Annotated in this window: 81 protein-coding genes; 35 read left to right on the top strand and 46 right to left on the bottom strand. The window is 44.0% G+C overall.

The features are described 5' to 3' along the window. Positions 1-81: 81 nt before the first annotated feature. Positions 82-1125, top strand: a complete 1044-nt coding sequence (locus AB4135_RS03185; RefSeq protein ID WP_371990250.1) for an IS110 family transposase — start codon at positions 82-84, stop codon at positions 1123-1125. 978 nt (positions 1126-2103) lie between these two features. On the opposite strand, the gene AB4135_RS03180 is transcribed toward AB4135_RS03185, so the two are convergent. Then, a complete protein-coding gene (locus AB4135_RS03180; RefSeq protein ID WP_371990248.1) occupies positions 2104-2508 on the bottom strand; it encodes a hypothetical protein in 405 nt (134 codons plus the stop codon). Between the two features lie 99 nt (positions 2509-2607). Then, positions 2608-3075, bottom strand: coding sequence for a hypothetical protein (locus AB4135_RS03175; protein WP_371990246.1), 468 nt, complete (start codon positions 3073-3075; stop codon positions 2608-2610). A gap of 329 nt (positions 3076-3404) precedes the next feature. On the opposite strand from AB4135_RS03175, the gene AB4135_RS03170 reads away from it, so the two are divergent. Beyond that, positions 3405-4376, top strand: coding sequence for an integron integrase (locus AB4135_RS03170; RefSeq protein WP_371990244.1), 972 nt, complete (start codon positions 3405-3407; stop codon positions 4374-4376). A gap of 169 nt (positions 4377-4545) precedes the next feature. Here AB4135_RS03170 and AB4135_RS03165 read toward each other — a convergent pair whose 3' ends face one another. Together AB4135_RS03165 and AB4135_RS03160 are read right to left on the bottom strand one after the other, a co-directional pair. Then, positions 4546-6141 carry an ABC-F family ATPase gene (locus AB4135_RS03165; RefSeq protein WP_371990242.1) on the bottom strand — a complete coding sequence of 532 codons (1596 nt, stop codon included), beginning with the start codon at positions 6139-6141 and terminating at the stop codon, positions 4546-4548. Positions 6142-6396: 255 nt separating this feature from the next. Continuing rightward, entirely contained in the window at positions 6397-8640 is a 2244-nt protein-coding gene (locus AB4135_RS03160; protein ID WP_371990240.1) for a heavy metal translocating P-type ATPase, read from the bottom strand. Positions 8641-8750: 110 nt separating this feature from the next. On the opposite strand from AB4135_RS03160, the gene AB4135_RS03155 reads away from it, so the two are divergent. After that, the gene (locus tag AB4135_RS03155; RefSeq protein ID WP_371990238.1) at positions 8751-9140 is read left to right on the top strand and encodes a MerR family DNA-binding protein; all 390 of its coding nucleotides are present in this window, start codon (positions 8751-8753) and stop codon (positions 9138-9140) included. A 17-nt stretch (positions 9141-9157) separates the two neighbouring features. Here AB4135_RS03155 and AB4135_RS03150 read toward each other — a convergent pair whose 3' ends face one another. The 11 genes from AB4135_RS03150 to AB4135_RS03100 form a co-directional block, all read right to left on the bottom strand. Beyond that, positions 9158-11194, bottom strand: a complete 2037-nt coding sequence (locus tag AB4135_RS03150) for a prolyl oligopeptidase family serine peptidase (RefSeq protein ID WP_371990236.1) — start codon at positions 11192-11194, stop codon at positions 9158-9160. A gap of 176 nt (positions 11195-11370) precedes the next feature. Then, positions 11371-11604, bottom strand: coding sequence for a hypothetical protein (locus tag AB4135_RS03145; protein WP_371990235.1), 234 nt, complete (start codon positions 11602-11604; stop codon positions 11371-11373). Positions 11605-11745: 141 nt separating this feature from the next. Then, positions 11746-12504, bottom strand: coding sequence for an SDR family oxidoreductase (locus AB4135_RS03140; protein WP_020913431.1), 759 nt, complete (start codon positions 12502-12504; stop codon positions 11746-11748). An 11-nt stretch (positions 12505-12515) separates the two neighbouring features. Further along, a complete protein-coding gene (gene mmsB / locus AB4135_RS03135; RefSeq protein ID WP_371990233.1) occupies positions 12516-13439 on the bottom strand; it encodes a 3-hydroxyisobutyrate dehydrogenase in 924 nt (307 codons plus the stop codon). A 56-nt stretch (positions 13440-13495) separates the two neighbouring features. Next, positions 13496-14647: an enoyl-CoA hydratase/isomerase family protein gene (locus AB4135_RS03130; protein WP_371990231.1), complete on the bottom strand. Its 1152-nt coding sequence runs from the start codon at positions 14645-14647 to the stop codon at positions 13496-13498. Further along, the gene (locus tag AB4135_RS03125; protein ID WP_371990229.1) at positions 14647-15420 is read right to left on the bottom strand and encodes an enoyl-CoA hydratase; all 774 of its coding nucleotides are present in this window, start codon (positions 15418-15420) and stop codon (positions 14647-14649) included. Before AB4135_RS03125 ends, AB4135_RS03130 begins: the two co-directional genes overlap by 1 nt. A 47-nt stretch (positions 15421-15467) precedes the next feature. Continuing rightward, positions 15468-16625: an acyl-CoA dehydrogenase family protein gene (locus AB4135_RS03120; RefSeq protein ID WP_371990227.1), complete on the bottom strand. Its 1158-nt coding sequence runs from the start codon at positions 16623-16625 to the stop codon at positions 15468-15470. A 209-nt stretch (positions 16626-16834) separates the two neighbouring features. Next, positions 16835-18334, bottom strand: a complete 1500-nt coding sequence (locus AB4135_RS03115; RefSeq protein ID WP_371990225.1) for a CoA-acylating methylmalonate-semialdehyde dehydrogenase — start codon at positions 18332-18334, stop codon at positions 16835-16837. Positions 18335-18510: 176 nt separating this feature from the next. Further along, entirely contained in the window at positions 18511-19701 is a 1191-nt protein-coding gene (locus AB4135_RS03110; protein WP_371990223.1) for an acetyl-CoA C-acyltransferase, read from the bottom strand. Between the two features lie 396 nt (positions 19702-20097). After that, positions 20098-21045: a homoserine O-succinyltransferase gene (gene metA, locus AB4135_RS03105; protein ID WP_371990221.1), complete on the bottom strand. Its 948-nt coding sequence runs from the start codon at positions 21043-21045 to the stop codon at positions 20098-20100. Between the two features lie 72 nt (positions 21046-21117). After that, the gene (locus AB4135_RS03100; RefSeq protein WP_371990219.1) at positions 21118-21519 is read right to left on the bottom strand and encodes a YbaY family lipoprotein; all 402 of its coding nucleotides are present in this window, start codon (positions 21517-21519) and stop codon (positions 21118-21120) included. A gap of 216 nt (positions 21520-21735) precedes the next feature. Here AB4135_RS03100 and AB4135_RS03095 point away from each other — a divergent pair, with 216 nt between their 5' ends. Continuing rightward, positions 21736-22503, top strand: coding sequence for an SDR family NAD(P)-dependent oxidoreductase (locus AB4135_RS03095; RefSeq protein ID WP_371990217.1), 768 nt, complete (start codon positions 21736-21738; stop codon positions 22501-22503). A 97-nt stretch (positions 22504-22600) separates the two neighbouring features. On the opposite strand, the gene ompW is transcribed toward AB4135_RS03095, so the two are convergent. The 5 genes from ompW to AB4135_RS03070 form a co-directional block, all read right to left on the bottom strand. After that, positions 22601-23281, bottom strand: coding sequence for an outer membrane protein OmpW (gene ompW / locus AB4135_RS03090; protein ID WP_371990215.1), 681 nt, complete (start codon positions 23279-23281; stop codon positions 22601-22603). Between the two features lie 299 nt (positions 23282-23580). Beyond that, positions 23581-24129 carry a nucleotidyltransferase family protein gene (locus AB4135_RS03085; protein WP_371990214.1) on the bottom strand — a complete coding sequence of 183 codons (549 nt, stop codon included), beginning with the start codon at positions 24127-24129 and terminating at the stop codon, positions 23581-23583. Positions 24130-24221: 92 nt separating this feature from the next. Beyond that, positions 24222-24623 (bottom strand): YbaY family lipoprotein, encoded by a 402-nt coding sequence (locus AB4135_RS03080; RefSeq protein ID WP_371990212.1) that lies wholly within the window; start codon positions 24621-24623, stop codon positions 24222-24224. A 37-nt stretch (positions 24624-24660) separates the two neighbouring features. Continuing rightward, positions 24661-25530, bottom strand: coding sequence for an acyl-CoA thioesterase II (gene tesB, locus AB4135_RS03075; protein ID WP_371990210.1), 870 nt, complete (start codon positions 25528-25530; stop codon positions 24661-24663). Positions 25531-25593: 63 nt separating this feature from the next. Next, positions 25594-26493, bottom strand: coding sequence for an SDR family NAD(P)-dependent oxidoreductase (locus AB4135_RS03070; RefSeq protein WP_371990208.1), 900 nt, complete (start codon positions 26491-26493; stop codon positions 25594-25596). A 451-nt stretch (positions 26494-26944) separates the two neighbouring features. Between AB4135_RS03070 and AB4135_RS03065 the strand changes: the two genes are divergently transcribed. Next, entirely contained in the window at positions 26945-27844 is a 900-nt protein-coding gene (locus tag AB4135_RS03065; protein ID WP_371990206.1) for a 1,4-dihydroxy-2-naphthoate polyprenyltransferase, read from the top strand. Between the two features lie 332 nt (positions 27845-28176). Here AB4135_RS03065 and AB4135_RS03060 read toward each other — a convergent pair whose 3' ends face one another. Together AB4135_RS03060 and AB4135_RS03055 are read right to left on the bottom strand one after the other, a co-directional pair. Next, positions 28177-29580 (bottom strand): ammonia-forming cytochrome c nitrite reductase subunit c552, encoded by a 1404-nt coding sequence (locus tag AB4135_RS03060; protein WP_371990205.1) that lies wholly within the window; start codon positions 29578-29580, stop codon positions 28177-28179. A gap of 65 nt (positions 29581-29645) precedes the next feature. Continuing rightward, positions 29646-30857, bottom strand: coding sequence for an NnrS family protein (locus tag AB4135_RS03055; RefSeq protein ID WP_371990203.1), 1212 nt, complete (start codon positions 30855-30857; stop codon positions 29646-29648). A gap of 379 nt (positions 30858-31236) precedes the next feature. Here AB4135_RS03055 and AB4135_RS03050 point away from each other — a divergent pair, with 379 nt between their 5' ends. The 3 genes from AB4135_RS03050 (at position 31237) to AB4135_RS03040 (ending at position 34327) form a co-directional block, all read left to right on the top strand. Next, a complete protein-coding gene (locus AB4135_RS03050) occupies positions 31237-31431 on the top strand; it encodes a carbon storage regulator (protein WP_371990202.1) in 195 nt (64 codons plus the stop codon). 335 nt (positions 31432-31766) lie between these two features. Next, positions 31767-32384: an NAD(P)H-dependent oxidoreductase gene (locus tag AB4135_RS03045; RefSeq protein WP_371990200.1), complete on the top strand. Its 618-nt coding sequence runs from the start codon at positions 31767-31769 to the stop codon at positions 32382-32384. A gap of 2 nt (positions 32385-32386) precedes the next feature. Beyond that, entirely contained in the window at positions 32387-34327 is a 1941-nt protein-coding gene (locus tag AB4135_RS03040; protein ID WP_371990198.1) for a monovalent cation:proton antiporter-2 (CPA2) family protein, read from the top strand. A 58-nt stretch (positions 34328-34385) separates the two neighbouring features. On the opposite strand, the gene hpf is transcribed toward AB4135_RS03040, so the two are convergent. The 3 genes from hpf to AB4135_RS03025 all read right to left on the bottom strand — a co-directional run bounded on the left by hpf (position 34386) and on the right by AB4135_RS03025 (position 42486). After that, positions 34386-34742 (bottom strand): ribosome hibernation-promoting factor, HPF/YfiA family, encoded by a 357-nt coding sequence (gene hpf, locus AB4135_RS03035; protein ID WP_371990196.1) that lies wholly within the window; start codon positions 34740-34742, stop codon positions 34386-34388. Between the two features lie 368 nt (positions 34743-35110). Continuing rightward, complete coding sequence (locus AB4135_RS03030; protein WP_371990194.1) at positions 35111-39445, bottom strand: alpha-1,6-glucosidase domain-containing protein; 4335 nt, start codon at positions 39443-39445, stop codon at positions 35111-35113. Between the two features lie 104 nt (positions 39446-39549). Continuing rightward, a complete protein-coding gene (locus tag AB4135_RS03025) occupies positions 39550-42486 on the bottom strand; it encodes a TonB-dependent receptor (RefSeq protein WP_371990192.1) in 2937 nt (978 codons plus the stop codon). A 408-nt stretch (positions 42487-42894) separates the two neighbouring features. Between AB4135_RS03025 and AB4135_RS03020 the strand changes: the two genes are divergently transcribed. The 4 genes from AB4135_RS03020 (at position 42895) to AB4135_RS03005 (ending at position 46235) form a co-directional block, all read left to right on the top strand. Continuing rightward, complete coding sequence (locus tag AB4135_RS03020; protein WP_371990190.1) at positions 42895-43194, top strand: hypothetical protein; 300 nt, start codon at positions 42895-42897, stop codon at positions 43192-43194. Positions 43195-43196: 2 nt separating this feature from the next. Further along, complete coding sequence (locus AB4135_RS03015; RefSeq protein ID WP_371990188.1) at positions 43197-44831, top strand: PepSY-associated TM helix domain-containing protein; 1635 nt, start codon at positions 43197-43199, stop codon at positions 44829-44831. After that, positions 44832-45170, top strand: coding sequence for a DUF3325 domain-containing protein (locus AB4135_RS03010; RefSeq protein ID WP_371990186.1), 339 nt, complete (start codon positions 44832-44834; stop codon positions 45168-45170). A gap of 570 nt (positions 45171-45740) precedes the next feature. Beyond that, entirely contained in the window at positions 45741-46235 is a 495-nt protein-coding gene (locus tag AB4135_RS03005) for a hypothetical protein (RefSeq protein WP_371990185.1), read from the top strand. A gap of 128 nt (positions 46236-46363) precedes the next feature. Here AB4135_RS03005 and AB4135_RS03000 read toward each other — a convergent pair whose 3' ends face one another. Then, a complete protein-coding gene (locus tag AB4135_RS03000) occupies positions 46364-46744 on the bottom strand; it encodes a hypothetical protein (protein WP_371990183.1) in 381 nt (126 codons plus the stop codon). Positions 46745-46914: 170 nt separating this feature from the next. Here AB4135_RS03000 and AB4135_RS02995 point away from each other — a divergent pair, with 170 nt between their 5' ends. The 3 genes from AB4135_RS02995 (at position 46915) to AB4135_RS02985 (ending at position 50967) form a co-directional block, all read left to right on the top strand. Beyond that, positions 46915-47802, top strand: coding sequence for a cupin domain-containing protein (locus AB4135_RS02995; protein WP_371990181.1), 888 nt, complete (start codon positions 46915-46917; stop codon positions 47800-47802). Between the two features lie 111 nt (positions 47803-47913). Next, on the top strand, positions 47914-48369 hold the full coding sequence (locus AB4135_RS02990) for an OsmC family protein (protein ID WP_371990179.1): 456 nt from the start codon (positions 47914-47916) through the stop codon (positions 48367-48369). Between the two features lie 360 nt (positions 48370-48729). Beyond that, the gene (locus tag AB4135_RS02985; RefSeq protein WP_371990177.1) at positions 48730-50967 is read left to right on the top strand and encodes an acyl-CoA dehydrogenase; all 2238 of its coding nucleotides are present in this window, start codon (positions 48730-48732) and stop codon (positions 50965-50967) included. A 318-nt stretch (positions 50968-51285) separates the two neighbouring features. Here the strand turns inward: AB4135_RS02985 and gndA are convergent, their stop codons facing one another. The 6 genes from gndA to AB4135_RS02955 form a co-directional block, all read right to left on the bottom strand. Continuing rightward, a complete protein-coding gene (gene gndA, locus AB4135_RS02980) occupies positions 51286-52836 on the bottom strand; it encodes an NADP-dependent phosphogluconate dehydrogenase (RefSeq protein ID WP_371990175.1) in 1551 nt (516 codons plus the stop codon). Positions 52837-53778: 942 nt separating this feature from the next. Continuing rightward, entirely contained in the window at positions 53779-53907 is a 129-nt protein-coding gene (locus tag AB4135_RS02975; protein WP_371990173.1) for a hypothetical protein, read from the bottom strand. A gap of 194 nt (positions 53908-54101) precedes the next feature. Next, positions 54102-54287 carry a hypothetical protein gene (locus tag AB4135_RS02970; RefSeq protein ID WP_102530869.1) on the bottom strand — a complete coding sequence of 62 codons (186 nt, stop codon included), beginning with the start codon at positions 54285-54287 and terminating at the stop codon, positions 54102-54104. 194 nt (positions 54288-54481) lie between these two features. Then, entirely contained in the window at positions 54482-55564 is a 1083-nt protein-coding gene (locus AB4135_RS02965) for an L-dopachrome tautomerase-related protein (protein WP_371990171.1), read from the bottom strand. Positions 55565-55646: 82 nt separating this feature from the next. Continuing rightward, positions 55647-55937, bottom strand: a complete 291-nt coding sequence (locus AB4135_RS02960) for a putative quinol monooxygenase (RefSeq protein WP_055026561.1) — start codon at positions 55935-55937, stop codon at positions 55647-55649. Between the two features lie 199 nt (positions 55938-56136). Continuing rightward, complete coding sequence (locus AB4135_RS02955) at positions 56137-56427, bottom strand: putative quinol monooxygenase (RefSeq protein ID WP_102322248.1); 291 nt, start codon at positions 56425-56427, stop codon at positions 56137-56139. Positions 56428-56643: 216 nt separating this feature from the next. On the opposite strand from AB4135_RS02955, the gene AB4135_RS02950 reads away from it, so the two are divergent. Continuing rightward, positions 56644-57567, top strand: a complete 924-nt coding sequence (locus tag AB4135_RS02950; protein ID WP_102526534.1) for a LysR family transcriptional regulator — start codon at positions 56644-56646, stop codon at positions 57565-57567. 60 nt (positions 57568-57627) lie between these two features. Here AB4135_RS02950 and AB4135_RS02945 read toward each other — a convergent pair whose 3' ends face one another. The 3 genes from AB4135_RS02945 to AB4135_RS02935 form a co-directional block, all read right to left on the bottom strand. Then, complete coding sequence (locus tag AB4135_RS02945) at positions 57628-58407, bottom strand: glycine betaine ABC transporter substrate-binding protein (RefSeq protein WP_102475383.1); 780 nt, start codon at positions 58405-58407, stop codon at positions 57628-57630. Positions 58408-58451: 44 nt separating this feature from the next. Then, complete coding sequence (locus AB4135_RS02940; RefSeq protein WP_371990168.1) at positions 58452-59192, bottom strand: sulfite exporter TauE/SafE family protein; 741 nt, start codon at positions 59190-59192, stop codon at positions 58452-58454. 98 nt (positions 59193-59290) lie between these two features. After that, a complete protein-coding gene (locus AB4135_RS02935) occupies positions 59291-59581 on the bottom strand; it encodes a putative quinol monooxygenase (protein WP_371990166.1) in 291 nt (96 codons plus the stop codon). Between the two features lie 299 nt (positions 59582-59880). Here AB4135_RS02935 and AB4135_RS02930 point away from each other — a divergent pair, with 299 nt between their 5' ends. The 3 genes from AB4135_RS02930 to AB4135_RS02920 all read left to right on the top strand — a co-directional run bounded on the left by AB4135_RS02930 (position 59881) and on the right by AB4135_RS02920 (position 63099). Continuing rightward, complete coding sequence (locus AB4135_RS02930; RefSeq protein WP_055023927.1) at positions 59881-60909, top strand: radical SAM protein; 1029 nt, start codon at positions 59881-59883, stop codon at positions 60907-60909. Between the two features lie 17 nt (positions 60910-60926). Next, positions 60927-61484 carry a DUF1349 domain-containing protein gene (locus AB4135_RS02925; RefSeq protein WP_371990164.1) on the top strand — a complete coding sequence of 186 codons (558 nt, stop codon included), beginning with the start codon at positions 60927-60929 and terminating at the stop codon, positions 61482-61484. Between the two features lie 598 nt (positions 61485-62082). Next, entirely contained in the window at positions 62083-63099 is a 1017-nt protein-coding gene (locus tag AB4135_RS02920; RefSeq protein ID WP_269967860.1) for an IS110 family transposase, read from the top strand. Positions 63100-63462: 363 nt separating this feature from the next. On the opposite strand, the gene AB4135_RS02915 is transcribed toward AB4135_RS02920, so the two are convergent. Both AB4135_RS02915 and AB4135_RS02910 read right to left on the bottom strand, forming a co-directional pair. Then, complete coding sequence (locus tag AB4135_RS02915) at positions 63463-64203, bottom strand: hypothetical protein (RefSeq protein ID WP_371990162.1); 741 nt, start codon at positions 64201-64203, stop codon at positions 63463-63465. Between the two features lie 258 nt (positions 64204-64461). Continuing rightward, positions 64462-66390 carry a propionyl-CoA synthetase gene (locus tag AB4135_RS02910; RefSeq protein WP_371990258.1) on the bottom strand — a complete coding sequence of 643 codons (1929 nt, stop codon included), beginning with the start codon at positions 66388-66390 and terminating at the stop codon, positions 64462-64464. A gap of 328 nt (positions 66391-66718) precedes the next feature. Here AB4135_RS02910 and AB4135_RS02905 point away from each other — a divergent pair, with 328 nt between their 5' ends. From AB4135_RS02905 to AB4135_RS02865, 9 genes are all read left to right on the top strand, one after another. Next, positions 66719-67114 (top strand): MerR family DNA-binding transcriptional regulator, encoded by a 396-nt coding sequence (locus AB4135_RS02905; RefSeq protein ID WP_044555982.1) that lies wholly within the window; start codon positions 66719-66721, stop codon positions 67112-67114. Positions 67115-67218: 104 nt separating this feature from the next. Then, entirely contained in the window at positions 67219-68388 is a 1170-nt protein-coding gene (locus tag AB4135_RS02900) for an isovaleryl-CoA dehydrogenase (RefSeq protein WP_371990160.1), read from the top strand. Positions 68389-68504: 116 nt separating this feature from the next. Further along, positions 68505-70112 (top strand): carboxyl transferase domain-containing protein, encoded by a 1608-nt coding sequence (locus AB4135_RS02895; protein ID WP_371990159.1) that lies wholly within the window; start codon positions 68505-68507, stop codon positions 70110-70112. A gap of 39 nt (positions 70113-70151) precedes the next feature. Next, complete coding sequence (locus AB4135_RS02890; protein ID WP_371990157.1) at positions 70152-71057, top strand: enoyl-CoA hydratase-related protein; 906 nt, start codon at positions 70152-70154, stop codon at positions 71055-71057. Position 71058: 1 nt separating this feature from the next. Beyond that, a complete protein-coding gene (locus AB4135_RS02885; protein WP_371990155.1) occupies positions 71059-73158 on the top strand; it encodes an acetyl-CoA carboxylase biotin carboxylase subunit in 2100 nt (699 codons plus the stop codon). Positions 73159-73161: 3 nt separating this feature from the next. Continuing rightward, a complete protein-coding gene (locus AB4135_RS02880; protein ID WP_371990153.1) occupies positions 73162-74061 on the top strand; it encodes a hydroxymethylglutaryl-CoA lyase in 900 nt (299 codons plus the stop codon). 85 nt (positions 74062-74146) lie between these two features. After that, a complete protein-coding gene (locus AB4135_RS02875) occupies positions 74147-74875 on the top strand; it encodes a CoA transferase subunit A (RefSeq protein WP_371990151.1) in 729 nt (242 codons plus the stop codon). A 12-nt stretch (positions 74876-74887) separates the two neighbouring features. Beyond that, complete coding sequence (locus tag AB4135_RS02870) at positions 74888-75544, top strand: 3-oxoacid CoA-transferase subunit B (RefSeq protein ID WP_220739692.1); 657 nt, start codon at positions 74888-74890, stop codon at positions 75542-75544. Positions 75545-75964: 420 nt separating this feature from the next. Beyond that, positions 75965-79024 carry an efflux RND transporter permease subunit gene (locus AB4135_RS02865; protein ID WP_371990149.1) on the top strand — a complete coding sequence of 1020 codons (3060 nt, stop codon included), beginning with the start codon at positions 75965-75967 and terminating at the stop codon, positions 79022-79024. A 369-nt stretch (positions 79025-79393) separates the two neighbouring features. Here the strand turns inward: AB4135_RS02865 and AB4135_RS02860 are convergent, their stop codons facing one another. Then, complete coding sequence (locus AB4135_RS02860) at positions 79394-79528, bottom strand: hypothetical protein (protein WP_371990147.1); 135 nt, start codon at positions 79526-79528, stop codon at positions 79394-79396. 268 nt (positions 79529-79796) lie between these two features. On the opposite strand from AB4135_RS02860, the gene AB4135_RS02855 reads away from it, so the two are divergent. The 3 genes from AB4135_RS02855 (at position 79797) to AB4135_RS02845 (ending at position 84658) form a co-directional block, all read left to right on the top strand. After that, positions 79797-82871, top strand: coding sequence for a TonB-dependent receptor domain-containing protein (locus AB4135_RS02855; protein WP_371990145.1), 3075 nt, complete (start codon positions 79797-79799; stop codon positions 82869-82871). A gap of 701 nt (positions 82872-83572) precedes the next feature. Next, on the top strand, positions 83573-84010 hold the full coding sequence (locus AB4135_RS02850; protein WP_371990143.1) for a hypothetical protein: 438 nt from the start codon (positions 83573-83575) through the stop codon (positions 84008-84010). Positions 84011-84181: 171 nt separating this feature from the next. After that, positions 84182-84658, top strand: coding sequence for a hypothetical protein (locus tag AB4135_RS02845; protein ID WP_371990141.1), 477 nt, complete (start codon positions 84182-84184; stop codon positions 84656-84658). A 108-nt stretch (positions 84659-84766) separates the two neighbouring features. Here AB4135_RS02845 and AB4135_RS02840 read toward each other — a convergent pair whose 3' ends face one another. From AB4135_RS02840 to AB4135_RS02820, 5 genes are all read right to left on the bottom strand, one after another. Next, complete coding sequence (locus AB4135_RS02840) at positions 84767-85441, bottom strand: molecular chaperone (protein ID WP_371990140.1); 675 nt, start codon at positions 85439-85441, stop codon at positions 84767-84769. Positions 85442-85542: 101 nt separating this feature from the next. Then, positions 85543-86220: a DMSO/selenate family reductase complex B subunit gene (locus AB4135_RS02835; protein WP_371990138.1), complete on the bottom strand. Its 678-nt coding sequence runs from the start codon at positions 86218-86220 to the stop codon at positions 85543-85545. A gap of 14 nt (positions 86221-86234) precedes the next feature. Next, the gene (locus tag AB4135_RS02830) at positions 86235-88763 is read right to left on the bottom strand and encodes a DMSO/selenate family reductase complex A subunit (protein WP_371990136.1); all 2529 of its coding nucleotides are present in this window, start codon (positions 88761-88763) and stop codon (positions 86235-86237) included. Positions 88764-88803: 40 nt separating this feature from the next. Beyond that, positions 88804-90813: an MtrB/PioB family decaheme-associated outer membrane protein gene (locus AB4135_RS02825; RefSeq protein ID WP_371990134.1), complete on the bottom strand. Its 2010-nt coding sequence runs from the start codon at positions 90811-90813 to the stop codon at positions 88804-88806. Between the two features lie 17 nt (positions 90814-90830). Then, complete coding sequence (locus AB4135_RS02820; protein WP_371990256.1) at positions 90831-91757, bottom strand: DmsE family decaheme c-type cytochrome; 927 nt, start codon at positions 91755-91757, stop codon at positions 90831-90833. A gap of 856 nt (positions 91758-92613) precedes the next feature. Here AB4135_RS02820 and AB4135_RS02815 point away from each other — a divergent pair. The 4 genes from AB4135_RS02815 (at position 92614) to rplY (ending at position 95831) form a co-directional block, all read left to right on the top strand. Continuing rightward, positions 92614-93201 carry a pilus assembly protein PilD gene (locus AB4135_RS02815; RefSeq protein WP_371990133.1) on the top strand — a complete coding sequence of 196 codons (588 nt, stop codon included), beginning with the start codon at positions 92614-92616 and terminating at the stop codon, positions 93199-93201. 167 nt (positions 93202-93368) lie between these two features. After that, the gene (locus tag AB4135_RS02810) at positions 93369-94763 is read left to right on the top strand and encodes a murein L,D-transpeptidase (RefSeq protein WP_371990131.1); all 1395 of its coding nucleotides are present in this window, start codon (positions 93369-93371) and stop codon (positions 94761-94763) included. A 96-nt stretch (positions 94764-94859) separates the two neighbouring features. Further along, a complete protein-coding gene (locus tag AB4135_RS02805; protein WP_371990130.1) occupies positions 94860-95408 on the top strand; it encodes a DUF882 domain-containing protein in 549 nt (182 codons plus the stop codon). A 135-nt stretch (positions 95409-95543) separates the two neighbouring features. Beyond that, on the top strand, positions 95544-95831 hold the full coding sequence (gene rplY, locus AB4135_RS02800; protein ID WP_371990128.1) for a 50S ribosomal protein L25: 288 nt from the start codon (positions 95544-95546) through the stop codon (positions 95829-95831). A 59-nt stretch (positions 95832-95890) separates the two neighbouring features. Here rplY and AB4135_RS02795 read toward each other — a convergent pair whose 3' ends face one another. Genes AB4135_RS02795 through AB4135_RS02785 form a run of 3 tightly spaced genes read right to left on the bottom strand, consistent with a single transcriptional unit; the run spans position 95891 to position 100682 of the window. Further along, a complete protein-coding gene (locus tag AB4135_RS02795; RefSeq protein ID WP_371990126.1) occupies positions 95891-97420 on the bottom strand; it encodes a SpoVR family protein in 1530 nt (509 codons plus the stop codon). 8 nt (positions 97421-97428) lie between these two features. Continuing rightward, positions 97429-98697 (bottom strand): YeaH/YhbH family protein, encoded by a 1269-nt coding sequence (locus AB4135_RS02790; protein ID WP_371990125.1) that lies wholly within the window; start codon positions 98695-98697, stop codon positions 97429-97431. A 50-nt stretch (positions 98698-98747) separates the two neighbouring features. Then, positions 98748-100682 (bottom strand): PrkA family serine protein kinase, encoded by a 1935-nt coding sequence (locus AB4135_RS02785; RefSeq protein ID WP_371990123.1) that lies wholly within the window; start codon positions 100680-100682, stop codon positions 98748-98750. Positions 100683-101130: the final 448 nt, after the last annotated feature.

Here is a 101130-nt window from a genome sequence, read left to right as displayed (position 1 = left end):
CTTGATAATCATTGAGCCTCCTCCCTAGCAAGCCGCATCAGCGGTATGCTTAAGGTGACGAAACCAACAGGAGAAAGCTCAATGAGATTCTATAATAACTCACATCCATACTACTGTGGTATTGATTTACATGCACGTTTACTTTACGTCTGCATCATTGATTCTAAAGGGGAAGTTGTCGTTCACAAAAAGATTGGCGCTGACAAAGATGACTTACTACTCATACTTGAACCCTACATCGGCAATGTCATTGTCGGAGTTGAGTGCATGCATTGTTGGTATTGGGTATCTGATTGGTGTGCTGAACTCGGCATCGACTTTATTCTAGGCCATGCCCTTTATATGAAGGCCATTCACGGTGGTAAAACCAAGAACGATAAAATCGATTCCTTTAAAATTGCCACACTACTACGTGGTGGTAACTTTCCAATTGCCTACGATTATCCAAGTGAAATGCGTGCAGCCCGAGATCTGTTACGTCGACGAATGAAGATTGTTCGTCACGGCGCTATGCTTAAAGGTCATGTGGTTAACACCAACAGCCAATACAACTTACCTGCCACTGACCTAAACCTTAAAAACATCTCAGCTAGACAAAAACTGCGGCAGCAATATCAAGATCCTATCGTGCAGCGTAATATCGATTTAGATATGGCACTTCTCGATTGCTATGCCAAGGAACTCGCTCAAGTTGAATGGTTCATTGAGAAGCAGGCCAAAAACCATAATCCCGTCTATCTAGAACTGCTTAAAACGGTACCTGGTATTGGCAAGATTTTATCGCTAACAATTCTTTATGAAATCGGTGATGTCGCCCGATTTGAGTCGGTACAAAAGTTCGCTTCTTACTCTCGTTTAGTGAAGTGCAAAGCTGAATCAGCCGGAAAAATCTATGGCACTAATGGCAATAAAATCGGCAATGCGCACTTGAAATGGGCATTCTCTGAAGCAGCAGTGCTTTACCTGCGTGGTAATGACAAAGCTCGTAACTATCTTAATCGATTACAAAAAAGAATGAGTAAGGCTAAAGCGTTATCTGCATTAGCACATAAGCTTGGCCGCTGTGTCTATTATATGTTGAAGAATAAAACGGTGTTTGATGAACAGCGATTTTTGAAAGGGTAAGTCGCGCAATAAGGTGAGCTGAACGTCTAACTAGATACTCTGAAAAGAGAAGCGAGCATGACCGTGAATGATGTGGCGAATGAAGCAATGACTTCTCACCATCATCACTATGCCAAATGCTATTTAAGCTACTTCGACTTGATTAGACACCTTATTGGCGCGCATTAATGAATACAATTAACAAAATCGTTTACACCTTAAATGAGCCTGAAACTAACTGTGCAAAAAGCACCTCAGACTTGAATAGTGCCATCTTAGGGTTAACCGATAAATGTCTAGTGCCCCTGATATTTCAAAGGATTGAAAAGCGTCAGGCAGCGATAAGATCGCACTAAGAGAGCCTCTATATGTGTTTGCTGTAAACGATGATTTGACAGCTAACTGACAGACGAAGTAGATGAATTTGTTGATTGGTTTTAATTTGACTGCAAAGCAGCCAAATAAGTTAGGCTCGCCTATTGACCGGCAGGTGGCTCATATGTGTTAGGCATATTATTGCATAGCCAAAAACATAAACACACTACCAAATAGTACCGACCATAATGCAAGTAACATATTAATAACACTTACCGTAATTATCCGTTTTTTAATTGGCTGATAGAATTTATTAAAAATAAGAAAAGCTAAAAAAATATATATACTGATAGATATTAACGACGCATATGACTCAGTAAGAATACCTTTTAGATTTTCTGATAGAAACCCGAGAGGAAACACTCCGATGACACCAGCTATATATAGTAAAAACTCAGTGAATGAATTAGTAATATAATTATTAATATTTAATGTAATAGTTGCCAATAATGCTGGTAACAATAAAAGTATCAGCTGAAGAGTTAGATAATGTACTCGGTGCTTCATATGATGCCTAACGCCTTACTAAGCGGCGAGAAATAGTTGGCTAAAATTGCGAGGAACGAAGCTAACCAACTGTTTAGCGTCCGTTTGAGTAACTTGTTATACGTACAGAACTCCGATCTAATTTTCTTTATATGGTAATAAATCAGCGAACTCGTAAATGTTTTTTATATATTCTTTACCATTCAAATCTCTAGCATATGAACGGACTTCTAATTGGTGATTAGCTGCAACATAAATATCCGTTCTTAACTCTGTAATTGAATCCAACTCGACTTTGTGTTGTTCCATTAATTTGGGGAGCCACTCTTTGTAATACTCAATGCTTTTAATAATACGCTGAGTGTATTTTGGTAATTCATTTTGACCTGATGAAATCCAATAAATAGATACTAACTTATCGCTTGCTTCATATGCTAAAGCCTTTAAATCTTTAAACACAAATTCGCCGTCTACGTAGTTTTCAAAACTAACGTATGAATGGGTAAAGTTGTGCGCAAATGCTGCGATGTTCTTCAGTTTCATAAGTACGTATAACGCCCCACTAAGAGGCAAAAAATAGTTGGTTAAAATTAGCGACGCAGGAGCAAAACCAACTGTTTTTTGTCCTGCTTGAGTGGCTTGTTATACGTAATTTCTACGCATAGCCTCAACAGCTTTATTATTTTTTTTATTTAGTTTCTCATAACTGTTATGTTTTGAAAACTTTGGCCCAATCCAGCCATCTTCATGGGTAAATGCCATAGACCATGCTAAATTTTTAGGAAAAATATGAAAGTCTTGTAAATGCTCATTGCTAGTAGGCTTTTGAGAGACGACATACACGATTTTTTCGTCTTGCCCAAAGCAATCTTCCATAATTATATATTTAGGTGCTTCATGTTTATTATACTCTTGAGTTGCTTCTTCGTTTTGAAGATCACAATCCATTATGTCCCACATATAGGTTTTGAAGCGAAATATCCCTTTGAACGAAGTTCTACTTGGGCAAAATGCAGCAAGCCAATTATGCGCAATTCGAATGGCATCTTCATCACGTACAATTTCAAATTTTTCGATGCCTAAAGATTCAGGCAGACTAGTTCGGTTCATATTTACGTATAACAGTATATTAGGCTGAATTCCGAATAAGAACAGACAGCCGAGTTACTTTAATGTTAACAAGCTAACCTGAAATGGACACAAATTCAATGCTTTATGCCGACATTACCAGTACTTTTGCTAACTATTCTAATGGTGAAAATCAGAATTTGAATATTTTTGATGCACTTAGAGTTAACTATTACGGATAGTTGCCTTAAAACAATCACTTAACAACACCCCTGTCCAAGTGCCTTTCCTTTTTAGTCCCAAATAATGGCAAAAATGTACAACACCCATTATAACTGTATATACATACAGCTATAATAGGTAAGAACGCTATGTCATCATCTTTTATTGAATCTATTCGGCAAGTGTTAAGAACTAAACATTACAGTTTGAGAACTGAGAAAAACTATCTGTATTGGGTACGTTATTTCATTAGGTTTCATCAATATATGCACCCAAAAGATATGCAAGGTTGCCATATTGAGCAATTTCTCACGTTTCTTGGCTGTAATCGTGGTGTCAGTTCGGCAACACAAAACCAAGCCTTATGTGCATTAATTTTTATGTTCAAACATGTGCTCAGTATTGAGTTTGAAGGTTTAAAATATGGCTATGCTAAAAAGCCAAAGAACTTACCAACAGTATTAACGCCTATCGAGGTCGCATCGATACTAACGAACCTTACTACTCCATATTGGTTACTAACCTCATTGTTATATGGTTGCGGGTTAAGGCTACGGGAAGCTTTATCATTAAGAATACAGAACGTGAATATTGAGGCTCAATCTTTGTTTGTTTTTAGAGGGAAAGGGGCAAAAGACCGATATACACTGTTACCTAAGCAATTAAATAAACCCTTGCAAAACCAAATACAGTTGGTCAATAAAATCCATGAAAATGACTTAAATAATGGAAATGGCCTCACTTCGGTTCCTTCTGCTTTACACCGGAAATACAAAACAGTATTAAAAGACTTGAGTTGGCAGTACCTATTTCCATCGACAACGACCTGTTGCCACCCCATTGACGGGTACCTTTGTCGTCATCATGTTCATGAGTCGAGTTTTTCTAAAAACCTGAGAAACGCAGTGATAAAAAGTAATGTTCAAAAAAGAGTGACGGCCCACACTTTTCGCCATTCATTTGCTACACAGCTATTGGCTCAAGGCTGTGATATACGAACAGTACAAGAGTTATTAGGGCATAAAGATCTGCGAACGACAGAAATTTACACACATGTTCTTGGGCAAAATAGAGCTGGAACAATCAGTCCTTTTGACCGCTTATCGGATATCGTAGGTTAATGCTGTATATCTATGCTAAAAAACTTGCCTGACTGTATAAATAAAAACAGTTGGAACATTTAACTGTAAATGTGTTCAGCCTTCATTTCTAGGTTATCAAATATAAATGTTTCAGGCACAAAAAAGCCCGATATCATCGGGCTTTTAGTCAAAAAGAATGTTTAAAGGATTAACCTTCAACAACCCCTTTGCTCACAAGGAACTCATCGTATGTGCCTTTGAAATCATTTACACCATTTGGTGTGATCTCAATAATGCGGTTTGCCAGTGATGATACAAATGCGCGGTCATGGCTGACAAACAGCAATGTACCTTCATACATCTCTAGCGCGTTGTTAAGCGACTCGATTGATTCCATATCCATGTGGTTGGTTGGCTCATCAAGTAGCAAGATGTTTGGCTTTTGCATAATCAACTTACCGAACAACATACGACCCTTTTCACCACCAGAAAGCACTTTGACTGACTTTTTAATATCGTCAGAGCCAAATAGCATACGGCCTAAGTAACCACGTACTGATTGGTCGTCGTCTTCTGGCTTGCGCCACTGGCTCATCCACTCAAACAAGGTCATGTCGTTTTCGAAATCTGACTCATGATCCTGGGCGTAGTAACCAATTGATGAGTTTTCAGACCATTGAATCGTTCCGCTGTCTTGTGGGATATCGTGTACTAAGGTACGTAACAAGGTGGTTTTACCGACACCGTTGTCACCCAAAATAGCGATGCGCTCACCCACTTCGGCAATAAGATTCAGATCTTTAAACAACTGCTCGTCAAAACCTTTGCTTAACTCTTCAACGATTAACGCGTTACGGAACAATTTCTTCTCTTGCTCGAAACGGATAAACGGGTTAACACGGCTAGAAGCTTTCACTTCATCAAGCTTAATCTTGTCGATAAGCTTTGCGCGTGATGTTGCTTGCTTTGCTTTAGATGCGTTAGCAGAGAAACGGGCAACGAAGCCTTGAAGTTCAGCAATTTGTGCTTTCTTCTTAGCATTATCAGACATTAAACGTTCACGCGACTGTTGTGCAGCCATCATGTACTCATCGTAGTTACCTGGGAATACGCGGATATCACCGTAATCCAAGTCAGCCATATGAGTACAAACAGAGTTCAAGAAATATCTATCGTGCGAGATGATAATCATGGTGCTGTTACGCTGGTTTAGCATCTCTTGCAACCAACGAATGGTGTCGATGTCCAAGTTGTTGGTGGGTTCGTCAAGTAGCAGTACATCAGGATCTGAGAATAGTGCCTGTGCTAAAAGTACACGTAGCTTAAAGCCCGGTGCAATTTCGCTCATTAGGCCAAAGTGTTGGTCAACACCAATACCAACGCCCATTAACAGTTCGCCAGCGCGAGATTCAGCGGTGTAACCGTCCATCTCAGCAAATTCCATCTCAAGATCAGCAACTTTAATGCCGTCTTCTTCAGTCATCTCAGGCAGAGAGTAGATACGATCTCGCTCTTTCTTCACTTCCCAAAGCTCAGCGTGCCCCATGATCACTGTATCAACCACGTTGAACTCTTCGTAACCAAACTGGTTCTGGCTCAACTTACCTAAACGCTCATTAACATCTAATGAAACGTTACCAGAAGTTGGCTCAAGATCACCGGCAAGGATCTTCATAAAGGTTGATTTACCACAACCGTTGGCGCCGATTAAACCGTAACGGTTGCCGCCGCCAAACTTAATTGAGATGTTTTCAAACAGTGGCTTAGAGCCAAACTGCATGGTGATGTTAGCTGTAGTAATCAAAGTGACATTCCGCTTTTGGTTATATGACTTAAAGAGATCATAGATAAAACAAAAACCAGTAAATCGAGTAGAGTGCTTTACTCCACCTCAACTTACTGGTCGAAGACTCACGCAAGTGGGCGTACAGCCTATAAAATTAAGCGCGATACTATAGCATTCTAGCCTAAATTATCAACTGCGATCGTCCCTGTCCGATGAGATCGCTATTAAAAAGTGCTACTTAGCGATTATCAGCTTTTATCTCTGCCTATAGCGTTAAACCAGCTTTACCTTACGCAATCTATTCGCATTAGTGACCACAGTGAGCGATGACAGCGCCATCGCGGCTCCGGCCACCACAGGGCTAAGCAATAAACCGGTAAATGGAAATAACACGCCAGCTGCAAGTGGGATCCCTAAGCTATTATAGATAAAGGCACCAAATAGGTTTTGCTTGATGTTTCTCATGCTGGCTTTTGCAAGCATTAGGGTCTCTGCAACCACCATCAATCTTGCTGACAATAGGGTAAAATCAGCGCTTTCGATGGCGATATCCGTACCACTGCCCATGGCAAGGCCAATATCCGCACTCATTAATGCAGGCGCATCATTGATGCCATCACCAACCATGGCGACCACCTCACCCTTTTGTTGCAGCTCTAGTACTTTTTGCTGCTTCTGCTCAGGTAACACATTGGCAAATACAGTGCTAATACCAACCTGTTTAGCTACCGCGTTAGCAGTTTGCTGATTATCACCGGTTAATAGCACCACCTTGAGGCCACTGTTTTTCATTGCGTTTATGGCTGCAACTGCATCCTCTTTGATTGGATCATTGATGGCTATGATGGCGACTAAAAGCTTATTTTTAGCGACAAATACCGGGGTTTTACCTAAGCGAGTTAACCGAGATATTTGCGCTTGATGGGTAGAGACATCATCTATACCGACAAGCTGCATTAAGCTCAAGTTGCCAATCGCGTATTGCGCACCATTAACCATACCTGTAATGCCTTGCCCTTGCAGGTTAGTAAATTGCTGCGGCTCCAACAGCGCCGAATGCGACTGCTTGGCTTTGGCTAAAATAGCACTCGCGAGCGGGTGCTCAGAATGCTGCTCTAAGGCGGCAACCTCACCGAGAAGGCTTTGTTCATCCATTTGAGGCTGTAGCATAATAAATTCGGTCACCTCCGGCGCCCCTTGAGTAACGGTGCCAGTTTTGTCTAACACCACAGTGGTCACTTTGCTGGCGGTTTGTAGCGCCTCGCCATTTCTAACCAGCACTCCCATCTTTGCAGCACGGCCCACTGACGCCATAATTGACATGGGTGTTGCCAGCCCTAGCGCACAGGGGCACGCAATAATCAGCACACTGGTGAGCACGACTAACGCATGTGACAACGCTGGTGCTGGGCCTGTTAAGTACCAAATCATGGCGCTAATCAGTGCGATAACGATAACAGCAGGTACAAAGTAGGCGGAAATTTTATCGGTTAGACGGCCTATCGGCATTTTCGACGTTTGCGCCTGCTGTACTAGCTCGATAATTTTGGCCAGTTTAGTGTCTTTCTCTCCAGCCATCACGCGGTAGATAAGACTGCCATTACCATTAACAGTACCGGCATTAACACTGTCACCCTCAGTTTTGTGCACTGGCACTGGCTCGCCGGTTAACATAGATTCATTAATCAATGTTTGCCCGCTAACAATTTCGCCATCGAGTGCCACTTTGGCGCCGGGTCTTAAGCGCAGTTTGTCGCCCAGCTTAATTTGGCTGACCTCAACCTCTTCATCGCCCGTGTCAGTTAGCCTAATTGCGGTGTTGGCTTGCATACCAAGTAAGCGCTGCACCGCTTCACTGGTTTTCCCCCGAGCTCTAAGCTCCAGAGCATGGCCAAGATTGATTAAGCCCAAGATCATCACGCTCGCTTCAAAATAAACATGACGCGTATCGGCAGGGAACCACTGCGGCGCAGTAACTACCAACATTGAATATACCCACGCCGAGCTGGTGCCTAGCGCAATTAAGGTGTCCATATTGGCGCTACGCGCTTTTACTGCGCGCCACATGCCTTGGTAAAAGTGTCGCCCCGTTGTGAGCATCACTAGCAAACTGACTAAGCCAACAATACCCCAACTCAGTTGCTGAGTCTGGCTATTGACCATCATCTCGCCGCCAAGTAAGCCCCACAACATTAACGGCACACCTAAACCAAGGCCGATGGCAGCTTGAATAATGCGAACTTTATACTCTTTTGCTTCATCGCGCTGTTTCTGCTGTGCGCCTTTGCGTGGATCTTGTAGCAGTTCAGCTTGATAGCCAACGGCTGCAACCAAAGCAATGGCTTTGTCTGCGGCTATCTCACCGAAGACCTGCACCTGTTTATCTGCAAGGTTTACTCTAGCGCTAATATCAGCATTTAGTTTTGTTTGGTTATTAGTCTGCGTAAACGCTGACTCGATTTTGGCGACACAGCTTGCACAGCTCATACTGGGCACATAGAGGGTGATTGATTGCATAGTTCTGCTCCAGATCTGATTAATATTTGTACCTTTGATGTATTAAGCGTAATGTCTCCCATAAGGGGAGAGTCAAACATCAATGCAATTTATTTTTGAGTGGGGCAATAATGAAGATAGGCGCCGTGGCAAAACTGACTAATTTGTCAGTAAAGAGCATTCGTTACTACCATGATATCGGTCTGGTGCAGGGGGTAAAAAACGACAACGGCTACCGAGAGTATGGCCAAGCACAGATTGATGCTTTGAGCTTTATACAGCACTGCCGCACACTCGGCTTTACCTTAGAAGATTGTAAAGCGCTGCTCGATTTGCAGCAAGATAGCCAGCGTAATGCCGCCGATGTAAAAGCGTTAGCGCAACATCACCTTGAGGATGTTGCACAAAGAATTGCGCACCTGACTAATTTGAAAAATCAGCTGCAGCATTTAATCCATGACTGTAAAGGTGGGCAACAACCCAACTGCGCTATTTTAAAGGGGCTTAGTCCAACCCCTTAATAATCTAGCCGGTATAGTTACCTGCGCTTTAAGTTAGTAATGTTCTCAATAATAAGCGTGGGGGATTCCCCTGCAGGCTTAAAGCCAAACACCTGACCATAGAAAGATAACTCAGATTCGAGTGCCCGCTTTTTACTTTCAGGCGAGACGCGATTAGCGGCATCGTCATTAAACTCTAGATAGGCGACCGGTGTACCTTTGCGTTTGACCGCATTATAAAGCTGCAATGTTTGTTCAGCGGGGATCAATGAATCATTCACCCCTTGGATGAGCAACAACGGCTCATTAATCCCTGATAAGTTATTCATTGCCGAACGCAATTTATAGTTGTCGACGGTTCCAATCAGTCTTTCTAAATAGTTACTTTCAAACTTATTAGAATGTCGTCTAAATGACTGGGCGTCACTAATGCCTGAATAACTCACCGCCGCCCCAAAAGTACTGTAATAAGCAACCGCTGACAGTGCAGTAAAGCCACCAGCTCGAGAACCTCGAATGGCCAGTTTACGACCGTCTACATCACCTCTATTAACTAAGAAGCCTGCGGCACGAACAGCATCTTCTACATCCGAACGACCCCATTTGCCATATAAACTATTGCGGTAATCTCTGCCAAAGCCTGTGCTGCCACGATAGTTAAGATCAAAAACGGCGAAGCCGCGGCTGGTCCAATATTGAATATCGCGCCTAAATACTCGACTTGCTTGTGCAGTCGGGCCACGGTGCAGAAACATCACTAGCGGCGGCTCTTGCCCTGCAGGCGCTTGAAAATTGGGGTTCTCGGGTTTGTAGAAATAGCCGTACGCGGTGTCGCGATCGCCCGTTTTAAAGCTAACGCTTTCAGCTCTTGATATAAAGTTGGGGTCCATAACGGCCAAGTTTGGCGCGTACATCAGCTGTGCTGCGCGACCTTGCACTTTATAAATGCCTTTTTCAGGTGTCTCTTTAGAGCCAACAAAAATCACTCCGTCGTCACTTTTAGTGACATAAGCGATATCAGCAAAATCAACCGCGATAGGCTCTGTTACGCCACTTTCAGTGTCGATTCGAACTAAGCCTGCTTGCCCCTCATGGTTGTAACTTGCAACTATCGTCTGCTCACTTTCGAATGCATAGTTGTGATTACCTAGATGCCAATTAGCAACAGCAAACTCCCCTTCCTGTGCCAATACAATTTCAGCTTGCCCCAGCTCATTTAAACGGTAAATATTCCACCAATTACTATAATCGGCGATAAAGTACAGCTGCCCACTAGGGCTAAAAAGTGGCTGAATAATCGAACCAGACTGCTCCATCGCCACCTGTTTTACATTAATAACAACGCCTTTGTTATCAACATCGCCAAGCCATAACTGGGTGTTATCCCATGGCATATTAGGGTGTTGCCAGGTCACCCAGGCTAATTGAGTTTGATCGGGTGACAATACCGGGGTTGAGTAAAAATCAGCCCCAGTAGCCAGCACCTCGCCTTCATCGGCATAACTTAAATTAATACCCACCAGCTGATTTGTGACTTTGCCAGCCTCTCGATGGTCTTCACGAACACATATTAAACGGGAAGCTCTAGAGTTTGATATACAGTCAGCATGGCGCGTTCCAGGGGGCGTTAATGCAAACGGCGTTTGATTGGGCGCAATGCGGTATAACAGTTGGTCGGAGTATTTAGTGGCAAACAAGCTATTGCCAATAGCAACAAAGGGAGCGCCACCATATTCGTGTACTCGGCTACCTATATCAAAGTTCGATGGGATGGCTTCGGTAACCGTGCTATTTTCTTCTATGCGTTGAACGCCACGACGCCCTTCATTACTTTCATCACGTATAGTGAAATAGATACTGCCAGTGGTAACTTGTAGCTCACCAATGCTGTCTGAGAGGTCGTATACATGCTCCGCATCAACCGGGGATTTCCAGCTACCATAATCAGCCACCTGAACCCCATCGGGCAGCGCTTCAGAATCGGCGACTTTAGGCTGTTTTTTAGGCGAAACGTCACAACCGCTAATGGTCAATAACAAGGTAGCAGTTAATATCGATGCAAATATAAATCTCATTGGCCGCCTAGAAATCATATGAGTGATGAAGTTGCTTTCAGTCTTATAGTGATGATAAAGCTAATATGGCGATTATATCAACTGCATTAATGAAACGGCAATTAAATGTATTTAATCCAAAGGGATCGGTTGCTTGCTATCCAGTATAGAGACTTTATTAGTCGTATAACTTTAGCTTAGAGTTGTTTGCGACTGAACTTGCTCGTAAACCAGCGTATAACTTCAATTTGGGTGCGTTGTTTTAGGCCAAAGTAGATACATATCCACGGAGAAATCAAAATATACCAAGGAATAACGGCGGTGCTTCGTCCATTAAACATCAAATAAAAAAAGCCGAAATAGATCACCAGCAGGCCACAAGTGCCAACAATAAGCATCATCCATTTGGTCGTTTTCTCTAACCACTCCATCTAAATCCCACACTCCTTTAATAGCAACGTATAGTTATATTATGGCGCAAACCTTCACTAAAGTTCAATTAGCACCGGTTCAGCCGCTAATCAAGCCATAAAAAAACGGGCCTAAGCCCGTTAATGTTGTTGAAGCTGATATTACAAACGTATACCGCCATCAATCTCAAATACACGGCCATTGACATAGTCGTTTTCAATGATAAAGCGGATTGTTGAGGCTATCTCTTCAGCTTGACCTAAACGGCCAACGGGCACCATTTTCTCTAGGCGCTCTAGCGCTTCAGGTTTCATTGCCGCTGTCATTTCAGTTTCAATGACCCCAGGTGCGACCGCTGCACTGCGGATATTATAACGCGCAAGCTCTTTAGCCCAACCGACACTCATCGCCGCTACGCCAGCTTTAGAGGCTGAGTAGTTTGACTGCCCCATGTTACCCGCCTTGGCCAGACTAGAGATGTTTATGATAACGCCCTCTTGGCCAGTTTCGATCATCGCCGCTGCCGCTTCACGGCCACATAGGAATGTGCCGGTTAGGTTGACATTAATCACCGACTGGAACTGGTCGAAAGACATACGGTCAATCACCTGCCCCTCTTTGGCTTTTAGCATTAGACCATCACGCAAAATACCGGCGTTGTTGATCAATACATTAACTTGACCAAAATCTTCTTTAATAAACTGAAAACCTGAAAACACATCTTCTTCGTCGGTAATGTCTAGTGCGTAACCTTGAACTTCTGTAGTTGCGCCAAGATTAGCACAAGCTTTTTCAAGCTTTTCTTGGTCAACATCGATAAGTGCTAGCTTTGCACCTGCGGCCGCTAAATTTTCCGCCATAGCGTAACCTAGCCCACCAGCACCGCCAGTAATAACAACTACCTTATCTTTTAAATCCATTGAATTACCCTTTATTTTTTGTTTGTTGATTGCTCTGATGAGCTAGGAGCAAACTGCTCAAAAATACTCGAAAAATCTCTTCTACCGTTGCCTTGGCGTGCATGATTCACATAAAGGCTACGTGCTAATGCGCCCATTGGGGTGCTTGAATTCGATAACAATGCCGCTTCTTGGCTTAATCCTAAATCTTTCACCATCAAGTCAACCATAAAGCCACCTTGATAATCATTGGATGACGGTACCGACTCCATCACTCCTGGACAAGGATTATATTTATCTAGCGTCCAATTACCACCACTACTGACCTTCATGATGTCAGAAAGCACTTTTGGATCAAGCCCATGATCGACGCCCATCTGTAAAGATTCTGACGTTGCCACCATTAATACCGACAGCAGCATGTTATTACAGATTTTGGCAACTTGGCCAGCTCCTGGGCCACCAGCATGGAAGATATTAGCACCCATTGCATTTAGAGGCGCTTGCGCTTGTTCAAAAGCATTATCAGTACCACCACAAATAAAGGTCAAGGTGCCTGCAGCTGCGCCCGCAGTGCCGCCAGAGACTGGCGCATCAATAAATTCGAGACCTTTACTCGCTGCATGGTTTGCCACAAAACGCGCGCTGTCAGCATCGATAGTCGAGCAATCAATCAACAAGGTACCTGCACCTACCACATCGATAAGGCCTTTGTTATCGCCGTCGCCAACATAAAGGCTACGAACGTGCTTGCCCGCAGGCAACATCGTCACCACGATATCGCTACCCGCTGCAGCGCCACATGCGCTTGTTGCAGTGAGTGCGCCTTGCTCGGCTAATGCTTGCATCGCCGCAGGAACCAAGTCAAACACTCTAACGGTAAAGCCAGCTTTAATTAGATTAACGGCCATTGGGCCGCCCATGTTTCCTAAACCAATAAATGCAACAGTACTCATCTTTTGCTCCTGGGCACTTTTACAAGTGCAATCTTCTATCCGTTTAATACAAGAAATTAGCTTTGTAGACTTAGTGGATGAGTGTTTTCATCCCAAGGTGATTGCATCAATTGCGCCAATAGCTCATTGGGTACTGAGGCAACATCTTTGTATAGCCAATTTGGGTTTCTATCTTTGTCGATAAGCAGAGCGCGTACGCCTTCAGCAAAGTCAGCTTTGGCGCAGCAATTCACGCTTAAGCCTAACTCAAACTTAAACACTTCAGCCAACGTCATTTCTGTGCCTAGCTGAGCCTGTTTGTGCACCAATGCCAAACTAATTGGACTACCAGCGAGCATCACTTTGCAGGCTTTGGCTAACCAAGGCAGCGTCTCTTTAATCTCGCTATCAAGTGAGCTTACGCGTTCAACAATGGCCGGTAAATCACCGCTCATTAACGCATCTATCTGTGTTTGATGCGTTTGCAGTTGGCTTGGCGCTAACGGTGTTTTGCAGTCTGCTTGCATATCGTCGATAAGCGCATGCAATCTTTGATGGTTGGACGCTTTATCGTCTGACCAATCAATCGTTGCCATCGCATCAAATAACAGCTCTTTATCGTCACGATTGAGGTAGTGGTTGCCAATGCCGACATAATGGGCATCAGCGCCATTCATGTTGTAGGCTGTCATTCCTAGAAACATCCCAGCTTTACCCGGCATACGGTTCAAAAAGTAGCTGCCACCCACATCAGGATATAAACCTATGGTAACTTCAGGCATCGCAATACGTGAATGCTCAGTGACGATTCTATGGCTTGCGCCTGCCATCAAACCAAGCCCACCGCCCATGACGATACCATCGCCCCAAACCACGACAGGTTTGCCAAAGCTATGGAGCAAGTAATCGAGCTGATACTCTTGGCTAAAAAATTCAGTTGCTTGCGCGGTCACTTTACCGGGAGTCGCCACTGCGGCGTGATAAATGGCTCTCACATCACCGCCAGCGCAAAATGCTTTCTCACCAGCGCCATCTAATACCACTGCGGCAATATTGTTATCACTGCGCCATTGGCTTAATTGATGAGTCAGTGCCTCTACCATCTCAATATTCAACGCATTTAGCGCTTTTTCAATATTAAGCGTCGCGACCCCTATCTGCTTACCTGACACAGTGCCCAAGGTTTGGAACACCACGCTGTTACTCTGCGTATTAGATTCTGTCGTCATTAGCCGTTCTTCCAAACTGCTTTGCGCTTATTTAAAAAGGCGCTAACACCCTCGGTTTGATCTTCAGTATCAAACAAGTCAGCAAACTCAGTGCGCTCAAGTGGCAACGCCTCTGCGCGCGGCATTGTACGACCGGCTTGTACCAGACGTTTACACGCAGCCACACTGCTCGGGCTTTGATTGGCCACTTTTTCCGCAAGCGCCATTGCTGCATTAAAGCTTTCACCCGTAGCTACCACCTCTTCAACCAGCCCTATCGCTTCTGCTTTGGCAGCTTTGATTCGCTCACCGCAGAGGATCATACGTTTGGTCCAACCTTCACCAACCAGTGCGGTTAAATTTTGGGTACCCCCAGCACATGGTAGTAGACCCACAGTCGCTTCAGGCAATGCCATCTGCGCTTGCTGTTCACAAATGCGTAGATCACAGGCTAGTGCGACTTCTAAACCACCGCCCATGGCGTAACCATTAATGGCGGCAATCGACACCCCACGAAACGCGCTTAGTGCCTCAAAAGCTTCACCAAAGTAACGCGCCATATCTGCTGCATTATTTTTATCGCCATCGGCAAACAGTTTGAGATCAGCGCCAGCGGAGAAGAACTTCTCGCCTTCACCTGTAATCACCAACGCATACACTTCTTTGTTGTCATTGAGTTTAAGTACTTTTGCTTTAAGCTCTTGTAAGCTCTGCGCTGTCCATGTGTTTGCTGGCGGGTTATTCATGCTGATAACCGCGGTATGGCCGACAATTTTTTCTAATAACAGTGACATGGAAACTCCTTTTAAATAATTTTATTCGACGATGAAAAGCCTAACGCTTACAAAATAGCGCCAGCATTTTCATCCAGTAAACGACGCGAGATAATCAAGCGCATAATTTCATTGGTTCCCTCTAGGATCTGATGCACTCGAACGTCACGTACATGACGCTCTAATGGGTATTCACGAATATAACCGTAACCACCGTGGATCTGCAGCGCAGCATCACACACTTGGAAACCGATATCAGTCGCAAAACGCTTGGCCATGGCGCAATATGCGGTCGCTTCAGGATCTTGTTGATCCAATTTGAAGGCGGCCAAACGTACCAGTTGTCTTGCTGCAACCAGTTCTGTTGCCATATCAGCTAACTTAAACTGTAGCGCTTGAAAGGCAGCTAACGGTTTACCGAACTGCTTACGCTCATTCATGTACTCAGTTGCACGCTCTAGCGCTGCTTGAGCGGTACCAATTGAACAGGTGGCAATATTGATCCGACCGCCATCAAGCCCCTTCATTGCAAAGGTAAAACCTTGTCCCTCTTCGCCTAGAAGGTTGCTCAACGGTACGCGTACATTGTCAAAGGTGATTTGGCGAGTTGGCTGCGCATTCCAGCCCATCTTGTCTTCCGCTTTGCCATAACTTACGCCATCTGCGTCAGCTGGAATAGCAATTGCCGAGATCCCCTTAGGGCCCGCTTCGCCGGTACGACACATTACAACCAGCATTTCGGTAGCGCCAGCACCCGAGATAAATACTTTAGAGCCAGAAATTAGATAGTCATCACCATCACGTATCGCTTTAGTTTGCAGTGATGCCGCGTCGCTACCAGCACCCGGCTCCGTTAAGCAGTATGATGCCAATTTTTCACCGGTGGTGAGTTGCTCAGACCACTCATCACGTAATGTTTGTGAGCCAAAGCTAGTGACCATCCAAGTGGCCATATTGTGAATGGTTAGCATCGCGGTTGTGGCGGTACAGCCCATCGCTAGCTGCTCAAAAATAATCGACGAGTCGAGACGTGACAGCCCCATACCGCCTTCTGATTCTGGCGAATATAGTGAGCAGAATCCTAGCTCACCGGCTTTTTGAATGACATCTTTAGGAAAATGATGTTCTTCATCCCACTTGGCTGCAAAAGGGGCTAACTCTTCGGTAGAAAACTGCTGTGCAAGATCGGCAAACTGGCGTTGGTCGTCATTCAGATTAAAGTCCATCTGGGTACTCCTGTTGTACTTGGTACAATACTGTCTATTGCCTTTATGATTGCTGCTGCAATATAGGCTAAGGGTCTTTAGCTAGCGGAGGTGTTATCTCATCCACTGCTGACCTCTATTCATTATTAAAGGGTTCGTTTTGCTAGGCTGGAAAGCTGCTATCTAAACGAACATTGCCACCTCACTGAGGTGGCAATTAACTTGTGCTTTTACTTAAGGTCAATGGTCATGTTTGGCGCTGATGCCACCGCGATATCAGACTCAAACCAGCGCGCAGTAATCGTCTTAGTCTCAGTGTAGAAACGCACAGCTTGCTTACCATAAGCGTGTTGGTCGCCGTAGAAACTGCCTTTCCAACCAGTGAATGAGAAAAACGGTAGCGGCACAGGGATAGGTACGTTAATACCTACTTGGCCCACTTCAATTTCATGTTGATATTTACGCGCTGCAGCGCCACTGGCGGTAAAGATTGAAGTACCGTTACCGTATGGGCTGTCGTTAACTATGGCAATTGCATCTTCTAGAGTTTCAGCGTTCATACAACAAAGTACTGGGCCAAAAATCTCCTCTTTGTAGATGCTCATATCTGTAGTGACTTTATCGAACATGGTAGGGCCTACCCAGTTGCCTGACTCATGACCTTCAACGGTGAAGTTTGTACCATCAAGTAAGCAATCTGCGCCCTCTTCAATCCCTTGAGCGATAAGACCGACCACACGCTGCTTAGCAGCAGGACTAATGACCGGACCGTAAGCGGCATCTTTGTCATCCCAAAGGCCAGGCTTAACCTTAGCAATCGCTTCTTTAAGCTCTGGGATCCACTCTTTCGCTGCACCAACAAAAACCGCAACTGAAAGCGCCATACAACGCTGACCTGCCGCGCCAACAGATGCGCCAACTAGATTATTAATCACTTGCTGCTTGTTAGCATCAGGCATGATCACGCAGTGGTTTTTTGCGCCAGCAAACGCTTGCACGCGCTTAAGGTTGTCAGTACCGGTTTTATAGATGTACTGACCAACATTCACCGAACCTACAAATGAGATGGCTTTGATGTCAGGGTGACGCAGCACAATATCAACTGCAGTCTTATCACCGTGAATGAGCTGCACCACACCTTTTGGTGCACCCGCTTGTTCAAACAGCTCAATCAGTCGTTGCGGCGTCATAGGATCTTGTTCAGACGGCTTAAGAATGAAAGTGTTACCACAAGCAATCGCCAGCGGGAACATCCATAGTGGGATCATCGCCGGGAAGTTAAATGGAGTGATACCAGCACACACGCCTAAAGGCTGGGTGTAGCTATAGGTGTCAATTGAACGGGCAACGTTTTCAACGGTTTCGCCCATCATCATTGAAGCGATGTTACATGCATGCTCAGCAACTTCGATACCACGCCAAACATCACCTTTTGCATCATCGAAGGTTTTACCCGTCTCTTGTGCAAGGATGGTTGCAATCTCATCGTGATGCTCTTTTAGCAAATGTTGGTATCTAAGCATAACGCGAGCACGCTCAGAAACAGGTACCTCTTTCCAACTGCTAAATGCTGTTTTTGCACTGGCTATCGCAGTTTCAACCTCACTGGCAAGGGCTGCATTTACTACTGCTATTGTTTCGTTATTAGCAGGGTTAGTGACGGCGATCTGCTGCTCGCCATTACCTAGAATCCATTCGCCATCGATGTAGTGCTTAACTTGAGTGGTCATATCGCTTCCTATTTTCATCATCTATTTGTGATAGTGATGAGCAAAATGATGATTTAACTACCGCCTTTATTATTTTGTTTTACAAGCTAGCGCTGGAGTACAAAGCTAGCTTGCAGGCTGTTAGTTAAATCGAGTCTTGTTGATTACTAATATTCAAACCTTACGTCCAATAGCGCTTAAAGCTCAATCGCCATTGCAGTTGCTTCGCCGCCGCCAATACACAATGACGCCACGCCTTTAGATAGGCCGCGCGCTTTTAGTGCATGGATTAAGGTAACGAGCAAACGTGCGCCAGAGCAGCCAATCGGGTGACCGAGTGCGCAAGCGCCGCCATTAACGTTTACTTTCTCGCTATCGAGCCCTAGCTCAGACACTGCCAGCATGGTCACCATGGCAAAAGCCTCGTTAATCTCAAACAGATCAACCTCATCTTTGCTCCAGCTCACTTTGTCTAACAGTTTATTCATCGCACCAACCGGCGCAGTAGTGAACATTGAAGGTTCTTGAGCGTGGGTTGTGTGGCCTTTGATAGTAGCCATCACTTCCAATTTAAGCTCGCTCGCCTGTGCACGGGTCATTAGCATTAACGCTGCAGCGCCGTCAGAAATAGAGCTAGAGTTAGCCGCTGTAATCGTGCCGTCTTTGGCGAACGCAGGGCGCAAAGAGGGGATTTTGTCCGGACGAGCGTTACCAGGCTGCTCATCGGTATCAACCACCACATCGCCGCGACGATTAGCCACTGTTACCGGGGTAATTTCAGCATTGAATGCGCCTGCTGCGATAGCATTGTTAGCCTTTTCAAGTGAGCTAAGTGCAAATCCATCCATTTGCTCACGTGTTAAGTTAAAATCATCAGCAGTGTTCTGGGCAAAGGTTCCCATCGCGCCGCCGGTGTATGCGTCTTCTAAACCGTCAAGAAACATGTGATCAAGCACTTTGCCATGACCCATGCGCATACCGCCGCGGGCTTTATCTAGCAGATAAGGCGCTTGGCTCATGTTTTCCATCCCGCCAGCAATCACCACGTTGGCGCTACCGGCTTTAATTAAATCATGGGCAAGCATCACGGTTTTCATACCTGAACCACACACTTTATTGACAGTGGTTGCACCGACGGATAAAGGTAAATCAGCGCCAAGAGTTGCTTGACGTGCAGGCGCTTGACCAAGACCTGCTGGCAGTACACAGCCCATTAGTACTTCATCCACCTGCTCACCCGCTAAACCACTGTGCTGCATCAGACCTTTAATCGCAGTCGCCGCCAATTTCGGAGATGCGACAGTTGCGAGTGCTCCTTGGAATCCACCCATTGGCGTGCGCTTAGCAGCAACAATAACGATATCTTGGTTTGACAGATCTGAACTCATAAATACTCCAGTAATACTATTAGGCTTATTCTCTGCGAGGTTTACGCTTAAACTCTATTTTCACATCAGTATTAATAAATGTAAGAACAATGACTTAACCTAAAGTTTTTGACTCAAAGTCTTTTTATCATCGGCCTCACACTTTTCAGTTGCTAAATGTGATCTCGCTCAACATTTCCACACTGTGACGTTTACGCGAACGTAAAGCAAGTGTTAGCTGGTCAAACATCTACCAAAGTATTAGCAGTTAATGTCACTTTGCATTTACAGCCTAAAAATAGAATGGGTAGATTGTGTAACCTCTGCCAACAACACTGCTCGCTCAGAAAAAAATCGAAAATAAAAAAAAGCCGCGACCCAATAGGGTTGCGGCTTTCTGAGCTTAATCTTAGCACCTTACAGCACTTCGGACTCCCACGGAGTACGTCCGCTCATATCATCAAGGTTATAAGGTGTTAACTGGTACACGTAGTAATTAAGCCAGTTGCTAACTAGCAAACTGCCATGGCTGTGCCAACGGGCAATAGGCTGCTTTGATGGATCATCAAAGGTAAAATAATTTTGCGGCACTGCAGGTGACAACCCTTGCGACAAATCTCTTTCGTATTCATCTTTTAAGGTTGATTTTTGATACTCAGGGTGCCCCATCACGAACAGGTTACGATTACTCCGACTCAGTACCATATAGGCGCCAGCTTCATCAGACTCAGTTAAAACCTGCAGCTCAGGGTGGGCTTTTAGCTGCTCGACATTCATCTCGGCAAAACGCGAATGAGGGGCATAAAACTCATCATCAAAACCACGCAATAAAGGAAAATGTTCTCGAGTTCGCTGATGACAGAAGACTCCAGAGCGTTTACTGCTTAGCAGTGTACGATTTAGACCATACAGGTGATAAAGCGCTGCGTGCGCTGCCCAACATAGAAACAGCACAGAGGTAACGTGTTGCTGTGACCAGTCAATGATCTCCCGAATATGATCCCAGTAAGAAACATCTTCAAACTCTATCTGCCCTAACGGTGCACCTGTAATGATAAGACCGTCATAGTTTTTATTTCTCACTTGCTCGAAATCACGGTAGAAATTATTCATGTGATCAATTGAAGTGTGTTTGGACTCTTTGTCGTGAATCCGCAGCAAATCAACATCCACTTGCAGCGGTGTATTTCCCAGTAAGCGTAGTAGCTGCGTTTCGGTTTCAATTTTGTTAGGCATTAAATTGAGGATCAATACCTTCATCGGACGTATATCCTGATTCGCTGCACGCGTTTCAGACATAACGAAGATATTCTCGGATTCCAAGATCTCTGCAGCAGGTAAATTGTCAGGGATTTTAACGGGCATACAGCGCCTCTTATTCAATTAGGAAAATCAAACAGAAAAGGCGCTGACAAGAAGTCGTAATCTAGTTGATTATTACCGCGCCACTTTCTGCAGTAAAACTGACATTGGCTCTGAGGAGTCTAAGTCAATTTTATAAGCTTGTTCATTTATAAACATGAGTTTGTCATTAAGGCTAATGCGCGCCCCAATCGTATAAGTATGCCCCGCTTCAAATTGATCTCTGTTGATCAAAAACTGAAACGGTGTTGGCGTACTGACATCACTGCGTTCGAATTCTGCTATTACAACGGCTGGGGCATCCATCAAAGATACATCCTGCACTTTTATTGATATCACCGCTTCTGGAGGCAGCGCAATGCGCTCTTTGTACCAAACCTCTCCTTGGATCTCGACTATGGCATTAGAGGTCGCACAACCCGACAACAAGCTCGCCGCAACAACAAAAGATAATAAAAGTTTAAAGCAGTTTTTCATGTTAACGCTCCTAATAATACATCAAGACTTCTGGAAGTCTATATGTCCGTACTTGAAATTTGTATGACTTAACGATGAATATCACTGTCATAGTCTACCATTCCATCATTTCACTGAAGAGAACGCGGCACCCTTGTCACAGCAACAAACAATTAATCTTGTTCTAATACACTTAAGTTTCTATGATAAGTTACCGATTCGAAGTCGAATACCTTTATGACACAAGCAACTGCAATAATTGTCGGCGCGAGCTCATTACTCAGCCGTGAAATAGCAAAACAGCTTGCTGATGACGGCGTAGAGCTCGCCTTATTAGCCCAAGATCCACAATCTCTTACTGAGTTTAGCCAATCTCTACCAACAAAGGCTGAAGTGTTTCCATTGCAAATTGATGACCCTCAAGCGGTGATTTCGACACTCAATGCAGTGTGGCACTCTCTTGGTGGTGCTCATCTAGTACTGGTTAATACTGGATTAAACAGTTATGACCCTGAACTCCCTTGGCAACCAGAGCAAGATATCATTACGGTTAATGTGCAAGGCTTTTCAGCGATATGCAATACCGCCTTCAGGCTATTTCGCGATCAAGGTTATGGTCAATTAGCGGCAATTAATTCGATTGCTGGTTTAAGGGGCGGGCCTAACGTTGCTTACCATGCGTCAAAAGCTTTTGCTGAAAACTATTTTGAAGGCTTAAGTATGCATGCACAGCGCCTTAAGCTACCTATCACTATTACCGACATTCAGCTTGGACTGCTTGATAAAGCCGCCCTGCAGCAAAGTCGTATTTGGCTCTCTCCACCGGCTGAAGTTGCAAGACAAGTGATTAAAGCCATGAAAGCCGGTAAGCGCAAAGTGTATGTGACTAAGCGTTGGCGTCTTGTCGCTTGGTTAACCAAACTGTTACCGGAGTTTGTTTATAATACTCGCCACTGGAAAACCAAAGCACAGAAGCAAGCAGAAAAGGTCGCTAAGAAAGACTAACCGAGTTAGCTGGATTAATATTTTTGCTTGCATCTAAATTAAAAAGGAGCCATAAGGCTCCTTTTTATTGGGGGGAAATCCAAGTTAATCAATATGATTAAAAGGTGTAACCCACACTCACCATGTAAACCCATGGGTCAATGTCTGTTTCAATTGTTACAGGTACTACTGTATCGGACGCTAGCACTTTGTAGTTGAAATTAGCATCTGTACTAATTTTTGCATACCAAACAGAAGCATTAACAAGCCAGTTATTGTTGATCTGATAATCTAAACCAATCTGGCCAGCAACACCCCAAGAGTTAGATAAGCTCAGGTCTGACAGTCGTCCGCCGACATCATTAGTAATTTTATTATCATAAAAGTTAGTAAAATTAACACCGAGTCCGATGTAAGGTCGCAACTTCGAATCTGCAGTACCAAAATAATATTGCGCAACTAAGGTTGGGGGTAGATGCTTAGTTTCAGCAACTTTTCCAACACCCGCCAAAGAAATATCATGTGTGAACGGAGACGCTGCTAATAGTTCAAGACCAATATTATCCGTCAGCATGTAGCCAAAGTTAAGGCCAAGTTGAGTATTGCTGCTTACAGAAAATTGACCTAAATCTCCTAGATCCGGCGTGACGATATTTTGGCTAGATTCATTCGGTGTAACCACAGCAACACCTGCACGTACAATGATATCACCAGCCTGATGAGCTAGTGCTGAAGAGGTAAAACCGGTAGTTAGTAGGGCTGTGGCGATCAAACCAGAAACGATATTTTTGTTCATCATATTACTCCATCAATACAACATGAGCTGCTGTTTTTGTTATCAATATCCTTACATTTGCGCGTAGCCTGCCAGAATACCTACAGCGTCTTTTTGATCTAGATCAACAACAAAACCAAATACCTATTTAGTGATACCGCAGAGTGATCACGATCACACCTTTATAAGATACATTGAAGCTGCAGCTTTTAAATAGGTGACTTACAACACGAAAGATCAAAAACCAACCAGACCAATCGAGATTGTTGAATTACATTTATCTAACACTGATTTAGGAAGCAAGAAGTAGAAGTGAACGCGGTTTATTTGACCATCAATTGAGGGTAATGAGTTAACCACTTTTTACTCATCAATCTTTGCTCAAACAGTTGCTTTCGTTTGATAGGGTTATGGGAAACTGTAAGTTCGAATAACCTTTCGCAACCAAATGGGCAATACAGCTCTATTTTGGGCTGAGCAGCACGACTTATGCTTGCAGCAACAGCTGTTTCCTTTTCAGGCCAAAAGCTCATCGCATCAACACAAGAGTGATAAGCGCTATCTTGGTTTTTCAGATGCATTCTCGCTTGATTCTTTACCGACCAAGGGTACTCAGGGGCTATTGCGTTGAGCTGACTTTGATAGTGCTTGTCGATTTCAGGGCTTAGGTTATTGGGTTCGAAATAGATGAGGTCTATATCGTTTAACGGGCGAGGTTCAATCCCATGCAGTTTATCCCACACCAGATTACGCACAAACCCTGCAGCTAACATCCATTGGGGAAGATTAAGGCTTTCTGCTATCAATAATGCTTGGTAGCGATAGGTATCTTTTTCTAACCATTGAATTATCTGTTTACGCGGCTCAATCATAACGACTAATAACTCAATTGACGGCTAACAGCCTAGCGATTAAATGTAATCCAATAAAAAGGAGCCGTAGCTCCTTGATTAACATTAGCGATCTATCTTGACGGTGGCACCGCTTTCATTAGCACTTCAGTGGTGAACTTGTCATTGTTGATGACAGGGAAGCGATCATAGGTTTGGAAAATAACCTGGCCTTTATACTTGATCATCGCAACGACACCATAGTTGATAGCGCTATCAATGGTATCTGCTGGCAGCAGAAACTTAAAAGGCACTGGTGCTCGAACTATATCAAAACTTTTCTGCGCAATGATGGAGCCTGGAGTATCAAAATCGATGATTGCTATTGTAATAGAGCTCCCCTGTGGTAGCGCTATTTTCTCTAGGTAACCTGCAGCACCATTGACCATAACAGGTGGCACATCTTCCACTGTTACACAGCCCGCCAATGCGATTAAGCACAATAAAACAGTCCACTTCTTTAATGCAGTCATCATTGTCTCTTCCTGAATATCATATTATTAACTTCTGTAATTACTTATTTTTACTGGTCATACGAATAAGGCCTTCTTGCGTTGCAGAAGCAACCAACTGCCCTTGCTGATTAAAAAACTTTCCAATCACAAAGCCACGACCACCACTGGCGTTCGGGCTTTCAATACTATAAAGCAGCCATTGGCTTAAATCGAATGGACGGTGAAACCACATCGCATGATCAATGGTCGCCATTCTCATCCCTGGCGTTAAAAAAGACACACCATGAGGCTGAGCAGCAGTCACTAAGAAGTTAAAATCTGAAGCATAGGCAAGCAAGTAGTCATGAACACAAAAGTTCTCAGGTACTTGCCCATTAGCCCTAATCCAAACATGACGCACAGGCTCGGTAGCATTGGGTGCCATAGGATTACAGGGGTCAACCAAACGCATCTCTATTGGTGCGTCAGCCATAAACTTCTCTAACATTTTGGCTGGAACTTTATCTTGCAAAGTCATTGCTAACTCTTGCTGATTAAGTAACCCTTCTGGACCTGGAACGTCTGGCATATTGGCTTGATGATCATAACCTTCTTCAAAAGTCTGAAAAGAGCAGGTCATGGTAAAAATCGGCCGACCTTTCTGAATGGCTTTCACTCTACGAGCACTGAAACTGCCACCATCGCGCATAATTTCAACGTCATAGATAATCGGTAGCTTTTCATCACCGGCACGTAAGAAGTAGGAGTGTAGAGAGTGCACCTTGCGATCAGCAGAAACGGTTTGTTTTGCAGCGCTTAACGCTTGCCCCATCACCTGCCCACCAAAAACATGACCAAAACCAAGATCTTGGCTTTGTCCGCGAAATAACCCTTCCTCGATCTTCTCTAAAGAGAGCAGCGCGAGTAAATCGTCTAATACTTGACTCATCGGAACCTAAAAGTTGAGACTATTAGTGCTAGCTTAACTCAAGTCCGCCTCGCCTCGCTAGTGTTACTCTAACTCAATATCACGCTGTTCAGCTGAAGCTTTAGCCCAAGCGAGCACTTGTGCTTCGCCAGATGATCGACTGCGATAAGGCTTCGCTCGATGGATATCCCTCCAACGGCTATGGATCACCTCTGGTGTGCACTCTTCAGCAGTAAAGCGACTGGCAGAAAACTCGATAAATTCAGCCTGACTGATCCCCCCAGCGGCAGCGAATATATGTTTGCCTGAAGGACATTTACTACTGCATAAATAGAGCACCGCAGATAGTGCGGTTGTCTTTGAGAATAGAGGTCTAACGGTAGGCGCTAAATGTTCGGCAGTCATTTTAGTGACCGCGTGAGGCGTAATACTATTGACCGCAATATCGAACTCTTGCCCTTCTAAGTGAAGACTATTGACCAGTCCTACCAAGGCCATCTTGCTAGCGCTAAAGCTTGTTTCATAGACATCGCCAAAAATTGAACTGGCACAGGTCATAATGATACGACCGTAACCGCTACGTTTCATGCTCGGCCAAACGGCTTTGGTCATGTTAAAGCTACCGTTTACATCAACATCAAATTGACGCTTCCAAGTAGATTCGCTTAAATGTTCAAAGGGGCATGAATGATGAATCCCTGCATTGTTGATGAGTATGTCTACTTTTCCCCAGGTTGATATTACTTCATCAATCATAGAGTTAACAGCAGCGGAATCACTGATGTCGAGGCAAAAGATTTGTACGTCTCCACCTAAAGTGGTGATGGCATTGGCACAGCTACGTAATCCAGCGTCTTTAGTTGATAGTGGTTCATTATCAATAATCACCACTTTCGCACCACGCTCTGCTAAAGCGATGGCATAAGCCCGTCCTAAACCTGCCGCTGCGCCAGTAACAATGGCAACTTGCTCTTCAAAACGCATGTCCTAGCCCTCAAACATTTAAATTTTGGTTTCACACTCAAGCGGCTTCAATACACTAGATCTGCAGTGCTACGAAGATACGAGATCTCTATGAGGCTCGTAATCACTTTCGATATCTTAAGGTGTGTAGTTACAAGTAATTTGGACGTAGGCCACTTCCCTGTAACACAAACAATGGCTTAAAGTATTCGGCAGCGAATGCTGAACAAATATATTTAAGCACGTTGCCCAATATTGCATACAATACTGGTGCACAAGTGTGCGCTAGCTCTAAAATTTTAAATGGCTAAGGAGACCAGAGCCTTAAGTTGACAATAATGTTAACTTCGACGTAATTGGTGACAGAAAATCCACTTTTTAGATGGCGCTAATCTTGCTATCATATGTGATATACCTCCTTTTGTTACATTGCAATCTGTCGATGTATCTCTTTGTAAAGTAAAAATAAATAATGAATCCTTGGATATTAGCAATACGCCCTCGTACCTTACCTGCGGCTATAGGACCTCTTTTGGTCGGCAATGTTCTAGCATTACAGCTAGAGCAGTTCAGTTGGTTTATCGCAATAACATCGATGCTTTGCGCTGTACTATTACAGGTCGCAGTTAACTTAGCCAATGACTATTTCGACTATAAAAGCGGTGTGGATACTGATGAACGTCTAGGGCCAGTTAGAGTCACTCAAAGCGGCATGCTAACGCCCAATGCTGTGCGAAATGCCATGGCTCTATGCCTTATACTTGCTTTGATTGTAGGCTCATTCTTAATCGCTCATGGTGGTTGGCCAATAGCATTTCTTGCGGTAGCTGCAATATTAGGTGCTTTAGGCTATAGCGGCGGTCCCTACCCTCTCGCCTCCCATGGTTTAGGCGAAGTCGCTGCATTCGTATTTTTCGGACTGGTTGCTGTAGTGGGCAGTTACTTTCTACAAGCTGCAGAAACTAGCGGCAGTGCTTGGTTACTCGGTTGTGCCATTGGCTTCTTAAATGCAGCCATCATGCTGGTCAATAACACCCGAGATATGGAGACTGATAACAAGGCGGGTAAAAAGACTTTGGCAGTGCGCCTTGGTTTAGCGCAAGCGCGTATTTTTTATCAAAGCTTTGTCTATATGCCTTTTGCAATCATAATCACTGGCTTTTTATTGGGTGTACTGCCTGGTATGCCAGTGCTGTTAGCGGGGTTAGCTTTTATCTTGGCCCGCACTTTGTGTAGAGACTTTAACGAGGTAACAGGCGCCGCGCTTAATCCTTTACTTGGCCGTACAGCAAAGCTCACGATGATCTTCAGTGCCTTATTTAGCATCGGGCTAATCATTGATTTACTTATACCAATCAGTATAAAGATTTGATCGCTCAGCGAGAGTTTAGCGGCTTTGAGGTAAGGCAATGAATGAAGGACATAGTTATTCTACGTTCAATTTCATTAACGCTGCATCAAAGCCGCTAAAACTCGCCTGCTAGGAGTGTTTTTGGCTTGCTACTTCTGTGTTGAATAAACTCATAAGGGAACAACCATTATGTCATTTATCCGCCTTGAATTAGCGTGCCAAAAACGCTCTGAGTAGATCAACTTCTTATACTGATTGGTATTACTTAGCATTTAGTTTTTATCACCCACAAAAAAGCCAGCTAAATTAAACATTCAGCAGGCTTTTTGTATCATTCAATGTGACTAAATAAGTTATTCGTATCCGTACTTGGTCACTTCAGACCAGTTTTTATCGACATCTTCTTTAATAAACTTCTTCTTCGCTTCAGTTAGCTTTTCAAGCTCAATACCAACAGCGGCATGGGCAGAGGCTTTACTACTGATATCAGGATAGTTAACACTCTTTACGTCAAACTTTTTCAAAATTTCATCGAGAGATGTGCGAGCATATTTTACTTGTCTTAGTGCCATATCCAGTAGCGCATTACCCTCTTCAGGATTATGAGCATACAAACCATGTGAGGCCATCGCAAAGTCCCAACGCCATTGAGAGTGACGAATAGCCATAATGGCATCATTCATCACAGGCCATGTAGCGCCAGCATCCCAGGCCGCTGCAGCTTCATAGTGTGCCTTAACCAATAACCCTTCAACCTCACGTGCTTTAGCGTCGATCGTTGCCTTGTTTTTATCGAGTGCACTTATGATTTTCTTCTCACTCTTGTGACAGCTCTGGCATACCTCATCAAAGTGGTCCAGTGCTTTACTTACCTTATGGCTAGTAAAGCTATTGCCTTGCTCATCGGTTGTTTCTGGCATGTGACAAGTAATACAGGTAACGCCTGCCTCAGCATGCTTACTACGACTCCAGTGCTCAAACTCGGGATGACGCGCCTTTAAGATAGGTGTTTGAGATATAGGATGGATCCATTCATAGAAACGACGGGTATCATAGTACTTTTCAATATCATCGACATTATTGCCAAAGATCCATGGGATATTAACTTTATTGCTGCGTTCAGGCTGAAAGTAATAAGTGACATGGCACTGGCCGCACACCTGCGCGCCCTTCATATTGTTATTTTGCTTATCAAAAGGAAGGTGTACTTTCGCCATCGCATCCTGGGCGTGTGGTCGAGGCAATGCAAGTTCAGCCTTTCCATCGACATGACAGTCTGTGCAGTAAACAACACTATTAACCTCTTTACCCACTTCAGTGAAGTTCTTCGCTGAAAAGCCTTCAATGCCCAGCTCATTCATTAACCGCGGAGCATCAGGCGTTTTACAGGTCCAGCAACTGGCAGACAAGCCCTTATCTCCAGCTTTAGGTGGCACGCCAGTTCTGAGGGTACGAGTAACATCCGCTACCGCAAAATGATGGCCTCTAGGGCTGTTGTACTCTTTCGCAAAAGAGGAACCAGCCCATAAAATAATGGCCGCTGGATAACTTGCCAACATATCTTCACGCTCGGTCTGCTCCGAAGTTTCTAGCCAGCTCTCATATTGAACTGGAAACTTCTGTTTCAAGCTCGCATCACGGGCTGCTTGCTCTTTGGCTGCAACACTTGGCTCTGACGCTTGAGTCAAACTGGCTATGCAAAGAAGCGACATTACCCCTGCTGTTTTAACGACATTTACTAGCATTTTTACACTCATCTAATTCTCAATTTTTTAACTAATTTTTATATTTAATCAATATTGCTAAGCTCAAATTAACCGCGCTACCCTGGTCGACCATCGATGCGGGGCTTGGACAATATTGAAGCATAGTTTACGACAAACAACGCAAAGGCTAACGACCAAAATGCTCCAGCTAACCATAACCATAACTGATAATAATCGGGTGCTATTATCGGCATTAAAGACCGCAGCACTGCAGCGATAGGGATGCATAAGAAGGCTACGGCCATCTTCGGACCTTGATAGATATTTCTACTTGTATGACCTAGAGATACCCTTGAAATCATCGACAAGCAAATGCCAGCCAAAGTACCTATCGCAAACAAATGTATTAAATGGCGGTAAGCCATAGAATCATCAATATTGGCAGCAAGTGCAAATAGAGTGACAGGCAAGAAAAGGTAAGCGATATGCAATGACCAAAGCATAGGTTCTTTTAAGGTTTTGTGTGGTAACCAACGCAGCCAACGACTAAGGTGCAGCGCACCAGCAAGTATTAATACCCCTTGCTCAATACCCTGTGGTAACACTTTAGTCATTGCCTGAATGACTAAAACAATCATCACCACAATCAGGCTTTTTTCTAATAGAGCGATTGGAGTCGGCTTGGTTTGCTTGATCCTAATCGCGGTGAAAAATGGAATGACACGACCACCAACAATAGTGATAAGTAAGCCTAACCACCAGATCATCGCTTGCCAAATTTGCAGACTAAGGGAGAAATCTCGGCTGCTTAGCGCGTAATAGCTGAGTAAGTTTATCGATAATGCCGCCAGTAACATGATGGGAAAACCGATATTGTGCCACTGCTTAACCTTGTAGATACAGCGCCACAGCTTGATAGCTGTTAGTCCAATAAACAGAGAATCGAATATCGCTGGCAACCATAACGGAATAGAAACAGGGAGCAGTAACATTATTCTGGCCAGTAGCCAACAGCCAAACGTTAGCGCTAATGCCCAACCTTTCATGCCAGGTTGGTTGGTCCATGTTTGCACTGATGTGAGTAAAAATCCGCAGACTATTGCTAACGCAAAACCAAAAAGCATCTCATGGGGATGCCACCATAGCGGTACCACTTTTACCCAGAAGTCCGTTTGAAAAAGACTGTAATCAGGATAGAACCAGGTCACTAACCACAGCGGCACAAACAGCATTGCCACTGTTGCTCCGCCAAGAAAAAACGGCCTAAAGCCTAATCGGAACAAAGCAGGTATTTTCTCTGTTGCCGCTGGATCATCAATATTTAGCATTGTTAAGCCTTAATCTTTAACAGGCATTTTAAATATACCTTTAAATAGTAGCACTAGTGTATCGAGCAATAATTTCGATAACAAATGATATCGAAGTTGTTTCTGACTTCTGTGAACTAAGTAGTTATCTGTCTGATTTGGTTATTCCTTTGTAGGTATAAAGCATTCGCCTGCCGTTCTTTCGAATGACTGTCCGCAAATGTGCTCACAAAAAATTCCAACTGTTCGATTAAACTTTAATTTGCAGTTTTTATTAATAAAATCACTTCGAACTGTTAAGTGATATAGAGGAAATAGCTAAATAAGTCTTCAAATTACAGCTCGACGGTTTGTATATTAGTCTAGACTAGAAGCAGCAGTTCATATACAAGGATGTATTATGTTAATTCTCACCCGCTCGGTAAATAGCGCGATAATTTTAAGTAATATCTACGATGAGCATGGCAACTCGTTAGGTGAAATCGAAATCAACATTTTTAAAGATAACCGTATCGGTGTGAAAGCCGATAAATCGATTGATATTGTGCGTGCAGAAGCGCTCGACGCTGAGCGAAACCTACAAGACTGTAAATGATACTCAAACAATAGAATGTCAGAGTAACGCAGCGTATTGAACTTATTACGACTGGTTGTAGATTTTTTAATCTTAGTTTTTGTTCGAGCTCAATCCATTTAGGACATGACTTGAGCGATGACGCTTAGCTAACGAAGCGAAAGCGTGTTGTAGCTGATTTGTGCTGCATGACTAAACCGCATAGCCTTGACCCTGCCAAAATAACCAATATGCTGTGGCAAAAACAACCATGAAAGATCAACTGAACCTAGTTTATCTCTGAAGATTGTTAATGCTTCTAGCTCAATGTGCTAGATTAAATAACAAGTAGTTAGGATGACTTAACTGGATTAACAATGGTTGAAGCAACAAAAAAAATTCTGGTTCTTTATGCACACCCCTCTCAAGAACGCTCAGAGATCAACAAACCGCTATTTGACGCGACTCAGCATCAGCACAATGTAACTGCCGTCGATCTTTATGCTGAATATCCAACATTTAGGATCAACATAGATAAAGAACAACAACGTCTGATTGAACATGACGTCATTGTATTTATGTTCCCGCTGTATTGGTACTCAACGCCATCGATTCTAAAAGAGTGGCAAGATCTTGTGCTCGAATATAACTTTGCCTATGGCGCTGATGGTAATGCCTTAAAAGGTAAAACTTTCTTATGCGCTATCAGCGCAGGCGGCAGTGAACCCGCATATCAACACGATGGTTATAACAGCTTTACCTTAAGAGAATTGTTATCTCCGCTAGAGCAAACTGCTTGCCTGACCGGTATGACTTATCTCGCGCCTTTTGCGCTATTTTGTGCCCGCAGTGCCTTGGAAGAGAATCGATTGCAATCTCACATCGAAGATTGGCAAAGCGTATTAACTGCGCTATCTAACGACACCTTAGATATTGCACAAGCCAGTAGATTACCGAAACTCAACGAAAACCTCCCGACGCTAATAAAGGACTGATAATGACCGCTTACTTTATCCAAGCTTTTATCTATCTATCAGCTGCCGTTATTGCCGTCCCTCTAGCTAAACGATTAGGTTTAGGCTCGGTATTAGGCTACCTCATCGCTGGTGTGGTCATAGGCCCTATAGCCGGTCTTGTCGGCAGTGAAACCAACACCTTGCAACACTTTGCAGAGTTTGGTGTGGTGATGATGCTATTCCTCGTGGGTCTAGAGCTTGAGCCACGTATGTTATGGGACATGCGCCATAAACTAATGGGGCTAGGTGGACTGCAAGTTGCCCTATCAACATTTGTGGTGATGGGGATCGCGCTAACATTTGGATTGACTTGGACCGTAGCACTTACTGTGGGGATGATCTTTTCATTATCATCCACAGCAATCGTACTGCAGACCTTTAACGAAAAAAATCTCACCAAAACTGATGGCGGTAAAAATGCATTTTCAGTGCTGTTATTTCAAGACATTGCCGTCATTCCTATGCTGGCCTTTATTCCCCTGCTTGCGCTGCCCGAACTGGTTGAGAAAGCTCAATCAGCCGCGGCAACCGCTGCTGAGCATCATGATGAGATGTCTTTAGTTGCAGGCTTACCGGGCTGGGCATACGGCATTGTGGTGCTACTGGCTATTGCCTCTGTCGTCGTAGGCGGAAACTACCTGAGTCGGCCGCTCTTTCGCTACGTTGCCAGTTCTAATTTACGCGAGATTTTTACCGCGACCGCGCTAATGTTAGTGATTGGTATTGCTGCGCTAATGAGTCTTGTGGGGTTATCACCCGCTTTAGGCACTTTCTTAGCTGGTGTGGTGCTGGCTAACAGTGAATTTAGACATGAACTAGAGTCGGTCATTGAACCCTTTAAAGGGCTACTACTCGGCCTGTTTTTCATTACCGTTGGCGCGGGGATAGATTTTACAGTGCTCGCCAGCAATATCGGGCCGGTGATGGCGATAACATTAGCAGTGATGTTAATTAAGGCACTTGTGCTGCTTATGCTAGCGATGATCTTCAAAATCAAGAATAGCGACCGTTGGCTGTTTGCTTTAAGTCTGGCTCAAGCCGGTGAGTTTGGTTTTGTACTACTGAGCTACACTGTGCAAAACCACGTCATCCCAGTTGATTTGGCACAAATGTTATCGCTAGTCGTTGCGATATCTATGTTCCTCACTCCGGGACTGTTCATTTTCTACGATAAAGTGATATTGCCGCGTTATGAACAAACAGAAAACAGCCGTGACCCAGATGCTATCGATGAAAAAGGCACGGTGATCATCGCTGGGGTGGGTCGTTTCGGTCAGGTCGTCAACCGTCTGCTTGTGACTAATGGTTTTAAGACCGTGGTGCTCGATCATGAGGCCCAACAAGTTGAAAACCTCAGAAAGATTAAAACTAAGAGCTACTATGGCGATGCCACACAACCGGATTTACTACACACAGCAGGGATTGCTGAAGCCAAAATGCTAGTCATTGCTATCGACAACCCAGATAGAGCCGTCGAACTCACTGAGTACATCAAGCACACCTATCCTAATGTCATTGTCCTCGCCCGAGCTTTTGATCGGAGTAATTTATATCGCCTACGTAAAGCTGGGGCTGACTTTATGGTTAGTGAGACTTTCCATTCAGCATTGCAACTTGGGAAACATGCGTTAACAAAACTAGGGGTACACCCCTTTAAAGCTGAGCAACAACGGGCTATCTTTTTTGAAACTGAAATGACCCACAAAGATACTCTCTATGAATCTTGGAAGATGTTCGCTGAAGATGATAAACACTTAGTACATTACCGCGACATGTTTATTAAATTGGAGGAGACTCTCAGTGCAGCAATGAAAGATGAGCGTTATCGTAGTTTTTCAAAAATGGAGCGTGGCTGGACACCACCTCCAAAAGCTAACCATACCGTGTTCTCTAAATCTGAATCTGATGACGTCGAAACCTAGCATAAAAAAGCCCCGTGCTAACTCATTAGCGCGGGGCGATCTTATTAAAACGGCTCTATTAGCTTAAGTTCATCTCTTGAACTTTTTCATGGGCAATTTCTGGAGTAGTAACCACTGGCTTCGAATGAAGATCAGCCTTTAGTTGGCCTTTACGATGCTTTAGTGCCGCATCGAGTTTTTTAGCTGCGCTGGTTATCGCTGGGTACATGACTGCATCTGTACCTGACGATGAAATTCGACTTCCCTCATAATTGGTTCTAATTTCAACCTGGAATTCGCCATGCTCTTTAGCAATAATAATATCAAGTGCGATCAGGGTTGGAAAATGACTTTCTATCTTCGAAAACTTCTCTTGGACATGCTGCTTAACAACATCAGTTACATCAACGTGGTGACCAGAAAGATTTATTTTCATAGGTTTTCCTTTTTACAATGACTTCTTCTAATACATTTGGGGTTAGCGCGCTAAATTACAAGCTTTATTAATAAAAATTTACGCAAATTATTGCCTAAATCTTGTCACTAATCGCTGCAGCCCAGAGCCTATCAGTAAAGTCAAAAAAATAATATTTTCAGTTTTTAATAAATTTGTCATTTTACTATGGTTAAAACATATGCGAATTGAACAATTACTGACTAACGAGAAATAAACCATACACTCTTAATCAAAATTGCCTCCTACTAATTTAGACAAAAAACCCAGCTTTAGCTGGGTTTTTATCACGCTTTTGACAAATAAATTTAAAATAAATGAGTGCTTTTTATCACATCAAACACTTAGCGTTAATTTACTTTACTGACACTAAACATTGGTGCCTTTGGATCGGGCCCTGTAACGGTAAATTTATAAGTACCAGCTTCGATGATATTCAGATGCATATTAGCGCCTTTTGAGGCTAAAACTTGACCAACATCAAGCGATACATTCTCTTGTTCAGCAGCCGCTCCTAAATCAACCGTAGACCAATCGCCGGTAGCGATTTTAAATTCATTGTCACCCGCGGCTAGCGAAATATTGACCGTATAGGTAGACATACCTTGATAGCTAAAAGCATCAACTTCACCCCAGCCGTTCATACCACCACGAATGTAAACAGTCTGACCGGCAAACATCTCAGCTTTATAGACTGTTAGCGTTATCTCATCTCGATTTGATGCGTCGAATATAAACGCATAAGTCGTTGCTTCACCCGCTTCAAAGGTCATATTGGCGCCACTAACAGCCAACAACTCGGCAACCTCAATGCTAACCGCAGCGTCTGATTCTCCAGAACCATAATCCACTGTAGACCAATCATCGGATGCCACCTTAAACTCATGGTTACCGGCAGCTAATGAAATATCAGCGCGATAAACACCTGCGCCCATGTAAATTAACGTATCGTCGGTGCCCCAACCATTCATGGCTCCTCGAACAAACACTTCTGTACCAACAAAAGGCTCTTCGTTGTAGACTTTAAGGATCGGCGCCTCTTTATCTGCCGCATTGAACGAGAAGAGATAGGTCGCATCGATAGCCGCTGTAAAATGCAAGTTTGCACCCGAGCGAGTTAATGGTTCATCGACCCCCTCTTCAACCTGTGCCTCTTCAGCAGACAACCCACCAAAATCAACGCTGCTCCAATCAGCCGAGGCAACTTTAAACTCATAATCGCCAGCCGCTAAAGTAATCGCAATGCGGTACTCGCCATCGCCAATGTAGATTAACTGGTCTGTTTCGCCCCAATCGTTCATGCCACCACGCACAAAGACTTCGGTGCTGCCAAACGGCACCACATCTGGTGCGCCAACGGTAGCATTAGCCGCTAAGCCTGAACCTTGGGCATCTCCCTGAGCTTTAACAAAAACAGCGGTCGTGTAAGCAGGTACTGTAAAGCTCCCCTCTCCCTCTGCACCGCTAAAGCTGGCACTTGCCACCATAGAGTCAATCGACGACATTAATGTTGGGTGGAGCTCAAAGCCTGTTGCTGTTGGAATGGTATGGCTGACCTCATTGGCACTAGCGTTCACCATCACCACCAACGCATCGACGGCAGGGTCTAAATCAACTAAGTCAGTGCCATCATCAATACTCATCACAATCACACCTTGAGTTTGACGCTTACCAACGTTATGGAAACCGACCCGCTCTATAATCTCAGCTTCTGTTGTCAGTCTAAATAACGGGCTCTGACTGCGAACATTTAGGAACTCATTGAATACGCTAGAAGCCATCTCAATCTCAGACATTGATGCTGCTGCATTGGGATTGGCTGAAATGCCAGCGATCTGCTGCCACTTAGCTTCATTATCTTGTTTACGGGGTAAGCCAACGTTCCAGTTATGGCTATTTTTAGTGAAGTCCACCCAATTAAACCAGTCTCCAGAGTCATAACTGTTTCTATCCATTGATTTCGATCTCAACAGATCGCCACCCATTTGTAAAAACGGGATCCCTTGACTAAGTAACGGTATTGTTGCGGCAATATTTTGCACACGCACCCGCTCATCAATACTCATCCCAATTGGATTTTTATATTGCAGGTTATCCCACAACGTTTCGTTATCATGTTTAGAGACGTAATTAATACTATCGGCAGGATCTAAGGTATAAGCCGTTGGTTGGCTATTCCAGCTGAAGCTGCTGCCTTTGGCCGAATTACCATTGAAGTCTTTAAGAATGTAGTTTTTAAGGTTACCGGCCATCGATAAACGCAAAGTGTCTTGATCCCGCAGTGCATCATCAGACGCCTCGACTTTAAACAAGTTACCGCTGCGAACACTCTCACGAATACGGTCATTAAAGGTGCCTACTTCACTGCCCGCCATATTGGCTTGGGTTGCTTGCTCAAATAAGCGATTGTCAGCCACTTCACCAAAGTTCCAACCTTCGCCATAAAAGTAATTATCTGCATCGACCGCTTGTACAGCTGTGCGTGCATTGAGAATACTCTGCTTTGGCATATGCCCCATCACGTCAAATCTAAAGCCATCAAAGCCATACTCTTTGGCGAGTATCACCATTGAGTCACTAACAAATTTATCCATCATCCGGTGTTCAGTCGCGGTGTTTTCACAGCAAGTTGAACGCTCAATAACACCAGATACTTCGTTATAGCGGTGGTAATAACCCGGTACTAGCTTATCGAGTACTGAGTTATCCCAAAGTCCTGATGAGCTGGTATGGTTATAGACCACATCAAGCACTACTCTTAAGCCCATATCATGCAGCGCTTTGTTCATCGCTCGCAGTTCAATCACTCTTGCAGTGCCTTCGCTAGAACTGGCGTAACTTCCTTCTGGCGCGATAAAGTGATGGGGATCGTACCCCCAGTTAAAACCATCTAGACCACGCATGGCTTCAACAATGGCCTGTGCGTCAGCAGAGCCCGGTAAGCTATCGGCAAGTACCGTCTCGATGGTTGCCGCTTTATCTTGAGTGCTGCAAGCATCCGCTGCATTATCAATTTTGTCACACAACATACCCAAGGTATCAGTTAACTCAATGCGCTCAGCGCTGTCTTCATTAATACTGGCGATGTCAGTTACAGGGAGCATGTGAAAATGGGTTAAACCGTTAGCCACCAGCTTTTTAAGGTGTTCAACCGGCGCAGTGTCCTCTTCTGTAAAGGCCAAATATTTGCCTCGATTTTCAGCTGAGGTACTTTCATCACGAATACTGAAGTCACGTACATGACCTTCGTAAATAACAGCATCTTCCGGGTTAGTAATGGTCGCCACGCTATGGTCGTCCCAGCCTTCCGGTTTTAAATCATCATCACTGAGATTTACGAATTGGCTATAACCTCCATTAGTAGACACATTTAGCGAGTATGGGTCGGTCGCTTCAGTAGTCTCTAGCTGTTTAGTTAATGGGTGATAGACCGTCACTTCAAAGCGATAGAATAATCTATCTAGGCTCATGTCGCCTTTAAATGACCAGATCCCAGTCATCGCATCAAAACTCATTTCTTCGCTACGATTTAAGCTTTTATCAGCATTGTAGATATTGAGTTTTAGCGCTTGAGCCGTTGGCGCCCAAACCGAAGCAGTAACGTTGCCATCACTATAATCGAGCCCAAGTGCTGCTTCATCGGCATCACTCTCACCTGATGTGTAAAGTGCATCTAACACTTTGGCTGCCTGCACGTAGGTCGCCGCAACAGGCACGTCCTCACCATTATGAGCGGCAACAACCAATTGCGCTTTGACAATCGCTTTAGCTTCATCAGCGGTTAGATTGGTGCTATAAGCTTTCCAGTCAGCCATATGCGGGATCAGTGCTTTTTGTGCGTCGCTAAGTTCAATTGCGGTTAAGGCCACAGTCTCACTATTAATAATGCGGTCAGGTTCCGCTGCAACGCTGATATCTGCTTTTTGAGCATAGTGCAGTTTAAAGCTACTGATATCGGTATCATCTTGATCCCAAATTAGCGTATCAGCATCAAGCCAGTGTGCGCTCATTCCTGATATCGATAACGGCTGTACACCTAGGCTTAATATTGGATATTCAAAAACCGATGGTTCGCCGTGCAGGGTAAAGTTCATCCGCACAAATGTTTCATCATCTTGCATCAGCGGCATACTCAAATCGCCATCACCAAGCGCCTTGCCCGAACCTTCTGTGCCAATGTGAATAATGAAATTACCGCAGTCGCTATAACCCTCTTTCAAATTCACAATCCAGTAGGCGCCGTAGTTAGGATCGATACCATCAAACTGGTGTCCGTCGGCCCAATCGGAGCTATCGAACGGTGCAGCATAGGCATCACAAGTATCGTTGTTCCAAGTGTGCAACCGATAACCATCATAAGTCGGGTCACTTGGGCTGTTGTCAGCGTCTTGCACATTGTTGTAATACACCACGGCCTGATTGGCGGCAGGGGTGAATACCGGCGCGGGTAAAGTTGGATCTGCGCCAACAATACACTGCTCATTGTTTTCATCAGGAACCGTTGGAGCTGGGCAACTGATAGGTTCAGGAGCAACACAACTTGTGCCAGCGGCATCCGGCACCATTGGCACATTACAAGTAAGTAATACGCTACCTGGTTCTGACGAATCTCCGCCACAACCCGCTAAACTCAACGCACTGATCGTCAGTGCTAAAAGAGAGATATTATTAGAGATCCTCGACATGAGTGATTTCTCCTAAATGATTTAATCGTTGATTTAAGCAAGTCGCGTCTTTTTATTTCTGATTGATGCAACGACCTGCCTTGATTGAATTTTTACAACTGTCACTACAGCGTGAAGGTCATCCCCAGATAAAACTCCCGGCCAAAGTACTGCAATGTGCCGGTTTGGCTTTCATTGCCAAAGTAACTTTTGGTGGGTTCATCGGTGAGGTTATTCACTTGAAATAGCACGCCTATTGCGTCGTTAACTTGATATGAGGCTTGGTAATCAACCACGGTTTCAGCAGCAAAATTCACTACCTGATTGTTAATCGCTACTTGTTCAGAAACGAACTCATCGCGATAGCGCGCACTAACACGGGTTTCAAAGCCTTCATAGGAGTAGAACAGCGTTGCACTGGCTACATTGTTTGATAGGCCCGGCAGCGATTGCGTTTGCTCATCACCACCAAGCGTTGTGGTCGTTTCGACTTCACTCTCAGTGTAGGAGTAACTTAAGTTCAACCCAAGACCATTGAGGCCATCAGGCAGCGCAGTAAAGACTTGGGTATATGCCAGCTCTAGACCACGTATATAACCGCCTTTATTGTTGTTTACCGCTGTCGTGTAAACCCCATTAGTGGTTTCAATCAGCTCACCACTGACGGGGTCTTCAATGCTATCGGGCACATTAAAACCATTACCAACAAAATCAAAATTGTCGATAGCTAACTTTTCAATGAATGAATCGATATCTTTATAAAACAATGCTGCGACTATGGCACCATCAGGCAGGTAGTACTCGTAAGAGATATCGTATTGATTGGCGTAAAAAGGCTTTAAAAATGGGTTATTCTCACTTGAACCATTGATAACACCATCATCGCTAACATTGGCACTAGCATCCCCCGCTAAGCGATTAATAGGCGGACGAGACATTACTTTGGCCGCAGCAAAGCGAACTTGAGAGTCATCCGTCACCTTAAAATTAAGGTTCAGTGATGGTAGGTAATCGGTGTACTCAATACCTTTAATGGTCGGCGCATAGTAATTATTCACAATACCTACGCCATCAACAATGTATTGCGCCCCTAAGCTAGGGTCGCCTTTGACGTTCTCAAGAAGGGTTGCAGACTGGTCGGTGTCAACACGGCGCAGGCCTAAGTTACCAGTAATAGGCAGATCGCCCAGCTCCATGTCAAAGTTAACCATCACATAAGCAGCTAGGATTTTTTCATACACTTCACCACTTTGCAGTACCGACCAAGAGTAGTTACTGGTGTAACCTTTAGCATCATCAACCCCGTCTGCATTACCCCAAGTTTGTACCGGCTCTGGCGTGCCATCAGGAAACCAAGCAGCTAAAGCTTTATCGAGATCAATCGCTAAGTAAGATGGGAAGTAGTTAAAATCGCCCTCCCAATCCACCACGGTGGTCATGTCATCAGTTAATCGCAGTGGCGGCTCAGTTGCCGAAAATGCGCCATCATTACCATATTCAAATACAGAGCGATCGTTGGAGTAAGTTCTGTCTGAGTAGCGGGCGCCAAACTCAATCGAGGCAATATAGTCGTTATCTAGCTCATATTTAAAATCTAATCGGTAGGCTTTTACTTCATCTTCGTTCACAAAAGGATAGATACCATATTTACTGACCATCACTTTATCGAGATCAGAAAATGCGCCAGCCTGATTAAAGCCAACGTTAGGTAGGTCTAAGCCGTTTAACTGATAATTAATCGCGACATTTTCATCTAAAATTGGCGTATCTAATGTGGCATCTTCAGCGACATTAGCCCACAACAAACCATTTCTGAAATCACTTTTTGCCGCCGAGTAAGACACGTCAGCAGAGACAGTAAAACGGTCTGTAGCTTGCCAAGTACCATTAATACCAAAGCTGTCAACTTCATCATAATCTTGGTTATCATCGTTGACAATTTCAACGCGAGTATAGCTTTGTGAGGTGCGGTTAAAATTACCACCGATGACAGCGTTACCGTCAAGCGCAGGGTTAGCAACCGCCGCATTCGGGCCGCCTAACTTAACTCGGTAACCTCGAGCAAATGCTTCACTATCAAAACGCGACACAAAAGCGTCAGCTTTCAAGGTAAAGGTATCATTAGGCGCCCACTCTATTGCCCCCATATAACCATTTCGGGTCTCAACACCGCCTAAGTGCTGCACTTCAAAGCCTTCACTGATGTACTCTTTAGCCGAATCAGTACCTTGTGGTCCATTACTATCATCTGCCAGCCCATCAACATCTTTAAGATCGTTATAAGCCAAACCAATAAATTGAGTTGCCACGCTGGGTTGCTCTAATCGGGCATAGCCCAATGCCACACCTAAAGTGTCGTCAAAATACTTACCTTGATAAGAAAAACTCAGGCGGTGACCATAGTCCTCTGCACCATAAACCTCACTGGCGCGATCGTTGTACATGCCGCGCACGTTAGCAACAAAGCTGTGTTGCTTATCAATAGCCAATGGGCTGGCAGTGGCAAGTTCGACCGTACCCGCAACGCCGCCTTCAATTAGTGATGCTTTAGGTGATTTGTAAACGGCGGCTGATGTAATAAGCTCTGAAGGGTATTGGTCAAACTCAATGCTGCGACTACCACTGGTTGAGACCTGCTCACGGCCGTTCAGTGTTGAAAATACAAACCCGCCCGACATACCACGAATATTAATTTCTGCAGCTTGTCCGCCAGTACGTACCGCGGATATTCCAGGTAGGCGCGTCAATGCGTCCGCCATAGAAACATCAGGGAGCGAGCCTAAATCATCACTGCTCAACTGCTCAGATACCGTATCGCCATAACGCTTTTGGTTAAGCGAGTCGATGAGACTGCGGCTATACCCCGTCACCTCAATGCGTTCAATCTCTTGCTCATCCGCATCATTTTTATTTTCAACTACAGGTTTGCTGATTTCTGCGGCTACAACCGTAGATTCCGTTTTCTTATCTTCTGCTGCTTGGAGAGGCTGAACAAAAAAAGCGCCTCCCAACCCTGCAGCAGCGAGCGCTAATGTTAGAACACTGGGTTTAAAGTGTGACATTGGTTTTCCCCTTGGCCTTGCGACTTTTTTAGTGACCCAATGTCTACGTATACGACTCAAACTAAGCTGACATTAGGCTTATTTTTAACAGCCATACTAGCCAAGGTTGAATTTTAACCACAACAGACTGCATACGTATTCATAACATTTGCGCAACAGCGGTGGAAATGAATAATTACTTAAGCACATGATTATTAAGAACTAGCATAGCTAAAAGCCGGATTAACTTTTTACAGAGGCTTTGATGGGATGAGGGGTTTTGCGACACATATCTCAAGATTGTCATCTTTACATTCAAATACGAATAAAAATAGTTATCAATTAAACAGTTTAATGTAAAATATTGCCCTCCTTTATAAAAAATTAGGCGAACGATTAATAACGTCTAACATGTAGGTGACATTAAAAGTGGTCTCATTTAGCTCTAATATCAATCGCTTAACTAGTTCACAGGTTTTCAATATTAGCTCACGAGCTCTAGCTGCTATCTTCGGGGGCTATCTTTTAGCCGCAACCGCCTGTGGACTGCTCGCAGTCACCCTGCCGCTTATTGCCGTTCAAAGCACATTGACCGCAATGATGCTGTCATTTTCTATCTATGCTGCTGCAGTCATTTGGGTGTTTAGCGTACAGAGTCATTTTGTTGCATGGCGTGATCTGCTCGGCTTGAGCGGCGTTTTTTATCTGATGATTAGGTTGATTAGCTAACCATGAAAGAGAACTTTTTTCGCAGCATGACTTGGCTGCACACTTGGGTTGGTTTACTTGTCTGTTGGGTATTACTGTTAATTTTCTTTGCTGGAACACTAAGCTACTATCGACACGATATTAGCCTTTGGACTAAACCAGAACTGCATAAAGATGTTATTCAAAGTTATGATGCGAGCCTCATCGAGCCTGAACTAGACAAAGCTCAACATTACCTAGCTCAGCATGCAGATGGCGCACGAGATTGGCGTATCAATTTTCCAACGGACCGCAAACCTTATCTAAGCTATAGCTGGCAAACACAGCCAGAAGCGGGTCAACGACGTGGCCAATTTATCGAGCATGTGGTGCAAGAGGGTCAAGAGCGACTTATCACTGATATTCGCCAAACAAAGGGCGGTAACTTTTTCTATCGATTACATTTTGACCTGCACTATATGCCAGCCAAAATTGCCCGTTGGATTGTCGGTTTTTGTACCATGTTTATGTTGATTGCTTTGATCAGCGGCATTGTTATCCATAAGCGGATTTTTAAAGATTTCTTTAGCTTTAGACGCAACAAAGGCAGTCGCTCTTGGCTTGATGCTCATAACGTAAGCTCAGTCCTTGCCCTGCCCTACCATTTGATGATCACCTACACCGGGTTGGTTACCTTTATGGCGATGTATATGCCCTGGGCTGTGATGACTGCATATGATGGCGACTCACAAGCATTTCGCAAAGAATTAAAGCCAAGTCGAGTACAAGTAAAACCCGTTGGCGAAGCCGCAGACACAGTTCAGCTAACCTCCTTGCTGCCTCAAATCCATCAACTTCTAGGAAGCAGTCCCATTAGGCAAGTGGTCATAAACAACCCTGGCGACAAAAACAGCAGAGTGAATGTCTACAGAGATACCGGTGAAACAGTTACCGACAGAAGGACAGCGATTGTATTTGATGCGGTAAATGGCAAGTTGATGAGTAAGGGCATAGAGCCTGATTCAGGCGCACAAAATACCCATGATACCTTGATAGCTTTACACACTGGACGCTTTTCTGCGCCCGCTTTAAGGCTACTTTTCTTTATCTCAGGGATAATGGGCTGTGCCATGATTGCCACAGGCACCCTTATGTGGGCCAACAAAATTCGCCAAAAGCAGCAAAAACAATTAAAGCAGGGCAAAAAAGCCACACTAGGACTACGTTTAGTTGAAGGGTTAAACCTTACTTTTATCGCCGGTTTGCCACTGGCGGCGAGTGCGTTTTTCTATGCCAATAGATTACTCCCCCTTGATATGGTTAATCGAGCGCAATGGGAAGCCAATAGCTTTTTCTTGGTACTCGCTTTTATCGGATTTATCGCTTGTTTCAAGCGCACATTATCCGTGTGGCGCGCTGTACTCGCACTATCGGGGCTGAGCTTAATAGCCATTCCGCTACTCAATGCCTTAACTTCTAATAGCAACCTACTCAGCAATATGAGCCAAGGGCAATGGTCACTAGCTGGATTTGACATTATCTGCAGCATAATTGGACTGTGCATACTGTTTGCCCGCAGCAAGCTTGCTCAGCAACAAAAACAGCCTGCAAAGCGGCAAAAAAATGGCTCAATGCCTGATCTATCTCTAGGCAACTCAGCAATAAATAAAGAGGCATAAATGACAATGTTGAGCTTATTAGGATTCAGTTACGTCGCATTTAGTCTATTAGCTCTGGCTATGTTTTCTCATCATCGAGAAGTTTTAGGCTATGCCCCGAGTGATAAGCGCTGCAGAGTTTTATCAACTGCAGGTTGGTTTGGACTAGCCCTTACCTACTGGGGCTGCACGTTGCTGCAAGGTGTTGCGTACGGCAGTATTATCTATTTTGGCCTATTAGCCGTTGCTGGCTTATTGGTTGTGATGACCTTAAGCTACCGAGCAAAGTTTATGCCCTATGCCATGGGATTAAGCACAATATTCAGTGCGATACTTTTGCTTATCCCATCAGCGCGTTAAGTTGCCACAATAGCCTTAAGCTCGAATGCTAGCTTAAAATATTATATACCCGTTCTACCTGAAGATGCTGGATTCAGTGGGAATTTAATGGGCTTTAATCACAGGTTTATTGTTCCAGACTAAACCTAAGCACCTACATCCATATAGGCGAGGCATTGATTGCCATTAATGGTCGTTCCCTTGGTAAAATCAATAACACGGAGTAAAGCCCATGCTTTTTATATAAGAAACGCCCATCGCAGAAGGCTTTGTGCCTGCCCACTTCGTTGTTGCACTCACTTAAAAGGGAATAACCATTTCCACATTAGTACGCCTAGAATTGAACAGGCACAATGCCTCTGAAACAAGCATATTCGAGTAGAACGGGTATATGCCCTTCGATGACGAGTCGCTGGGCATATTTTTTAACTAAATATTACACCGCAAACACGCTGAGACTGAGAGAGTACTTTGTAAACAGTGCTCTCAGCTAAACCTAGTAAAAATACCTGTTCACATCTGATTCAGTTCACATTCAGTTTCAATCACTTAGAATACAGCATATTAAAATATTTTGATGACTGAGGTTATATGCAAGTATCACAACCCCTTACCCAAACTGTTACTCAGTCCCCGACTCAAAGTACACCTATAAGCACGCCAAAAAACGCGCAACAGAACACACCCGCAAGCTCAGGCAACCCCCTTTCCCAAGCGGCACAACCGGATACAGTCACTCTCTCTGCTAACGCTATAACCTTGGCAGCAAAAGACAGTTCAACGGCAAAAACAGTCGCCGCAACCAAGCAAGCAGAAGTTTTGCCTGTTGAGCCCAAGCTGCCTAATGAAGGCGAAAAGGTAGAGAATTATGTTGACTACAAAAAAGCTAAGGCGCAATACCAGTTTTATGCTGATATAGCCGGCGTAACTACTGGAAACAGCAACCTAACGCCAGCGTCTACTTATTACTTATCTAATAACGATGATGCTCGACAAGCTGTAGTAGACAATAAAGCTCAGCAACAACAGCAGGCGGTTATGCAAACCTACGTTGAAACAACTCAATCTATTAATGTCTATAGCTAGGTCTGATGCGATCAAAAAAAGCCGCATTAGCGGCTTTTTTTATCCCAATACAACCCAATAAGCAATAAACCTCCTCAATACTCGGTCTGTTGAGATCTGAAGCAGTCAGCTAAATAGACGATGCTAACCTACCCAGCTTTAATTACATCCATGTCATACCATGGTGTTGGGTTGATCGGGCATCTAAAACGAACGCCTTCAGCTGTCACTTCAACAACATCACTGCGAAGTGTTTTACCAGGTTCAATTGGAAACATATCTAACGCTTCATGCGTGGTGAAGTTTTGCAGCTGAAAACCAACTAACTTGCCAGCCTTATTGGTAATAATGAATTGGTATTTACCTGGTTTTAATGACGCTAATGTATCTTTAGCACTGAAGTAACCACCGTGTTGGTCTAAGTAAATTTCTACCACACCGTCGGCATTTTGAGTCGGGGTTGCAGCTGACGTCGCAAAGCTAAACAGCACTGCTGTTACTAGCATTATTTGAGTGATGAGCTTTTTCATTTTGTCTTCCTTAATGATGTGTTTGAACTAACAGCACCAGAATAGCGAGCTAGAGAAAAAGAGAGTATGCCTGAGAGTCTGCGCTTTATGCCTGATCGTCTAATCTTATTAAATAAGCCGTCTTAATACGTAGTTTTTAGAATTTAACTTACAACAGAAAATGGTTATCAATGATTGATATCAATAGTTTACTTGCAGGCTTTCACCTTAATGCGACGATTTTTCACCGCTCCTTACTTTGTAACACTTGGAGTACAGACACTTCTGGCAGTGGACTGGCGAGCTTTCACTTAGTTAGCCAAGGTCAGGCGTATTTATATTGTGATGATATTAATGCCCTTGAATTAACCGCTGGTGACTTAGTGGTTTTTCCCCATGATGCGCCCCATATTATCAGCAGCAGTGATAACGAAAAAACAGCAGCTAGCATCGATAACTTTATCGCCTACCCAATGGCTCATGGATCAAGCGATCAAACAGGCTTGATATGCGGTTACTTTGATTTTTGTGAAGACAAAAGCCACCCTCTGATCAATCAACTGCCAGCCTGTATGGTGATCCATAAACATCAGCAGCAAGGCGCACTTGCTGGCATAGTCCAAAGCCTTATTGAAGAAGCAAAACTGGGAATACTGGCCAACGAGGTGATTTTGTCGCGGTTAAGTGAAGTCTTTTTCTTAAATCTAATAAGAAAACTATCCTTAGATGAGCAGACCAGTATTGGTCTATTCAAAGCGTTACAAGATCCAAAAATGAATAAGGTACTGCATGCAATCAATACCGACTTAGCTCACCCATGGACCGTAACCACTATGGCCGAAATAGGTGGCTATTCACGGGCAAGTTTTGCGAGTTACTTTAAAGCCTATCTTGAACTGACCCCGCTTGAGTATTTAACTAGGCTACGCTTATCACAAGCACAGAAACAACTACGCGCAGGCGACAGTGTTTATAAAACCGCACTCGATGTTGGCTATCAAACCGACGTCTCTTTTGCGAAAGCCTTTAAACGCTACTTTGGCTATGGGCCTGGCAGCAGTCGCAAAGCCATTGATTAGCTTAATGCTAACAAACCTTTGCGCCATTAATTACATTCAGCTTAGCCGTTGTTAAGTTGACCCACGATAAACAAGAGGTTAGTTTCACTCTTTTGGCAGCGAGTAAACAATATGAGTTTTAATATAGATATTAACTGGATAGCGGCTGATACACCGGCTACAGAGCCCGCGGGGTTTTGTCGCGATCACAGTATTGTTTATGGCAGCGGTCAACAAGTTAACGCTTCATCTGCGCCAGAGTATAGCGGCAACAGTGCCTTTGTTAATCCAGAAGAGAGCTTGTTAGCGGCGCTATCTTCCTGTCATATGCTGACATTTTTAACCATTGCTCACCTGAAGCGCCTGCCCGTTATCAGCTACCATGACCATGCAGAAGCTGAGCTTGGTAAAAATGAGCAGGGTAAACTGTTCGTCAACAGAATCACTTTAAAGCCGCAAATAACCTTTGCCGATGGGGTTGAAGTGAGTGAAGATGTTATCGCTAAAATTCATCAAAAATCTCATGCAAACTGCTTTATTGCCAATAGCCTTAATCCAGATACCGTGGTTGAGATCCTGACTAAATAGCTAAGTGAATAACCCCGCAGTAAGCTAATTTCCTCCAGAGAAATTAGCTTGTATTACAACGATTCAACCTCTCCTATTCAAGCGAAAAGCACCTGCAGTCAGAAAGCCTAATTTAGCAATTATCATCATTAGTTCGATTCTATTCGCATAAAAAAACGCGACTTTTCGCTAGTTAATTCAAAAGCCTAAAAAATAAATTAATTTCAGAGTACACGCGTAAGCTTATGAAATTTTTATAGTTAATATTCATCGCCACACAAAAAACTAAACAAGCGTTTAAATTTATCGTTTGAAAATTTGATCTATCGCTCATTTTGTGACGTAATGTGAACCATACTTCTGGTCGGACGAGCATCGAAAATGAGCATTAGAACTAAACTAAAAAAAGTATTACCGAGCATTTCTACTACTGAACAAGAAGCACTCGACGCTGGCGATGTGTGGTTAGAAGGTTCAATTTACCAAGGCGTGCCTGACTTTGCCGCTCTGCGCGATATTCCTGTAGCAACCTTGTCTGCGGACGAACAAGCGTTCCTCGACGGCCCAGTACAGACATTGATTGAGATGGTTGATGATTTTGAAATTCAGCGCAGTAAACATCTACCAGAGAATATTCTTAACTTCCTTAAAGAAAACAAATTCTTCTCTCTTATCATTCCAAAGTCATTTGGCGGCCTAGAGTTTAGCCCTTATGCCAACTCCACTATTGTTGCGACTATCGCAGCAAAAAGCTCTGCTGTAGCGGTTACCGTTATGGTACCTAACTCACTCGGTCCAGGTGAGCTTTTGATGCACTACGGGACTTCAGCGCAACAAGATTACTGGTTGCCACGCTTAGCAAACGGTCAAGAGATCCCTTGTTTTGCTTTAACTAGCCCTGAAGCGGGTTCAGATGCTGGCGGAATTCCTGATATTGGCACCGTGACAATGGGCGAATATCAAGGTGAGCAGGTCTTGGGGTTAAGTGTCACTTGGGATAAGCGTTACATCACTCTTGCACCCATTGCGAGTGTACTTGGTCTAGCCTTTAAGGTTGAAGATCCAAATGGCCTACTTGGCGGTAAAGAGAACTTAGGCATCACTTGTGCCTTAATCCCAAGAGCACATCCAGGTGTCGAGCTAGGTAATCGTCATGACCCAATGGGCATTCGTTTTTATAACGGTACCACTCGCGGCGAAAATGTATTTATACCAATGGACTTTATTATTGGTGGCCAGAAAAATATCGGTCGTGGCTGGGCAATGCTTGTAGCATGTCTTGGTGCCGGTCGCGGTATTTCACTGCCAGCTTTAGGTGTGTCAGTTAGCCAATGCTCATTTAAGTCTTCTGCTGAATATGCAGCAGTGCGTGAGCAGTTTGGTCTATCAATTGGTAAGTTCGAAGGTATTCAAGAAAAGCTTGCTGACATTGCAGGTAAAACTTATTTGCAAGAAGCGATGCGAGTACTTACCACTGAAGGCTTGGGTCTGGGCTTAAAGCCATCGGTTGTTACAGCAATTGCCAAATACCATATGACAGAACTGGGTCGTGACATTCTCGATTCTGCAATGGATATTCAAGCCGGTAAAGCGATTCAAAATGGCCCTCAAAACACGTTAGCCTCAGGCTACGTTGCTCAGCCAATTGCTATCACAGTGGAAGGGGCGAATATTCTAACCCGTAACCTGATGATTTTTGGTCAAGGCGTGATGCGTTGCCACCCATACTTACAAAACATGGTCGAGTCTATTCATTCTAACGAAAAGCAAGCTGACAGAGTGTTCAACGGCATTTTACGCAAAACCATAGGTTACAGTGTGGGTAACAGCTTGCGTGCCTTTAAGCTTGGCTTACTGCCATTCACCGCAGCTGCAAGTTCGACACTTTCAGAGGTGAAACCTTATGAGCAATCGGTTCATAAGCTAGCCTCAAAGTTGGCAGTCTATGCCGATTTCTCACTACTCGTGCTAGGCGGCAAGTTGAAACAAGCCGAGATGCTTTCAGCACGTCTTGGTGATGTAATGAGCTACCTATACGCCGCAATGGCATCGATTCGCTACTATGAACAAAAGCTATCCGCTAGCGAAAGAGCAGAAGCTGCGCCTTACTTTCATTACGCCACACGTTGGTCTTTATGCCAGGCAGAAAAAGCATTATTGGACTTCTTAGATAACTTCCCGTCATCAGCCACACGCAAATTCATGCGCTTAATCACCGTCACTTACTCACCTAAGATGACAAAGATTAACGATGACTTAGTCCGTGAGTTAGCCGAACAAGCCCAGCTAAACACTGAGTTTAAGAAGAATCTAACCCACCTTGTTAAGCCCGTGGCCGGCGACGGTAACTACATCAACGAGCAAGCATACCTTGCTAAGATGGAATGTTTACCACTGCTTGCTAAGGTGAAGAAAGCGATAAGAGCCCGCACCTTTAAGCCAGGTGTTAGATTCTCGCTCACTTTAGATGCTGCACTTGAAGCTAAAGTGATTAACGATAGCGAACATCAATTGCTGCAAGATTATAATCTGAAGCGTGAGCGTGCTATCCGTGTCGACGAGTTCGATTTTGATATGAATCTCATCACTGAAAAAGCCGACCTAAAAATTGCTAACTAATACCAATCGGTATAAAGGTTTGGTCGCTCAGCGAGAGTTTAGCGGTTTTGAGGCAAGGTCATTAAATGCTCCTGCATTAATGACATTCACCACATCCATGTGGTTTGCAGTGAGTGAAGTACATAGTTGAACTAGGTTCAAGCTCATTAACGCAGCATCACAGCCGCTAAAACTCTGAGTAGACCAACTACTTATACCGTTTGGTATAAGCCTTTTTTAAGGAGCTTCAAATAGAAAATGGCCGTTTTGTGTAAACAAAACGGCCATTTTTATTTATGCATCAATGAATCAATGAATCAATGAATCAATGAATCAATTCTACACCTTATCTAAAGTTCGCGACTCGCTACTCCAGTTCAGGTGATATTTCTCGCCAGCAGGCTTATCGGTGCGCTCGAAGGTATGCGCACCAAAGAAGTCACGTTGACCTTGTAACAAGCTCGCAGGCAACCGTTCGCAGCGGTAACTATCGTAATAAGCCAGTGCCGAACTGATACATGGCGCAGCAATACCGCTCATCACCGCGGCAGATACCGCATAACGCCAATCGGTTTGTTTTTCAGATAAGGCTTTGGCAAATGTTTCCGCCATCAACAGATTCTCAAGCGCTGCATCTTGCTGGTAAGCCTGAGTAATCGACTGTAGGAAAGTGGCACGAATAATACATCCTGCACGCCATATTTTAGCGATTTCAGCAAAATCTAACTGCCAGTTCTGCTCTTTGGCTTGCATCGCCATCAACTGGAAGCCTTGGGCATAACAGGACACTTTAGCGCAGTATAAAGCATTTTCTAACTGAGCAATAAATGCCTGTTCATCGCCATTATTAAGGCTAGCAATTGAAACGCCTGTTGGGCCAGCAAGTTGTTGACTCAGCGTTTGCCTCTGGGATTTTTGGGTACTTACAGCACGGGCATAAACGGCTTCAGCAATAGTAGGAGCTGGGCAACCAATTTGTAAACTGCTCACTGCAGTCCACAGTCCAGTGCCCTTTTGCCCAGCTTTATCGAGGATCATATCCACCAGCGGCGCACCAGTTAATGGGTCCGCTTGCTGTAATACATCAGCACTGATCTCCATTAAATAGCTATTAAGCGAGCCTGCGTTCCATGTCTCAAACACTTTACCCACTTGGGCGGGTGAGTAACCCAGTCCATCACGCAGCAATTGGTAAGCTTCACAAATAAGCTGCATATCGGCGTATTCGATACCGTTATGTACCATTTTTACGTAATGACCTGAGCCTGCTGGGCCAATATAAGTGGTACAAGGTTCGCCCTCTTTAACTGGGTTACCAGGCTCAAAGCGCTCAATAGGCAAGCCGGTTTTAGCATCAACCTTAGCGGCAATCGCTTGCCATATAGGCTCTATACGATTCCAAGCTGTTAAACTGCCGCTTGGCATCAAAGAGGGGCCAAAACGGGCTCCCACTTCACCGCCAGAAACGGCGCAGCTAAAGAATAAGAAGTCACTCGCATATCGCTTTTCTCGCTCAACCGTATCAGTCCAAAGACTATTGCCCGTATCAATAACAATATCATCAGCTTCGATACCCGCTTCGATAAGCGACTGGCATACACCGTCAACGGGCGCGCCTGCTGGCACGGACAATAGCACTACACGCGGTTTCTCTAATTTAGATAACATTTCAGAAATATTATTACAGCCATTGATACGCGCATCGACGGTATTATTTAGATACTTAATACGTTCTAATTCTTCTTGGCGAACAACCCCTTGTACCTTGTCAGCATCGAGGTCGAATGCAGCAACTCTATATTGGTTATCAGCGATATTAAGCGCAAGGTTCTTACCCATTACGCCAAGGCCTACAACGCCAATATCATAAAGCTCGGTTTGATTATTCATTTAAGTTTTATTCCGCAGGTCACAGAGAATTCCCTATCTATTTTAGTCGTAAATTCAAAAGACTTTGCTGACAGGGTAGGTTTTATTTTGTTGCGGATTATACAGACTTTGGTAACTAAATTACTAGCTTTGTCACGAGTTGCCACTTAACTTTTGCCAGCTTGTTTTATATAGAGAACAGTGAATCCCAGCTAAAAGAAAGCCAATGGTATCGGTTCTTATATATAGCTGGTTCAAATCATCTGTTAAAGGTACAGGTGCTAGACAGGATGTTGAGGTGTCGTCATTCCATGAATGTGCAGATGCTGCCAAGGTTCGCCTCTAGTACGTCGATATAGGCCAGCAAAAACATCGTTGATTTCGACAGTCTCTACCTTACCTATACTAGGTATTTGATGGCTGATTTAGTTGGTAATAGTTCTATAGTTAGCTTGGAAGTGCCCAAAACGTGTTTACCTTTGAATTAAGGTGTATCTAATCGCCTGCGACAGGCAAAACCTCTAATGCATCAGACTACGTCGGATTAAAGTCGCGGCGCTTCGCCCATTCTTGTAATAATGAGCAGAGCCATGGGGCAAAGCGCTTGCGCCCCGCTCTTGATTTCATAAGAGTTTATCCCTCAGCGCCCCAAACGAAGTTGTTTTCCTTATACTTATTCGAAATCGCCTAACGCTTCCGATGGGACATCTGATGTAAATGGATTTACGAATGCCGCGGTGGCATGGTCAATGATGTTCCCGACATCATATAGACATTTCCCATATCCATATGGGGCAGATGCCAAAGAACGGCCTGTCCCGCGAAAGCTATACCCACATCCGTGTGGGCACTACGATTATTTCTTCAACGTACTTCGGCAACTCCGATGGGGATTAGTGTGTTCTGTAAGTTTTTGAAACTAACTTTTGCCCCAAAGTTGGTTAGCCTTTGAGTGAAGGTTGATTACATTTTTGGGGTAGCGCTACCAGATAGCGAGTTATGAGTTGCAGCTTCACTGTTATCAATCTCCTGCAGCGGGCGCATGTGCAGACACTGCTGAAGCTCGCCGCTAGTACGTCCGTGTAGGCTCAACGAAAACATCCCTGTTTTCGACGGCTTCAGCCGTATCTGCACTGGTTAACTGGTGTTTCAATTTATACTCTTGCGGCTTGATGCTTAACGCGGAAATGCCCCAAAACAAGCTAGAGCAGGATTGAGGCTAATTTCAAGACACGCGATTAGACTTACTTTTCCTTATGTCTAGAGTTCTGACTATGTGGCCAAATTTACTGATCCACTACAGTTGATGCTTCTTCGTAAGAAAGGTGATCTGGAAAAGTTATAAAGCGATCTTCATGACCAACCACTTCCTGAGCTAACATACCATCAGTACTGCCTCCGCCTCTGGCCACATCGTTGCTACCTTGATTGATCGCGACAGTGTCCCAAGTCGGAAAAAACAGACCAACCACGCGGTTCCAACCTGAAGATGTGTAACCTTGCTACCGTCAGCAATCACATCACCTCCGCCAACAGCAGATGAGGCAAATTCAGACATCTGGATAAGGTCTCGACTCGGTTTTATCGTGAATTTTTCATGATGGGCTCGCTATTGAATTGAAAAATAAGGACAGGAGAGAATGACTCCCGCTATAAAGACCATCAATTAGTTAAGTTTGATTCGAAGCACATGGTATGGCTTGGTTGAACCTTCTTCGCCTTCGTTGAAAGCAGGGTGGAAGTGAAGAGAGTTTTGAGTGACGTACAAGTAATCACCCTGGATAGAGAAATCATCTGCCCATGACAATAACTTGTCATCTTGTGCAAAGATTTTGTAGCCGTCTTTATTCACCACACCAACAGCATTTTTCTCAATATCACCGACATAGATATCACCGTTATCTGCGATAATCATGCCATCACTTGGACGTTTTTCACTGAAAAATTCAATCTGCTCGGCCAATGCATCTTCACTAAGCGCTGTGTTAGCAAGAGCAGCGGCAGGAATACGGTAGATAGCACTACCATTGACTGTACCAAAATATAGCCATTCATTATTTGCATCAATAGTGATTGGATTCACACCAAGATAAAGCGCATCAACGCTACCATCTTCACGCTTTGTCGCCATACGAGAACTATCAATCACAACTTCATGCTCAGGTGAAAGCAGTGCTTTATTTGATTGCAAAACGCGGCGAGATTTACCTGTATTTAAATCTACAACAACAAAGGCAGGCGCAGCTTCGCCATACAGATTACCTAAACTCGTATCGGCAATGTACATCTGGTTACGCAGTGTATCTAATGCAAAGTCCTGTAAAAAAGAGTTACCGACCTGTACGTCTTTTCCAATTTCAATGCGTTTAAATAGCTTATCGTTGACGGTATCCCATGCAACAATTTGCGAAGGCGAAGTTTCACTGCCCATATCTAACACCCACACAACACCATCATCGGTACTATCAATACCGATTACTGAAGCCAAACCAACCTCACCTTTATCTGGACCATCTGCCCAGTCTTGGGTTGGAAATGCTTTGGTTGAGCCATCCTTCATCAATTCAACAACACGAAGTTCAGGTGCATCAAGGGGTTGCATAGAAAGGAAAGTACGCCCCTGCTTCGTTACTGTAATGTTCCCTGGTCGTGTGCCATCAAGCTTGGCAACCACTTCGATATCAGCCGCTTGCGCTGTGTTAACTATCATCGCAGTCGCAAGTGTTAGTAAGATTTTGATATTTTTCATGTCGAGCCTCATTGGTGTTCTTTGATGCCCTAACCGTTTTAGTCAGGGCATAGTGCTATAACAAGCTTGTTTTATGTTGTCGTTACGCGATCTTAGTCATTTCGTTGACTGTGAAGCTTGCGACAGAGCCTTCCGTTGCTGTCATGTAGTCCGCAAGGTGCTGGTTGCCCATATGAGCCTGCCAAAGTTCACGTGATACCCAGTTTTCATAAAAAGTAAAATGCGCTGGGTTTTCGTTGTCTTGATGAAGGTCATAGTTGATGCAACCTTCTTCAGCGCGAGTAATGTCGATAAGCTTTAGTAGCTCGGCTTTCACCAGTTCAATTTTGTCGTCATTAGCTTTGATGTTTGCAACAATCGTTAATGTAGTCATGGGATGTTCCTTTTAAATTTGATACCGAAATCGTCGGTAATTTTGATGTCTTTAATGTTTTAGTGATAGGGCAACTCGTCATGTCATATTGAGTTACTCACTAAATGTAGTACAGGTACTACACTCAATTACTGACTTATATTGTAAATACTTTCAAATCTATTTTGATAATTGAATGTTTAAATACGTTAATTTTTAACTAAGCGATCTTGGTCATTTCGTTGACAGTGAAACTTGCGACAGAGCCTTCGGTTGCTGTCATGTAGTCAGCAAGGTGCTGGTTGCCCATATGAGCTTGCCAAAGTTCACGTGATACCCAGTTTTCATAAAAAGTAAAATGCGCTGGGTTGTCGTTGTCTTGATGAAGGTCATAGTTGATGCAACCTTCTTCAGCACGAGTTATCTCGATAAGTTTTAGTAGCTCAGCTTTCACAAGTTCAATTTTGTCGTCATTGGCTTTGATGTTTGCAACAATCGTTAATGTAGTCATAGGAGTTTCCTTCGTTCTGAGTTAGTGCCGTGCTTAGCGCACTGCGTTGTTGGTATGGAGGTATAATAGTGCGAACATTACCAATGAAAAACAGCCCATCAATTGAATAATTGCCAATTAAAATTTGATAATAATCTTTTAATATTTCATGTGGTGCGATATAAAGGGATAGTCATTTTCAGATTTTGTTAACACACTGATTAAAAGGTAACGGTTATGCTCTTAGAGGATTTTCAGGTCATTTTAAAAGTCGCAGAGTTTCGCAGCATCACTGCTGCTGCGACAAATCTGGATATGCGCACGGCAACGGCAAGTGCGGCGGTGAAACGTGTTGAGGCATCATTAGGGGCTGAATTATTTGTACGAACGACTCGTCATATACGCTTATCTTCTGCCGGCGAGCGTTATTTGCCTCAGTGTGAAGAGGCGTTGCAGATGCTTGAAAAAGCCAAAATGAACATGCGTGAAGAGCTAGGGATTATTGATGGAGAGATCCGCATCGCCCTTTCGTCTGATTTGGGCCGAAATGTGGTCACACCTTGGCTTGATGAATTTTTGTTGGACTACCCAGACGTTTCACTTCGCTCCAGTATCAGTGACAGCAACATCGATTTTTATCGAGATTCTGTTGATATGGCGCTGCGCTATGGCTCACCAACCGATGCGAGTATGTACGGTTTTAAAATTTGTGATGTGCCAAGGCTGTTGTGCGCCAGCCCGGAGTATTTAGCAAAATACGGTACTCCATCCGAGCCAGATGATCTGCTTGAACATAATGCCCTGTTTTACCAGTTACATGATATTTTGCAAAATGAGTGGTTGTTTAATGATGGAAAAGAGGACATTAAGGTAAAACTGAAAGGTAACAGAGCATCTAATGATGGCGATCTTGTTCGGCGCTGGTGTGTGGCGGGGAAAGGGGTAGCAATCAAGTCTTGCCTCGATATGGCCGATGACTTGCTAACAGGGAAAGTGGTCAATGTAATGGCAGACTATAAACCGACTTCCACTGAGCTTTGGTTAATATGCCCAAGCCGACAATCTATTACCCCAACCGTCCGCCTATTAAGGGATATGCTTAGAGAAAAGACCGAACAGATTCTAATCCAAATGAAGGACAAAGGGATTCTATTGGGTTAACTGTTGAGGTTGTGAGGGCGTGGAAATTGCCAGCCCTCAGTAAAGCGGTGATGGTCTTAACTACTGATGGTTGTCCAACCACTCACGAGTCACATCATCAACCGCTAATCCCGCACGGCAAACCTTGTAATCCAATTCTGCGATGATTTCATTTGAAAAGCGCAATTGATCTAGCTGTGCCAACTGTGCTGGGGTAAATACGATTGATCTTTCTTGTCGAAGTAATAATATGGCTCGATCAACGCTACCCAATAATCCTTTGGGCTCTTTTAATTCACGGATAGTAAATAGGTGGTGCAAGAACTGTGGTTTCCACAATGGCACAATAACCCACTCATTATTTTCAACCGCACGTTCGTAGGCACCAAAGCAATCCTCTTCTGAACCAGAGTGAAAATGATAACCCACATCGCTTAATCCATATTGGTCCATCATTTCAATAGAGAATCGGGTAATGCCAGCACCTGGGTTAATACCTTGAATGTGTTTGTTGGTGCGCTTAACGACTTCTGGTTTTAATAGGTCACTGATTTGTGAAACAACCTCCTCAGGTACATAATCGGGCACCCCCCATAGAGCGTACGGTTTATAGTGCAAACCTAACTCTAACAAAGGCTCTACCGTTTCAACATCGGATTTATAGATACCGTGGCTTGAAGGTAACCAGGCCGAAGAGAGCATGTCGATACGGCCCGCTTTTAGATTTTGGAAATTTTCTTGATGTGGTGCGTAGACACGTTCCACCTGAAAACCCATATCAGTTAAGACATGGCTAACTATCGATGCAGTAACGCGATGAAAAGATAAATCGGTAACCCCGAGATTGATAATGTTAGACATAACGTGACCTTATGATAAAAGAAAAAGAGGTTTTAAAATCGCATTTAAAGTGCCGTGAGGCCGGAATAGAGCATCTTTGTTCCCGTAAGAAACAGAACGCTATAACTTATCTTGTAAATCAACTCTTGAGAGATGATATTCACCATCCACACACCGGCTCTAACCCCTAAAAACGCAATCGGCACCAAAACTAACGAGGTCATCAAGTTTTGCATATCGAGCAGCCCCATATAGCTGTATGGGATCAACTTAATAAAATTAAGCACCGTGAAAAATACTACGCTGGTGCCGATTAATTGTTCTTTCGGCAGATTTTTTGGCAGTAGATGCATGCTTGCAGGCGGACCACCGGCATGGGCAATTGTACTGGAAAACCCAGACAACATACTTAAGGCATAGCCCTTTATCGGGTGGCTAAATTGAACCTGCTTTAGCAGAAACTTTTGTGTTAAAAAGACCAAAGCCAGCCCCCCAATGATAAGTTCAACGACAGATGTTGACAGACTACCCATAAAATAAGCTGCACTCATCACCCCCAAAATAGCGAAGGGCATCATACTTTTTAGCTCGACGTAATTGCAGTTCTTGTGGTGGTAAAACAGCGCCATTAAATCCATACCACACAATAATGGTAATAAAATCGCAGCGGCTTGAACTGGCGATACGCTCATCGCCATCAAAGGTACCGATAGCATCCCCAAAATACCGCCGACCCCTCCCTTGCCCATGCCATAGAAAAAAACGGCAGGTATCGCTGCAACATAAAACCAAAGGTCTGTGATCATGATATGTAAACCAAGAAAATACGTAGATGAAAACAAGTGTATTTGAGCAAAAAGCTTTTAAAGCCATTCACTCAAATAAGGGGGAATACAAAGTTGGCTTAAGCGATTTGGGTCATTTCGTTGACAGTGAAACTTGCGACAGAGCCTTCGGTTGCTGCCATATAATCGGCAAGGTGCTGGTTGCCCATATGAGCTTGCCAAAGTTCACGTGATACCCAGTTTTCATAAAAAGTAAAATGCGCTGGGTTGTCGTTGTCTTGGTGGAGGTCATAGTTGATGCAACCGTCTTCAGCGCGAGTGACGTCGATTAATTTCAACAGCTCTGCTTTTACCAGTTCGATTTTGTCTTCATTGGCTTTGATGTTTGCAACGATAGTTAGCTTAGTCATAGTGTGTTCCTTTGTATGGAGTTGAAGCAGCTGATGGTGTGCTGCGTTGTTGGTTTGGGTGTATATTACGGTGATTATTGCAAAGTAAAAACAGTCTAGAAATTGATTTATTATCAAATTTAGTTTGAGAATTGATTTTTAAGTCTGACCATAAAGAGGGAATTAGATCGCGTTGTGTGGTGATGTGCACGGTGTTTATCTATTTGTTTTTGATAATAATTCAAATTATACCGCGTTTTTACCGTGTAAAATTTGCCGTAGGATGGCCAAATCAATTTCAATTCATTGGATAAATAACCATGTCACAGATACATTTTCAACAGGGCCCAATACGCCCACCATCAGAAGCAGACAGTTTGCTTATCAGAACCACACAAGGGTGCCCGTGGAATAAATGTAAGTTCTGCACCCTTTTTGAAGGCATGGAGTTCTCTATTCGTCCGGTTGAAGATATTAAGCGTGATATCTGGGCGGCGAGGGCGTTTTATAAAAACAGAACCTTTGATAGCTGTTTTTTGCAAGATGGCGACTCATTCGCCATGGAAACCCAAGACTTACTTGACGTGCTCAATACACTGAAAGAGGCTTTTCCGGAGCTTAAACAGATCAGCTCTTATGGCCGGGCGCAGACCATGACTAAAAAATCGCCAGCGGAGATGAAAGCAATCTGCGATGCTGGGCTAAACATGCTTTACTGCGGTATGGAGTCGGGATCTATCGAGGTTCTAAAACTGATGAAAAAGGGGATCACCCCGAAATCAATCTTGAAGTCAGCCGAATATGCCAAGCAAGCGGGTATGAAAATGATGACCTTCATTATCCTTGGCTTAGGTGGAAAAGAACTGTCAGAGCAACATATCGCAGCAACGGCCGAGCTACTGAATCAAATCAACCCAGACGAAATTCGCATACTCTCGCTGGCGGTTAAATCGGGAACTGAATTGGATGAGTTAGTACAAAACGGCCAATTTACACCACTAACAGAGCGAGAGATGCTTGAAGAACAATATCAGCTTATCAGCAAGCTAGACGGCATAACGGGTAATTATGGCAACTTCCATGGCATCAATGTATTGACGGAACTTAATGGACAATTACCACAAGATAAAGAGACATTTTTGCGCACCATTGAGCACTTTATGATGATGAGTGAAAACGACCAGAATAACTTTGTTTTAGGTCGCCGCATGCACTATTACGCCACACTGAGTGATATGCGTAATCAGCTTATGTATGACAGCGTACAAAAAGAACTAGACCGAATTAAGCTGCAAAATCTTGGCAATCTTGACGATATTTTCTATCAACTCCGCCAACGTATGATCTAATAGTAAGGAACAGCGCAATGATAAACAATCTAGATAATTGGACGATTCAAAATGAAAACCCAGAGCACTGGTCGTTTAAAAATGAAGTGCTTACAATGCAAGTTCAAGAGGGCAATATCTTTGGTGCTGGCGCTAATGATGTAAAAAACATCTTTATTTATCCGGTAGACAAGCCAGAATACAGCGCGGAGGTGACGATTAATCTAGATCCGAACCTCAGTTTCGAGCAGGCTGGACTAGGGATTTACTGGGACAATGATAACTATATAAAAATCAGTAAAGAGATGTTTATGGGTGCGCGATCGCTGGTGTTTGTTGTAGAACAAAATGGTCAGCCTGATATTAAACATCGCTTATTATTCGGTGAGTCGACAGTATCGGTAAAGCTTGAAAGAAGCGACACTAAAGTTCGCGCTTATTATCGAACGCAAGATAACGACACATGGCAGTCAATTATAAGCACTGCCGCACTATCAGGGCACGAGCAAGGCGTTATGCTTTACACCTTTAGCGGCAGAATCACTGTGCCCAACTTTGCTAAATTTAGTGAGTTTGAGCTAACTGATTTGAACTAATGTGCATCCCGCATAAGATGAACTGGCCTGCTCCATTAATAAAGATTGAGTGGGTTAGTTAAGTGACGTTGCCATACTTTTAATGATCCATGTGTTGCTGAATTAGCAATTTCGCTAAAACGGAATTGTCCAATAACGAGTTAACGACTACATGCTAACTATTCATCTGCAGCGGGCTGTGCAAGCTTCTAAATCATGGATGATTTAGCAGAGCCTATAGGGATATATTTACGGCGGCTTACAAAAGCTCAAGGCAGGTGAATTACATATGACTGCAATACGTTCTCTTGACTGACCTTTAAACTCTTGGTGATGAGTCATTTCTGTCCAAAAATGAGTTGACGACTAAACTGAACTTGCTAGCTATTCATCTGAATTGGGGCTGTGCAAGCTTCTAAATCATGGATGATTTAGCAGAGCCTATAGGGATATATTTACGGCGCCTTGCAAAAGCTCAAGGCAGGTGAACTGCATATGATTGCGATACATTATCTTGACCGACCTTTAAACTCTTGGTCATGACTCGTTAATAAGATGGTACGCCCCAACCTAGTGTTAAACTTCAGTTTGTCTGGTTAACAAAGAAGAGGTGATCATCATGTCTAACTTTCGCGTTATAGGGATTGATTTAGGTAAAAGCACATTTCATCTTATTGCTCATGACTATGCTGGGAGGGAAGTGCTTCGTAAGAAATTAACCAGACCTAGGCTGATTCAATTTTTATCCATTCAAGAGCCAACCATCATTGCTATGGAAGCCTGTGGTGGCTGCCACTGGCTTGCTAGAAAATGTGAGTCATATGGTCATCAAGTTAAATTGATCCCCGCTCAATATGTAAAACCTTACGTTAAAACTCACAAAAATGACTTCATTGATGCGGATGCCATTGCTGAAGCGGCAATGAGGCCCAGCATGAGATTCACATCACCAAAAAGTGAAACCGCACAAGTCGCCACTGTCATTCGTCGTATACGTTCGGGCTACATCAAAGAAAGAACTGCCAGCATGAATAGAATTGGCTCTATGTTGCTTGAGTTTGGTATGAGCTTTCCTAGAGGCCATGCCCATATGAAAAAGCTGTTCCAATGGCTAGCAGATAAAGGTGAACCGATCCCTTTAACATTGATGGTCGAGTTGCAGGAGTTACATGAATACTACAAACATCTGAACGAATTAATAAAAAAACAAGATAAGAAATTGCAGTTGTTACTTAATGAAAACCCATTAATGCAATTACTACAGTCAATACCTGGTGTAGGGCCAATGACAGCTGCTTGTTGCTTATCAAATGTAGGGAACGCATCAGATTTTAAGAATGGCCGAAATTTTGCTGCTTGGATTGGTCTGGTTCCGTTTCAATACTCCACAGGGGGGAAGACAAGGATGCTTGGCATTTCTAAACGGGGTAATAAAGAACTGCGAGAATTGTTTGTTGATGCCGCACGAGTCATTGTGTCAAGGCCAGAGACATCTGAGCGGTATTTTGGTCATTGGTTAACAGAGTTAAGAATGAGGAAACCGTTCAATGTTGCGGTTGTCGCATTAGCTAATAAATTAGCGCGTATAGCTTGGTCAGTCATGACAAGCCAGAAAGCGTTCGAGTTAAGAGTTTAAATCGAGTTACTACCGAGTTTGCAGATGATAAAAATAGATGACAAAACGGTTAGACCACCAGATTGAAGACCTGATGGACAGAACAGCAATTAATATGCTTTCTCGTTTTTGAGGACAATCTGGCGCGGATCTCATCGTAGAGCTGGGACGAATGAAGGTCTCAATAGACTCTGAATACATTAGCGCAAACCAACTCCTGTTATCTTGCTTTATTATTTGCAATAACGGGGCGTACCATACATTATGTCCATAAACGAGTTAACGACTACTGATTAATAGTGGTTGGCTTTGTTTTATTGTTTTGCTCATAAAAAGTCACACTAACTAAATGCAGGTAGCGTGACCTGAACTTGCTAAATCATTTTACAAGCTTGTTAATGCCAACTTGGATCCTGGTTCAAGTGAATTATCACTCACCGTGCCAGATTTACTGTCAACAGCAACAAGAGGAGATTGGTTCAACATAGACACTGATGAGGAGTTCCCTTTCTCATCTGTAAATGAAAACACGGTAGATTCGACTGCAATAATAGTTGGTGAAGGTGTAAGCAGTTGACCTGTAACACTTACATTTGCTGTCACCCTAACTTTAGATGTATTTTTAACCATAATGTTGGCGACTGAATTAGCAACAGTGGTGTCATTGCTCGCATCACCTGATTGATAATCATTTATCTGGGTAGTTAAGTTACTAGTGCTGTTTGAGTAATTAGTGCTACCACGTCCAATCAGCCAGCCAAAAAAACCCGACGAAGCAGAAGCTGCTGAAGAGTAACTCGACTTATCAACCGTTTCCCTAAAGTCTCTATTGTTCTGATAGCTGCTACTATTCTTTACTTCATCAACAATTTGATCAAATACCTCTTCTGACACAGTGGTAACTTCAATATCTATCTCAGCAGTAACTGTTGCGCCATAACCAGGGCTTACAGAAACAGTCGTTGCTGTGCCGTAACCATTTTGAATTTCAACATTCTGAAACTTCTGATTCTGTTCAGTAGAATTTGGGCTGAGTGATTCTGCCAATAAGCCAGCAGACGTTAGTTTAGAAAAATTTTGGTGGGTAAAGCCTGGGTTACTCAATAAGTTTAGTTTGATAGCCATGTTACTCTCCATGTATGCAGTTTAATAGATAATCCGGCCCATTTAGCGACAACTAGTGCTTGTCGCCAACTTGATCCAGAGGCTCATTTTTAAAGCTAAAAACAAGTCCGAACAACCATAGCAACCGATATCAAATTATACCTTACGATAACCTTACCAAACTAACCTCCCGATATAACATAATGAATAACACAGAAAAAATACGATAATTACAAAAAAGGGCTGCATATTAGCAACCTCTATATATTATCTAGCTGATTATACATGGGCGTCAGCGTATCCCATGCGAGTTAGCGTATTGCGAACAATATCTAAGGTTGCCGGGTCTTCTATGGTAGCTGGCACATTGTACTTTTTGTTGTCGGCAATGTTACGCATGGTACCGCGCAAGATTTTACCCGAACGAGTTTTAGGCAGCTTTTGTACCGCACTCACTAACCTGAATGCCGCCACAGGGCCTATCTCTTTACGCACTAGTGTCATCAACTGTTTATTAAGCTCTTGCTCATCCAGTGTGACGCCTTTCTTTAGTACCACTAAGCCTAAAGGTACTTGGCCTTTTAGCTCATCTTCGACGCCTATTACCGCCGCTTCGGCAACGGCATCGTGCTGACACAGTACCTCTTCAAAGCGGCCTGTCGATAAGCGATGTCCGGCGACATTAATAATGTCGTCGATGCGACTCATAATATAAAGGTAACCATCATCATCCTTATAACCGGCATCGCCCGTTAAGTAATAACCTTCATACATGGACAAGTAACTATCGACATAGCGCTGCTCGTTTTGCCAAAGCGTGGTTAGTGTTCCAGGTGGCAGTGGCAACTTAATCACCACATTACCCGACTCATTGGCAGCAACTTGCTCACCCATGACATCAACCACTTCAATTTGATAACCCGGCACCGCCAGCGCAGGCGAGCCAGCTTTAACCTCAACCGGCGCATAGCCCATAAGGTTGGCAGCTACCGGCCAACCCGTCTCAGTTTGCCACCAATGATCAATAACTGGCTTGTTAAGCTTTTGCTCCGCCCAATGTAAGGTGTCAGGGTCGCAGCGCTCTCCCGCTAAGAACACATTTTTTAAGCATGAGAGATCAACACCCTTGAGATATTCACCATCAGGATCGTCTCGCTTAATAGCTCTAATTGCTGTGGGCGCGGTGAAAAAGCTTTTCACATTGTATTTGGCAATAGTGCGCCAAAATGCACCGGGATCAGGCGTGCCGATTGGCTTGCCTTCATACATTAAGGTGGTTGCCCCCACCAGCAAAGGGCCATAAACAATGTACGAGTGCCCAACCACCCAACCGACATCCGATGCCGCCCAAAAGCTATCACCGGCTTCAATGTCATAAATGTGCTTCATTGACCATGCGAGCGCTACACTATGGCCGCCATTATCACGTACCACCCCTTTTGGTTGGCCGGTGGTGCCTGAGGTATAAAGAATATACAGTGGATCGGTTGCCTCTAACGCCACACAGTCAATATTGGCGGCAGTTGCCACACCTGTCTGCCAGTCAACATCTCGACCAGCTTGTAAGCTTGCTTCAAGTTGACAGCGATTTAAGATGAGGCAATGCTCAACCTTGTGCGTCGCTTGTTCCAGTGCGTTATCAAGTAATGGCTTATAGGCCACGACACCTGATGGCTCAATACCGCATGATGCAGACAAGATAAGTTTAGGTTTAGCGTCATTAATACGGGTGGCTAACTCATTAGCTGCAAAGCCACCAAAGACCACTGAGTGAATCGCGCCAATACGGGCGCAAGCGAGCATGGCATAGGCGGTTTCGGGCACCATTGGCATGTAGATCACCACGCGATCGCCCTTTTTCACCCCTATTGAGTCCATATAACCTGCTAAGCGGCTCACTTGAGCTTGCAGCTCGGCATAGGTAATGCCATATTCGGTATCTGTTACTGGACTAACATACTGAATGGCAACCTGCTCTCCTCGCCCTGCCTCTACATGCCTATCGACGGCGTTATAACAGGTATTGAGCTTTGCCCCTTTGAACCAGTGGTAAAATGGCGCCTCACTGTCATCGAGTACTTTATCCCAAGGTGACTGCCAATCTATAGTTTGTGCCGCTTGCGCCCAAAAATGTTGCGGGTCTGAGATTGAACTTGCATGTAACTGCGTGTTTTTATGTTTCACTATGCATACTCCAGTTAACGTCATCTGAGCGTAATCACAACTACATCTCAATGATTATTGTCCTTTGAAGCATTATGCTCCGCTGCACAAAAAATCCCCATTAGACCTTAGAATGAGTAAGGGAAAGTACTTTAACCAATACAAATTTGAAACCACAACAAGCAGTAACAAACTGTTATATAACAATTTAACCTTACGCCAGTAACAAAAAAATCAAACGTTTGTCTACTACCTCAAGCAAGATTGGCACGCACAATTGACATGAAAATATTGTTTGTGACTCGCCTCAAACTTTACCTTTACGTAAACTTCATATATCGTGCAGGAAAAGTTAATAAATATGGTGTTATTAATGTCAGACAACCAGTTACCCCAAACGACATACTCTATTAGTGATCTATCAAAAGAGTTTGATATCACGACTCGTAGTATTCGTTTTTATGAAGACCAAGGGCTGCTTAAACCTAAGCGCCGTGGCCAAACTCGCATCTACAATCTCAAAGATCGAGTCAGACTCAAACTTATTTTACGCGGTAAGCGTTTAGGCTTTTCACTGGCTGAAACCAGACGTTTATTCGAGCTTTACGATGCAGATAAAAACAGCAGCACACAACTACACACCATGCTCGACTTAGTGGAAGACAAAAAAGTCGCCCTGCAGCAGCAGATGGATGACATCAAAGTGGTACTGATGGAGCTAAATTCAGCGGAGCAGCAATGCCGCGATGCACTGGCCAATAATAGCTAGTCAGCAACAGTCATTGATAACACCAACAAAATAATAAGCCTGCGAGTATCACGACACAGATCAGTGAACTCGCACAGATAGACAAATTGACAGGACACAAGCACATGACTCAACTCTACTCATCTCTAAACTTCGGCCTTGGCGAAGATGTCGACATGCTACGCGATGCCATACAAGGTTTTGCTGCAAATGAAATTGCCCCTATCGCGGCAAAAACCGATCTAGATAACGCCTTTCCTAACGAGCTTTGGCCAGTATTGGGCGACATGGGCTTATTAGGTGTCACCGTATCTGAAGAGTACGGCGGAGCAGGCATGGGTTACCTTGCCCACGTTGTTGCCATGGAAGAGATTTCACGCGCATCCGCCTCTATCGGTTTAAGCTACGGCGCTCACTCAAACCTTTGTGTTAATCAAATCAACCGTAATGGTAATAGTGAGCAAAAAGCCAAATATCTACCCAAACTCATTACCGGAGAGCATATTGGTGCGTTAGCGATGAGTGAGCCTAATGCCGGCTCCGATGTAGTGTCAATGAAACTGCATGCCCGCAAAGAAGGCGATAGATATATTCTTAACGGCAACAAGATGTGGATCACCAACGGTCCCGATGCCCATACTTATGTTATCTACGCGAAAACTGATCTTGAGAAGGGTGCTCATGGTATTACCGCATTTATCGTTGAGCGTGGTTTTAAAGGTTTCACTCAAGCGCAGAAGCTAGACAAACTCGGCATGCGTGGTTCAAACACCTGTGAGCTGGTTTTTGAAGAGTGTGAAGTGCCAGAAGAGAACATTCTTGGCGGCCTTAACAATGGCGTCAAAGTATTAATGAGTGGCCTAGATTACGAGCGTGTTGTTTTGTCTGGTGGCCCACTTGGGATCATGACAGCGTGTATGGATATCGTGGTGCCTTATATTCACGAGCGTGAGCAGTTTGGTAAGTCTATTGGTCAATTCCAGCTAGTACAGGGCAAACTTGCCGATATGTACACCGGCATGAACGCCGCTAAGTCATACATCTACAACGTTGCTAAGTCTTGTGACCGTGGTGAAACCACGCGTAAAGATGCTGCTGGAGCCATTTTATACTCAGCAGAGCTAGCGACTAAAATGGCACTGGATGCGATTCAACTTCTTGGCGGAAATGGTTACGTCAATGAGTACGCTGCAGGCCGCTTATTACGTGATGCAAAACTGTACGAGATTGGCGCTGGCACTTCAGAAATTCGCCGTATGTTGATTGGTCGAGAGCTGTTTAACGAATCAAAGTAAGCCATGCTCAATCATTAATAACAAGGCTCGATTAACGAGCCTTTTAGAGCCCAAATTTGGAACATGGGTGACAGCCTTAACGTCGCCCTCTATTCCGCTTCAAAAGGATTGAAATTGTGACTCAACTAAGCAGTCGTATTAATGCCCGCAGCGATGAATTCAAAGCCAAGTTCGATGATATGGCTGAAGTCGTTGATGATCTTAAATCTAAACTGCAACAGATTGAACTCGGTGGCGGTGACGTTGCTCGAGAACGCCATCTGTCTCGAGGCAAACTCCTACCGCGTCAGCGCGTTGAAAAACTCCTCGATCCTGGCTCGCCGTTTTTAGAGATCTCCCAGTTTGCCGCATATGAATTGTATGAAGATGTCGTACCCGCCGCAGGTGTTATCGCTGGTATAGGCCGCGTCAGTGGCGTTGAGTGTATGATTATTGCCAACGATGCCACCGTAAAAGGCGGCACCTACTACCCAGTTACAGTAAAGAAGCACATTCGCGCCCAAGAAATTGCCAGCCGTTGTCACCTGCCTTGTATCTACCTTGTCGATTCAGGCGGCGCTAACTTACCGCGCCAAGATGAAGTATTTCCAGACAGAGATCACTTCGGTCGCATCTTCTATAACCAAGCGCAGATGTCTGCCAAAGGTATTCCACAAATCGCGGTAGTCATGGGACTTTGTACCGCAGGTGGTGCTTATGTACCCGCTATGGCTGATGAGTCCATTATTGTCAAAGAGCAAGGCACTATCTTCCTTGCGGGGCCGCCTCTGGTTAAAGCCGCGACTGGCGAAGAGGTTACCGCTGAAGAACTCGGCGGCGCTGAAGTGCACACTAAGATCTCAGGTGTGGCTGACCATATGGCGCAAAACGATGAGCACGCATTAGAACTTGCGCGTAAATCAGTGACCCGTCTTAATCATCAAAAACAGATAGCGGCTCAGCTAAGCCCGGTTAAGCCGCCTAAGTTCGATATTAATGAACTATATGGCATTGTCGGTACCGATCTTAAAAAGCCTTTTGATGTTAAAGAGGTTATAGCCCGTGTGGTAGATGACTCTGACTTTGATGAATTCAAAGCTAATTACGGTAATACCTTAGTGTGTGGCTTTGCCCGCATTCATGGCTATCCCGTTGGCATTGTCGCCAATAACGGCATCTTGTTTTCTGAGTCGGCGCAAAAAGGCGCACATTTTATTGAGCTGTGTTGTCAGCGAAAAATACCGCTGCTGTTCTTACAAAATATTACTGGCTTTATGGTGGGTAAAAAGTACGAACATGAAGGTATCGCCAAACACGGCGCTAAAATGGTTACGGCGGTGTCATGTGCCAATGTACCAAAGTTCACCGTCATTATCGGTGGTAGCTACGGTGCAGGTAACTACGGTATGTGTGGTCGAGCTTTTGACCCAACCATGATGTGGATGTGGCCAAACGCGCGTATTTCGGTGATGGGCGGCGAGCAAGCTGCAGGCGTTTTAGCCACCGTTAAGCGTGATGGATTAAAGCGCAAAGGCGTTGACTGGTCAGATGAAGATGAACAAAACTTCCGTAAACCTATTGTTGAACAATACGATAAAGAGGGTCATCCGTACCATGCGAGTGCTCGCTTATGGGATGACGGCATTATTGACCCAGCGCAGACCCGAGACGTTGTTGGTTTAGCCCTTTCTGCTGCGCTTAATGCGCCAGTAGAAGAGACTAAATTTGGTGTGTTCCGTATGTAATGGTCATCCATTGCCATTCACTCACTTTGGAGCTTAACAATGACGAATCAACCTCTACAAATAACAACCAATGCGCTAAGCGAGCAGTTAAATTTCGTTAGTTGCACCCTTAAAGAGGGCGTTGCAGAGCTTATTCTTAACCGCCCAGAAAAGCACAACGCTTTTGATGAGGTGATGATAAGCGAGATGATTAAAGTGCTAGCGCACTTTGCTGATAACTCGCAATGCCAAGTGTTGGTGCTAAAAGCCAACGGTAAAAACTTCAGTGCTGGCGCCGATCTTAATTGGATGCGTAAACAAGCGCAGATGGACTTTGAGCAGAACCTCAGCGATGCCAATGAGCTGGCTAAGTTGATGTCGGTACTGGATAAGTTTCCAAAACCGACGATTGCCCAAGTGCAAGGCGCCGCTTTTGGTGGTGCACTCGGGCTTATCTGTTGCTGCGATATCGCCCTTGCTAATGAACGCGCAAGCTTTTGCTTAAGCGAAGTCAAACTTGGGCTTATTCCAGCGGTCATCAGTCCTTATGTCACTCGCGCGATGGGCCAACGAGCGGCTCGTCGTTACATGCTTACTGCTGAAAGGTTCGACGTGCAAAAAGCGCTTGAGCTACAGATAATTCATGAAGTCAGCGATGAGCTTGATAACGCCGCAGCGCCAATAATCGCTGCGCTTTTGGCTAACAGCCCACAAGGTATGGCATGGGCGAAAAGCCTACTGTCTAAACTTGAAGATGGCGTTATCGACAAGTCGACCCTTGCTTACACCAGTGAGCGCATCGCCAGTATTCGAGTATCAAAAGAGGGCCAAGAGGGCCTGAACGCATTTTTTGAAAAGCGCAGTCCCGACTGGACTGTTAATAGCAGTACAGCAAGTAGTCGCTCACAAAGTAACAGTTCACACCACAAGAGCAGCCAAGCTGCCAATGCGCCAGGAGCCAAATAATATGTTTACCAAACTGCTAATTGCCAACCGTGGTGAAATTGCCTGCCGTATCATCAAAACAGCTCAATTGATGGGTGTTCGCACCGTTGCGCTGTACTCCGATGCTGACATCGATGCCTGCCACGTAGCAATGGCCGATGAGTCATTCTACTTAGGTGGTAGCGCCCCTGCAGATTCATACCTCAAAGGCGAGCTGATCATTGAGATCGCTAAAAAGTCTGGCGCGCAAGCGATTCATCCCGGTTACGGTTTTCTGTCAGAAAATGCCGACTTTGCCTTAAAGTGTGAACAAAGCGGCATTGCCTTTGTTGGCCCTAGCGCCGCAGCGATTGACTCTATGGGAAGCAAAAGCGCAGCCAAAGAGATAATGGGCGCAGCTAACGTGCCACTGGTCCCGGGCTATCATGGCGATGTTCAAGATGATGACGTATTGGTCAGTGAAGCGAATGCGATGGGCTTTCCATTGCTGATCAAAGCAGCCTACGGCGGTGGCGGTAAAGGCATGCGTATCGTTGAAAGCAAAGATGAAGTATTAGAGGCAATTCAGTCAGCCAGACGAGAAGCAATAAGCTCATTCGGTAACGATAAACTGCTGATGGAGCGCTACCTGCGCCAACCTCGCCATGTTGAAGTACAAGTGTTTGCCGATAGCTTTGGCAACTGTATCTATCTGTCAGATAGAGATTGTTCTATCCAGCGTCGCCATCAAAAAGTGGTTGAAGAGGCGCCAGCGCCAGGACTCAATGACGCACTGCGCGTGAGTATGGGCGAAGCGGCAGTTGCAGCAGCGAAAGCCATTAACTATGAAGGCGCAGGCACTGTTGAGTTTTTGCTCGATACCGATGGTAGCTTCTACTTTATGGAGATGAACACGCGTCTACAGGTGGAGCATCCGGTCACTGAATTAGTCACAGGGCAGGACTTGGTTAAATGGCAGTTAATGGTCGCTAGCGGCAGTAAACTGCCACTTGCACAAGATGAAGTGCGTATTCACGGCCATGCGTTTGAAGTGCGTATATACGCTGAAGACCCGCAAAATGACTTCCTACCAGCCAGTGGTAAGCTTAACTTTTTACGAGAACCAGAGCAGAGTCAACATGTACGTATCGACTCTGGGGTACGTGAAAATGATGTCATTAGTAACTTTTACGACCCGATGATCTCTAAGCTCATTACTTGGGATGAATCACGGCCACGGGCGCTGCAGCGCCTAGTCCATGCCCTCGCCTCTTATCAAATTAGCGGTTTGAAGCACAATATTGAGTTTCTGGCTAATATTGCTGAGCATGAAGCTTTCGCTAACGCAGACTTTAGCACCGATTTTATCGAGCGCTACGGCGATGCTCTCATCGGTCACGGCCTGAGCCCTGATGTTGCAAAGAGCCAATCTAATGAGCGCCAAACAGCACTGGCCTTAGCAGCCCTTTATCAACTTTGTGCCCGAAAAGCAGACGCCAAGCGCTGTGCGGTTAACAGCGATGATCCCTACTCACCATGGGGTGCTGTTAGTGGTTTTAGACTCAATAGTGCCAGTGTGCATCAAGTCGCCTTACTCGATGATGACCAACACGTTAACCACCTAGAGTTAACGGAAACACAAGTGGCCAGTAAGTCCTTTTATCGGCTTGCCATTAACGATACTCAACTCACATTGTCTGGCGAACTTATTGGCGAAACGCTTCATGCCGAAATCGCAGTAAATAGCCTGAGTGCAATGAATAGTGCAGTTAACAGTCAGTCAATAAAGAGTAACGCTCACAAAATAAAGCTACCTGTTAGCCAAGTCGGTGATGACTTTACCCTGTTTATCAACTCAAGCAGTTATCACTACCAAGCCATTCAGTCAGAAGTGATTGAAGAGCAGGATAACTTAGAAGATAAACTCAAAGCACCAATGAACGGTACTATCGTGACTCATCTGGTTGCAGTGGGTGATGAAGTCACAGCAGGTCAAGGGATCATGGTGATGGAAGCAATGAAGATGGAATATACGATTGAATCTCCATTTGATGGTACCGTCAGTGCATTCTTCTTTGATGCTGGTGAACTGGTAAGCGATGGCATGCTACTCGCAGAAGTTAGCGCGACCGAAGAGGAGTAATCAATGTCAGCTTCTTTCCCTAGCAAAGTTAGTATATTTGAAGTCGGTGCCCGTGACGGACTGCAAAATGAAAAGCCTGTCACCACTGCCGACAAAATCACTTTGATTGAAAATTTAGCCGCAGCCGGTGTAAAACGTATCGAAGCCGCCAGTTTTGTGTCGCCGAAATGGGTACCGCAGATGGCTGATTCGGCCGATGTACTTAAAGGGATCACGCGTCAAAGCGGCGTTACCTACAGCGCGCTAACACCAAATCTAAAGGGCTTGGAACTTGCGCTTGACGCAGGATGCGACGAAGTTGCCATCTTTGGCGCAGCATCTGAAAGCTTTAGCCAGCGCAATATTAACTGCTCAATAGAGGAGTCTATCGCACGCTTTGAACCCGTGATGCAGCTGGCTAAAGCCAATAATATCCGTGTTCGAGGTTACGTATCTTGTGTGCTCGGTTGCCCTTATGAAGGTGAGATAGCGGTTAGCGAAGTCGCCCGAGTGTCTGAATTACTTTACAAAATGGGCTGTTACGAGATCTCTTTAGGTGACACCATTGGCGTTGGCACAGCGCTCAATGCCCGTAGAATGGTTGAAGCGGTTGCCACTGTTGTGCCCGTCTCAAAACTGGCACTGCATTTCCATGACACCTACGGTCAAGCATTAGCAAACATTTTAGCCTGCTTAGAAACTGGGGTGAGTGTTATCGACTCATCGGTTGCCGGTCTAGGCGGTTGTCCTTATGCCAAAGGCGCATCGGGCAATTTAGCGACTGAAGATCTCGTCTATATGTTGCACGGGCTAGGCGTAGAAACGGGCATCGATTTAAACAAGCTTGCCAATGCAGGTAACAAAATTAGCCAAGCACTTGGTCGCACTAATGGTGCAAAAGTCGCACAAGCTATCTCGCTGTAATCGCGATTAGCTTAAAACAGTTTTTAGGGACCTAGCCAACCCTACAAGTTATCGCGCTAGGTCTCTTTACCAGGAGATAAAAATAATGGCAGGACTAAATAAAGGACTCAATAAAGTTGTCGGCAGTTATCAAGAGGCATTAAAGGGCCTAAGTAATGACATGACCGTGATGGTTGGTGGATTTGGCTTATGCGGTATTCCAGAAGGGTTAATTGCTGAGATGGTAAAAACCGGCGTGACTGGCTTAACCGCAATATCTAACAATGCAGGTGTTGATGACTTCGGCCTTGGCTTGCTACTTAAAAGTCGCCAAATCGATACCATGATCGCCTCTTATGTTGGCGAGAACGCCACGTTTGAGCAGCAGATGTTATCTGGTGAGCTAAACGTTATCTTGACTCCTCAAGGGACATTGGCTGAAAAAATTCGAGCTGGAGGCGCGGGTATTCCAGCATTTTTCACCGCAACTGGCTACGGCACACCTGTCGCCGAGGGTAAAGAAACCCGTGAAATAGACGGACGTCATTACGTACTTGAACCTGCACTAAAAGCTGACTTTGCCTTAGTACGTGCTTGGAAAGCCGATACCATGGGTAATCTAGTTTTCCGTAAAACCGCCGCCAACTTTAATCCAATGATGGCCACTGCAGGTAAAATTACCGTTGTCGAGGCTGAGCACATTGTAGAGCCGGGTGAACTTGACCCTGATCATATCCACACACCAGGGATCTACGTTAACCGCATTATCCAAGGCAAGTTCGAGAAACGCATCGAGCAACGCACCGTCAAAGCTAACGCTGACGTCAGCAAATAAGGGGGCTACACAATGGCATTATCAAGAGAACAACTGGCACAGCGTGTAGCAAAAGAACTGCAAGATGGCTTTTACGTTAACCTAGGCATTGGTATTCCAACATTAGTTGCCAACTATATCCCTGAGGGGATTGAGGTAATGTTGCAATCAGAAAATGGTTTACTGGGTATGGGCGAGTTCCCAACAGAAGAGACCATAGATGCTGACTTAATCAATGCGGGTAAACAGACAGTAACCGCAGTCGATGGCGCATCATTTTTCTCCTCATCTGAGAGTTTTGCCATGATCCGTGGCGGCCATGTCGATTTAACGGTGCTCGGCGCCTTTGAAGTCGATGAACAAGGCTCTATCGCCTCTTGGATGATCCCTGGCAAACTAATCAAAGGCATGGGCGGCGCGATGGACTTAGTCGCTGGCGCTGACAATATTATCGTCACCATGATGCATGCCGACAAAAAAGGTAACTCTAAGCTGCTGCCTAAATGTGAACTACCGTTGACAGGTTTTGGCTGTATCAAACGTGTATTAACCGATTTGGCCTTTATGGAGATCAAAGATGGTGCCTTCCATCTATTAGAACGAGCACCAGGTGTATCCGTTGAGGAGATAGTCTCTAAAACAGCTGGCAAGTTGATTGTGCCAGAGCATGTCCCTGAAATGAGCTTCTAGTTGATTCGCCAAATAACTAAAACGCAGCCACTTTGAGCTGCGTTTTTTACGTCTGTATACGCCACAAATACAAATGACAGCGCCAAGTTGATTAACATCACATATTTAAACATGCGGTAACACTCCATAGCTCACTCAGATAATTAGCTAGATAACTTCATTTTAAAAACAGTAACTTAAATAAATCAAACCTCACCTATTCAAAAAGCTAATAGTACCTGCTTCAAACGCTTAGACTAACTGCTATACCATTCAAGCATCGACAAAAAAAGCCAACTTAGTCGGTGGTTTTAAGCTCGCAGTAAAGCGCTTGAGTCTAATAGAACCCAGCACTAAGTATTACAAGCTTAACTAAGTCATTTCGCGCAATGTATTAATTCGATACCAGCCAAGAGATGATGAAAAATAAAGGTGATGGGTATGTTCAAACTATTTATCGAAAGGCCGAAACTCGCGATTATCATCTCGCTGTTTATCACTCTTATCGGGGTGATTGCAGCGCTGCAATCTCCTATTGGGCGCTACCCAGATGTCGCGCCGGTGACCATAGAGGTCAGTACTTTTATGGATGGCGCTTCAGCCGAGGTGATCACCAAATCCGTTGCGCCTGAAATTGAAAAGCAGGTCAATGGTGTCTCTGGCATGGATTACATGCAAAGCACATCAGGCGCCGATGGAACTTACACGCTAACTATCACTTTTGCCAACGGGACCGATCCCGACACCGCAAATAACTTGGTACAGAACAGAGTTAACTTGGCACTGCCAGAGTTACCAGCTGATGTATCTAAAAATGGTGTCAAGGTTGAAAAAGTATCTAATGGTTTACTGATAGGCCTCGCAATCAATGACCCTTCAGGCAAGGCGACAGATACTGAAATAAATGGTTTTTCGGGCGGCATATTAAAAGAGTCGCTGCAGCGTATTAACGGTGTATCGAAAGTCGATGTATTAGGGGAGAAAAAGTACTCCATGCGAGTGTGGTTGAACCCCGATGCCATGAATGACCTGTTTGTAAATGTCGGTGACATACAAGCCGCCATTAACGCTCAAAATAAGATTTCATCTGCGGGTTCCGTAGTAAGCAACTCTCTTGAGTACTCGGTCAGCGTCGACGGCGGCTTATCCTCAGTGGAAGAGTTTAGCAATATCGTAGTTCGCGGCGAACATTTCAAGAAACCAGTATTACTAAAAGATGTAGCCACAATAGAGCTTGGAGCCGAAGTTTATACCGCCAACGCCTATGCTGGAACAAGCGCTGGTTCTGTTCTTTTTATCTATAAAGACCCTAGTGCCAATGCTATTGAAGTGGGCAAAGCGGTACAACAGATAACAGAAAGCTTAGAAACAGACTACCAAATTCAGACCGTTTATGATGCGACGGCATTCGTTATCGGCGCCATTGATAACGTGCTCGAAACATTAGTTCTTGCCGTTATTATCGTTGCACTTATCACCCTGGTATTCATGCAATCCTTTAGGTTAACCCTCATCACGTGCGCCGCAATTCCGGTGTCACTGATTGGGACGTTTGCCGCGATGGCCGCACTGGGTATTGATATCAATATCATCTCAATGCTTGGACTGGTAATGGCTATCGGTATTGTGGTTGATGCCGCCATTATTGTTATTGAAGCCGCTGAACACGAACTACAGGAGCAACCACAACTGACACCCAAGCAAGCGGTATCAGCTAGTCTAGATAAAGTGGTCAGCCCGATTATCGCATCAGCATTGGTGTTGCTAGCCGTCTTTGCTCCCACCATCTTTATGAGTGGTATGACGGGGATAATTTACAGTGAATTCGGTATTGTCCTTAGCGTGGCGGTATTAGTTTCTACTGTCGTGGCACTAACACTAACGCCAGCACTTTGCGCACTTTTTATGAAGCACCCCAAAAAAGGGTTAATAGCGCGCTCACTCGAAAGCGTTATCGGCGCAAAGATCACTATCTTCAAGTTCGCAACTCAATGCTTTGTTAAGATTCCGCTATTATCTGTCATGTTACTTAGCGGAGCACTTTACCTCACAGTGCAAGATGGTAAAGAGCTTGCGACGGGTATGTTACCTGATGAAGATGCAAGCGCAGTATTTGTTATAGGCTCATTTCCTGCTGGTACCGCCCTGCCGGTCACCGATGCGTATACGTTAGAATTAGTCGAAAAACTACAGGATATAGAAGGGGTTTCAAATTCAATTTCAGCCTCGGGTTTTAACTTAATCACCAGTACCGCCGATATGGGCAGCTTTCTTTTACTGCTAAACCTAGAACCGATGGATAACCGTGAGCTAAGCGATAACCAAGTGATAGAAGCGGCCAATGCTGTCATTGCAGAAACTGGCATAGAAGCATTTGCTTTTAAACCGCCAGTCATTCCAGAACTAGGTTTAGTTGATGGTGTCAGCTTTGTTATTAAAGATGCAAAAGGCTATAGCCCTGCTGAGATGTTTGAAATATCAAACTCTATCATCGCACAGCTCAACAGCTTTGAAGATGATGTGGCATTGGCAATGACACAATACGCCGTAGATAAACCCTCGATAAAGCTAGAGATAAAACGACAAGAGCTCAATAAATATGGGATCTCATTTGCTGACACCGTCACAGGTATGCAGGCTCATTTTGGTGGTAGCTACATCAACACTTTCAACATGAATGGCCGCAACTACAAAGTCATGGTGCAAAACTCACCTGAATACCGCACCTCAGCCGAATCCCTCAAAGCGATGAAACTAAGCCAAGCTAACGGAACTCACATTAGCGCGGACAAAATTTTTGATATTAGCGAAGAGCTGGCACCTAACTTTCTTAACCGCTTCAATGCGCAGCAGTCAGTTGCTTTCGATGTCATTCCTGTCAGTGCCACAGGCGACGTCATCAACCTAATCAACGAGCTTGAGTTACCGAAAGGGATCTCAGTTGAATTTACAGGCGCCTCAGCCGAGGAGATTAAAGCGGGCAATCAGGCCATTATCGTACTGGCACTAGCATTACTCGTCACCTACATGGTGTTGGTCGCTCAGTATGAAAGCTGGTTAATACCTGCTGCAATCATGTTAGTCGTGCCCACCGCTGTTATCGGCATTGTATATGGCGTGATATACCTGCAGGGCGACATAAATATTCTTACTCAACTTGCAGCAGTGCTATTAGTTGGAATGAGCGTACGTAATGCCATTCTGATTATAGAATATGCCAAAGATTTACGAGAAAAAGGCATGGCAATTAAGACTGCGGCAGTCGAAGCGATGCGACTTAGAGCACGAGCCGTATTCATGACAGCATTTAGCTTTGGTGTCGGATTGGTGCCACTGATGATGGCTGATGCCATAGGCAATGGTGCGCAACAAGCTCTAGGTTATGCAAGCTTTGGCGGTATCGTCACAGCCACCTTTATTGGTTGCATCTTTGCCTGTGTGTTCTTTGTTATCTTGCAAAACACTCGAGAACGCTTCAAGCCACAGCCAGTTGCTTGTTAATCAGCAGCAAACAGTCGTCATCAAAGTTTCACCCTAGCAATAACTAAAGCACCACAGTCACTGTGGTGCTTGATGACTCGAAGTCATTGGCGGCCAAACCTTTAGCTACTTAGCCATAATATACTCAGCAGCATCTACAAGTTTACGGTCATTGGGATCAGAGATATTGGTTTTCCACACAACCTCACCCAACCTATTAATATAAAAAATCGTAGGCGCTCCTATCACGTCATAATCAACCAGTTTAAAAAGTGCGTTTAGATAAACATAAATCTAGCCGTAACATGAGCTGTTAATATCAAGCTAAACCAAGAATAAAAAAGCCCGCAGCTTAATCAGCTGCGGGCTTTTTATTATTATGTTCACTCTCTAGCGGTATAAACGCGTCTCTTTTGGCTGTGACTGAAAATCCTGTTGCATTTGCAATAAGAAATCATTCCCCAGTAAAGCGATATCACGGTAAAAGTCACTTCTTGCTTGGCATTGAGCGAGCTCAGATCGCACATGAGTAAAAGGGCTCCTTCAATTTAGGCCGCAAGGCACTAAAACTATTGAAAATAATCCTCGTACCTAAGCAGGTATTCATTAGATTTAATAAGGCTATTAAGTAATTTTCAACTGATACTCTTGTAACTACTATCGAAAGCATATTGTATACAGTATGCGCAGATGTTAAGGTAATGCTGCAGAAATGGTACTAACCAGTAAAAAGATGCGTATATCTGTGAATGAAAAGCATCGCTATAAATAGAATATTCAAGGGAAATAAACTATGAATGGAATAAAAGTAACTTCCAGCTTTACCCCAAAGAAGACCTTAGCAGCACTTGCTGTGGGCTCAGTACTTATGCTTTCATCTCCAGCTGTACTTGCTGCAGATAAAGTTAACGGGAGTATGAAAGGGCAAGTACAAGTTGAAGCTGGTAATTCACTCGCTAATGTACAAGTATCTTTGGTACATACAACCAAAGGTATTACGCGTAAAACAACTACAGATAGCAATGGTAACTTTAACCTCAAAGCGCTACCAATCGGAAACTATACAGTAACCTTCACTAAAGACGGTTTTGATACTGTACAAGAAAGTGAAATCCAGATTAAAGCTGGTAATAGCTCTGTGTTCAATGTATCGATGTTTTCAGAGGGCGTTGAACGAATTCAAATTACCGGTACTAACATTCAAAGAATTGACTTCGAAAACTCAACCGCTTCAATTACTTTAACTGCTGAAGAGTTGGCAGTTCTGCCAATTGCTCAAGACTTAACCTCAGTAGCATTACTTTCACCTGCGACCTCATTAGCAGCTGATCCATACAAAGATTACGGTCGCGGAGTCTCTTTTAATGGCTCGTCTGTTGCAGAGAATGGTTACTTCTTAAATGGTCTCAACATTACCGATATTCGCAAAGGCTTAGGTTACATAGATATGCCCTGGGAGGCTATCGCACAAACCAGTGTCATCTCGGGTGGTGTATCAGCAGAGTATGGTCAGTTCATCGGTGGTGTAACTGACTTAGTAACCAAATCAGGAACCAATGAGTTTCAGTTTGGTGTAAGTGTTGACTATGTACCTGGTAGTTGGACTTCTCAGTCTCCCGATACTTGGGGATACGATACAACCGCTAACTCAAATGGCGAATACCCCCTTGATCCTAAGTTACTCACATATAATCAAGAAGATTACTTTGGTTCAACGAAATACAACATCTACGCTAGCGGTGCTATTTTGGAAGATACCTTATTCTTTTACGGTGTTTTTAACCCGCAACGCATAGAAGATAACTCTTCAACCACTTCTCAGTATACTCACAATGAAAAAGAAGCCGATTACTGGTTAGCAAAGCTAGATTGGTATATTACCGATAGTCACAGTCTCGGTTTTACGGCAATGAATAATGAATGGAAACAAAGTCAGTATTCTGCTAGGTATGATTTAGAAAATCGTGAACGTGATGAATTTGGCGACCCTGTAGAAAGCGAATGGGGCGGCTCACTATGGTCAGTGAACTATAGCGGTATTATCACTGATGACTTTTCGATTTCAGCGGTATACGGTGTAACTGAGCAAGAGAGTAGAGAGATCAACCCAACAGCGGGACAGCCTCCAGCTTGGGATTACCGAAACGGCTACTGGGAAAGGCTCACTGATTTCATTGGCGCTTTTGATCCGAGTGAAAGCAAGGATACACGAACTCAAGCTCGAATCGATTTTGACTGGGAACTTGGCGATCACTCACTAAGATTTGGTTACACCCAAGAAGTGATAGAAACCTACGACAATACAACGTACTCAGGCGGTGGCACCAAATATGAATATTTCTGGGCTGGGCAAGGTGATATTGATTGGTTTAATTGGCGACGAGCTACTGAGGGGCTAGCTCCTACTGCTCTACAAGCTGGAGATGCCTATGGCAAGAAATTACACTACGCCCTTGCAGGGGAAACAGAGTCTCGCACACACGCATTCTATATTGAAGATACGTGGCGTGTAACTGATGAAGTTACGTTGAATTTGGGTATTCGTAATAGTGGTTTCGAATCAGACACCTCTGCTGGTGACACCTATGCGGAAATGTCAAACCAGTGGGCTCCTAGGTTAGGTGCCATTTGGGATGTGGGTGGCAATGGCGAAACTAAAGTATACGCAAATTACGGTCGCTACTTTATGCCAATCTCACCAAACACTAACGTGCGCATGACTTTGGGCGAACTTAATCAATACGAATATGTTATGTTTGATTCTATAGACGCTGAAGGAAGGCCTGTAAACGAAGAATATATCAACCTATACAGCAACGGTGACGGTACTTTCACCCAGCCATACAGAACTCTGCGTGACGCAAATCTTGAGTCAATGTATAGCGACGAGTATGTTTTGGGTGTCACACAAACTATCGGCGATGACTGGACAGTTGGCGCTCGCTATATCTATCAAATCTTAGAAACTTCAATTGAAGATACAAATATGCAATATGCATTGAGTAAATTCCAGAAAGAAAACCCTGAAGAAGCTAAGAAATTGATAGATGATCAAGGTTGGAATACAGCTGGTGACTGGGTAGGTCTACTGACTAACCCAGGCTCGTCAGTTCTAGTGCAATATGATGTAGATGGTGATGGTGTTATCGGCGAGAGCGAAGGTGTCACTTGGGACGCTGATTACCTTGGTTATCCAAAAGCAGAACGTAAGTATCAAGCTTTAGAGCTAACGATTGAAGGTAAACCTACTGACAACTCTAGAATTGCTTTCTCGTATACTCACTCTAAATCAGAAGGCAACACTGAAGGTTTAGTCAGTGGAACTCACTCACAAGCCGATCCTGGTTTTAGTGCCTCATATGACACCCCTGAGCAGGTTGACTACTCATACGGTGAAACCTCTAACAACATACCTAATAAGTTTAAATTTTATGGTAGCTATGACTTTACTGAAGACTTTAACATGGGCTTTGTATTCCTAGCCCACGAAGGCCGCACTCGTAATAGACTTGGTTACCACCCTCAAGACGTTGACTCGTGTGCACCAGATGCAGATGTTACGACTTGTAGCAAGTGGAATGTCCAGAACTTTTACTCAGCTGGTAAACCTTCTCCACGTGGTTCTGGTGGACAAGGCGATTGGCTTACAAGTCTTGACTTAAGTGCCCGTTACATCATCGATGTTGGTTACGGTAACATTGCACTTAGCGCCAAGGTATTTAACGTGTTTAACTCTAATACCCCTGCTACGTACAACGATATGACAGAGTTCGGTAACGAAATTGGCCAGATGAACCCGAACTATGGTAACGCAACAAGTTATCAAGCACCGCGTTCATTCTTACTAACAGCTCGTTACGATTTCTAAATACCTAGCCTTACGGCTTGGCATTTTTGAAATCAATTAGCGATTTTAATTAGACCAGCAACAATTGTTGCTGGTCTTTTTTCTAAATTTTATCGGATTTTAATTTGCAAAGCTCTGTAGCTTAAGAGAGTAACCTTCTAGTTACCTTAAGCTCCATTGATACCTTTTCCATTAAAGCGTTGCTCGTTCAGCGGAAGTGAAAATCACTTTAGGCAAGTCAGTGGCTTATCGCTAATCGTTATTCTCGGTGCTAGCATCCTCGATAATTGCTCCTGCATTATTCTACCTTTGACCATCCTTGGTCTCGTACCTCTAAAATCTGACCGCCAAGGAGAGCGGAAATATCTCATCTTGTATGGAACAAAATAGACCATTTAGTCGTGCTTCGCTCTCGATAATTGCTCCTGCATTATTCTATCTTCGAACCCCTTGGTCTCGTACCTCCTAAATCTGACAGGCAGGGAGGCTGGGAATGTCTTATTTTGTACCGAACAAAATAGACCATGAAGGATGCTAGAGCCGAGAATAACTGAGACATAGACCGCACCCTAACTGATATTCATTCAAAAATTCTATTTGATTTTTCATCAAGGGAATATCCACTGGAGCATAGGGTTCTAATACCTAGCCGTTGAAATTTATTGTTGCTCTGCAGTGTCTTTGTCTAAAGTTAACTTAAGCTAATCTGCGAGGCGCCATTAATGAAGATATCTATCTCGGGCACAGAGACCATAAACGTATTTCAACTGACTGCGGTGTTCAGTATGTTGTTTGCCTTAGTGGGCTTTAGCTATAACGTGTGGCGCATGGAGATCACCGAATACAACAACAATGTTCGCTCAGCAAGCTTCGAGCTGCTGCTCCAACTTTCAGAGCTAGAGTCTATTATTTACGCGGCACATTATGATCAAGATATCATCCAAGGCAGCCCTCGAAAAGGTTGGATTAAAGTCAATCTTATCGCAGATTTAAGTGTGGTTACCGAACCCGACATTCAAACAGCGGCAGAGGCGTTAAAGGCTAACTGGCAACTCAATTGGGAGAGTGTGGCAAGCGATGAAAACAGTGCCATGCAAGTAGTGGCAAAAATTGATGATACCCGCTTAAAAGTGCGACAGCTACTCGTCTCTCTCAATTAGCTTCATCATATTCTTGACTTTAACGGCTAGCCCTATCCTAAATTTGTTGCGCGGAGCACAGCGGAATCAGCACGCTGTTGTTACAATAATCAGCACAGAAATAGCCTCATTATTGTGACTGTCTGTAAATTTAATCAAGTGCTATAAAAACGTTATCGATAAAGGATAGTAATGACATTAACACGTTCAATAGGCCAGCAATGGAGTAAGTCAATTCTTGCCCACCGTTTAGCGTTAACACTTAGAGAATGTGAGGCGGTGCAGCAATTATTTGGTGGCGCAACTCAGCTAACAACGGTCACTAACACCATAGCCGCATTAATCTTTATAGAGGGAAGCCCAATCTGGTTGCCACCTCTTGAAAGCACAGATGAAACACCGCTGCCTGATTCTTTAACCCTGCACTGTTTATTTGCAGCTAGTCACTTATTGTTTGTCAAAGAGATAGAGCAAAATCCATTGAACCAATCAGAGCACTTAGTGCTGACCATTGGCTTTCAGTGGAGTCAAACGCTCGTTAATAGCGAGTTGTTCGAGTCACTAACAGCTGAAAGTAAAAAGCAATGCCAACTACTACAAACCATCAACAGCCAGCTTGAAAAAGTACGCTTAGATAAGCGTCAATCTAGCCGTAATATGGGTAGCTAAACCCGAGCTAAAAACCAGAGCTAAAAACCAGAGTCTTGAATGCCAATAAATAGCAATAAAAAAGCCCGCAGCTGATTAAGCTGCGGGCTTTTTTATTATATTCACTGTCTAGCGATATAAACGCGTCTCTTTTGGTAGTAATTGAAAATCCTGCTGCATTTGCAGTAAGAAATCCCCCCCTAGCAAAGCGATGCCACGGTAAAACTCACTGCTTGCATGGTGTTGGGCTAACTCAAAACAGCGCGGGGCCCAAGGCAACAGATGCTGTTGCAATAACACCTGAGTAAAGCGAATCAGCGCTTGATTATCTGTTTCTAGCTGCAGACGACCAAAAGTCTGATCTAATACAGCAAAGAAAAGCCCGATATGATCAAGTGGCTGCGGATAATCAACATCAACGTTTACCCCATTGGCCTGATAGAAATCCATCAGCGCCATGGTGGAGCGATCATTAAGTAACTGCTCTTCACTCAAATACACCGAACCTTGTGGTACCGCATTCGGCTCACCAGGACCAAAAAACAGCTGACCATAGTCGAGCTTCAACTCAATAAGCTCAGCCTCATGAGTATCGGTTGGCCACTGTGCTAAAAATGCAGCCAGTGCCTCACGCCCTTTGCTATTTTGCTCGCGTTTGGCAAAAGTTGGCCAACTACCAGCAACATCACAATCCCTAAGCCCTTGCACTAGCTCGGCTTCTGGGTGACGAATAAGGCAGTGGTGCAAAATGCGCGCTAGCCCTTGATACTCAGCAAAATCTATCGACGCTATATTTGAAGACATGGTTCACCTTTAACACGATGCTGGACTCGTTATAGCCACAGCTTTTATTACACTAGAGATAAACGAATAGCGCCAGTTTTTGACGCTATTCGCCAGCAAGCTTAAACTTCTGTCGGGTTTAAGATCTTGCCTTCACCGCTACCAGCAGGGCTGCCATTAACGTTAGCCTTGATAATTAGGTTTGGCGATGTGATTGATGGTGATGGCAGTGGTGCAATATGACCATCGCCCTCGCCGTACTTCTCACGCAAGTTATCCATAGTATCAAAGTCTAGTGCACGCAGTGGACATGACTCAACACATACCGGCTTGCGACCATCAGCAATGCGCTCAAAACAACCGTCACACTTAGTCATCACTTTGCGTTCACGGTCAATTTGCGGCGCATCGTATGGACAAGCGCGTGAACAGCTTTCACAACCGATACAGATATCTTGTGCGACATGCACTAGACCATCTTCGCGGCGCTTATGCATTGCACCTGTTGGACAAGCTTTAACGCATACTGGCTCAGAACAGTGGTTACAACCAATTGACATGTAGTAAGCAAATACATTTTGCTCAAAACAGCCGTTATTACCCACAGTCCACTCACCACCACCGTACTCATACACTCGACGCCAAGTCACGCCGTTTAGTGCCGGCAAGGTGTTATCTTGCGGGTTAGAGTTGTTACGGATCTCATTGCTTTGGCGATCTTTACAAGACACGTGACACGCTTTACAACCAGTACACTTAGTGCTGTCTACATAAAAACCATATTGAGTTGGTTCAGTCATAATTAACTACTCTCTTAAATCTTTTTAATTGCAACACGGATGGTGTGCTGTGGGTTGCCTTTGGCAACAGGGCTTGGCTGATAACGTGTTAGCGAGTTAATTGCGCCGCCTTCATCGATGATATGCCCTGTACTACCAACCGTTTTACCTGGGTTAAACCAAGCACCTTGACCCAGTGCAAATACACCTGGTGCAACACGCGGCGTGATACGAACCTTAACGGCAATCGAACCACGTTCGTTGTACATTTCAACATTATCGCCAGAGCTCAAGCCATGCTTAGCACCGTCCATTGGGTTAACCCAAACCGCATCTTCAACCGCTTCACGTAACCAAGGTACATTGTGGTAGCTTGAGTGAGTACGACCTTTAGTGTGGTAACCCGCTAATTGAATTGGGTAATCTGTACTGGTGTCTTCATCCTCAAAGCCATCCCAAGTCACTGTGTACTGTGGGATTGCAGTGATGGTGTCACCTTTAACGCCTGTTGGGTTTAGTGGGCTGTTTTCTTGATCCCAGTTAGCGGCACGCCATGCAAGCTCTGCAGAGTAGATCTCAATCTTGCCACTTGGCGTTGCTAGTGGCTCACCACCATTGATGTAACTTGAAAGTGCAACGTGATCGTCTTGCATATGCTTACGGAAGAAACCAATCTCTTGCGCTTCTTTGTAAGTGGCAGGGAACGCTGGCACAACGCCTAGGTTAGTGCTGCTGTCTTTCGTCTTTTGGTATAACTCTTCAAGCCACTGCGCTTCTGTTTTACCTTCAGTGAATTCTGCTTCACAACCCATATATTTCGCGATCATCGCTGATGCTTCATACATAGACTTACAGTCCCACATTGGCTCAATCGCTGACTTCATCGCGGTGATGTAACCCAGCGCACCAGATGCGTATGAATCGTTAACTAAGTCGTTAGACTCTAACCAGCTAGTATCAGGCAAGATAATGTCGGCAAATTTAGCGCCTGGAGTCATCCAGCAGTCACAGCTAACGATTAGCTCAACGCCTGATTCATCTTGGTAGATTTCAGCGGTGTTGTTGATCTGTGCATGCTGGTTCAGTAGTGTGCTGTCAGATGCTGAAATAATCACTTTGATGTTTGTGCCAAGTGGCGTATCTAAGTCGTCAGTACCTTTTACACCATGGCTACGAGCTGTCATGGTTTCACCATGATGAATCGCTTCAGACCAAGTAAAGAAAGAGATCTTCTCTTTAACTGGGTTGCTACCCGCTGGAATACCCGCACGGTACATACCACTCATTGAAGGTAGTTCACCATTTGAGGCGCCCAAGGTACCAAGTTTACCGGTCAAAACTGATAGCATATACAGCGCACGCATGCTTTGCTCACCGTTTGCTTGGCGGTTAACACCAGCGCCAACAACGATGTATGGCGCTTGTGCGTTTTGCAGGTCAGTAGCAATTTGCTTGATTTCAGCCTCAGGAATACCGGTGATCTTTTCTGCCCACTCAGCAGTTTTCTTCGGCGCATCAGCGTATATGCCAAGGCCAAGAATGTAATCACGGTAGTTCTCTTCTGGTTTCATGACAGCCGCGTATTCTTGCTTAGTCGCATCACCGCTGGCAGCAAAGATATCTTTTTGCGCTTGGATAGATGCAGCGTCATAACCCACTGCGTACTTATTGATAAAATCAAGTGAGTTAACATCAACCCAACCTGAGCTAATCATCTGATAAGCGATAGCTTCTGCAAGCGCGGCATCTGTACCTGGACGAATAGGCAACCAAGTTGACTCTTTACCTAGCATAGAATCGGTGTAACGCGGGTCAATCATGGTCACTTTAAGACCATTCGATTTTTGCAATGCTTTTAGGTAATCATAACCTTCACCACTACCAGACTGACGAATTTCACTCGGGTTGTAAGCGATACCCAACAAGAAGTCACTGTTTGATAGCGTTACCGTTGATGAGCCTTTAGTGCTGCCAGTACCAAAAGTATGCGCCGCCGCTTCTTGCTGCTGTGCCCATGAGTAGTTACCGTAATAACTTAAGCAACCACCGTTAAGATTTAATAGACGGTTAAAACAGGCATTAGATGCAAAACCGTAGTAAGCACCTGAGCCATAGCTGCGGAAAATAGCCTTGTTACCATGCTCAGCAATCACTGAAGTCAGTTTGTTACCGATGGTTTTAGCCGCTTCGTCCCAAGTGATTGGCACGAACTTACCTTCGCCACGTTTACCAACACGTTTCATTGGCGACTTTAGACGGTCAACAGCGTAGGTACGTTGGCGCAATGAACGACCACGTGCACAAGCACGTACTTGGTAGATATCATCGCCATCAGTGATGTCATGGTCAGTTTCGACACGGGTAATCACACCGTCACGACTAAACACTTTAACGGGACAGTTTGAACCACAGTTTACTAGGCACGATGACCAAGTAATTTGCTCATCACCAACTGGTGGTTTAGGCGGAATAACATTGGCATCATCAGAGCTGGAATTACAGCCTGTAACTGTTGCTGCACAGCCCAGCGCAGCACTCATTTTTAAGAAACTTCTACGTTCCATAATCTCGTTTTCCTCGAACTTAAATTGTGACTGACTCGACCTAAAGCAGCTTGTAGCTGAAGGTCAACATCAGTTGATGGGCGTTATAATTGTGATTGATCTCACCTAAGGTGATTAATCCTGAATTGCTATCGGCGGTAACCTGTGCACTGTCTGTATCGAAGTAGCGTTCATACTGATAAGCCAGTTTTAACGCCATTTGCGGCGAGATCATGTATTGCCCATATAGGCTCATGCTATGGCTGTATGAGTAATAAGCACCGTAAGAGCCTTCGTTTGAAGGGCTTACACCAGTGCTACTTTCTGAGTTAGCAAATAGGTAATCCATACCTAGGGTCAATCTGTCTTCCATTAGGCCGGAATAGGTTGCCCCAAGGCCTAAGTTGATGAACTGGTCGCGAATTTCTGTGTTCCAAATTGCGCTTTGATCGCCGCTTTGGTCTGAATCAATCCACTGCTGACCTGCAAATGCGTACACTGATAGTGGCTTAGAAACCTGCAGATGAACATTGGCGTCATAGCCGTAATCTTTGGCTTGAGTTAACCCTATTTCGGTGGCGTCATAGTCGTCGTTAGCATAGTAAGTGCTAACATCAAACGTTAACCACTCTAATGGTGTGTAGCTAGCGCGAGCATTAGCCTCGGTACGATTGCGATCGGCTAAATGATACTTACGCATCAAAGAATCAGTCTCGTCAGTAGTTAGTTCATTAGCTTGATAGTCACTGCCGCCTCGCGAGCCATAACTTAGGCCAAAATCAAGGGTTAGCTTGTCGATAGCACGAATGTTCAGTTTGCTCCAAATTTCGCTATCTTGCGTCTCTTCGCGCTCACCATAACTGCGCTCAACCTGCTTATAGTCATAACCTGCTTGTAAGCGGTAACCACTGGCTAAACGGTAGCTTGCATTGGCTTTGAAAGTTTGACGTTCAATATCCATTGGGGTGTTTTGCTTAAAAGCACCCGACATTGAATCAAACTCGTACTGTGCAAAGTCAAATACTGATGAACGGTTATCACGCTTGTTGTAGTCGTAACTGGCACCAAGGCGTAAGCGACTACTTACTCTTGTACTCGCCGCTAAGTTGCTGCTAAAGGTGTCGACTTGACCATCCCAGTTTTGAATCGGGTTGCCACTCATCTGCACAAGATCTTGATCTTGGATCATTCGGCCCGATACCACACGACCACTGAACACACTTGAAGCTAAGCGGTATTGACCCGATAGCGACACTTGATGCGCTTGGTTATCAGGTGTTGCACTGTATACGTCATAGCTATAAGGCAAGCTTAAATCGCTAATATTATTCTCATAACGAGAGCCATGGTAGCTCAGCTCTGACAGCCAGTTATCACCATCTAGCACAATGCCAGCGCTAAATTTATCAGTGGTTTCATCAACCGGCTCCGCAAAGTTAACCGGACTTGGGCTCATTAAGCTGGCACTACGATGACCGGTTTTGTCTTCACGATCAAAACGAGCATAACTACTCAGACCTAGTTCGGTTAATGCTGAAAAATCATATTCAAAGCCGATGCCACTGCGCTGTCTCTGTAGGTCAAGATTAAGCTCACGGGTATGTTCACTAGGCGTTAGCATACCGTTGTTATGCCAAAGATTAGTTTGGGCATTACTGTATTGATTGGTGGTGATGGTTTGAAAATCCATATCAAGCTGGTACTGCTCACTCTTACCCGCTTCGATATTAATAAAACCATTATCCATTCCAAGCTGATGAGCTTGAACCTTGGCACGGTAACCACTTTGCTGGTAAGCCATATCCGCATTAACACCAGCAATGGCACCGTCGGTACCAGTACCTAACTGATTAATCGCATGGTCATCATCGGCATCAACCACACCAACACTGGCGCCAACGGTGCCAGAGTAACCGTCGGTTATCACACAACGCTTACACTGGTAATTGGCTGTTTTAAGGCTTTCAGTATTGGCTTGTTGAACACCAAAATCAGCAGCCATTACACCCGTTGCAGTACCAAACAGCGCTAGAGTGATCAAGTTTAAAGAAAACAATTTAGTTGAACGCATATTACTCACTCCAGGTCTTAACGGGCAAAGTTGCTGCCAGCGGGATGATTTGAACCATGAACTTTGCTGTGACAGTTAAGACAGCTCTTACCGGCACTAAAAGCATCTTGACCCGCTTGCGTCGCAACACGGCTTGCGTGTCCATCGTCTGCGTGACATTGCTGACATAATTGCGGCACTCGCGTTTTAAGTAGTGCTTCATTCACGCTACCGTGAGCGGTGTGACAGTTTGAACAATCTTCCATAACTGGCGCATGCTCCCACAGGAATGGGCCACGCTTGTCGGCATGACACTCAGCGCAAGTCTCATTAAGGCTAGGTTTAATCAGCGCGCTTTCAGTCATTGAACCGTGAGGGCTATGGCAATCAATACAGGTCATCTGGTCCCATTTCATTGGGTGAGATGAGCGCTTGTTCATATCTGCTTTTGCACGGGTATGACACGAGGTACACGTATCGTTAACCATTAAGCGATCAAGTGCCGGATCTTTTGCGGCGTGGATCTGGTGACAATCAGCGCAAGCCACCTCTTCTAGGTTGTGAGTGCTGTTATGCCAAGCCATCTGTTTAGGATCGTTATGGCAACCTTGGCAAACACTGTTTTGGCTTTCGGCAGGTAATTTGCTGTCAGAGCCAAAACTAATCATTGGCTCTTTACCACCACGATTATGCTTACCTTGTGGGCCGTGACAGGCTTCACACTGCATACCAGACATTGGTGATTTACTGCTACTCATATCACCATGAACGCCATCAAAAAGCGCCATCACTTTAGGGCTTTTCTTATGACACATCAGGCAAGAATCGGCACCTTTAGAAGAGTACTTACCCTCGCTAAACTTCTCAGTTAACTTTTGCTCGAGATCGGCAGAGCTAAGGTCGCTCCACGGCGTTGCATGAGCGGGAAAAACACTAATTAATAGTGTGAATAAACTCGTCGCCATTAATTTGGCAAGATTTCTGGTGGACATCTACTTACGAACCCCTTGTATATCGAAGGGGGTATTTTAGTGATTTAACCTCTGTATGTTCAAGCTAACAACGACCCAGTTAAGTGTTGTTACATATCGCCAATTTTTGAGAAATCCGCTAATCAGATCACAGTTAAAAAACGCTTTTAAAATACACCTTTAAAACCTCAGAAAATAATTACTTTAACTTAATTAGCAACTTAAAGTTTAACTGATAATGACTATCATCTTTAGCAGTTATTAATATAGTAATTAATTGTAAACAACTTGATTTTAGATTGACTCAGGTTTTGAACTTGATCACGAAAAAAATATGACTGCTTCAGCTAAAAAACAGGAGTACCTAATAATATATACCCAAACCGATTTAAATTTAAAATAAACACAACACAACCAAGCAAAAATCAAACACAAAATAAACAAGAGTTACCACTTCACTCATTAAAATTACTTTTATTTTCAGTGTAAGCCTAGTTACGCCACAGTGTTTACACTTGCGCTTGAAACTAGCCATAACCAGCCATATTGGCTTTGTTACCTAAACACATCATGATGAACAAAATGACTACAAAACGCTCAGTACACTCGCTTATACCAATTGCATTAAGTATTTGACCCGTTCAGAGCCCCTCAGTCTTTTCAATTCAAAGCGCATTGGTAAAGAAATGGTTATTCCCTTTTAAGCTAATGCAAAGCAGAAGTGGAAAGACTGAGGAGCTCACGTAGTGCGGGTTTCAAAACACTGTATGCTTCGCTATGGGATTTGGATATAGAATAACTATTAGCTCAAATCCTGCTACTTGCCTACAGCGTTTTGAATTCCCGCTGAATGGTCAAACTTTTAATGCAATTGGTATTACTCTTAATAGAGCTGGTTACGGTAATTATAATACTGGGGATTATCGCGATAGTCGCTATGCCGAGATTGGTAAGCTTAAGTCAAGATGCTCATGACTCTGTTGCCCATAATGTATTTGCTAGCTTTAGCACCTCCGTTAGCCTTTACCATAGTTGTTGGGCCGCATCTGGTGCCAATGGCTACCAAGTCGATTTAACTTGTTTTGGTGCAGGCGATGTGGACTCTACCACGACCGGTTATCCTTTAGGGATAGACACGAATAACAGTGCAAGTGGAACTAAACTTCAAGGTGATTACTGCAAACAAGTATGGCAAGGATTGCTAGATAATAATGACTACAAGCTTGTGATGCATTCAAATGCAGCCTTTGAAGGTAATAACGATATTGTTTATTGGTACTATGATGGTGATCTAGCGGATAAGGATACCCACTGCTATTACAATTACATTGTTGATGACAGAAGTAAGGGCGCAGAAAACTGGCAACTAAAATACTATCCTGCTACTGGTAAAACTCAGGTTGGACGTTCTGTTTTAAGTATTCAACCTGATCCATAAGCTAGTTTTAGCCGCTTAAAGACAGTAAATTTTCTTACATAAGCAGTTGATTAGTCGATATTGAGTTTACTCAAGCTTATGTAATTGAAGTTTTATGCTGCCCACTGTCATATACAAAGCACATTTATTTGCCATACTTAAGAAGAGTTTTCTTATTTGGTGAGTCAATGCGATTTTTTAGTTTTAGCTTTTTAGTTTATGTTGTATTGATGAGTTCAGCAGCGCTAGCAGATGCGAGGTTGAGCGCTGCAAACAATATGTTATTAAAACAACTGAAGTTAATTAACCTTGTTGAACCCGCTCCAGCTTATCAAAAGCACATGACTCAGTTAGCCAGTACTATTGTGACAGAAAAACAATTTGAGCTTATTGAAGCCGATATTGTTGATTTTTGGTCACGCCATCAGATAAAAACCCATAGCACTGAAGCTTCAAAAGTTAACGATCTTTTAGTTCGCGTAATGTCTTTGGAGCCAAAGATAAATGATTACCTGCAGTTGCAAAACCGACTTTCACATTTGCAGTGGCTTACTGAACAAAATCAATGGCAACGGATCCGTGTAGAGGGCTTGATTAGGCCTGGAATGCAAAGCGCCACTCTTCCCGCTATCGCAACGCGTTTATCTTTACTTGGGGATGGCACTGCAAATGCTGTTGAGCTGGATGTTTTTGAAGATGATTTAGTTAATATAGTTAAGCGTTTTCAACGACGCCATGGCTTAACCCCCGATGGAATTATTGGCCCAGATACTATGAAATGGCTGAATATGGCACCATCGCAGCGAGCTACTATATTAGCAAGAAGTTTCATTCAAAAGTCGACATTTATGTCACAACGAGACGATCGTTTTTTGGTGATAAATATACCAGCGTTTGAAATGGAGTTAATTAATGACGGTAGAGTTGAACTTGAATCGCGAGTTATTGTTGGTAAACCATTTAGGCAAACTCCTTTACTAAGTAGTGCAATTTCTAATGTTGTGATAAATCCTAGTTGGCGAGTACCAAAAAAGATTTTATATAATGATTTGTTACCACAGGTTCGCAAAGATGGAAGTTACATTGAACAGCGTGAGTTTGACGTATTTGATCGACAGGGTAATCGAGTGATTAAGTCTGCAGAGCAGTGGCGTGATTTAGCGTTTGGACCCTTTCCATTTCGATTTGTACAGCGACCTGGAGTTAACAATACCTTAGGGCGATACAAATTTTATTTTCCTAATGATTTTAGTGTTTATCTACACGATACCGCTGATCCTAATCTCTTTAATCAAAGTTATAGAGCTCTGTCCTCAGGATGCATTAGGATAGAAAATGTTGAGGGTTTAGCTAACTGGATGGCCGCCAACCTAGTAAAAGATAAACAAACTTGGGTGGATAGGCATGTGAACAGAGATAAAACCCAGTGGTTTGCTTTGAATTCGACCTTAAATGTTCACTTGGTGTACTGGACGGCATGGATAGATAAAGACAATTTAGCTCAATTTAGAAATGATATTTACCAAAAGCAGTCGATTAGCGATGGAAAACCACCTTCAATTGCTCAGATCAATAGCTTATAGAGTATTTATTAATATTTTCTGCTGATAACTTGCATTCCTATTACTTTAAGGCTACTTTGCCTGCCAGTTGTAGGAAAAGTAGTCAGTGGTGAAAGTGTGACCGTAGTATGTTCTGCTCGTAGACAGTTATTATTAGGCCTTGGTGGAGTAGCAATGTTTTCTATGCTACCTACAAAAGCACAAGCAAGTCGTTCAACCAAAGGGGTTAGAAGTTTAGGCTTTTACAACCGTCATACAGGTGAACGCGGGCAGGGAAGCTATTGGATTGATGGTGATTACCAAAGTGATATCTTGACTGATTTTAGTCAAGTATTACGTGACCATCGCCAAAATGAGTCAGCTCCAATGGATAAAAGGCTGTTTGATTTTGCCTTTTTATTAAAACAATCCTTAAATTTTGACGATGAATTTCACATAATTTCAGGCTATCGTTCACCGAAAACGAATCAAATGCTAGCCAAGAGAAGTAATGGGGTTGCTAAGAAGAGCTACCACATGAAGGGGATGGCGCTTGATATCGCTGTGCCAGGTGTCAAGCTTGCCGAAGTAAGAAGCGCTGCTTTAGCACTTAAACTCGGCGGAGTAGGTTATTATCCTAACTCAGGGTTCGTGCATATCGATACCGGCCCAATAAGAAGTTGGTAATTAACTGTACGAGTAGGCTAATAATATTTTGTTTATTTGGCTGATGTATGTTAGTATCCGCCCGCTTTTAGTAAGTAATGGTTGGTCGAAAATCGTTACTATACATTTATATTAATTTTTTAAGTGAGTTTTATTATGTCTTACACAATCGCTGCACAAATCCGCACTGAAATAGGGAAAGGTTCGAGCCGCCGCCTACGTCATGCTAACAAAGTACCTGCTGTTATCTACGGTCCAGGCAAAGAAGCTATCTCTATCGTTTTCGATCATAAAGATATCATCAATATCCAAGCGAACGATGACTTTTACAATACTGACCTAACTATCTCTTTAGATGGTAAAGACGTAGCAGTACGTGTTCAAGACATGCAACGCCATGCATTCAAGCCTTTGATTGAACATATTGATTTCAAATTTGCTTAAATTTTAAGTGAATTAAAAAAAGCGCCCTTAACGGCGCTTTTTTTGTGTCTTGAATAAGGTTAGATATTGGCTGCGTTATCTAACTTTCGTTCCGGGCAAGCAGCAATGACCTTCATATCACCATTATCTCCTTGTTCAATTTGAACATCAAAGCCCCATAACCTATGAATATGCTTAACGACTTCATGTCGAGTGTCTGCTAGTGGGATCCTAGCATTAGGCACGTAACGGAGTGTAAGCGACCTATCTCCGGATACTTCAACATTATGTACTTGGATATTAGGTTCTATGTTTGACAAGTTGTACTGTTGTGACAGTTTCTCTCTGATCTCTTTATACCCTTGTTCGTCGTGTATAGCTGATACAGCCAAATAATTTTTGTTATCGTCATCTAGGATAGAGAATAGTTTAAATTGACGAATGATATTGGGAGAGAGGTACTGGCTTATGAAGCTTTCATCTTTAAAATTCTCCATGGCAAAGTGCAACGTTGTTAACCAATCACTGCCTGCGATATCTGGGAACCAGTGTTTATCTTCCTCGGTAGGGTTTTCGCATATGCGGCGTATATCAACGAACATATTGAAACCGAGAGCGTAAGGGTTTATACCGCTATAGTGTGGACTGTTGTAACTTGGCTGTGCGACAACGTTAGTATGGCTTTGCAAAAATTCTAACATGAAGCGATCTGTTACTAATCCTTCATCATACAGATGGTTTAATATCGTATAGTGCCAAAATGTAGCCCAGCCTTCATTCATCACTTGAGTTTGTTTTTGAGGATAGAAATACTGGCCCATTTTTCTGACTATCCGAACAATCTCACGTTGCCAAGGTTCTAAAAGTGGCGCATTTTTTTCAATAAAATACAGAATATTTTCTTGAGGCTCAGCCGGGAAGCGCTGAGCTTTAGCTTTTTGTTCCTCATGCGGCGCTACAGGCACGGTGCGCCATAAATCATTAACCTGACTTTGAAGGTATGCTTCACGGTCCTTTTGACGCATCTGCTCCTCTTTGAAAGATATTTCACTTGGACGCTTGTATCTGTCTACACCGAAACTCATTAGTGCATGGCATGAGTCAATAATACTTTCAACTTTTTCGACACCATGTTTTTCCTCGCAGTTGCTAATGTAATTCCTAGCAAATACAAGATAGTCAATAATGGAGCTTGCATCGGTCCAAGTTTTGAACAAATAGTTACCTTTAAAAAAACTGTTATGCCCAAAGCTAGCATGCGCCATAACTAGAGCTTGCATCGTTATGGTGTTCTCCTCCATGAGATATGCAATACAAGGCTCTGAATTAATGACAATTTCATAAGCTAAGCCCATTTGTCCTCTTTTATAGCCTTGTTCTGTCTCAATAAATCGTTTACCAAACGACCAGTGGGTATAACCAATAGGCATGCCTATTCCCGCGTAAGCATCCATCATCTGCTCAGCGGTAATAACCTCAATTTGATTCGGATAAGCATCTAATCGGTAGTGGTTTGCTACGCGTTCAATCTCTGTTAAATAGGTTTGTAGCAACTCGAAGTTCCAATCGGGACCATCATCTAATGGTGTTCTTTTCTTTGCATTCTCCATAGCGCCCCCTATACAGCTTGCTTCTTGAACAGCTCTCTAAATACAGGATAAATATCTTCCGCCTGCTTTATGTGCTGCACAGCAATATTGTCGTGTGATTTTTGTAGTGTTTCGTACTCTCTCCACAGCGTTTGGTGCGCTCTGTTAGTGATTTCTATATAACTAAAATATCTCACCACCGGCAGTAATTGCTTTTCAAGTATTTGATGGCATGAAGGGGAGTCATCAGCCCAATTGTCGCCATCAGAAGCTTGAGCTGCATATATATTCCACTCATTTTCTGGATAGCGCTTTTGTTGGATCTCATGCATCAATTTCAATGCACTTGATACAATCGTCCCACCTGTTTCTTGAGAATAGAAAAACTCATGTTCGTCTACTTCTTTAGCCTGCGTGTGATGGCGGATGTATACGACTTCTAAGTTCTTATAGGTTCTTGTTAAAAATAGGTAAAGCAGAATATAAAAACGCTTTGCCATATCTTTAGTTGCTTGGTCCATAGAACCTGAAACATCCATTAGACAAAACATCACCGCCTGGCTAGAGGGCACTTCTCTTTTTGCATAGTTGTTGTAGCGTAAATCAAAGGTATCGATAAAAGGTACTTTTTTGATCCTGCGCTGTAGATCTTCTATCTCTGCTTTAAGGGCGAGGATCCTGTCAGCGTTTGACCCTGCTTTATTTTCGAGTTCCTCTAGCTCTTGCTGTAGTTCGAGTAGGGTTCGTTTTTTAGTCGACGTCATCGCCATACGGCGTGCAATTGATGAGCGCAGTGAGCGAACGATATTGATATTTGCTGGCACACCATCATTAGTAAACCCAGCTCGATATACTTGATATTCAACAAGCTTATTAAGGCGGTTATTCTGGAGATTCGGCAGCTCTAAATCTTCGAATAATAGTTCCAAATATTCATCTTTAGAGATCTGGAATACAAAGTCGTCGTTTCCTTCACCTGAATCTGATGCTTCACCTTGACCAGCGCCTTGGCCGTTGCCTGATGGCGGTCTTTCTATTTGATCGCCACGGCTAAACTGGTCATTACCTGGATGGACCCGCTCCCGGATACCACCACTACCTTGATGGAAAGTTGGCTCACTGATATCCCGAGTGGGAATGCTTATCTTTTCTCCTTTGTCTACGTCGGTAACACTTCTATGGGTCACCGCATCACTGACGGCCTTCTTAATTTGTTTCTTATAACGATTAATAAAGCGTTGTCGATTAACCGTGCTTTTTCCCTTTGCATTGAGTCTTCTATCAATGAAATTTGCCATGCGCACCTCCTAGCCTGATTAAAGGGGGAGAGTTCCCCCTAGCTGGCTTTCTAAGAAGACTTCCTCACTCTCAGATACCACTCTGAAAGTAGTCTTACTTGCTTTTGGGTATAGCCTTTTTCCATCATTCTGTTGACGAAGTCATCGTGCTTACGTTGATCATCGGTTGATGTTTTACCATTAAAAGAGATCACGGGAAGCAGATCTTCGGTATTGGAGAACATCTTTTTCTCAATGACGGTTCTTAGCTTCTCGTAGCTAGTCCAAAGTGGGTTTGTACCTTCGTTATTTGCCCTTGCTCGTAGCACAAAATTGACTATCTCATTTCGAAAATCTTTAGGGTTACTAATACCTGCTGGCTTTTCAATTTTTTCTAGTTCAGCATTAAGTGCAGCCCTATCAAATAATTGGCCTGTTTCAGGATCTCTATATTCTTGATCTTGGATCCAAAAATCGGCATAGGTGACATAGCGATCAAAAATGTTTTGCCCGTATTCTGAATAAGATTCAAGATAAGCCGTTTGGATCTCTTTCCCAATAAACTCTACGTACTTGGGGATAAGGTAACCCTTCAGAAACTCTAAATAACGTTCTGCAACTTCAGTTGGAAACTGCTCCTGCTCTATCTGACGCTCTAGTACATAGAAAAGATGCACCGGGTTTGCAGCAATTTCAGTATGGTCAAAATTGAATACTTTGGATAAAATCTTAAACGCGAAGCGGGTGGATAAACCTAGCATCCCTTCATCGACACCAGCATAGTCTCGGTACTCTTGGTATGACTTTGCCTTTGGATCTGTATCTTTGAGGCTTTCGCCGTCATAAACTCGCATTTTTGAATAGATTGATGAATTTTCGGGCGCAACGACTCGTGACAGTACACTGAATTGGGCTAGGGTTTCTAGGGTACCAGGTGCACAGGGAGTATTGGCTAATTCTGAGTTTGTCAGCAGTTTTTCGTAGATCCTTACCTCTTCTGAAAGTCGCAAACAGTAAGGGACTTTTACAATATATACTCGGTCTAAAAACGCCTCGTTAGTTTTGTTGTTTCTAAAGGTTGTCCATTCCGATTCATTGGAGTGGGCGAGAATAATACCGCCAAAGGGTAGGGCTGAAAGCCCCTCAGTACCGTTAAAGTTACCTTCTTGGGTAGCAGTAAGCAGCGGATGTAAGACTTTTATTGGCGCCTTAAACATCTCGACAAACTCCATCATGCCTTGGTTCGCGCGGCATAATGCTCCTGAATAGGAGTAGGCGTCAGCATCATTCTGTGCAAAATGCTCTAATTGTCTGATATCGACTTTACCAACCAAAGATGAAATATCTTGGTTGTTTTCATCACCCGGTTCAGTTTTCGCAATCGCTAATTGATCGAGAATAGAAGGGTATACTTTAACAACTTTAAACTTTGAAATGTCTCCGCCGTATTCATGTAATCGTTTTACAGCCCATGGCGACATAATGCTTTTTAAATAGCGTTTAGGGATCCCATATTCCTGTTTTAAAATATCGCCATCTTCTTCAAGATTAAATAGGCAGAATGGGTGGTCGTTGACTGGGCTGCGCACACCATCGGCAGTAAGTACATAAATCGGTACGTTTTGCATTAATGCTTTAAGTTTCTCTGCTAAAGAGGATTTACCGCCGCCAACAGGGCCTAACAGATAGAGAATTTGTTTAGACTCTTCAAGTCCTTGAGCTGAATGCTTTAAATATGCAACAATTTGTTCAATTGCTTCTTCCATGCCGTAAAAATCTTTAAAGGCTGGATAGCGAGATATTAAGCGATTGGAAAAGAGCCTGCTTAGGACAGGGTCTTTAGACGTATCAATTAGCTCCGGTTCCCCAATAGCAATCAATAAGCGCTCTGCTGCAGATGCAAAAGCACTGCGATCCTCCTTACATATACTGAGAAACTCTTCTAGAGAATACTCTTCATCTAGTTTTTTTTCATAGCGTTGTTGGTAATGCTCAAAAATACCCATAACCCACCCCCTAAACAACTTAAAAGAATTAGAGGCTATTAATATAGGCCTCCCACTATTAAGGTTAGTCGGTATTTTGCAGAGGTGAGAGAAAAAACCAAATAAAAACAATAGGAAATAGTTGCAAATGCAATAATTGCAGATGTGGCGGTGGGTTTAATTCACTCTTTGGCTGTGAAACTGTTGCCAGAACTTGGGAGACTAAATTGATGAAAGAGTGGTAAATCTTAGACGTAAATTAAGAAAGTCTGCAAGCCTAGGAGACAATATTCATTTAGCAATACATGTTAGGGGCTGTTGATCTTTCGAGCTTAGGTTTTATTCGGTTCTTTCCCGTAAGGAATAATGCTTCTAGTACAAGGCTTGAGCGATAAAGCTTAGCTGGCTAAGTGAAAAGCTCATAACACATTCTAGTCATAAAAGAATAGAAGCATTGAATCGAACCCAA

It is taken from the genome of Shewanella sp. 10N.286.54.B9 (assembly GCF_041468565.1).
Taxonomy (GTDB): Bacteria; Pseudomonadota; Gammaproteobacteria; order Enterobacterales; family Shewanellaceae; genus Shewanella.
This window is presented reverse-complemented; position numbering and strand designations above follow the sequence as displayed.

What these genes read in the sequence shown, in the direction of transcription:
- AB4135_RS03185 (WP_371990250.1), top strand. Translation starts at nt 82, where the DNA reads ATGAGATTCTATAATAACTCACATCCATACTACTGTGGTATTGATTTA.
- AB4135_RS03180 (WP_371990248.1), bottom strand. Translation starts at nt 2,508, where the DNA reads ATGAAACTGAAGAACATCGCAGCATTTGCGCACAACTTTACCCATTCA.
- AB4135_RS03175 (WP_371990246.1), bottom strand. Translation starts at nt 3,075, where the DNA reads ATGAACCGAACTAGTCTGCCTGAATCTTTAGGCATCGAAAAATTTGAA.
- AB4135_RS03170 (WP_371990244.1), top strand. Translation starts at nt 3,405, where the DNA reads ATGTCATCATCTTTTATTGAATCTATTCGGCAAGTGTTAAGAACTAAA.
- AB4135_RS03160 (WP_371990240.1), bottom strand. Translation starts at nt 8,640, where the DNA reads ATGCAATCAATCACCCTCTATGTGCCCAGTATGAGCTGTGCAAGCTGT.
- AB4135_RS03155 (WP_371990238.1), top strand. Translation starts at nt 8,751, where the DNA reads ATGAAGATAGGCGCCGTGGCAAAACTGACTAATTTGTCAGTAAAGAGC.
- AB4135_RS03150 (WP_371990236.1), bottom strand. Translation starts at nt 11,194, where the DNA reads ATGAGATTTATATTTGCATCGATATTAACTGCTACCTTGTTATTGACC.
- AB4135_RS03145 (WP_371990235.1), bottom strand. Translation starts at nt 11,604, where the DNA reads ATGGAGTGGTTAGAGAAAACGACCAAATGGATGATGCTTATTGTTGGC.
- AB4135_RS03140 (WP_020913431.1), bottom strand. Translation starts at nt 12,504, where the DNA reads ATGGATTTAAAAGATAAGGTAGTTGTTATTACTGGCGGTGCTGGTGGG.
- mmsB (WP_371990233.1), bottom strand. Translation starts at nt 13,439, where the DNA reads ATGAGTACTGTTGCATTTATTGGTTTAGGAAACATGGGCGGCCCAATG.
- AB4135_RS03130 (WP_371990231.1), bottom strand. Translation starts at nt 14,647, where the DNA reads ATGACGACAGAATCTAATACGCAGAGTAACAGCGTGGTGTTCCAAACC.
- AB4135_RS03125 (WP_371990229.1), bottom strand. Translation starts at nt 15,420, where the DNA reads ATGTCACTGTTATTAGAAAAAATTGTCGGCCATACCGCGGTTATCAGC.
- AB4135_RS03120 (WP_371990227.1), bottom strand. Translation starts at nt 16,625, where the DNA reads ATGGACTTTAATCTGAATGACGACCAACGCCAGTTTGCCGATCTTGCA.
- AB4135_RS03115 (WP_371990225.1), bottom strand. Translation starts at nt 18,334, where the DNA reads ATGACCACTCAAGTTAAGCACTACATCGATGGCGAATGGATTCTAGGT.
- AB4135_RS03110 (WP_371990223.1), bottom strand. Translation starts at nt 19,701, where the DNA reads ATGAGTTCAGATCTGTCAAACCAAGATATCGTTATTGTTGCTGCTAAG.
- metA (WP_371990221.1), bottom strand. Translation starts at nt 21,045, where the DNA reads ATGCCCGTTAAAATCCCTGACAATTTACCTGCTGCAGAGATCTTGGAA.
- AB4135_RS03100 (WP_371990219.1), bottom strand. Translation starts at nt 21,519, where the DNA reads ATGAAAAACTGCTTTAAACTTTTATTATCTTTTGTTGTTGCGGCGAGC.
- AB4135_RS03095 (WP_371990217.1), top strand. Translation starts at nt 21,736, where the DNA reads ATGACACAAGCAACTGCAATAATTGTCGGCGCGAGCTCATTACTCAGC.
- ompW (WP_371990215.1), bottom strand. Translation starts at nt 23,281, where the DNA reads ATGATGAACAAAAATATCGTTTCTGGTTTGATCGCCACAGCCCTACTA.
- AB4135_RS03085 (WP_371990214.1), bottom strand. Translation starts at nt 24,129, where the DNA reads ATGATTGAGCCGCGTAAACAGATAATTCAATGGTTAGAAAAAGATACC.
- AB4135_RS03080 (WP_371990212.1), bottom strand. Translation starts at nt 24,623, where the DNA reads ATGATGACTGCATTAAAGAAGTGGACTGTTTTATTGTGCTTAATCGCA.
- tesB (WP_371990210.1), bottom strand. Translation starts at nt 25,530, where the DNA reads ATGAGTCAAGTATTAGACGATTTACTCGCGCTGCTCTCTTTAGAGAAG.
- AB4135_RS03070 (WP_371990208.1), bottom strand. Translation starts at nt 26,493, where the DNA reads ATGCGTTTTGAAGAGCAAGTTGCCATTGTTACTGGCGCAGCGGCAGGT.
- AB4135_RS03065 (WP_371990206.1), top strand. Translation starts at nt 26,945, where the DNA reads ATGAATCCTTGGATATTAGCAATACGCCCTCGTACCTTACCTGCGGCT.
- AB4135_RS03060 (WP_371990205.1), bottom strand. Translation starts at nt 29,580, where the DNA reads ATGAGTGTAAAAATGCTAGTAAATGTCGTTAAAACAGCAGGGGTAATG.
- AB4135_RS03055 (WP_371990203.1), bottom strand. Translation starts at nt 30,857, where the DNA reads ATGCTAAATATTGATGATCCAGCGGCAACAGAGAAAATACCTGCTTTG.
- AB4135_RS03050 (WP_371990202.1), top strand. Translation starts at nt 31,237, where the DNA reads ATGTTAATTCTCACCCGCTCGGTAAATAGCGCGATAATTTTAAGTAAT.
- AB4135_RS03045 (WP_371990200.1), top strand. Translation starts at nt 31,767, where the DNA reads ATGGTTGAAGCAACAAAAAAAATTCTGGTTCTTTATGCACACCCCTCT.
- AB4135_RS03040 (WP_371990198.1), top strand. Translation starts at nt 32,387, where the DNA reads ATGACCGCTTACTTTATCCAAGCTTTTATCTATCTATCAGCTGCCGTT.
- hpf (WP_371990196.1), bottom strand. Translation starts at nt 34,742, where the DNA reads ATGAAAATAAATCTTTCTGGTCACCACGTTGATGTAACTGATGTTGTT.
- AB4135_RS03030 (WP_371990194.1), bottom strand. Translation starts at nt 39,445, where the DNA reads ATGTCGAGGATCTCTAATAATATCTCTCTTTTAGCACTGACGATCAGT.
- AB4135_RS03025 (WP_371990192.1), bottom strand. Translation starts at nt 42,486, where the DNA reads ATGTCACACTTTAAACCCAGTGTTCTAACATTAGCGCTCGCTGCTGCA.
- AB4135_RS03015 (WP_371990188.1), top strand. Translation starts at nt 43,197, where the DNA reads ATGAAAGAGAACTTTTTTCGCAGCATGACTTGGCTGCACACTTGGGTT.
- AB4135_RS03010 (WP_371990186.1), top strand. Translation starts at nt 44,832, where the DNA reads ATGACAATGTTGAGCTTATTAGGATTCAGTTACGTCGCATTTAGTCTA.
- AB4135_RS03005 (WP_371990185.1), top strand. Translation starts at nt 45,741, where the DNA reads ATGCAAGTATCACAACCCCTTACCCAAACTGTTACTCAGTCCCCGACT.
- AB4135_RS03000 (WP_371990183.1), bottom strand. Translation starts at nt 46,744, where the DNA reads ATGAAAAAGCTCATCACTCAAATAATGCTAGTAACAGCAGTGCTGTTT.
- AB4135_RS02995 (WP_371990181.1), top strand. Translation starts at nt 46,915, where the DNA reads ATGATTGATATCAATAGTTTACTTGCAGGCTTTCACCTTAATGCGACG.
- AB4135_RS02990 (WP_371990179.1), top strand. Translation starts at nt 47,914, where the DNA reads ATGAGTTTTAATATAGATATTAACTGGATAGCGGCTGATACACCGGCT.
- AB4135_RS02985 (WP_371990177.1), top strand. Translation starts at nt 48,730, where the DNA reads ATGAGCATTAGAACTAAACTAAAAAAAGTATTACCGAGCATTTCTACT.
- gndA (WP_371990175.1), bottom strand. Translation starts at nt 52,836, where the DNA reads ATGAATAATCAAACCGAGCTTTATGATATTGGCGTTGTAGGCCTTGGC.
- AB4135_RS02965 (WP_371990171.1), bottom strand. Translation starts at nt 55,564, where the DNA reads ATGAAAAATATCAAAATCTTACTAACACTTGCGACTGCGATGATAGTT.
- AB4135_RS02960 (WP_055026561.1), bottom strand. Translation starts at nt 55,937, where the DNA reads ATGACTACATTAACGATTGTTGCAAACATCAAAGCTAATGACGACAAA.
- AB4135_RS02955 (WP_102322248.1), bottom strand. Translation starts at nt 56,427, where the DNA reads ATGACTACATTAACGATTGTTGCAAACATCAAAGCCAATGACGACAAA.
- AB4135_RS02950 (WP_102526534.1), top strand. Translation starts at nt 56,644, where the DNA reads ATGCTCTTAGAGGATTTTCAGGTCATTTTAAAAGTCGCAGAGTTTCGC.
- AB4135_RS02945 (WP_102475383.1), bottom strand. Translation starts at nt 58,407, where the DNA reads ATGTCTAACATTATCAATCTCGGGGTTACCGATTTATCTTTTCATCGC.
- AB4135_RS02940 (WP_371990168.1), bottom strand. Translation starts at nt 59,192, where the DNA reads ATGATCACAGACCTTTGGTTTTATGTTGCAGCGATACCTGCCGTTTTT.
- AB4135_RS02935 (WP_371990166.1), bottom strand. Translation starts at nt 59,581, where the DNA reads ATGACTAAGCTAACTATCGTTGCAAACATCAAAGCCAATGAAGACAAA.
- AB4135_RS02930 (WP_055023927.1), top strand. Translation starts at nt 59,881, where the DNA reads ATGTCACAGATACATTTTCAACAGGGCCCAATACGCCCACCATCAGAA.
- AB4135_RS02925 (WP_371990164.1), top strand. Translation starts at nt 60,927, where the DNA reads ATGATAAACAATCTAGATAATTGGACGATTCAAAATGAAAACCCAGAG.
- AB4135_RS02920 (WP_269967860.1), top strand. Translation starts at nt 62,083, where the DNA reads ATGTCTAACTTTCGCGTTATAGGGATTGATTTAGGTAAAAGCACATTT.
- AB4135_RS02915 (WP_371990162.1), bottom strand. Translation starts at nt 64,203, where the DNA reads ATGGCTATCAAACTAAACTTATTGAGTAACCCAGGCTTTACCCACCAA.
- AB4135_RS02910 (WP_371990258.1), bottom strand. Translation starts at nt 66,390, where the DNA reads ATGACGTTAACTGGAGTATGCATAGTGAAACATAAAAACACGCAGTTA.
- AB4135_RS02905 (WP_044555982.1), top strand. Translation starts at nt 66,719, where the DNA reads ATGTCAGACAACCAGTTACCCCAAACGACATACTCTATTAGTGATCTA.
- AB4135_RS02900 (WP_371990160.1), top strand. Translation starts at nt 67,219, where the DNA reads ATGACTCAACTCTACTCATCTCTAAACTTCGGCCTTGGCGAAGATGTC.
- AB4135_RS02890 (WP_371990157.1), top strand. Translation starts at nt 70,152, where the DNA reads ATGACGAATCAACCTCTACAAATAACAACCAATGCGCTAAGCGAGCAG.
- AB4135_RS02885 (WP_371990155.1), top strand. Translation starts at nt 71,059, where the DNA reads ATGTTTACCAAACTGCTAATTGCCAACCGTGGTGAAATTGCCTGCCGT.
- AB4135_RS02880 (WP_371990153.1), top strand. Translation starts at nt 73,162, where the DNA reads ATGTCAGCTTCTTTCCCTAGCAAAGTTAGTATATTTGAAGTCGGTGCC.
- AB4135_RS02875 (WP_371990151.1), top strand. Translation starts at nt 74,147, where the DNA reads ATGGCAGGACTAAATAAAGGACTCAATAAAGTTGTCGGCAGTTATCAA.
- AB4135_RS02870 (WP_220739692.1), top strand. Translation starts at nt 74,888, where the DNA reads ATGGCATTATCAAGAGAACAACTGGCACAGCGTGTAGCAAAAGAACTG.
- AB4135_RS02865 (WP_371990149.1), top strand. Translation starts at nt 75,965, where the DNA reads ATGTTCAAACTATTTATCGAAAGGCCGAAACTCGCGATTATCATCTCG.
- AB4135_RS02855 (WP_371990145.1), top strand. Translation starts at nt 79,797, where the DNA reads ATGAATGGAATAAAAGTAACTTCCAGCTTTACCCCAAAGAAGACCTTA.
- AB4135_RS02850 (WP_371990143.1), top strand. Translation starts at nt 83,573, where the DNA reads ATGAAGATATCTATCTCGGGCACAGAGACCATAAACGTATTTCAACTG.
- AB4135_RS02845 (WP_371990141.1), top strand. Translation starts at nt 84,182, where the DNA reads ATGACATTAACACGTTCAATAGGCCAGCAATGGAGTAAGTCAATTCTT.
- AB4135_RS02840 (WP_371990140.1), bottom strand. Translation starts at nt 85,441, where the DNA reads ATGTCTTCAAATATAGCGTCGATAGATTTTGCTGAGTATCAAGGGCTA.
- AB4135_RS02835 (WP_371990138.1), bottom strand. Translation starts at nt 86,220, where the DNA reads ATGACTGAACCAACTCAATATGGTTTTTATGTAGACAGCACTAAGTGT.
- AB4135_RS02830 (WP_371990136.1), bottom strand. Translation starts at nt 88,763, where the DNA reads ATGGAACGTAGAAGTTTCTTAAAAATGAGTGCTGCGCTGGGCTGTGCA.
- AB4135_RS02825 (WP_371990134.1), bottom strand. Translation starts at nt 90,813, where the DNA reads ATGCGTTCAACTAAATTGTTTTCTTTAAACTTGATCACTCTAGCGCTG.
- AB4135_RS02820 (WP_371990256.1), bottom strand. Translation starts at nt 91,757, where the DNA reads ATGGCGACGAGTTTATTCACACTATTAATTAGTGTTTTTCCCGCTCAT.
- AB4135_RS02815 (WP_371990133.1), top strand. Translation starts at nt 92,614, where the DNA reads ATGGTCAAACTTTTAATGCAATTGGTATTACTCTTAATAGAGCTGGTT.
- AB4135_RS02810 (WP_371990131.1), top strand. Translation starts at nt 93,369, where the DNA reads ATGCGATTTTTTAGTTTTAGCTTTTTAGTTTATGTTGTATTGATGAGT.
- rplY (WP_371990128.1), top strand. Translation starts at nt 95,544, where the DNA reads ATGTCTTACACAATCGCTGCACAAATCCGCACTGAAATAGGGAAAGGT.
- AB4135_RS02795 (WP_371990126.1), bottom strand. Translation starts at nt 97,420, where the DNA reads ATGGAGAATGCAAAGAAAAGAACACCATTAGATGATGGTCCCGATTGG.
- AB4135_RS02790 (WP_371990125.1), bottom strand. Translation starts at nt 98,697, where the DNA reads ATGGCAAATTTCATTGATAGAAGACTCAATGCAAAGGGAAAAAGCACG.
- AB4135_RS02785 (WP_371990123.1), bottom strand. Translation starts at nt 100,682, where the DNA reads ATGGGTATTTTTGAGCATTACCAACAACGCTATGAAAAAAAACTAGAT.